This is a genomic window from Roseovarius sp. BRH_c41, assembly GCF_000961715.1.
Classification (GTDB): domain Bacteria; phylum Pseudomonadota; class Alphaproteobacteria; order Rhodobacterales; family Rhodobacteraceae; genus Roseovarius.
This window is the reverse complement of sequence record NZ_LADY01000023.1, coordinates 1-92730: the sequence shown is the minus strand read 5'-3', so window position 1 is coordinate 92730 and position 92730 is coordinate 1. Positions and strand designations below refer to the sequence as shown.

The window sequence follows — 92730 nt, the reverse complement described above, 5'->3', positions numbered from 1 at the left end:
GAATGGAGTATTATGCTGGCTTGGACGTATCGTTGCGGTCCTGCGCGGTTTGTGTTGTCGACGGCAAAGGCACGGTTCTGTACGAGCGAGACCTGCCTTGCGAGATCGAAGAGATCGCGGGGTACCTGACTGCGCTTCCCGTTACGATCGAGCGTATCGGGTTTGAGTCCGGCACCTTGAGCCAGCATCTGTTCTACGGATTGAAGGCAGAAGGGTTCGACGTCGTGTGCATGGAAGCGCGCCAGGTGAGCGCCGCTTTGTCCGCTATGCGCAACAAAACGGATCGCAACGATGCTCGCGGCATCGCCCAGATCTTGCGGACGGGTTGGTTCAGCCCCGTTCACATGAAGAGCCGGGAGGCGCATGGGGTTCGGGCTCTTTTGAGCACGCGGAAGGCCTTGCTCAGCAAGACCATCGATCTGGCCAACGAGGTGCGCGGATTGCTGAAGATATTTGGCATCCGCCTGCCAAAGACGGTGAAGCATGGCAGCTTCGATGGCGTCGTTCGACCGATGATCGAGATCGACGAGGTTCTGGCCCACGCCATGCTCCCGCTGCTGGATGCACGGCTGGTTCTGTATCAGCACTTCCTTGAACTGGATCGGCGGGTCAAACGCGCGGCCAGTCAGGATGAGGTCTGCATGCGCATGATGACGGTGCCCGGTGCCGGCCCCATCGCGGCTTTGACCTTCAAGGCGGCGGTCGATGACCCTGCGCGGTTCAAACGGTCTCGCACCGTGGCCGCCCACTTTGGCCTGACGCCCAGACGATACCAATCTGGCGAGCACGATAATCCGGGCCGGATATCGAAGGCCGGGGATCGAGATGTGAGGGCAACGCTCTATGCTGCCGCCAACGCCTTGCTGATGCGAACGATGGCAGGGTCGCAGATCAAGTCATGGGGCATGCGCCTGATGCGCACCAAAGGGCGCCGCCGCGCCGTTGTGGCTGTAGCCCGGAAACTGGCCGTCCTGCTTCACCGTATGTGGGCGGATGGCACAGAGTTCCGTTCAGAGAAAGTGGAGGGCACGGCATGATCTAACCGCCCAACACCAATCTGAACGGGATCGTCCTCACCGGACGAGGTCTGTGGATGAAGCCGAAAATGGCTGCTGCGCCCCTTGAAGCGCGTCTCAAAGCAAGGCTCTCCACAACCAATCCGACACATGCGTGCAGCGATGTCCCACGCGGCATCAGCCAGACTGCGAAGAGAAGCGTGACCCGGATGAGTGACAAAGATCCCAGACAACAAGGAAAACGAGCTTGACCCGAATGCCCAATTAGAGAAGCCGCCATCCGACACGGTCGCCAATCCCCCTCACACCTTCTCCCGCAGCACCCTCGGCACCTTGAACTCAACCGTTTCCTGTGCGGTTTCGATCTGTTCGACGGTGACGTCATAGCGGGCGTGGAAGGCGTCGATCACCTCGTTGACCAACACTTCCGGCGCAGAGGCCCCAGCGGTAATCCCGATGGAGGTGATACCGTCCAGCGCGCGCCAGTCGATGTCAGTGGCGCGTTGCACCAGCTGGGAGTAACTGCAGCCCGCCCGCGCGCCGACCTCGACCAGACGTTTGGAATTCGACGAATTGGGCGCGCCCACGACAAGCATCGCCTCTGCCCGCTCGGCCATGGCCTTGACCGCCTCTTGCCGGTTGGTGGTGGCGTAACAGATGTCTTCCTTATGCGGGCCGACAATCGCCGGGAACCGCGCCTGAAGCGCCGCTACCACCTCGGCAGTGTCATCGACCGAGAGGGTGGTTTGAGTGACAAAGGCAAGGCGGGCCGCGTCGCGCACCGCAAGCGTGGCGACATCGGCGGGGGTCTCGACCAAGAGCACCTCGCCTGTCGGCAATTGCCCCATGGTGCCCACGGTTTCTGGGTGGCCCGCATGGCCGATCATCACAATTTGCAGCCCGTTCTCATGGTGCCGCTCTGCCTCGATATGCACCTTGCTGACCAGCGGGCAGGTGGCATCGACATAGAGCATCTGGCGCGCTGCGGCCTCCGACGGGACCGATTTCGGCACGCCATGGGCGGAAAATATCACCGGCCGGTTGGTGGGGCACTCATCCAATTCCTCGACGAACACCGCCCCCTTCGCGCGCAGGTCATCGACCACGTATTTGTTATGCACGATCTCATGGCGCACATAGACCGGCGCCCCCCATTTCGCGAGGGCCATTTCGACGATCTTGATGGCGCGGTCCACACCGGCGCAAAAGCCGCGCGGCGCGGCGAGGTAGAGGGTGAGGGGGGGCTTGGTCATCGCGCGTCTCCTGCTTGGGTCTAGAGGTAAGGCAGGGGAGGCGGCAGGTAAAGGGTGAGGCGGGAAATTGCGGGGTGTCCGCCGCCGCCTCATTCGCCCCAGTTACCCCAGCAGCCGCCGCGCGATCACCTGCGCCTGGATCTCGGCCGCGCCCTCGAAAATATTGAGAATGCGCGCGTCACAGAGAATCCGGCTGATGGTGTACTCCAGCGCAAAACCGTTGCCGCCATGGATCTGCAATCCGTTATCCGCCGCAGCCCAGGCCACCCGCGCCCCCAAGAGCTTGGCCATCCCCGCCTCAAGGTCACAGCGCCGCCCGTGATCCTTTTCCCAAGCCGAGAAATAGGTCAATTGCCGCGCCACCATGATCTCGACCGCCATCATCGCCAGCTTGCCCGACACACGCGGAAACTCGATCAACGCGCGGCCAAACTGCTTGCGGTCCTGCGCATATTTCATCGCCACATCGAGAGCGGATTGCGCGACGCCCACGGCGCGGGCGGCGGTCTGAATGCGAGCAGACTCAAAGGTCTCCATCAACTGCTTGAAGCCCTTGCCTTCTTCACCGCCCAGCAGGTTCTCGCCCTTGATGTGAAAATTATCGAACCCCAGTTCATATTCCTTCATGCCACGATAGCCCAGAACCTCGATCTCGCCGCCGGTCATGCCGGGGGTCGGGAATGGTGCGTCATCGGTGCCGGGGGTTTTCTCGGCCAGAAACATCGACAGCCCCCGGTGATCGGTGGTGTCGGGCACGGTGCGCGCCAAGAGCGTCATCACATGGGTGCGCGCGGCATGGGTGATCCATGTCTTGTTGCCCGTGACTTTCCAGTCGCCAGCCTCGTCCTTGACAGCACGGGTGCGCAAACTGCCCAGATCCGATCCGGTGTTGGGCTCGGTAAAGACCGCCGTCGGCAGGATCTCGGCGCTGGCCAGCTTGGGCAACCACTGCGCCTTCTGATCCTCGGTGCCACCGCAGAGGATCAACTCGGCGGCAATCTCTGAGCGGGTGCCCAGAGAGCCAACCCCGATATAGCCCCGGCTCAACTCTTCCGAGACCACAACCATCGACGCCTTGCTCAACCCAAAACCACCGAATTCCTCGGGAATGGTCAGGCCAAAGACGCCCATTTCCGCCAATTCCTCGATGATCTCCATCGGAATGAGCTCATCCTTGAGATGCCAGTCATGCGCATAGGGCTCGACCTTCTCGACCGAAAAACGCCGGAACTGCTCGCGGATCATTTCCAGCTCATCATCCAGCCCTGTCCGCCCCACCGTGATCTCGGCGGACCGCTCCTGCATCAAATCCACCAACCGGCTGCGCGCGGCTTGGGTATTGCCCGCCTGCATCAGCATTGTGGCGGCGGGGTCCATCATCAGATGTGCATCGTCGGGGCTCAGGCCCAGATCCTGAAGCCGCACCATCTCGCCTTGGTTCATCTGGATGCCGCCCGCGATCTGGCTCAGATATTCTCCGAATGCGATTTGCAGGATCAGTTGCTCAACCTCGCCAAACTGATCCTTTTCCTTCAGCCGCGTGGCCCAGGCCTGCATTTGCCGCAGCGCCTCGACATAGGTGGCCAACCACGCCAGCCCATGAGCTGCGGTCTGATGCGCCTCGATGGCCGCCCCCGACACGCGCCCCTCGACAGTGACAAGCGCGCGCACGGCGTCAGTGGCCCGCTCCAGCAAGGCTTCGGTCGGGGCAAGTGCCACACTGGTCAAGGCCAGAAGGTCGCCCAGAATAATCGGCTGTGCCATCGCAAGATCCTGTCCGTCATGTGCCATGAATCGCATCCTTTTCCTGATCTGGTGCCTTTTATCTATTATGCAGGTGCAGCGCAACTATTATGCTTTTTGTCGCAGGGTTTTGTTCTAAAATTGCGTGTTGAAATACTGCACTGCGGCGCAATGCCCCACAGCGCCTGGTTTCAGACGGCACCTGTCCCTGCGTGTTGCCAAAAATGCCTTCAATCCCGCACGCCGCAACATTTCCCTGTTTCGCGCGATTCCGGAAATACCCTAAGACGGTCCCATGGAAGCGTTTTTCGACATAGACCCAATCTGGGGTTGGGCCATGGCCTTTACCGTGGCGGTCTGCGCCGGGATGGTCAAGGGGGTGGTGGGCTTTGCCATGCCCACAGTGATGATCGCGGGTCTCAGCACGATGATGCCCCCCGAACTGGCGCTGGCAGGGTTGATCCTGCCGACGCTGGCCACAAATCTCTGGCAGGCGCTGCGCCAAGGTGCTCTCGCCGCCCTCGCCTCGATCACACATTTCCGGGTGTTCCTGATTGCAGGTGGCGTGATTATGGTCTTTGCGGCACAGCTGGTGCCGGTGCTGCCGCCCTCTGCGATGTTGCTCTTCATCGGCCCACTGATCACGCTTTATGCGGTCTCCACGCTCATGGGACGCGGTTTGCGTCTGCCGCCGGAGCCGGGGATCAAGGGTGAGGCGGGCATGGGGGCGCTTGCCGGTCTTTTCGGCGGCCTCTCGGGGATCTGGGGGCCGCCCACCGTCGCCATGCTAATCGCGCGCGGCACCGAGAAAACCGACCAGATGCGGGTGCAGGGCGTGATCTATGGTTTGGGTGCGCTGGTGCTGCTTGGCTCGCATATCGGATCGGGCGTCTTGCGCGCCGAAACGGTGCCGCTCTCTCTGGCGATGGTCGCCCCGGCGCTCTTCGGAATCTGGATCGGCTTTCGCCTTCAAGACCGATTCGATCAGGCGACCTTTCGCAAGATCACCCTCTGGGTACTGCTGATTGCCGGGCTCAACCTGATCCGGCGTGGCGTCATGCTGCTCTGATCCAGAAGACCTTACAAAACTCGGCCGAAACCTTACAGAGCTTACAGGCGCCTCAGCCCCGATTGACCCGCGCCGCCATGCGCGCGACGAACCTCTCGCGCGCCTCGGGCAGCGGCTTGTTTCCCATCTGCGGTGCCAGATGGGTGCGCAAAAAATGGCCCGTGACCGTCAAGCCTTGCAGGATTTCGGCATCCGGTGCGGGCCCATGTCCCATCAGACAGGGCGGCAATGGCAAGAGCTTGTCCACCCATTCCCCCGCCCCAGCCCGCGACACCGCACGCCCGGTCCTTGGTGATATGTAGCTGAGATCATTTGCCTTTTCCCCCATCACCGCACAGGTGCTCAGGTCCAGACCAAATCCCAGATCCTCCAATAGCGCCAGTTCCCAATGCAGATAGGCTAGGGGCCAGACCTCGGATTCGGCCAGAAGATCGAGCAGAGTCTCTGTGCGCTCATAGAGTGCACCATGCGCTTCGCGCTCGGGCAGGGCAAAGAGCAACAGCGCACAAACGGCATTCAACCCCGCCAAGGTCAGCGGATTCCCCAAAACCCCCGCCCGGGATCGAACAGGTTCCACCCTAAAAGTGCCGATATGATCCTCCAACCGCGCCCGCCATTCCAGATCAAGCTGCGCGCCGGGTTGCAGGATCGGGGCCATTTTGCGCGATGCACCACCGCGCACAACGCCTGCGTGACGTCCGCGCTCTGGCGTGAAAACTTCAATGATTACAGAACTTTCCCCGTGGCGGCGGCTGCTCAGAAGGATACCCTGATCGCGCCAATCCATCGGTCTCTCACGCCTCCAGCCCGTCTTGATCAAGCAGGTGACGACCCTCCCGGTCCTCCACCTCGATCACCCAGAGGTCGGGATCATAGCCCCGCTGCCGGCGAATTGCGGCATCGACACCAGCCTCGTCCCCCTCGGCCAACACAACCCAAACCCGCGCGCCGCTCATCAGGTCAAACGACCGCTGCCAGACCCGCGCCTGACCGTTCAGCGTGTTGAGCTTGACCAGAACTGCGCCGCCGATGTCATCGCCATGCGCCACCACAAAGGCGGGAATCTCCGCCAACCTGAGCCGTGCCAGATAGGCATCAACCCAGAAACGTGCGGTCAACCGGGCCATGCGCCCTCGGTTTCCGCCCGTGCCGTGCGGTTGGAGTTAAGTATTTTGTCAAATAAAAACAATCGCATGCACCTAATTTCCGTCTTTGAAATCCAGCCCCATTTCGGAATAGCGCTCGGATTCTTCCTGCCAGTTCTCGCGAACCTTGACCTGTAGGAAGAGATGAATGCGGCGGCCAAGGAATTCCTCCAACTCCTCACGTGCCGCCTTGGAGACAGCCTTGATCGTCTCGCCCTTGTTGCCCAGAACGATGCCCTTGTGCCCGTCACGCATCACATAGACCACCTGATCAATCCGGGCGGATCCATCCTTGCGCTCTTCCCAGTGATCGGTCTCGACGGTCAGTTGATAGGGCAATTCCTGATGCAGCCGCAGCGTCAGCTTTTCGCGCGTCATCTCGGCGGCGATCATCCGCATCGGCAGATCGGCGATCTGATCCTCAGGATAGAGCCACGGCCCCTCGGGCACTTCACCCGCCAGCCACTGCCGCAGATCGTCCACCCCGTGCCCCTTCTCGGCGGAAATAAGGAACGTCTTTTCAAAGGCAAAGCGCTCGTTCATGTCCTTTGTCAGCGCCAGCAGCACCTGCGCTTGCACGCGGTCGATCTTGTTGATGGCGAGTGCCACCTTGCGGCCCTTGGCGATGCCGCTCAACCCTTCCAAGATGCGCTCCACACCTTCGGTCACGCCGCGATGCGCCTCAATCAGCAGGATTACCACATCGGCATCCGCCGCGCCCCCCCAGGCGGCGGCGACCATCGCCCGATCCAGCCTGCGGCGTGGCTGAAACAGGCCCGGTGTGTCGACGAACACCAGCTGGCTCTGCCCCTCCATCGCCACGCCACGAATGCGCGCGCGCGTGGTCTGTACCTTGTGGGTGACGATGCTGACCTTGGCCCCCACCATGCGATTGAGCAGGGTGGATTTGCCCGCATTGGGCTCTCCGATCAGGGCAATAAAGCCGGCGCGCGTGGTCATGGGATGGGTCTCGACTGTTGTGATTGACAGGCTCTAGCCGATTTGCCGCGCCGCGACCAGAGCCGAGCGTCAGTTCCCACAGCCAAAGGAAACAAAGGTGTGGCCACAGCCTCATTCATGACCATCAGGTGAGGCCACCGGCAAACGCGTCGTCTTGCAGGATTTGGGGTAGATACCGCGCTGTGCGACACGTCCCCAGCTGATCTCGGCGCGGTTTTTTGCGGATGCCGAGATCGCAGCCCCGCGCGGGGTCTCAATCGGTCTGCAGCCGGGCCAAGAGCGCCTTGGCTGCCGTTTGCTCTGCCTGCCGCTTGGAGCCAGCCGTCGCCTCGGCGCTTTCGCCGCTCCTCAACTGGGCAGAAATAGTGAAAACCGGCGCGTGATCCGGTCCCTTTCGGCGCAGCTCAATGTAGTCGGGTGGCGGAAGCCCCCGCGCTTGCGCCCACTCCTGAAGTGCTGTCTTTGCGTCGCGCGCGTCGTCCTTGACCTCGCCGATCCGCGCGCCCCAGAGCCGGAGAACAACCGCGCGCGCCGCGTCAAATCCGGCGTCAAGATAGATCGCGGCAATCACCGCCTCCATCGCATCACCCAACAGCGCCTCTTTGCGCCGCCCGCCAGAAAGCATTTCGGAGCGCCCGAGCTTGAGCACCGCACCAAGGTCGATCTCGCGCGCCACATCGGCGCAGGCCTCCTTGCGCACCAGCGCATTGAATCGCGGCGCAAGTTGCCCTTCGGTCGCGCCTTTGTCCTGCGACAGCAGCGCCTCGGACATCACCAGCCCAAGCACGCGGTCGCCCAAAAACTCCAGCCTCTGATTGTCATCACGGTTGGGCGTGACCATCGACGAATGGGTCAGCGCCCGAATGAGAAGTTCAGTCGCAGTGAACTCATGCCCAAGCCGCGTCTGAAACGCCTTTATCTCGGCCGAAAGCTTCAATCCAACCTCTTGAAGAAGCGGTCGCTGCGCCAAGTCCAAAACGCCAACATGGAACGGCCTGCCGATGAGAACACCACCCGATTGGCCCGCCCGATCAGGTTCTCGTAGGGGACAAAGCCCACGCCGCCAACCGCCTGCGGAAAGCGCGAATCCGTGGAATTGTCGCGGTTGTCGCCCATGAAGAAGTAATGCCCGGCCGGAACGGTAAAGACGCCCGTGTTATCCGCCCGCTGATCGCCGATATTGAGGATCGCATGCGATCGGCCATTTGGCAAAGTCTCGATCTGACGCGATTTGATGCAATCGGCCCCTTCCCCCACCACGCCATTCTCGCAGCGCGGACGGATCCCCATTGGCCCTTGGCGAGCGAATTCTTCAACGAAATCACCGGCCGGTTCCAGCCCGACGGCGGCCTCGTTGATATGCAGCACGCCATCCTTCATTTGAATGCGATCCCCTGGCAGGCCAATGACCCGCTTGATGAAATCGGTGCCATCAGTCGGTTGCCGGAAGACGATTATATCGCCGCGCTCCGGCTCTGAGCCAAAAATCCGGGTGTTGTCGCCGTCGATGAAGCCGCAGATCTTTTGAGCATCGATATCGAGCCCCGCGAAGCGGATCGAGGGGCAGGAGGCGTAGGAATAGCCATAGGCCATCTTGTTGACAAAGAGGAAGTCACCGATCAGCAGCGTGTCCTTCATCGACCCTGAGGGAATCCAGAACGGCTGAAAGAAAAGCGTGCGGAACAGCCCCGCGATCACAAGGGCCCAGAACACCGTCTTGACGGTTTCCCAGATAGAGCTCGATGTCTTGCCTGTGGCGGCCATTCGGCGTCCTCCGCTATCTCTCCGGCGCTACATGCGGGGCCGGGGCCAAGGTGTCAAGCAGACCGTTCAACGGGCCGCGCCTCGATCACCACAAAGGCTTGCGCCCAAGGGTGATCGTCGGTCAATGTCACATGGATGATGGCCTCATGTCCCGGCGGCGTCATCTCGGCCAGACGTGTCGCGGCCCAGCCCGAAACCTGCATCACCGGCTGACCCGTGGGCAGGTTGGTGACCGCCATATCCTTCCACGCGATGCCCATGCGTAGTCCGGTGCCAAGCGCCTTGGAACAGGCTTCCTTGGCTGCCCACCGCTTGGCATAGGTGCCTGCCACGTCGGCGCGGCGCTCGGCCTTGGCCTGTTCTACGGGCGTGAAGACCCGGTTGCGGAACCGGTCACCAAACCGCTCGAGCGTGCGTGCGATCCGCTCGATATTCGCCAGATCCGTGCCAATCCCCAAGATCATCCCGTCACCCCCGGTGCAAAGAGCGGAAAACTTACCCCAAGCGCCCATGCGAGGATGAGACCAAGAGCCACACCTGCGCTCGTCCCCCCCGCCCGCGCCGCCACCCAACGGCCCATCAGCCCGAATATCAGGAAAAAGAGGAGGATCACCGGCGCAATCATCGCAAGAAAGAACAACCGCTCGGTGTCGAGCAGGATGGCCAGACCCAGCGAGAGTATAAACATCAACCGCGCGCCCAACCTCTGCCAGAGCGGCGCGCCGCGCGTCAGCACCGCATCCGCCAGCATGAACGGCAGCGCACCAAGGCTAAGCGCCGCGATGATCGTCAACCGCTCAGGTGTGGGCCAGAAATTCGCGCTATAGCGATGCAGAAAAAAGCCAAAGACGCCAAGGCCCCAGACCAGCAGCGCGAGCACCGCCACGGGCCGCAGCCGGTCAGGACGCAGCCCAAATCCCCAAAGGAGCGCAAGTTGGCAAACCCCGTAGAGCACCAGGTGCAGGACTAGATAATCCGCCACCAACACCGGCAGCAGCCGTGTTTCCACCTGCACCGCCAAGAGCGGCGCAAGAAGGGCTGGCACGCCAACCACGAGAGCGAACTGCCGCATCGAGAGCGTGGTCGGAACAGGCGGCGCGTGCTGCGGCATGCGCCGCGATAACGGCCAAGCCAGAGCCACTATCGCCCCCATCAAGACCATGATCCATGGGCCCGTGGCCCGCACCGCAACATCACTCTCGCGCCCATAGGCTGTATCGAGCCAATCAATCGCCTCGGTGCGCCCCACACGGCTATGCAGCACCGCCACATGCTCCGCCAAGGGGGCCACAACCGCGCGTCGGGTCACGTCCCCCGACTGCACTGTCTCACCCTCGCCCGCGCCGGGCGTGACCATCGCCACCGTGTCGCGGGCAAAATCACGCAATCCCGCCTCCCACGCGCCGCTGATCAGCAAGAGGTTATCCGGCGCAATGGCCGTCACCGCCTGAGAAAACGCAGATATCGCCACCACCGGCCCAACCCGGTCCTCCTCAAGCGCGGTGCGGATGATGATATCGGTCGCCATGGAATGTCCCAAGAGCGCGACCTCGCCTGGGTAGCCGTCTTGCGCCACCGCCGCCTCGACCACGCGGCGCGTTTGCTCAACCAGAAGTTGCGTCGTGCCGTCGATGCGCGTCACATCGCCTGACATCGGCACGCGGTTGCGCCCATGCCCTTCGAAATCAAACGCCCAGACCCGGTATCCCGCCCGCGCCAGATCAAGGCTATAGGCCTGCATCATCTGCCGCGACCCGGCAAAGCCATGCGCCACGACAACCACCGGCCCGTCAGCACCGGGCTGCGCATAACGCGTCACCGGCGTGTCAGAGACCGTAAAGCTGGTGATTTCCACCCCGCGCCGCTGCCCTTCTAGCTGCCAGAGCGCGAGGGCGGCGACGCATAGCAGGGCTATGACGCGAAACATCAACCTTGCCTCATTGAGAGGCCGACGACCGAAGCAGCGACACACCCGCCGCACCAAGCAACAGGCCGACCGTCGCGTCAATCCAGCGGCGCGCGCGCAGATAGCCCCGCATCATCACCCCGGTTGAAAAGAGCGCGACCCAAACAACGTAATTGATCAACCCGATCAAACCACAGAGCAGCATGAGCGGCAGAAACTCCTGCCCGCTGCCGCCAATCCCCAGTGACAGCGTCGCCATCCAGGCAAAGACAGCCTTTGGGTTCGAGAGGTTCAGCATCAGACCAGACCAGAACAGGCGGCGCGGTGCGGCGCGGACAGCCATCGTGCTGTTTCCAAGCCGCGCGGCCCGCAAGGAGTGCAGGGCCAACCAGAAAAGATAGCCCGCGCCCAGAATTTTGAGGATACTCAACGCCCATCCGCTAGATTGCAGGACGGCCCCAAGCCCCATCGCGGCCAGCATCCCCCAGAAAAAGAGACCGAGTCCCAGACCAAGCGCAAACCGCATGCCCTTGGCCCGACCCGCAGCCATCGCCACACTTGCCGCCGCAAGATTGGCTGGCCCCGGAGAGGCCGCGATGACGGTAAAGGCAAGCGCGGCGGAGAGAAATCCCAGCGGCTCAGCCATCGCGCGCCTCGTCCATCAGTCGCCGCATTTCGGAAATCGCTGGTTGCAATCCGCGAAAAATCGCCTCCCCAATCAGGAAATGCCCGATGTTGAGCTCCATCACCTCGGGAAAGGCTGCGACCGGCTTCACGGTTTCATAGTTCAAACCATGCCCCGCATGCACCTCAAGCCCCAGCGAATGGGCATAGGCCGACATTTCGCGCAGCCCCTCCAACTCACGGTCTCGGGCCTCAAAATGCCCCTCGGCATGGGCGTCGCAATAGGCGCCGGTGTGCAATTCGATCACCTCGGCCCCGATCCGGTGCGCGGCGTCAATCTGGCGTTTGTCGGCAGCAATAAAGATCGACACCCGGCAACCTGCCGCACGCAATGGTGCTAAGTAATGCGCCAGCCGGTTTTCCTCGCGTGCCACTTCCAGCCCGCCTTCGGTCGTGCGCTCCTCGCGTTTTTCCGGCACGATGCACACCGCATGTGGCTTATGCCGCAGGGCGATACGCTGCATCTCCTCGGTCGCCGCCATCTCAAAGTTGAGCGGCACCGTCAGCACCTCCATCAACCCATCAATGTCTGTGTCCGAGATATGCCGCCGGTCCTCGCGCAGATGCGCGGTGATGCCATCCGCCCCGGCCTCTTCGGCCAATTTCGCGGCGCGCAAGGGATCAGGATAGGCCCCGCCACGTGCATTGCGCACTGTGGCCACATGGTCGATATTGACGCCAAGGCGTAGCTTCTTTCCTGCCGACATCGGCCTCTCCCGTGATTGATCCGCGACTCTAGACATAACCTAGTCTGGTTTTCGCGCCTCGTCAGCCTTGTGCGCCTGTTTTTCCTTGGCGATCTTTTTTTCCTTCATCGCTGTCCATTTTGCCTTTAGGACGCCCTTGCGTCGGTGCTGATAGGCGGTGATCACAGGCAGGCTGATGTAATAGGCCGCAAGCGCCGTCACGATTCCCGGCACGATGCCCCCCACCAAATACGGCAAGAACACCTCGTCATAGAATACTTTCAGGTTATGCCAATCTGCCGTGTGATCCATGAAGATGGCAAGAAAGTTGTTCTTGAGGTCATCGCCCGCATCGAGAAACTTGCCCCCGAGCGAGCGGCTGATTTCATCCTCTGCCAGCGTGGTGCGACCAAGGATCGCGTGCCCCGTCTGAAGCGAAATCACCCCAATCGGCACATAGGTCAGCGGATTGCCAAAGAACGTGCCCAACAAGGCCGCAGGGATATTGCCGCGCAGAATGAGAGCAATCGTGCCCGCGACAATGAAGTGCAGACCGTAGAACGGCGTGAACGTGGTGAAAACCCCGGCAAATATTCCGCGAGCGATACGCTCGGGTGGATCAGGCAGGCGGTGCAGCCGGTGTTTGACATAGGTAAATGCGCGCGCCCACCCGCCTTTGGGCCAGAAAAAATCGGCTATCACCTTCCACAAGGGGCGTCTGTCACGACGTTTGAAAACCACTTGTGCGGCTCCTAGGGTTAATGGCTCAGCCCGCCCCCACGCGGGACGGATCTCGATAGCGCTCTACTGCGGCGACATCGCTTTCCGCATCTAGCGCCGAGAGCACGCCGTGCAAATGCTCGGCATCGCGCAACTCGACATCAATCAATAGACGATAGAAATCCGGTTTCCGGTCAACGAATGTCAGATCCGAGATATTGGCCTTCTGCTCGCCGATCAAGGTGCAAATCCGCCCCAGCACCCCGGCATCGTTGCCAATGGTGAGGTCAAGTGTCACGTCATAGGCTGCCGGATGCGTACCGGTGTGCCAATGCAGGTCCATCCAACGATCCGGCTGTTGGTCATATTGCGACAGGGTCTCGCAGTCGATGGCATGAATCACCACACCGCGCCCGCGATAGGTGATGCCGACAATCCGCTCGCCCGGCAAAGGCTGGCAACAGCGCGCCCGCTCAAAGCTCTGATCCGCCCCAAGGCCGATCACCGCGCGGTCACGCGTCACCTCATTCCCCGCCTCAGGCACCAGATCCGGGTAAACGGCGTTCAGCACCTGATGCGCAGTCAATTCGGCGCTGCCCAATCGCGCGCGCACCTCATCGGCGTTTTTCAGGCGCAGCGTGCGCGCGGCGGCTTCGAGTGCCTTGTCGGTTGCCTTTTTGCCGACATGCTCAAAGGCCGAGCGCGCCAATTCCCGCCCGAGTTTGATATAGCGGTCGCGGTCCAGTTCGCGCAGGGCGCGGCGGATGGCAGCGCGCGCCTTGCCGGTGGTGGCAATATCAAGCCAAGTGGCTTGCGGCGTCTGCCCGTCAGCGGTGATCACCTCGACCGATTGGCCGTTCTTGATCCGCGTCCAGAGCGGCACGCGCATGCCGTCCACCTTGGCCCCAACGCAGGCATGGCCGATCCGTGTATGAATGGCATAGGCAAAATCAATCGGTGTCGCCCCGCGCGGCAACTTGATCACATCGCCTTTGGGCGTGAAACAAAACACCTGATCCGCATACATCTCGAGCTTGACCGCCTCGAGAAAATCCTCGTGATCCTCTTCGGCGTCGAACTGTTCGCTGACGGAGGAAATCCACTTGGCGGGATCTACGGCAAATGGGTTCTCGGAGCGCACCCCGTCGCGATACGACCAATGCGCGGCCACTCCCGTTTCGGCCACGTCATGCATTGCCTGCGTGCGAATCTGCACCTCGACCCGCTTGCCATCGCGGCCCGACACAGTAGTGTGAATGCTGCGATAGCCGTTGGATTTTGGCTGGCTGATGTAATCCTTGAACCGCCCCGGCACGGCACGCCACCGCTGATGGATTGCCCCCAGAGCGCGGTAACAGTCATTCTCGGAGCGGGTAATCACGCGAAAGCCATAGATATCCGACAGGCGTGAAAAGCCCATCTCCTTTTCCTGCATCTTGCGCCAGATCGAATACGGTTTCTTGGCACGGCCAAAGACATCGGCCATGATCCCGGCCTTGTCCAACTCGTGCCGCATATCGCTGGTGATCCGTTCGACCACATCGCCGGTTTCGCGTTGCAGGGTAATGAAGCGGCGGATGATGCTGGCCCGGGCCTCGGGGTTGAGCACCCGAAACGCCAGATCTTCCAGTTCTTCGCGCATCCACTGCATACCCATGCGGCCCGCCAGCGGCCCATAGATATCCATGGTCTCGCGCGCCTTTTGCGCCTGTTTGTCCGGGCGCATGGCCTTGATTGTGCGCATGTTGTGCAGGCGGTCGGCGAGTTTGACCAGAATGACCCGCAAATCCTTGGACATCGCCATGAACAGCTTGCGGAAATTCTCGGCCTGTTTGGTCTCGGAACTCGAGAGTTGCAGATTGGTCAGCTTGGTGACGCCATCCACGAGATCGGCCACTTCACGACCAAACTTGTCTGCGACAATCTGATAGGACGCTTTGGTGTCCTCGATTGTGTCATGCAAAAGAGCGGTGATGATCGTCGCATCATCCAGCCGTTGCTCAGTCAGGATCGCAGCCACGGCAACAGGATGGGTGAAATAGGGCTCGCCCGAGTGACGAAATTGCCCCTCATGCATCGCGCGGCCAAAATCATAGGCCGCGCGAATGAGAGCCTCGTCTGTGCGGGGATTGTAATGGCGCACCAGCGTGATCAGGTCGTCAACGGCGATCATCTGCTATACGCCTTGGCTGAGCGGGCAACGAGGGTCGAGGCTCAGCCCTGACCCTGTGCTTCCATCAGGGCGCGCAGCAGCTTTTCCTCCGACATGTCGTCGGTGTCGGGCTTGTCCACGTCGCCACCCATCAAGAGGGCCATGGAATCCTCTTCCGGTTCATCCACCTCAATCTGGGTCTGATTCGATTCGATCAGACGCTCACGCAGGTCGTCCGCCGACTGGGTTTCCTCGGCAATTTCGCGAAGCGCCACGACCGGGTTCTTGTCGTTGTCGCGATCCACCGTCAGCGGCGATCCGGACGCAATTTCGCGGGCACGGTGTGCAGCAAGCATCACCAGATCAAAACGGTTCGGAACCTTGTCAACGCAATCTTCTGTGGTAACGCGGGCCATACGACCTCCGGAAGGGTTAGGGGCAGATTTTAAGAAGCCTTGTATTTAGGCTGTCAAGCCGGGATTTACAAGCAGAGAATCAAAGCACTTTCACCTCATCCCGCTGGGCTTGCGGCAGGTCGTCCAACATCTGCCGTACCGTGCGCCCCAAGACCGGATGCACCCAATCCGGGGCCACATCCGCCAACGGCACCAGCACAAACGCGCGCTCGTGAACGCGCGGATGTGGCAGGATCAGATGGTCGGGTGCTCGCGCCTGCTGCGCCTTGAGCGAGAGACCGCGCCACGCCTCGAATCCGGCCCGGTCCGGCAGGATTTGCGGTCCGATGGCGATCAGATCAAGGTCGAGAGTACGCTGTCCCCACCGGGTGTCCCGTCTCCGCCCAAACGCCGCCTCGACCCGGTGCAAGAGGGCCAGCACGGCCTCTGCCGGGCCGGGGTAGCGCAGGACTGCCGCCGCATTGACGAAATCCGGCCCCGCCCCCGCAGGGAAGGCAGGGGTGCGAAAATAGCGGCTGACCGCGAGGATTTCAGCCCCGTTCTCGCGCAAGAGCGCAAGCGCGTCCGACAGGGTAACGTCGGGGCTCACCTCGCCGAACGGCAAGTTTCCACCCATGGCGATCAAGCAGTGTTGATCTAACGTCATCAGACTCATATCCTTTCAGGATGTAACATGCACTTGCATGCAGAATTCGAAACCCCTAATTCATCGAGTTACTTGTTCTGCCTTCATCACTCACACCACTCACCACTCCCAGGCATGACATGACCATTCGGAAGGACATTTAAGATGTTTTACAAGGACGAGCGTTTGGCCTTGTTCATTGATGGCTCAAACCTTTACGCGGCTGGCAAGGCGCTTGGGTTTGACATTGATTACAAGTTGCTGAGATCCGAGTTCATGCGTCGCGGCAAATTGCTGCGCGCCTTTTACTATACCGCCCTGCTTGAGAATGACGAGTATTCGCCAATCCGGCCTTTGGTCGATTGGTTGCATTACAACGGCTATTCCATGGTCACCAAACCGGCCAAGGAATATACCGACAGCCAAGGACGCCGCAAGGTCAAGGGCAATATGGATATCGAACTGACCGTGGATGCGATGGAACTCGCGCCGCGCGTCGATCATATCGTGCTCTTCTCGGGCGATGGCGATTTTCGCCCTCTGGTCGAGAGCCTTCAGCGTCAGGGCGTGCGCGTCTCGGTCGTGTCGACCATCCGCAGCCAACCGCCGATGATCTCGGATGAATTGCGCCGCCAGGCGGATAATTTCATCGAATTGGCGGATCTCAAGGATGTCATCGGCCGCCCGCCGCGTGACGTTCCGAGTGACCGACAAGAGGCCTATGCCGAACAGGAGTGATCTCCCGAGCTGGCCTTTCAGTACCGCCCGGACCTGTCACGCATGATCGTGATGGATTCGGGCGTTTTCGCGCAATTGGCCGGGTTGTTCATGGCAGCCTTTGGCGCGGCAACCATCCTGCCCTTTCAATCCGAAGTGGTGTTTGTCGGGCTGCAACTGGCTGGCACGGTATCACTCACGTGGCTTATCGTTGTGGCCAGCATTGGCAACACGCTGGGGGCCGTGGTCAATTATGTCATGGGCAGAGGAATCGAGCGATTTCGACATCGGCGCTGGTTTCCGGCAACTGACACGCAGATGGCGCGCGCTCAGGGCTGGTACGCGCGATGGGGCGTCTGGACGCTGCTGCTCAGTTGGGCCCCCTTGGGTGACGCTTTTACGGTGATCGCCGGGGTCATGCGCACACCGATCTGGCTCTTCGTGCTACTCGTTACTCTGGCCAAGACCGGGCGCTATGTCGTGCTCGCGTGGATCACGGCGCAGGCAACCGGGTGAGCTTTAACCCGAGGATATGACTGCAGAGGAACGGGTGGGCGCTTGGCCCAGCCGTTCAATCGGGTTGAAAGATCACGCCGGCGCGCAGGGCTTTGAGGGTGCGCCACAGAAGACCAGCGATGATCACGCAGAGGACCGTGAGAAGGGCAAGGCCGATCAGGAGGTGTCCCGGAGAGCCGACTTCCTTTGCATAGGTGAAGCTCGCGATGGTGACGCCTGCCATGGGAAAACTGAGCGCCCAGAAGGCCAAGGAAAACTGCAACTTCAAGAGCTTGGGGAGTTGCACCGCGACAATAAGCGTAAAGAGATAGGCGCAATTGAGCAGCACGCGGGCAAAGGGATCGACGCCGCCCACCAGTTCCACCCAAGCGAGAAATCCCACTGAGGGCGGGGCGATCAGGATGACCAGAGAGGGTTGCAACCGCTCTGGCAAGGGATCGTGAAAAATCAGCCGGTTCATCACAAGCGTGAGCAGGACAATCCAGAAGATGAGGCCGACGCTGGTGAAGAACCAGCTTATTTCCGGGTAGCCGAGTGGCACCCCGGCGATGGCCACGATCACATTGCCCACCGCCGGGATGAACCATGCCGGTGAGAGGTGGCCATGTTGGAACGCGCGGGCGCTGATCCAGCCGCTGACAACGGCGAGGGTGAGGACCAGTTGCATTGGCACGGCGATGAGCCACATCACATGGGCAATCCCCGGTGCCGGGGCGAGCATGACGATCGACATCAGCACCAAGGCGATGGAAATTGCCGGAAAGAAGGCGAGTTTGACTGGGTGACGCCATTCGGCGGCCACGGCAGCGGGGTGGCGCAGCGCCTTGGCGAGATATGCAAGCGCCACGGCGGCAAAGACCACCATAGAAAGCAAATGCGCCGCCCAAGAGGCGGAATGGCCAAGCCCCAAAGCCGCCTCGCCCGCACGGAGCGCGAGGGTAAAGCCGCAAAGGCCCATGACAATGGTAAAGAGCGTCACCGGCACATATTGCAGGCGGCCTTGGTCTGGTTCGGTCATGGGGTCTACTCTGCGGCGGTGATGGTCAGGTGCAGGGGGGCGAGACCGTCGATCTCGCCCAAGAGTGTGTTGCCGGGCAGCACGGGGCCGACGCCTGCGGGCGTACCGGTGTAAATCAGGTCGCCGGGGGCGAGGTGATAAAAGCGCGACAGGTGGGCGATGATCTCGGGGACCGACCAGATCATGTCGGCGAGTGTCGCCTCTTGCACGGTGCGCCCGTCCACCGAGAGGCGGATGGCCTGATCGGCGATGTCGCCAAATTCGGCTTTGGGGGTGAGCGCCGAGATGATTGAGGCGTTCTCGAAATCCTTGCCGATGTCCCAGGGGCGGCGTTTTTCCTTGGCGACACCTTGCAGGTCGCGGCGGGTGAGGTCGATGCCGCAGGCATAGCCATAGACCGCATCCATCGCATCAGCCGCGCTGACGCGAAAGGCGGGGGCGCTGAGCGCCACGACGAATTCCATCTCGTGATGGCAATCCGAGGTTTCCAGCGGATAGGGGATGCTGGCGCCGCTGAGGCACAGGGTTTGTGGCGCTTTGTTGAAATAGAACGGCGCTTCGCGGTCTACCTCATTGCCCATTTCAAGCGCATGGGCGGCATAGTTGCGCCCGACGCAGAAGATGCGCTGCACCGGGTAGCCCTGATCCGTGCCGGTGATCGGCACGAGCGGCGGTTGGGGCAGGGAAAACAGCGGTTGGGTCATCGGGGCCTCCGGGGCAAGCGATTGAATTCGCGCCCGTTATGCGCGCCGATTTCACCCTTGTCAAAGCGGGTTCAGGCGACGCGGCGGCCCTGTGACCAGACACCGCGCAGCGCTGGCGCGCCGCTGCGCAGGCGAAAGCGGATCAGGTCTGCGCGTGCGCCGGTCCTGAGCGTGCCGCGATCCGCCAGACCCACTGCGCGGGCCGGATTGGCGGTGACGGTGGCGAGGCCCCGCGCCATATCGCCCCAGCGTGCGCCCAGTTGCACCGCACCGAGCAAGAGCGCGGAGGGCACGTAATCCGACGACAGGATGTCAAGATAGCCGACGTCCGCCAGTTCCCCCGCCGCGACATTGCCGGAATGCGAGCCGCCCCGAATGAGGTTGGGCGCGCCCATGATGACCGCGATATCGTGGCTGTGACAGGCTCGCGCCGCCTCGACCGTGGTGGGAAATTCGGCCAGCCGGATGCCATAGCCGCCGGACACCGCCACCTGTTCGGCGGTGGTGTCATCATGGCTGGCCAGCACCGCGCCATAGCGGGCGGCGTGGGCCACCGCCGCCGCTTCGTGGCGCGCGCCATTGGCGGCGCGCAGAGCCCTGAGTTGCGCCACATGTTCGGCGAATTCCGCATCCGAGAGGGCGTGTTTGCCCTTCATGTATTCCTCGAGCTTGGTCAGGTCGCGGAATTGGCGCTGCCCCGGCGTGTGGTCCATCAGGCTGACGATGCCGACGCGGTCTTGCGCGCCGAATTGCTCCATTTCCTCTTCCAGCGTTTCCGAGCAGACCTCGGCGCGCAGGTGCAGAAAATGGCTGATCTTGAGCGCATCCTCGGCGCGCAGGCTGAGCAACTCATCGGCCAGACCACGGGCATATTTGCTATAGCGCCCGACGCCGGTGGGGATTGAGCCCACGCGCATCGCGTCAAAGACGGTGGTGATGCCCACGCTGGCCAGTTCCGCATCATGGGCGAGGATGGCGGCATTATGCGGCCAATCGACCTTGGGGCGGGGTTGGATGTGCCGCTCCAGATTGTCGGTGTGCAGCTCGATCAGGCCGGGGGCGAGGTAATCGCCGCCACAATCGACCGCACCGGGCGGCACGGCGGTGCCGCTGTCGATGGCGGTGATTGTACCGCCCCGAAGGTGGAGCGCGCCGGGCATCACCGCATCGGGCAGGATGAGGAGGGCATTGGCGAGAATGATGTCTTCTGTCATTGGGATGTCACGCTTTCTTGGCACGTCACGGCAACCCGACGAGAGACCTCATGGATTTTCACCGCTACGCTGTTTATTTCACGCCCCCCGAGGGGGAACTTGCCTCCCTGGGCGCGGCGTGGTTGGGGTGGGATTGCGCGCGGCGCTGTGCCGTCGCGCATCCCGAGGTGCCAGGCCTGCCCGCGCCGGTGGCCGAAATCACCGAGACCCCACGCAAATACGGTCTGCATGCGACGATCAAGCCGCCCTTTGCCTTGGCCGAGGGGCAGGGAGAGGCGGGATTGATTGGGGCGTTCGAGCGGTTTTGTGCAGGGGAGGCGGCGGTCACGCTGGCGGGGCTGGAGATCGCGGCTCTGGGGCGGTTTCTGGCATTGGTGCCGGTGGGAGATCAGGGTGGGCTGAACGGGTTGGCGGCACGGGCCGTTGCGGCGTTCGAGCCGTTTCGCGCGCCCTTGACCGAGGCACAATTGGCGCGGCGTCGGGCCGGGGGGCTGACGCCTGCGCAAGACGCGCACCTGTTGCGTTGGGGCTATCCCTATGTGATGGAAGAGTTCCGATTTCATATCACGTTGACCGGCAAGCGGCCAAAGGCGGAATTGCCCGTGATCAAGGCGGCGCTTGACGCGCGGCTTGGCCCGATTGTGCCGCGTCCGTTCCAGATCGACGCGCTGTCGCTGGTGGGCGAGGATCGGCAGGGGCGGTTTCATGTGCTGCACCGTCATACCTTGACCGCATAGATTGCTTTGAGCGCGGTTTTGGTGAGCCGGGGGAGGGCTGCGTCGGTGTCGAGCGTGATCACGGGACCCACGCCCTCGGGGAGGGCCAGATCGGCGCCGCTCAACCGCTCGGCAATATCGGTATGGGTTTCGCGACCGCGCCCGGCGAGGCGGGCAGCCAATACCTCGGAGGTAGCGGTCAAATGCAGGATGACAAAAGGCTGAAACCGCGCCTGTGCCTCGGGCAGCACGCTGCGCGACAGGTTCACCAGCAGATCGCGCCCCGCCGCCAGATCAAGGCAGATCCCCACCGGCACGCCGTAGCGTAGCCCGTGCGCACGCCAATGCAGGGCAAAACCGCCCTCCTTGAGCCGGGCGTCGAATTCGGTCTCGCTCACGGCCTCATGGCCCTCGCCTTCGGGGTCCGGGGCGCGGGTGATGACGCGGCGGGCGCGGCGCAGACCGGGGTGGCCTGCGATCATGGCGCGCATCAGCGTGTCCTTGCCCACGCCAGAGGGGCCGACCACGGCGATGAGGCGGCCCCGCGTCATGCCGCGCGCGCCGGGGTAAAGGTGGCGACGTCCACCTCTCGGTCGCAGACGCGTGCGCGTGCGGCCTCGTCGTGGAAAATGCCGATGATGGCCGCGCCGCGCGCCTTGGCCTCTTCGATCAGGGTCAGGACGACCTCGCGGTTGGTGGCATCAAGGCTGGCGGTAGGCTCATCCAGCAGGAGGGCGGGAAAGTCATGGGCAAAGCCGCGTGCGATGTTGACACGCTGTTGCTCGCCGCCGGAAAACGTCGTGGGGCTGAGCGACCAGAGCCGGCCGGGGATGTTGAGGCGCGCCAGCAGCGCCTCGGCGCGGTCGAGCGCCACATCGGGCGGGGTTCCGAGGATCAGGAGCGGTTCTGCCACCACGTCGCGTGTCGGCACGCGGGGCACGACGCGCAGGAACTGGCTGACATAACCCAGGGTGTGACGGCGGAGTTGGATGATCTCGCGCGGGGTGGCGCGGGCGACATCGGTGTCCCCCACCATGATCCGCCCGGTGTTGGCACGGTAATTGCCGTAGATCATCCGCATCAGGGTGGATTTGCCCGCGCCCGAGCTGCCGGTGAGCGCCACACATTCGCCGGGGGCGGCATTGAGATGCGCGCCCACCATCACCGGAATGATCGCGCCACCCTGATTGTGCAGGGTGAAGCTCTTGCTCAGGCTGTCAATCTCGATCATTGCCGGGTCTCCATGGGGTTAAAGCCAGCCGCGACGGCGGAAAAGCCAGAGCGGCACCAGCGCCGACAGCGCCATCAGCCCCAAGGCCAGCGGATAGCCGAAGGGCCAGGACAATTCTGGCATCACCTCGAAATTCATCCCGTAGATGGACGCCACGAGGGTGGGCGGCAGAAAGGCCACCGCCGCGACCGAGAAAATTTTGATGATGGCATTTTGCTCGATTGTGATGAGGCCAAGCGCTGCATCCAGCATGAAGCCGGTTTTCTGTTGCAGATAGCCCGCCTGTTCGGTGATCGTGCGCACATCGCGATATTGCGATTTCAGCGCGCCGCGCAGTGGCTTGGCGCCGCGCCGTGCCTCCATCACCGGCATGAGAAAGCCCAGCAGGCGCTCCAGTGTCATCAGGCTCTCGCGGATTTGCATGACGCGCCCGTCGGCCTGACCGATGTCGCGCAGGGCGGTGCGATAGGCCTCGGTATTGAGGGGTTTGTCGCCAAAGATGCGTTTGGAGAGCGCGTCGATGTCGCGCCCGGTCTGTTCGATGATATCGGCCAGTCGGTCGATGATTTCCTCGATCAAACCGATTAGCACTGCCTCTGTGCTGGCGCAGCCGTAAGAGGATTTCCCGGCCTTGTCGGGAAAGGTGGTAAAGGGGCGCGGGGTGTGGTGACGCAGTGTCACCAGCCGGTCGGCCATGAGCACGAAAGACACCGGGCCGACGATGGTTTCGCCCGCGTCATTGCGCGCAGGCAAGAGGGCTGTCATCACCGGCACGCCGTCCTCAAGATAGAGGCGGGAGGATTGCTCGATCTCGTCCTGATCCTCGCGGCTGGGCAGGGCGATGCCCAAACGCCCCGACATTTGCGCGAGTGCCTGTGCGTCGGGTGCGAGCATGTCGATCCACAGCACAGGCGCGCCGTTCAGGTCTGGCACCGGATGCAATCCGGTCTCGTGTTTGGCATAATAGGTGATCATGCTCTGCTCCTGCACATGGCGTCAGACCTGCAATACGCTGGAAACAAGCAGTTGCGTATAGCCGTGTTGCGGATCGTCGAGCACCTGATCGGTCAGGCCGTCTTCGACCACAAAGCCATCTTTCATCACCATCAGCCGGTCGGCGAGCAATCGCACCACCGCCAGATCATGAGTGACGATAATGGCCGAGAGGCCCATTTCGCGCACGAGGCCGCGCAAGAGATCGAGGAGCCGCGCCTGCACGCTGACATCAAGCCCGCCGGTGGGTTCATCCATGAACACCAGACGCGGGCCGGTGACGAGGTTGCGGGCGATTTGCAGGCGTTGCTGCATGCCGCCTGAAAACGCCTGCGGTTTGTCATCGACGCGGTCGGCGGCAATTTCGACCCGGCCCAGCCAGTCAATCGCCTGTGCGCGGATATCACCATAATGCCGCGCGCCCACGGCCATCATCCGTTCGCCCACATTGCCACCGGCGCTCACCCCCATGCGCAGCCCGTCGCGGGCGTGCTGATGGACAAAGGCCCAATCGGTGCGCATCAGCATCCGCCGTTCAGGTTCGGACATGGTGAGCGTGTCGCGGGGCCCGTGGCCGTGCGTGTCAAAGATGACCTCGCCCCGGTCGGGGGGCAGATGCCCGGCAAGGCAGCTCAGAAGCGTGGATTTGCCTGATCCGCTCTCGCCGACAATGCCCATCACCTCGCCGGGGTAGAGATCAAAGCTGACGCCCTCGCAGCCGCGCCGGGACCCGTAGAATTTGGCGAGATCGCGGACTTGCAGAAGGGGGGTCATGCGGTGGCCTCTTCATAGGGGGCGCCTTGGGCACCGATATGGCCCGCTGCGCGGCGGGCGCGGCAATAATCGGTGTCTGAGCAGACGAACATGCGCCCGCCCGCATCATCCATGATCACCTCGTCGAGATAGCTGTCAGCGGCCCCGCAAAGGTCGCAATCATGCGCGGCCTTTGTGGGCTCGAACGGGTGATCCTCGAAATCGAGACTGACAACCTTTGTATAGGGCGGCAGGGCATAGATGCGCTGTTCGCGCCCTGCACCAAAGAGCTGGATCGCGGCCATGCTGAGTTTGGGGTTGTCGAATTTGGGGATCGGTGAGGGGTCCATGACATAGCGCCCCTCGACCTTGACCGGATAGGCATAGGCGGTGGCAATCGCGCCATGCTGGCTGATATCCTCGTAGAGTTTCACATGCATGAGGCCATATTCCTCAAGCGCGTGCATCTTGCGGGTCTCCACCTCGGAGGGTTCGAGAAACCGCAGCGGTTCGGGGATCGGCACCTGATAGACTAGGATCTGATCCTCGCTCAGGGCCTCCTCGGGGATGCGGTGACGGGTCTGGATGATGCTGGCCCGTGCGGTTTCCTCGGTGGTGGCGACACGCGCGGTTTTCTCAAAGAATTTGCGGATCGAGACCGCGTTGGTGGTGTCATCGGCCCCTTGGTCGATCACCTTGAACGTATCGCCGGGCGTAAGACAGGCGGCAGAGACCTGCACGCCCCCCGTGCCCCAGCCATAGGGCATCGGCATCTCGCGGCTGGCAAAGGGCACCTGATAGCCGGGGATTGCCAATGCCTTTAGAATGGCGCGGCGGATCATCCGCTTGGTCTGCTCATCGAGATAGGCAAAGTTGTAATCGGTCATAAGAGCCCCCGGTCGCGCAGGTCTGCATGCAGGCCCTCGGGCCCGGTGAAGTGATGCGCCTGCCAGCCTGCGGCGCGGGCACCGGCCACGTTGCTGGCGCTGTCGTCAATGAAATAGCACTGCTCCGGCGCGGCATCGGCGCGGGTGCAGAGGAGGTCGAAAATCTCACGGTCGGGTTTGACCATACGCTCATGCCCCGACACGACGATCCCCTCAAAGAGCGTGGTCAGGTCGGGATGCAGGTGCCGCGCCTCGGGCCAGGTATCGGCTGAGAAATTGGTGAGCGCCCAGAGACGATAGGCGCGCACCTTGAGGTTTGCGGCAATGTCCCATGACCCTTGGATGCGGTCGCGGATGGTCAGGCCGAAGCGGTCGAAATAGCCGTTCATCAGGGCGGCATGTTCTGGCCAGCGGGCGGCAATCGCCGCCACCGCCTCGGCGCGTGGGCGGCCCCTGTCCTGCTCATAGTTCCAGTCATAGAAGCCGACCTCGTCCAGCAGCGCGTCAATCTCGGCGTCGCTGGCAAAGGCATGGCGAAAGGCCGCCTGCGGGTCCCAGCGCAAGAGGACATTGCCGATGTCAAAGACGATGAGGGTCATCGGCGCCCCTGCTTTTTCTTGGCAAAAATACTCATTCCGCCGCCTCCCGATGCGCCGCGCCCTCTGCCTCGCGGCGGAGTTTGCGCACCAGTTCCAATTCGCTTTGGAAATCGACATAATGCGGCAACTTGATATGCTCCAAAAAGCCGGTGGCCTGAATATTGTCGGCATGCATGAGGACGAATTCCTCATCCTGCGCGGGCGCGCCCTGGTCCTCTTCGCCGAGTTCGCGCCAGCGTAGGGCGCGGTCCACCAGCGCCATGGCGATGGCCTTGCGTTCGGTCTGGCCAAAGACCAGCCCATAGCCCCGGGTGAATTGTGGCGGTTCGGTTTTGGAGCCTTTGAACTGGTTCACCGTCTCGCATTCGGTGAGAGTGATTTCGCCCAGTTCGATGGCGAAACCCAGTTCTGGAATGTCCATTTCCACCGCCACCGCGCCGATGCGCAACTCCCCCACAAAGGCGTGGTTGCGGGCATAGCCGCGCTGGGTGGAATAGGCGAGCGACAGGATGAACCCCTCGTCGCCGCGCGTGAGCGCCTGAAGCCGCAGCGCACGGTCTGCGGGCAATTGCATCGGTTCGCGGGTGAGGTCGGGGGGTGTCCTGTCGCTCTCGGGTTCCTGTTGTATGAGCCCCTCACGGTCGAGATAGCCCATGATATGCGGCGTGGGGCTGGGGGTGGGCGTGGCTGTTGACGCCTCGGGCGTCTCGCCCTCTGCCGCCAGTTTGAAATCCAAGAGGCGATGGGTGTAGTCAAACGTCGGACCCAGAACCTGACCGCCCGGCGCATCCTTGAACGTGGCCGAGATGCGCCGGTCACAGCGCATAGCGGCGGTGTCCACCGGGTTAGAGGCCCCAAACCGGGGTAGGGTGGTGCGATAGGCGCGGATGAGGAAAATCGCCTCGATCAGATCACAGCGCGCCTGTTTGATGGCGAGCGCGGCAAGGTCGGGATCATAGAGCGACCCTTCGGCCATGACGCGGTTGACCGCGAGGCTGAGTTGTTCGCGGATCTGCGCCACGCTGAGTTCGGCCACGTCCGTATCGCCGCGCCGCTCCTCGGCGAGCCAGGCATGGGCGTTGTCGATGGCGCGTTCGCCGCCTTTGACTGCGACATACATCTAGAGGCCCTCCACGCGGGTTGAGCGCGGCAGCGCCGCGAGGTGGTTCTTGCAGGTAAAGAGGAAATCCAGCCCCAAAGGATAGAGCGCGGTGTTCTGCTGAAAGGCGGCGATGTCGGGCAGCGACAGGGCGGCGGTTGTTGCGATGCCGGGCCCGGTCAGGCGCGCGCCGGTTTGGCTGAGCTGTGGCATCTCGACGATCAGGGTGGTGGAGCGGTCGGGATATTCGGCGGTGCCGATGGGATAGGAATCGAGCGGCAAAAGCGCCTGCCACGTGCCAAGCGCAAAGCTGGCGCGGGCGCGCTCGACCAGCGGCGCGCCGGTGTGAAAGGTGATCCAGTCGCGAACGGCCGAAGTATCGGCCGCGCCCGCCAGATGCACCGGCGTTTCGGGATCACAAAGGGTGAGGATCACAGCCCCAGCGGCGTTTGAGAGCGGCGCGGGGGGCCGAGCGCCCGTGATCTGCTCAATGGTGCCGGGGCGGGCCATGGCACGCATCACCGCGCGAAATGCCTCTGCCGATTGGGTTGGTGTATCGGCAAAGCCGCCGGTCAGGGCCTCGGTCTGCATCAATCCTCTCCTCGCACAAGGGTGAAGAAATCGACCTTGGTCGCGGCGGCGTGGGCCGCGCGGGTCTGGCGGCGGGTGGTCTCTGCCTCGGCCAGAGGGTCGAGGATATGGGCGCGGATCATCGCTGCCTCGGCCCCATGCATCAGCGCGTCAATCAGAGCGGCCTCAGTCGCGTGGCGTTTGTCGCGACCCTGCACATAGCCGTGGCCGACGCGACCGTCGCCCAGTTGCAGGGCGCAGCGGGTGACGGTCATCTCTCCCAAGTTGAAGGCAGTCCCCGTGGCCCCGGCGCGGCCCCGCACCATGACGCCGCCCACTTCTGGGGCGCGCAGATAGGCGTGATCGGGGGTCAACCCCGTTTCAGACCAGAGCCTGTGCAGATCCTCGGCGGGCGCGCGCGCCAAGAGGCCCATCCAGCCCTTGCGTTCGGTTTCTTTGCTCATGCGGGTCCCTTGCTGGACATCTTGCGAAGTTGTCGATATAACTATACAACTAGACAAATCTATACGCGAAACCCCGGCCCCTAGCAAGCCAGTCAGCAATGAAACTTATGTGACATGCCTCGAGAAAAACCCGATGCCCTGTGGCGGGCGATCCATGACAGTCTGAGCGATGACATCGCGGCAGCGCGCTATGGCCCCGGGGACAAGCTCCCGACCGAGGCGGTGCTGGCGACGCGTTTTGGCGTCAACCGCCATACGGTGCGCCGGGCGTTGGCGGCCTTGGCCGAGGCGGGAGTGATTTTTAGTCGGCGCGGGGCGGGGGCTTTTGTCGCGCATCGTCCGACCGAGTATCCGATTGGCCGACGGGTGCGGTTTCATCAGAATTTGCAAGCCGCCGGGCGCCTGCCGACCAAGGAAATCCTCGCCCTTGAGACGCGCAGCGCCGATGCCGCCGAGGCAGAAGCGCTGAGGCTCGCGCCGGGGGCGATGGTGCATGTCTGTGACGGGCTGTCGCTGGCAGACGGCGTGCCGGTGGCGGTGTTTCGCAGCAGCTTTCCGGCGGCGCGGTTTCCCGGCCTGCCCGAGGCGCTGAGGCGGCTGACATCGGTGACGGCTGCGCTGGCCGCAGAGGGAGTCGCGGATTTCACCCGCGCCTCGACCCGGCTCAATGCGAAACTGGCCAGCCCGATGCAGGCGGTGCATCTGAGCCTCAGCCCCGGCGCACCGATCCTGCGCACGATTGCGGTCAATGTGGATCCAGAGGGTTGGCCCATTGAATATGGCCGCACTTGGTTTGCCGGGGACCGGATCACGCTGACGCTTGCGGATTTGTGAGAAAGTGCGGTTTGTCACGGGCCTGTCATCTGGTGAGCCTATCAGCGAGGCTATTGCACCTGCCTTTTTCATGCTATGATTTCAGCATCCCAAGGCGGCCCCACAAGGCCGCCTTTTTGCTCGCTCAACCGCCGTGCTTTTCGAGGAATGCCTCGGCACTCAGGCTGCGGAAATCGTCAAGGCTATGGCGCAGCCGAGTGTGATCCCACTCCCACCACGCCAAGGCCATCATGCGGTCGGCCAGAGCGGGTGCGAGGCGAGGGCGCAGGGGCTGGGCTGGCACGCCCGCGACGATCGTATAGGGGGCCACGTCATGCGTCACCACCGCCCCGGCGGCGATCACCGCGCCATGACCCACAGTGATTTCGGGCTTCACTTGCGCATTATGGCCGATCCAGGTGTCATGGCCGATCCGCGCCACCCGCGCGCGGCGTTTGTCGAACCAATCAATGTCGTCAGCTGCATCGTCCCAATAGCTGGCCGAGCGATAGATGAAGTGGTGCAGGCTGGCGCGGTCGAGCGGGTGATCGGTTGCCCCCACCCGGGCAAAGCTGGCGATATTGGCGAATTTGCCGATTTCGGCATTGGCGAGGTCACAGGACCGGTCGCAATAGGAATAATCCCCCATCGCCACATGCGCGAGGCGGCTGCCGCGCCCGATCTCTGTATAGATGCCGAATTCGCAATCTGTGATCTCGCACTCGGGGTGGATCAGGGCTTTGTCGGCCTGCAATCGGGGCATGGCGCGCTCCATAAGGGTTTTGGGCCTCCGGCGGGAGTAGTTGATCCAAGAAAAAGCAAGCAGGTTACCTTTTCTTGGATCAAATACTCAAATTCCGCCCTCTCAATGCCCGCCGTCATTCGAGGTGATGAGCTTGCGGCGCAGCCATCCTGACACCGTGTCCATCAGCATCACCATCAGCAGAATGAGAATGATGTAATAGCTGACCTCTTCCCAATCTTTTTGCGTGATCATGGCCTGTGTCAACAAAAGGCCGATCCCGCCGCCGGTGATCGCGCCGATGATGGTGGCGCTTCGGGTGTTGGATTCGAGGTAATAGAGTAACTGGCTGAGCAGGACGGGGGTGATCTGGGGGATCACGCCAAAGCGGTAGCGTTGCAGCGGCTTGGCCCCCGTCGATTGCACGCCTTCGATCTGTTTTTTGTCGACGTTCTCCAGCGCTTCGGAGAAGAGTTTACCAAAGGTGCCGGTGTCGGTCAGCAGGATGGCCAGCGCGCCGGTCATCGGGCCGGGGCCAAAGGCGCGGGCCAGAACCAGTGTCCAGATCAGCGCATCGACCCCGCGCAAGAGGTCAAATACCCGTCGGACGGCGGAGCGCACCGCCATGAAGGGCGAGAAGTTGCGCGCAGCGGCAAAAGCCAGCGGGAGCGCCACCAGCCCCGCCCCCATGGTGCCGAGAAAGGCCATGAGGATCGTCTCGAAGATGGCCCACATGACATCCTTGTGTTGCCACATGCGATTGTTCCAGACGTCATGCGCCATGGCGGCGAGGTTGCTCTTACCGTCGACAATCCGGTCGGAGGAGACTGCAAGCGCTGCCAATTCACCCAGGCTCTTGCCATAAAACGGGCTGTCGAGGGTGAACCAGAAGAGTTCCCAGCCGAAGTGATATCGCATGACCTCGGTGCGCGCCCGTGTCAGGGTCACGCGGCCTGCATCGGTGGTGATATCTACGCGGGCCTCGCTGGCGCTGATCCAGTCGGGGATTGTGTCGCTGGGCAGGTCGAGCATGACGCCGTCGCGGCGCGTGACCTCTGCTGTGATCAACCCATAGCCCGGCACATCGTAGCGCATTGTGTTGCCGTCGAGCAGCACCTCTTGGCCGTATTTTAGGGTAACAAGTGTGCGTTCGGGGCTCTGGATATCGACCCAATCGGGGCTGGTGCCGTCGGGCCATGTTCCCTTGTTCTCGCCTTCGACCGCGATGCTGAGCGCGCCGCTGCGGTTGTCACGGGTCACATGGGTCTTGTAGCTATAGCTGTCGGCGACGAGAATCTTGGCGTTGTCCAATCGCGCGCGCTCGGCGAGACCCATGATGTCGAAGGCAAAGAAGATATAGGCGAAATAGGCGAGGATCACCGCAGGGAATGCAAAGGCCAGCCGCCGCTTGCGTTCAAAGTGCGCTGTGGCATCAAAGTGGGTGGGAGTGATGTCGGTCATCATGCTCATGGTCTTAGCCCTCGCCGATCAGCTTGTTGCGGAAGTGGCTGGAAATCTGGTCGAAGAGCACGATGGTTCCAAACAGAAGCAGAAAGATCGCGGCCACCTCGTCATAGCGTCCCTGTCCCCAACTGAAGGCGTTTTTGAGGTCATAGCCGATGCCGCCGGAGCCCACGAAACCGAGGATGGCGGAGGCGCGGATGTTGATCTCGAACCGCAGGAGGGCGTAGCTGAGATAGTTCGGCGCGACCTGCGGGATGACGCCCAGCCACATACGCTGGCCCCATGTCGCGCCCACCGATTGCAGCCCCTCGACGGGTTTGAGGCTGGCGTTTTCATTGACTTCGGAAAAGAGTTTGCCGAGCGCGCCCGTTGCGTGAATAGCGATGGCGATCATTGCCGGCACCGGGCCGCCGCCCAAGATAAAGATCAGCACGAGGGCGATGACAATCTCGGGCACCGCGCGCAGGACGTCCATGATCCGGCGAAAGACCCCGATCAGGCGTGGCCATTTGGCAAGGCCGCGCGTGGCCAGAAGCGAGATCATCACCGCGAAGATCGCCCCGAGCAGGGTGGAGGCCGCCGCGATGTTCACGGTCTCGATAAGAGACGGCAGGAATTTCCAGATCAGCCCCGGCAAGTTGGCGATTTTCTCAGCCGCTTCAGACAGCACTTCGCCGGGGAACTGAAAGATATTGCCGATCCCGTCCCAGAAGCCGCCCGCGTTGCGCGCATCGGCCACCTGAAAGCCGGACACCATCAGAGCCACGAAGACGATCAGCATCACCGCGCCATAGGTGCGTTTGCGGCGGGTCATCTCCATGTAGGCGGCTTGCACGGATTGCACGCGCGCGGCGGCCTGTCCTGCGGTCAGATCGGTCATAGCTGTCCCCCGTCATGCGAAACCGGGCCTGCGGCGATGCAGGCCCGGTCTGGTGTCAGCCGCTTAGGCTTAGTTCGAGGCCTTGCGCGCCTCGATGATCGAGAGATAGGCGTCGTGGTTGATCGGCTGGAAGCCGAGCGCCTCACCGGCCATGAAGTTATAAGCGCAATCGGCGTCCATATAGGGCAGCGAGGCAGTCAAGGTGGTGATGTCAAGCTTGACGCGTTCGGGCAGGGATTTGCGCAGCACGATGGGGCCTTCGGGGATAGGCTTCGACTTCCAGATCTCGACGATCTGGTTCATGTCGACGAGGCCTGCATCGGCAGCCTTGCGCAGCGCGCCCGAGTTGTAGCCGTCTTCCCACGCGCCCATGCCATCGGCCCAAGTCACGCCGGCGTCAACATCGCCATTGGCGACGGCAACGATGGTCTGCTCATGGCCACCGACGAACTTAACCTCACCGAAGTAATCGCCCGAGTCCATGGTTGCGCCGATCTCGACGGGGATCTCGATCGAGGGGATCAGGTAGCCGGAGGTCGAGTTGGGATCGCCAAAGGCAAAGACCTTGCCCTTCATGTCTTCGAGCGAGCTGATGTTCCGATCCTTGCGGGCAAAGCCGACGGCATAATAGCCGTAGGATTTGTCGAGGTTGGTCTTGACCATGATCGGCTCGACCGCCTCGGGGTCCGTGAGATAGGCCTTGGCGTAAGCGGAGGCCCCGAGCCAGGCCATGTCGAGCGTGCCGCCCAAGAGGCCCTGAATGACGCCGTCATAATCGGCGGGGGTGAAGAGCTTGACCGGCACGCCGAGCAGTTCTTCGGCCTTGGCGCGGTAGCATTCGTTCGACGACATGCGGTCCTGTGCGTTTTCGCCGCCCAGAATGCCGATGCGGAATTCTTCGATCTTAGCTTGGCTGTGGGTGTCGGCAAAGGCCGCGCCGCTGAGCGCGGTGGTTGCGAGAATGGCAGCAACGAGGTTCTTCATGGATTTTTCTCCAGTTGGATTACGACCCGCCACCCCCGGCGGGCCTTGGGTGGTGGGGGGACGGTCAGACCGCCGCCTCGGCCGCGCGCAGGGCGCGGGCGGTGCTGCGGTCGAGCGTTTCGATGGAGGTCGAGGTGCTTTCTTCGGAAAAGCTGTTATCGGCTCCGTAAATGTCGCGGGCAACGCCAGTGGTCAGTTGCTCGGGCGTGCCGTCGAAGACCACGCGGCCATGCAGCATGCCGATCACCCGGTCGCAGTAGCGCCGCGCGGTGTCGAGCGTGTGCAGGTTGGCGATCACGGTGCGCCCGTCCTCTTCGTGGATGCGGCGCAAGTCGTCCATCACCAGTTGCGCATTCATTGGATCGAGGCTGGCGATGGGTTCATCCGCGAGGATGATCTTGGGGTCTTGCATTAAGGCGCGGGCGATGGCCACGCGCTGCTGCTGCCCGCCCGAGAGCGCCTCGGCGCGTTTGGGAGCATGGTCGGCGATGCCAAGCCGGTCGAGGATTTCAATGGCGCGGTGAATGTCGGCATGGGGGTAGAGGTTGAACATCGTGGACAGCGTCGAGCGGCGATTGAGCGTGCCATGCAGCACGTTCGAGACCACATCCATGCGCGGCACGAGGTTGAATTGCTGAAAGATCATGGCGCAGTCGGATTGCCAACTGCGTTTATCGGCCCCTCTGAGGGCGGTCACGTCGCGCCCCTCAAAGAGAATCTGACCCGACGAGCAATCGGTTAGGCGGTTGATCATCCGCAGCAGGGTGGATTTGCCCGCGCCCGAGCGCCCGATGATGCCGATCATCATAGGTTTGGTTACGGTGAAGGTCACCTTGTCCACCGCCGTATTGCGGCCGAATGTCTTGGTCAGCGTGTCGATACTCAGCACGAAGAATGCCCCCTTGGTTTGCGACCCACGTAACCGGCGTTCTCAAAGAGTTTGCGACAGGCGCGTAAAACTTTTGCGACAGAGGGTTGAGGTGTATGGGGAGTGCGCCGTGACAGCGCCACCCCTTGCAGCCCGAGGGCTGGCTGCGTATGGCTGAGCCATGAGTGCGATCCGCCGCCCCCGTTTGACGCAGACTGACTGGCTTTGGGCCGGATTCGCGGCGCTGTGCGAGGCGGGTCCGGCGGCGCTTGGGGCAGAGCCTCTGGCACGGCGGCTGGGGGCAACAAAAGGCTCGTTTTATTGGCATTTCGCTGATGTACCCGCCTATCACCAAGCACTTCTTGCGTTGTGGCAGGCTGAGGTTGCAGTGGCGCTTGAGGCGGCGTCAGAAGCTGGCACGGATACCGTGCGGCTGCGTGACACCGCGCAGAGCATAGCCGCGACGGTGCATGGTGATAGCCTGTCTTTGCGCGCCGAATCGGCAATCCGGGCTTGGGCTGGGGCTGATCCAGTCGCGGCAGAGGCGGTGGCACAAGTCGACGAGATGCGTCTGACGCGGTTGCATCGGCTATTGTCCGCCTGTGACATCGGCAATCTGGAAATGGCGCGGATCCTCTATGCGTCTGCGATTGGCATGCAAGCGATGCGAGACACGGCGCAGGATCAGGCGGCGCCCGCCATCGGATCGCTGGTCGATCTCATACTGGCGCTGAGGTAAGGCCGATGCGGCTGGTTTTGACAGTCATGGCGCTGTCTGTGCTGGGCTATTGCAAGGATGAGAGTGTGACGGGCCATGGTGGGGCCGATGCGGTGTGGCATCTTCAGAGCATTGACGGGGCGGCGTATGCGGCAGAGGCGACGTTGACGTTTCCGGCAGACGGGAAATTGGCGGGTGCGGCCCCCTGTAACGGCTATTCCGGGCGGCAGACCGCACCCTATCCGTGGTTTTCAGCCGAGAATGTGGCGGCAACCAAGCGCGCTTGTCCGGAGGTGACTGCAGAGGCGTTGTATTTCGCTGCGCTCGGCGAAATGACCTTGGTCGAGGTTCTGGGGGATGTGTTGATCCTGTCAAATGACGCAGGGCGCGAGATGGTGTTTCAGGGGAGCGATAGGGCGGAGTAGGACGGCAACGGGAGAGTGGCCGCGCGGCGGCGCGTTCCGCGCGGGCATGGTTGTGGGCTAAGCCAATCGCCTAGACCGCGTTCTTTGTCCCAACTTGTCGAGTCGCCCCGTCAGATCAGCGCGCGCTCGCGGCTGATCATCGCGGCATGGGCACGGTTGCGGGCGCCCAGCTTTTTGCAGATTGCGCGCATGTGCATTTTCACGGTCACCTCGTTGGTGCCCATGTCGCGGGCGATTTCCTTGTTGGTCAGACCGTCGGCGGCAAGACGCAGCACAAAGAGTTCCTTTTCGGTCAGGTCGTGATCGGGGCCGGATTTGTCATGGCCAGTGGTGCCTGCATCCATCGGGACGAAGGTTTGGCCTGACATGATCAGTTGCAACACGCTGTTGAGCGATTGCAGCGGCATCGTTTTGGGGATCAGCCCCTTGCAGCCGAGTTCCAGCGCGCTGTGCAGAAAATGCCGGTCCACCATGCCGGTGAACAGCACCACCTTGGCTGGGGCGGATTTTTCGATGACGCTCTTGACGCTGGCGAGACCGACCATGCCGGGCATCTTGAGGTCGAGAAGCACGATATCGACATCGGAATGCTCGGCCAGCAGGCTGAGGATGCCATCGTAGGAATCAGTGGTGATCGCCTCGTTGCCGGGCAGGGCGTTCAGCATATTACCGACCGCCTCGGCCAAGAGGTTGTGATCATCGGCAAGAAGGATTTTCATGGGCATTGCGTGGGTTGTCCTGCGCTGTTGTCGATCACGGCCTTGCTACGCACCCCAACCCCGCGCATCGTGAACCGCGTCCATCTGATAGCCATTCCGGTGTGAAGTTCAATACTTACGGTGGTGGCGGGTCAAGGTCTAGCAAAAGGTGTTGCGGATTTCCTATTGAATGGCTGAGCGACTGTCGAATACGTCTTTTAAAATTGGGTTTCTGCGCATGGAGCACTGAGAACTGGACGCCCTCACGTGCGTTCAAACGCGCGTGCGATGAGATGGCGTGCCGATCCTGCAAGGCTGGCGAAGGCGCAGAGAATGAGCAGAGCGGACTTGGGCTGTGGCGCATCTAGGGCTGTGCCGAGACACCAGAAACCCACACCGATGAAGCAAAGGGTCGAGATCATCTCACCTGTGGAGCGGTGGCGGTGTGTCATTGGGTTCTCCATTTGAGGGGGCGACCGAATTCGTCGAGGGTAAGGTCGGGAGGCAGGTCCACATCGGGCATGGGGGCGGGTTGCCCTTGTTCCAGACGCCAGACATGGGCGAGGATCACGGCCACGGCAGCAAAGAGCACATCGGGAATTTCCCGTCCGATTGCGCCGGTGAAGTAGAGGGCGCGCGCCAGCGGTGGTACCTGAAGTGTGGTGACGCCTGCGCGGCGACCCCGGCGAATCACTGCCTGTGCCATCGGTCCCTTGCCCATGGCGAGGATGCGCGGCGCGGCATCGGCGCCCGGTTCGTAGCGCAGCGCCACGGCGAAATGTGTGGGGTTTGTGATGATGGCGGTGGCCAGTGGCACATCGGCCAGAGCCTTGCGTTCCGAGGCGCGGCGCGAGGCCTGCATCTGGCGGCGGCGCATGGCACCTTTTTGCTCCGGTGAGCCTTCGGATTCCTTGGATTCGTCTTTGATGTCCTGCCGGGACATGCGCATGGATTTGGTATTGGAGTGAATCTGCCAGCCGAGATCGAGCGCGGCGATTACGACGAGACCGATCAGCAACCCGCCCAGCACTCGCAGCATGGCCGTGCCAAAGAGCACCATGGCATCACCGGGAGAGAGCGCGGCAGAGCCTTCCAGCGCAGGCAGAAGCGGGTAAAGCATGAGTATGCCGGCCGTGAGCAACAGAGTGACCTTCAGGACAGCTTTCCCCAGATCGACAAGCGATTTCATCGAGGCCATGCGCCCCAACCCGGTCAGTGGGTTGATTTTCTCCGGCTTGAAGCCGATCGCCTTGGGGGCGAAATTGAGACCGCCCATGACACTCTGCGCCACCAGAACTGTGGCGAGCAGAGGCAGACCAAGCCCCGGTCCGGCGGCGAGCATCCAGAGCATCATGGTGCGCATGCGCTCATACATCATTGCGTCGAGCGATTGCACCCCGTCGATGATGAGCCCGGTGGCCCAACGATCCGCCAGCCCCGGCAGCGCCCATTGCCCAGCCATCAGCATGAGCGCACCCATACCCATCGTGACCAGCACGAAGACCTCGGTGGAGGTTGTGATCCGACCTTCCTCGCGCGCCTCTTGGCGACGCTTCGCGGTTGGCTCTTCGGTTTTTTCCTGTCCGTCGTCTGCGTCAGCCATTGGGTAATCCGTTCAACATCTGCAGGAGGTGCTGCAAGGCCTGTGCCACCCGCTCGGAGAGGGAGGGACCAAGGCTTGTGACAGTGAGAAAGAGCAAAAGCAGTGTTGCGGTCATGGTCAGCGGAAAGCCAAAGGCAAAGATATTGAGCGAAGGGGCGGAGCGAGTGATCACGCCGATCACCATGTTCAAGATCAAGAGAACCGATACGACCGGCATCATCAGCTGCGCCGCGTCGAGAAACATCTTGGTCGTGGCCACCATGCCAGCGTCAATCAGGATCGTGCCATTGATCGGTGTGCCGATGGGGAGGGTTCGATAGCTGTCCAGAATTAGGCGGATGACGGCGAGATGGCCGTCTTCGGTTACGAAGATGGCGAGCAGAAAGAGCATGAAGAACTGGCCGATCACCGGTGATTGCGTGCCGGTCGAGGGGTCGACCTGTGCCGCAAGGCCAAGACCGGCGGTGTTGGCGATCCGGTCCCCGGCCATGACGGCGGCGGCAAAGAGGATTTGCAGCACCATTCCCGCCGAGAGCCCGATTGCCAGCTCGCGCAAGGCGATGACCACGCTGGAAAGCGAGGCAAGCGCATCTGGTGCCGGGATCGGCACTTGACCCATCAGCGGGACCGTCAGGCAGACCGAGATGATAATGCGCACCGGCAGCGAAATGAACCGCGCCGCAAAGAGGGGGGCAGAGAGGACAAAGGCACCGATACGCAGCATGGCAAACAGGAATTGAAGTGCCAGCCCTGTAAATTGGGTGAGTTCCAGCCCTGGCAGGCCAGTCGCAGATGGGGCGAAATCTGGCAGCATGTCAGTTGATCGTCGCGATGGCGTCAAACACCTGAAGAAAATAGTCGGTCATCGTGCTGAGCATGAATCCGGACATCAGCCCCATGGTCAGGATGACGATGGCCATTTTCGGCACGAAGCTGAGCGTGGCCTCGTTGATCGAGGTGGCCGCCTGGAGAATGCCGATCACAAGACCCACGGCGAGGGCGATGATCAGAACCGGACCCGCTGTGAGCAGGATATTCCAATAGGCCATGCGCAGATGCTCTATGTTGGCGTCGAAATCCATGTTCAGAGCGCTCCTTGAAAGCTGGAGGCAAGCGAGCCCATGGTCAGCGCCCAGCCATCGACCAGTACGAAGAGCAACAGCTTGAACGGCAGTGATACGATCATTGGTGACAGCATCATCATGCCAAGCGCCATCAGGATCGAGGCGATCACCATGTCGATCACCAGAAAGGGCAGGAAGAGCAGAAAGCCGATCTGGAACGCGGTCTTGAGTTCGGACGTGATATAAGCGGGCAAGAGGACCGAGACCGGCACTTCGGCATCGCTGGCATAAGGCGCGTCACCTGCCAGTTCGGCGAACATCAGAAGATCGTTCTGCCGGGTATTGGCGAGCATGAAAGTCGAGAGTTTGTCCCATGCGCCGCGAATGGCGATATCCGGGGTCATCTGCCCATCAAGGTAAGGGGTGAGCGACGTCTCATAGATGTCTGTCAGCACAGGTTGCATGACAAAGAAGGATAAAAAGAGGGCGATGGCGATCAGAACCTGATTGGGCGGGGTTTGCTGTGTTCCCATCGCCTGACGCAGGATCGACAGGACGATGATGATGCGGGTAAAGGCGGTCATGCCCAGAACCAACGAGGGCAGGACCGTGAGCGCAGTCATCAGCGCGAGAATTTGCAGTGAGAGTGAATAGGTCGTGCCGCCATCATCCGAGAGGGTGATTGCGGGCAACCCTTGTTGCGCTAACAGAGGGGAGGGCAGCAGGAGGACGAGTGCCAGAAGCGGAATGCGACGGATCATGCGACGTCCTCCGCGGCAGGGGCCGTGGGCAAGAGCGTCAGAGCGGTGCCGGATCTGCGGCCCATCACCACCAGAACGCTTTGACCCTGTGCCCGCAAGAGGATGGCGCGGGCGTCACCGCCCAAGCTGAGGGTCTCAGCCAGTTCAAGGGTGCGTCCCGCGCCAAGCCGCGCCGCAAGCGATGCGCGGTTGAGGCGGATGGCGGCCCAGATCAGGACGAGAACGCCCAGAAACCCCGCAAGGGTCAGAATGCGTTCAGGTGTCAGCAGTTCCACGGGGTCTCTCCTGCAAGGATTGGTTGATCAATCCCTGCAGGTTTCGTGCCACGCAGACGGGTCGGTCAGACGGTCTCGATTCGCTGTTTGGGATCGACGATATCGCCAAAGCGAATGCCAAATTTCTCGCCGACGACGACAACTTCACCTTTGGCGATGGGGGTGCCATTGACCAGAATGTCGAGCGGATCGCCGGCCATGCGGTCAAGTTCCACCACCGAGCCTTCGTTGAGGCGCAAGAGGTCTTGTAGCGTGATCTGAGTATTGCCCACCTCAACGGTCATGCTGACGCGGACATTGGCCAAAAGGCCCAGGTCGACATTATGCGGTCCCATGTCGGGCAGGTCTGTGATGTCAGGGGTTTCCGTGGTCGGGCTCATGGTGTGATCTCCTTGAGGATCAGGTTTGTCAGGGGTCTAGGCGGCGGGTGAGCGAGAGAGCGGCGTGGCCGTTCTGAGCGCCGGGTTCGGCGTCAAAGAGCGGTGTGCCTTCGACGAGCAATTGCGGGCGCGGCGCCAGATCGACTGGCACCACCCGTCCGGGTCGCAAACCTGTGAGCAAGCTGAGCGGCACATTGGGTTCGGCCAGACGCGCCGTGACGTTGAGCGGCACGGCCATCACCGCCTCGCGCAGGCGGGCGCGCCAACGCAGGTCATCGGCAACCTGATCGGACTGCATCCGCGAGCGCAGGCGCGCCGCGATAGGTTTGAGCGCCTGTAGCGGATAGATGAGGTCGAGCGTGGCCGGGTCGGCTTCGGGCAATTGGATGATGAAAGAGCAGCAGACGACTTTCTCCTCGCTTTCGACGAAGGTGGCGAATTGCAGGTTGTCTTCATGCACCGGGCTACCAAAGGTCAGCGGCACGAGATCGCGCCATGCCGCCTCCAAGGCGCGGTAGACGCCCTTGGTCACGATTTCGATTACCCGGCTTTCGCTGGCGGTGAACTCCGCGCGACCGCCCGGCAGATAGGCGATATTGCCGCCGTAGTAGGCGTTGGTCAAAAGCGAGACGAAATTGGGCGGCAACATAATCAATTGATTGCTGCGCAGCGCATCGACGCGGGCAGTGGTGAGGCTGACAAAATTCTCAAGCTCGTCGCAATATTGCGAGAAGCTTTTGACCTCTGGGGGGAAGGCCGAAATGCGCGGGTGCATGCGCAGGAAGGGCAGAAACACCGGCCGCGCGAGGCGGCAGAAGCGTTCGTTGACCATGCGCAACCCATGGTAATCCCCCATAATCGACAGGTTGTCAGAGCCGAATTTGTAGCGACGGATGCTCTCTGTGCCGTGGGTGGCCTCTTTCTCCATATCGAGCAGGCCGTCTACAAGGGCTGCAACCTCGTTGGAGCTGAGTTTATGGGTGGCGTTGGTGGTGGATCTGGCCATGCTCTGCCCCTATTGAAGAACGAAGGAGGGAAAGAACACGCCTTCGATCCCACCAAAGCCTTCGAGTGCCTCGAGCCGCGAGTTGATTGCGGTTTTGAGCGCCTCGGCCAATGCTTCGCGCCCGGCAGTGCCTTCGACATCCTCTTCGGCAAAGCTCGAGATCACCGCCAGCATGTCAGAGCGGAGTGCCATGGCGTGGGTTTCGATATGGGTGATGACGCTGGCATCATATTGGGTAGAGACGCCGACGCCGATCTGAAGAAAGCGGCGCGAGCCCTTGAGATTGGTGGTCAGAGGCTCTGGGAACTCGTGATAGAGAGTTTCAAACACCGGCGTTTCGGGTTTTTCGCGCGGGATTCGTTTGGGCTCGGCACCGGCGTCGGTCTCTGCGGCTGCGGTCTCCATTTCGATAAGGCGAAGCACTTCTTGCGAGGGTGACAGCCGTCCGCCAGAGACAAAATAGCCCGCGCCAAAGCCACCGCCGCCCAAGAGCAGAGCCATCAGTAGCCAGACCAGCATTTTCTTGAGGAAGCCACCCTTGGGGCGGGCGTCGAGATTGGGGAGTGCGGCATCGGCCATGGGGAACCTCAGGCAATCAGATCAATGGAGGAGAGTGAGGAACGGCGCGTGGCCGTGGTTTCGGTCGGAACCACATCCGGTTCGGAGTGGTGGGTGTTTGTACCAGAGTCCGCAGCATGCTGGTCGCCGTTGCGGGTGTTGGCATCGCCGCCAGAGGTGCCGGAGCCACCCATTGTGCCAGTCGATTGATTGCCCATCTCGAGCCCGGCGCGGGCCATGGCCTCGGCCAGTTTCGGTTGGGCCTCGGCAATGGCGCGCGCGGCCTCGGGCGTCTCGGTGACGATATGCACATGAGTCTGGCCGTCCTGTATCTCGAGCCGGATGTGCAGGGTGCCAAGACGTTCCGGGGTGAGCGTCAGGGTCAGGCTATCGGTGTTGGTGGCGGCGCTCTGGCGGATGTCCTGCACCATCTGTTCTGGCCAGGTGGGGGCAGAGAGATCGAGAGGCTGGGCGTGTGTGGATGCGTTGGACGCAGAGGGCGGCGCGGCGACGGATGTGGTCAGAGACAGGGTGATTGCGCTGGCCGCTTCGAACGAATTGTCTGGCACCCCGAGGTCGGGAGAGGCGACGAGGCTCGCAAGCGGCGGCATCTCAGGTTCCGTGGTGTCTGTGGCCTCGGTGAGAGCATTGGGTGCCACTGGCGCAGGCGAGTTGGCCACTGTCTGTGGTGCAAGAGGGAGGGCCATGGGCAGCGCCATCGGCGAGAGCATGGGCGTGGCGGTCTCCGGTGCCTCCGAGAAGTCGCGGGCTGCCGTGTCGTTGGCCTCACTTTCGAGCGATGTCTGCTTTGTCTCGGGGATTTTAGGGTCGGACGGAAGAGGCATCGGTTGGTCCGATTGGTCGGGGTGTGGCGGAGTCTCAGAGTCTGCTGCGATCTGTGGTGCGGCTTCCGCCACGATTTGTGGTCCGGGTTCGGTGGTGATCTGAGCTTGGCTCAGGTCCGTATTCACCGGCGCGCTTTCAAGGGTGTGCGGCGCCGTGGGTGTTGGCTCAATCGTACTTACGTCCCGCTGCACGACCTGAGTTGCGGATGCAAGCACGGGCGCAATGTTGGTCGGAATGGATGTCCGAGAGCTGGGGGGGATAGCTGGCGCAGCAGCGAGCGGATCAGTGCCCTGAATGGGGCTTTTCTGAGCGTCTGGTTGACCGTGCTGAAGGTTGATTTGGGCTGCGTCAAAGAGGGCTGTAAAGCCAGGGAGCGGCGCGGCCCCGCTATTGGCGGCGGGCGCGGCAAGTGTCATGCTGCCGCGGCCGGTGGTCGGGCTTGTTTGGGCAGGAATGCTTGTCAATGCCGAGGCGATCATACCGGGGGCTCCGTGAAGGGTGTCAGGTGTGTCGCTGCAAGGTCTGTGCCAAGCATGGGCTTCGGGCCTCTTGCTGGCTCTGGCCGCCGCGCATCCTCCTGCAAGGTGGTTTTGACCGGCCGGACGACCTCTTGCCTATTTTGATCTTGCTCTCCTTGGCCGCCTACCGGGTGCGGCGGGGCAGGGCGGCATTGTCCTGTGTGTCGGCGCGGGCCTGTAGCTGGGCAAGGCGGTTGAGATCGGCGCGTTCTTGCAAAATCTGCTGTCGGCGTTGGTGTTGTGAGAGATCCTGTTCCAGCGCCGCACGCTGTTCACGGGTGCGGGCCATTTGGCTGCGTGTCGCCTCAAGTTGCTGCACGAGGGTGCGGCCCATGAAATGCGCGGTGCAGAGCTGGCCGGGCGTCATTGGTTGGGCCGGGACTTGGGCGCTTTGGTCGAGCATCTGACCCAAGCGGTCGGCCATGTCGAATTCCTGCATCTCGCGGTTACGCAAATTGCCAAGCTGAATCGACAGATGCCCGAGTTCGCGGTTTTCCTGACGGGCCATCAAGGTGAGGATACGGTGCTGGCGCGCGCTCATGCGGCACCGCCTGTCAACGCGCAAAGGGCGGCGATACTGTCTTCAAGGCTGGCGGGTTCATCCATCTCTTGGCGAATAAACGCCTCAATCTTGGGCCAAAGGGCCACGGCTTCGTCCAGGGTTGCGTCCTGACCGGGGGAATAGGCGCCCATCAGCATCATGTCGCGGTTCTCCATATAAAGGGCAATGAGGCGGCGCAGGCGAAGTGCCGCCACGTGGTGGGGTTTCTCGGCGATGTCCTTCATCACCCGGCTGACTGATTGGGTCAGGTCAATGGCCGGATAGATGCCCATCTGCGCCTGATTGCGCGACAACACGAAATGCCCGTCGAGAATGGCGCGGGCGGTATCGACCACGGGATCGTTGGTGGTATCATCGCCATCGGCCAAAATAGTGTAAAACGCGGTGATGCTGCCCTGACCAGGCAGGCCGGGACCGGCGCGCTCGATCAGGCCGGGGATCATCGAGATGACCGACGGCGTATAGCCTTTGGCGGTTGGTTGTTCGCCCAGGGCCAGACCGATTTCGCGGCGGGCATGGGCCACGCGGGTGAGGCTGTCCATGATCAGCATGACCTGTTTGCCCTGATCGCGGAAATATTCGGCTATCGCAGTGGCGCGGTGGGCGGCGCGCAGACGCAGGAGGGGGGAGCGGTCGGCGGGCACGGCCACGACGCAGGTCTTGGCGCGGTTCTCGCCGGTCATGACCTTTGAGACGAAATCACCCACTTCGCGGGCGCGTTCGCCGATCAGCCCGACGACGATCACATCGGCGGATGTATAGCGTGTCATCATCTCGATCAGCACCGATTTACCGACGCCAGAGCCCGCGATGATGCCGACGCGTTGACCGCGCCCGACGGTGAGCGCGGCGTTGATCACGCGGACGCCCACATCGAGGGGGGCATCCACGGGTTGCCGCGCGAGCGGATTCTGTTCGCGCCCCGCGAGAGGGCGGGTAACGGGACAGTCGGGAGGGCTAAACCCGTCGAGCGGCGCGCCTTCGGCGTCGAGCACGCGGCCGAGAACGGCGTCGCCCATGGCGGCGCTATGTCCACCGGGAAGTTTATGCACGGTGCAGCCATGGGTGATGCGCGCACCGGGCTGGTCGAGAAAGAGCAGGTTGCGGCCATTGGCAAAACCTACGATTTCGCCGGTGGCACCCTTGCCATCTTCGGTGTCGATCCGACAGCGGGTGCCCGGGCTGGCGGGAAAGCCCGCACATTCGAGGATGAGGCCATCATAGCGCAGCACCTGCCCCGAGTAGCCCGGTGGCGGTGTTTGAGCCATGCTCTCGGTCGCCTGTGAAAGGCGGGATAGCAAATCGGTCATGCCAGCCCTCCATCGCGTTCGGCGATCACGTCTGAAAAGGTGATATCGTCCATGCGGATGCGCAGATCGCCGCGTCCGAGGGTGGTGTCGGGAGAAAGCCGCCCCTTGGCCAATGGGCTGAAATCCTTGAGATGCGGCTTGATCGCCATGAGATCAGCGGGATTCATCAGAACCACCGTGTTTTCCGCCCCGGCGGCGATGTGATGGGTGATCTTTTCGATCCGGCGCAGAAAGGGACGCGGGGCCTCGTCAATCTTTTGCCCTGCGCGTTGGGTGGCCAGCTGCCGCACGGCCAGCTCCAACTTGGCGGTCAAGTCTGACAGGCGTTCATGCTCGGCGCTGGTCAGGCGGATGAGTGTCGCAGCAAAGATGTCGCGCGCCTCGGCGACCTCATGCGCGGCGGTTGTGCGGGCCTCTTCGAAGGCCTCGGCACGGGCTGTAGCGCGGGCGGCTTCGATCTCTTGCAGGGCGGCCGCGTGCCCTTCTGCCCACGCGACGCGACGCTCTGCTTCGATGTCGAGGGTGGCGGGCGGCGGTGCGGGCGTAAAGGTGGTGGCGGGCGCTGCGCGTTCAGCCTTTGGTTCCGGTGTTTCTACGGTTTGCTCTGATACGGGCGCGCGGAAGGGGCGCACAATCGGATGCGCGGCAAAGCCGTTGTCGGTCTTTGCCGCAGGACCGGTGGTGTCACGGCGCTGGAACTGTTGCGAAGAGCGGCGCACCAACGCCAAGAGATCCTCGGGCGTCAGCGCGTCGGCGCTGGGGATGACGTCAGAGGCTTGATCAGAGGCGGACATGGCGCTCATCATCTCAAACCATCTTCTCGCCGCCGCGTCCGGCCAGCGTGATCTTGCCCTCATCCGACAGGCGGCGAGCGACGGTGATAACCTGTTTCTGTGCCTCTTGCACCTGGCTCAGGCGCACGGGGCCCATGGCCTCCATCTCGTCCATGATATTTGCGGCGGCGCGTTGCGAGACGCAGCTTAAGAGCTTGTCGCGCAGGGTTGGGTTGGCCCCTTTGAGGGCCAGCACCAGCATTTCACTCTCGATTTCGCGCAGCACGGTTTGCAGGGCGCGTTCGTCGGATTTGATCAAGTAATCAAACACAAAGAGATTATCCTGAATGTCCTCGGACAGGTGCTTGTCGTCCTTGCGGATGTCTTTCATGATCCGCTCTTCCATGTCCTGACGGGTAAAGTTCATGATCCGGGCGGCGGCCTTGACCCCGCCAATCTGCGAGGCGCGCAGGGTGGTGTTGGCCTTGAACTTGGCGCGCATGACCTCTTCGAGATCGCGCAGCGCCTCGGGTTGCACAGTGTTCAGCGTGGCGATGCGGCGGATGATCTCGGGCTGCGCCTCGGGCGGCAGGAGTTTGAGCACCTCTGCGCCTTGGGCGTAATCGAGCGAGGCGATGACCAGCGCCATGATCTGCGGGTGTTCGTCCTGGATCAGTTCGGCCACGGCGGAGGGGTCCATCCAATCGAGGATCTCGATCGGGCGCTCGCTGTTGGACGGCACGATGCGTGACAGCACCGATTGCGCCTTATGCGCGCCAAGCGCCTGATCGAGCACTTGACGGACATAGTTGCCCGCGCCAATGCCCAGCCCGGTCTGGTTGCTGACGAGACCTAAAAATTCGTTGAGTACGGCATCGACGGTGTCGTGGTCGACGCCTTGCACGGTGAACATGACCTCGCCCAGCACCTGCACTTCGGACGGCGAGAGGGCGCGCAGAATCTGCGCGGCGGTGTCCTCGCCAAAGACCATCATCAGAATGGCGGCCTTTTGCACCGGGGTCAGGTCTGCGCCGGGTCTGTTGGCGGAAGGGGCGGGCAGCGCGAGGGTCATGGCCTGTCCTCGCCGACGGGCGCGATCATGGATTTGAACACGCCTGCAATGCGGTTGGTCTCGGACCCGGCCATTTGGCGCAGCAGGTCTATCTTTTCCTCATAGGTGATCGCGCCGTTGAGGTCGTCGGCATTGGGCGCGGCCGTTTCTAGGCGCTGCCGCAGGGCGGACAGGCTCTCGCCACGTGGCACTTCTATAGCGTCGCCATAGGTCATGCCGGTTGCGGTCGTGGCTCCGACGGGTGGCAGCAGGCGGTTCAGAAGTGGGCGGACCACACCCAGAACGATGATCCCGAAGAGGGCGAGTTGTGCCAACGTGCGACCCAGAGTAGGCAACCAGCTTGCGTCATACCAGTGATCGGCGGGGATCGTTGACGGGGTCACCACAAAGGGCGCGCTGGCCACGGTGACGATATCGCCACGGGTTTCGTCAAAGCCGATGGCAGAGCGGGTCAGCGCCTCGATTTCTTCAAGCGGCACGGCGTCCGGGGTGGCTGCGGTGGAGGCGTCGGCCGGAGTCGGCAGGCGGTGCAGCAGCACGGCGGCATGCACGCGTTTGAGCTGGGCGGTCTGCGGCTGGCGGGTTTCAACGCGGCGGCTGACCTCGTAATTGCGGGTGGAGGACGTGTTGCTGTTGGTCACGCCTTCTTGGGTGGTCTTGGTCGCGGCCTCGGCCAATTGCGCTTCGTTGGGCGGCGTGTTGGCGACTGCACCGGGAATGCCACCGGACTTGGCCCCGTTGGTTTGCTGGCTGCTGCTTTGCTCGCTGCGCAGGGCTGTTTCGGGCAGGTATTCTTCGCTGGTGATCTCGGAGCGGGTAAAGTCCATGTCGACAGTCACTTCGACGGCGGCATTGCCAACGCCCACGATTGGGGTCAAAAGCGCTAGGACTCGGTCCCGGTAAACGGTTTCCAGGCGGCGCTGATGCTGCATCTGGCGGTCGGCCTCGGCCTGCACCGGGTCTTCTTCTGGGCTCGTTAGCAGCGTGCCTGTCTGATCCACGACCGAGACGTTGCCGCGCGGCATGTCAGGCACGGCGGCGGACACGAGGCTGACGATGGCACGCACCTGTGCCTGATCGAGCGACATGCTGGGGGCAAGTTCGAGAAATACCGAAGCACGAGGGGGCTGGCTGTCGCGGACAAAGGCGCTGCGTTCGGGCAGGGCCAGATGCACGCGGGCGGCGCGCACCGGGCGCAACTCCTGAATGGAACGTGCAAGGTCGAGTTCCTGCATCCGGCGCAGGCGGGCAGATTCGATCTGGCGCGAGGTGCCCATCGGCATTCCGTCAATCGCTGTCATGCCGTCGGTCGCCCCTTCTGGCAAACCTTCGGCCGCCAGCAGCATGCGCGCCCTGTGGAACTGGTCGGCGGCTACAGACAACGCGCCTGAGGAGGGATCAAGATGCGCGTCGATACCTGCGGTGGTCAGAGCATCAAGAGCGCGAGATTTCTCGGCCTCGGGTAGACCTGCGTGAAGCGTCACGCGATCAGCCGGGGCCAGCAACAGCCAAGCGGCCAATCCGAGGGTCACGACAAAGAGCACACCAATGGCAGGGAGCGCGCGGCGCAGGGCGGGTTGTGCGATAAATCCATCCATGCCAGACAGCGCGAGCCGCGCCCGTTGTACCAACGAGCTGGTGCCAGCCTGTGCCGGGAGGGTGGTCTGCGTTCCGTCCATTGTCAGTCTTTCTGCGGTTCTGGTCTGAGGATCAGACCGGCATATTCATAATGTCGCGATAGGCAGTCAGGGCCTTGTTGCGGACTTGCATCGTCATCTGAAACCCGAGTGAGGCGACCTGTTGTTCGACCATGACGGCGGCCAGATCCTCGGTGCGCCCGGTCTCGAAGTCACGTGCAGCCTGAGAGGCCTTGCCCTGTTGGGTGTTCACGCTCTCGACCGCCTGTCCCAACCGTTCGGCAAAGTTCGGCCCCTGCGCCTCGGCCGTGGGGCTGGGGCGCACGATGGGGTCAGGCCGCTGTGCCGCCTGTGAGGCGTGCATCATGCTGACGGAAGAGGAGATGCCGGTCAGGCTCATTTCAAATCAGGATCAGGCGGCAAGTGAGGTGGGAAGGGCGACGGGACGGGCAACAAGCATGATGTGCTCGGGTGCAATCACCATGCCATCGGCCAGCACCAGCGCGCGTTGCATGACGTTCTCCAGCTCGCGCACATTGCCGGGCCAGGAATGGTTGGCGAGAATATCGCAGGCCTGCGGGGCCAGAAGCGGCGTCGGTTGACCCACTGGGGTGTGACGGCGCAGCATCGCTTGGGCCAGAACCGGCACATCCTGAGCGCGCGCGGCGAGCGGCAGGGTTTCGAGCGGAAATACGTTGAGCCGGTAATAGAGGTCTTCGCGGAAATTGCCCTTGGCGATCTCGATGTCCATGTCGCGGTTGGAGGTGGCGAGGATGCGCACATCGACTGGCGTTTCGGTCTGGCTGCCGAGCGGGGTCACGACCTTTTCCTGCAGCACACGCAGCAATTTGGCCTGAAGCGCCATGGGCATTTCAGAGATTTCGTCAAGCAAGAGCGTGCCGCCGTCGGCTGCGCGCAGATAGCCCTTGTTGGCTGTGTTGGCACCGGTGAAGGCGCCCTTCTCATGGCCAAAGAGAATGGCTTCGAGCATGTTTTCGGGAATAGCCGCGCAGTTGATGGCGACAAAGGGTTTGTCGGCGCGCGGCGAGGCCTGATGGATCAGGCGAGACAGCACTTCCTTGCCGCTACCAGTGGGGCCATTGATAAAGACGCTGACATCAAAGCGGGCGACGCGGCGGGCCATGTCTATCAACGCGCCGGACTGCGGGTCGGCGGCAACCATCGCGCCAAACGGAGCGGCGAGCAGATCGGCCAACGCCATCAGGGCGGCATCGCGCAACGCCGGCAGGCCGCTATCTGGCAGGGATACAGTCAACAGGCGTCCGCCCATATCCTCGCGCAGAGCAAAGTCAGGAGCCTGACCTTCGATCACGACGATCCGTTTTGCCCCCAGTTTGCGGGCCAGCTCGACCAGCGCGCGCTGGTCGGTCACGGGCGCGCCTTGAACCAGCGTATGGCAGGTGGGTTGATAGCCGATGCGGACATTCAGGCGACGTCCGTCAAGCAGGGTTTTGAGGGCCTGTGCCTGAGGGAAATTCGGGGCGGTGATGCAGATGTCGGCCATGGGAAACCTCCTTGATTGCTATATGAAATCAGTAAGCAGAGATCGTGCCATCCGGGGTTTTAGCCCATTTGGGGCCTCAATTGGGCGTGCCGCGCTGTTTTGCGGAGAAAGGATACGCCTTGCGTCGTTGAATCGTCGCAATACCGACGAAACGCGGGCCATGCTGCTGTCGGGTGTCGGTGCATCGTCACCCCTATGGTGCGCGGATGCTGTCCTTTGGATGATCTGATACTTTCGAAACCGGTTCGCGTCAAAAGCGAGCGCGTCTGCTCCAAAGATACTCGTGAGATATATTGCGACCGCGCTCACATTTTGGGGCTTGGGTCCGTTTGCTTGTTCAGAAGAGCTTAACGGGTAGGCACAAATGTTATCGAAAACGTATCATCTCAAATTTCCCAGCCTCGATGCAGCGCAAATCGCGGCCCCTTTCATCACGGAGATTCTGGGGAATGCGATTCCGGAATGTCGCATCTCGGGCTTGACCGTCATGATCGGCAAGGAAGGGGACATCTCTGTCAACCTGTTCTTTCCGACCATCGCGGATCTCAAGAATTTCGAGAAGAAGCACGGGGGGTTCATTCAGACGATGAAAAAGACCTTTCTCTTCCGCTCCACCGGGTTCGAAGGGGTCTGCATCTTCAATTTCGACGGCAACGCCGAGGATGCGGCCTGACGTCGATAATGCGTCTGGCACGCTGGTTGCATTGCTCTGTGCAAATGTAACCGGCGAACATGCTGACAGGTTGAGAGAGACCCAAACCCCATGGCGAATGTGTCCCCATTACTGCTGCGCCCTTATTGGGGTGACCAGAGATGACTGCGCGGGCAGAGCAGGTGGCAGAGCCGTCGTCCGGCGGGGCATTGCTGCGCGTGTCCTCGGACAAGATTGGACGGCTCATGGATCTGGTCGGAGAACTGTCATTGTCGGTTTCCGAGACGATCAATGCGCCGGAACTGGCCAATCTCGATCTGGTAGGGTTCGAAGCTGCGGCGCATCGGTTGTCGATGATCGTGGGTGAGGTTCAGGATGCCGCCAGCGAATTGCGGCTGGTTCCGGTGGATGAGGTGTTTCGCCGGCTGAAGCGCATGGTGCGTGAACTACAGCGTGAAACCGGCAAGCAGATTGATCTGGAGATGCGTGGCGAGGATACCGCCATCGACAAGCTGGTGGCGGATCGTCTCTATGATCCTCTGCTCCATGTGGTGCGCAATTCTGCCGATCATGGGCTTGAATCGCCACAAGAGCGCGTGGCCGCAGGCAAGTCGCCTGCCGGGCGGATCGTCCTCTCGGCGGCGCAGGTCGGCAGTGAGGTGCGGATTCAGGTCATCGACGACGGGCGTGGTCTGAACCGTCGCAAGATCCTGAGCAAGGCGCGCGAGCGTGGTCTCTTCGGTGCCACTGAGGAACCAGAAGATTCCGTGGTTTGGAAGGCGATATTCGAGCCCGGCTTTTCAACGGCAGAGGCGGTGACGACACTGTCGGGCCGGGGTGTGGGCATGGACGTTCTCAACACCACGATGAAGGATTTGCGTGGTCGGATCGGCGTGCTGAGTGAAGAGGGCAAGGGCACAACGGTGTCGCTGCATATCCCGGTATCGCTGGCCTTTCTGGACAGTGTGATCTTGCGGCTTGGCACGCAGCTCTATTGCGTGCCGATTGACGATATTGCCGAGATTGCAAAGCCCAATGCGGGCGACCATTTGGCACTTGCCGCCGAAAATGGCCGCGAGATGTTGCGGCTGCGGGATCGGTTCATTCCAGTGTGCCGGTTGGAGAAATTCTTTGAGGGCATGCGGACCGATCTGCCGCCGCTCTCGGAGATGGTTTTCATCGTGTTCGAGGCCAGTACCGGGCCGATTGCCGTGCCCGTTGATGAAATTCTCGACCGTCAGCAAGTGGTGATGAAGCCGCTTGAGGGGGCCTTGACGCGGGTGCGCGCGAGCTGGGGCTTTGCGCTCCTGTCTTCGGGTGAGGTGGCAATGGTGCTCGATTGTGAACGTCTGGCCATCGGAGGAGAACGGTGATGGTGGCCTATGCGGATCAGGCTGGGTTCGATCAGCTGCGTGAATGGCTGAGCCAACGCTGTGGGATCACCTTTGCGCCATCCAAAACCGATCTATTGCGTCAGCGCATGGACCGGGTGCTGCGTCGTTTCAATCTGCCTGATCTCAACCGTCTGGCACAAGAATTGAACAAGACGGGCGCACAGGAGGTGCAGCTTGCGGTGCTGCACGCGGCGTCAATCAATCACACATATTTCTTTCGTGAGATCGAGGTTCTGGATCAGTTCATGGACCTGGCTCTGCCCGAGCTTCAAACCCGACCCGAATTCCGGTTCTGGTCGGCGGCAAGCTCGACCGGCGAGGAAGCCTATACGCTCGCGATCATGCTGGCGTCTCGGCTGGGCGTATCTGCGCTCAACCGGACGCATATTCTGGGCACTGACATCAGTGATCCGGTGGTCGAGCGGGCGGAATTGGGGATTTTCCCGCGACGCCAGTTTTCGCAAACGGATCCGCAGGTGGTGCAGCGCTGGTTCCAGCCCACCGGCATTGATCAATACCGGGTGGCACCGGAGCTGCGCAAGGTTTGTACGTTTCGCCGGATGAACCTCAAGGCCACGCCTTATCCGTTCACCCGCCCCTTTCAGGCGGTGTTCTGCCGCAACGTGCTCTACTATTTCGACCGAGCCGATCAGGCCGCCACTGTGAATGCGCTTTATGATGTTGTCGAGCCGGGCGGCTGGCTCGTGACGTCGGTGACGGAATCTGTCCGTCAGCTTGGCACTCTCTGGGAACCTGTCGCGACTGGTCTCTATCGGAGGAGGTCGTGATGACCATGGCTGCCGCACCCATTCGCGTCCTTGTTGTTGACGACTCACTCGTGTTTCGCCGGTTCCTGACGCGGACGCTAACTGCTGATCCGGCGATTGAGGTAATAGGTGAGGCCGGCAGCGCCGAAGAGGCGCGTGCCTTTGTGTTGGGGCGTCGTCCTGATGTCATCACCCTTGATCTCGAGATGCCGGGGCAGGGAGGGTTGGAGTTCTTGCGCCAGACCGTCGCGCGACTACGGATCCCAACGATTGTGGTTTCCTCGCAGACACAGCGCGGGGCCAAGCGGACCATCGAGGCGCTGGAGGCGGGGGCGGTCGATGTGATGCCCAAGCCGCGTGGGCTGGCTCCGGGGACTGCGGACCATCTGGCGCTGAGCGCCATTTCCGAGCGCGTGCGTGCGGTGGCGCGGCTCAATTTACCAAAGACGCACCGGGCGGCGCCAGAGTGCGGTGCGGTGTCCCTCGCCCCGGCGGCTTCGCGCGATTGGGTGATCGCACTCGGGGCCTCGACCGGCGGGGTGCAGGCGTTGGGCGCGGTGCTGCATGCGCTTCCGGCTGATTGCCCGCCCGTTGTCATCGTGCAGCACATGCCTGAGGGGTTCACCGAGGCCTTTGCCCGGCGGCTCAACACCACCTGTGCCATTGAGGTGCGCGAGGCGCGGATGGGGGATCGCCTAAGCCCCGGTCTGGCGCTCATCGCGCCGGGTGGCAAGCAGCACATGGTGCTTCGGCGACTGGCGCAGGGCGGTCTGGTGGTTGACCTAGAGGCGGGTGATCCGGTCTGCTTTTCGATTCCGTCGGTCGATGTGCTTTTGACGTCTGCTGCGCGCGTTGCCGCGCCGCGCCTGACGGCGGCGGTGCTGACCGGGATGGGCAGCGACGGAGCCAACGGATTGCTGGCCGCGCGGCTGGCAGGGGCGCAGACCTTTGTTCAGGACGAGGCCAGCTCTCTGGTCTACGGCATGCCTGCGCGCGCTTGGGAAAAGGGCGGCGCGATGGAACAGATTCCGCTCGACCTTATGGCGGCACAACTGCTGGCCTCAGTTGGCACGACATCTGCACAGGTTCGAACAACTGCCGCACCTGCGCCCCAATTCACTCAGAAAGGAGTCTGACCATGACAAAGACAGCGTTTGCCGATGCGCACGCCCCGCAGACCGAGGTTCATGCAGAGCCGTCGGATTCCATTGATACGATGTACCTGACCTTTCCGATCGGAACCGAGCTTTATGGCGTGTCGATTGGTGTCGTGACTGAGATTGTGGGATTGCAACGCATCATGAGCGTGCCGGACGTGCCGCGTTACATCAAGGGCGTCATCAACCTGCGTGGCAAGGTGATCCCGTTGATGGATGTGCGCCTGCGCTTTGGCATGCCGGAAAAGGCTTATGACGACCGCACTGTGGTGATCGTGTTGCAAGTAAGTGACGCACCCGTGGGCCTGATTGTCGATGGCGTCAATGAGGTGCTCGACATTCCCGCAAGCCAGATCGACCGCACCCACAGTTTTTCAGGGGCAGAGGGCCGCAGTCTGGTGATGGGGCTGGGGCGGTTGGAAGAGCGTGTGGCGATCCTGCTCGATGTCAATCTTCTGGTCGAGGATGACGCGCTCATGCCGCCTGCCACGGTCGAGGCCTGAGCCATGGCCCAACAGAAGCCCAAAAGCCCCGCCCCGACACAAAAGCCCGTTTCCGCGTCTCATGCGACGGCGATGCCGCCCTTGGACGAGCCTCCCACACAACCGACGCCGAGTTCCCCCATCGGCGATACTGAAAGGAATGATTTGATGACCACGCAATCCCCGCGCGACGCCAAAGTCAAAGGTACTGAAACAATGGACGCCGATCTCGCTAAACGTGTGGTCGCCACCACACTGCTTTACTCGTTGGGCAATCCGGTCATGGTTGCCGATGGAGATTACAATATCCTCTATTGCAACGAAGCTGCGTTCAAGATGTTCGAGCGGATCGAGGATGATGTCCGGCGTGATCTGCCGCATTTTCGGGCGCGCGACATTGTCGGTAAAAATGTGGACGTGTTCCATAAAAACCCATCCTATCAGCGCCGGATCATGGACAACATGCACAAGCCGCATGAGGGTGCGTTCAGCATCGGTGGCATTTCTCTCGAGTTCATGGCCACGCCGGTTCCCGGCATCGAACGCAGCTCGCAATTCGTACTTGTGGAATGGCGCGACGTGACAGAGGTCAAGCGGATCAAGGCGGAAAACGAAGCCACTTTCGGACAGTTCTCGCGGTTGCTCTCGGAGATGGAGGCCATGGCCTCGGGGCATGACAAGGGAGATATCGACGCCTTCATTGACACCAGTGTTTTCGAGAGCGAAGAGGTCACCAAGGCGGCCAGCATGATCAATAACATGGTGCGCGCGCATATCGACACCAAGAAGTTGGCGATGGGTGTCATCGAGCAGTTCGGGATGGGCAACTTCGATGCACCGTTTCCGCAGATGCCGGGAAAGAAAGCATTCCTCAACGAGTCTCTTGAGACTGCGCGCCGACGGTTCATCGACATGGACCGGGTTAATCAACTGGCGAAGCGGCAGTTTGAGCAATTGCTGGAGCAGATGAATCACATGGCCCGCAACCACGAGCAGGGCGATATCGACGTGTATATCGACGTCAGCTTGTTTGAGGACGCCGATATCCGTAATGCAGCAAACATGGCCAATGAGATGGTCAAGGCGCATATCGACACCAAGAAGGCAGCACTTGCGGTGGTCGAGGAATTTGGTGAAGGCAATTTCGACGCGCCGTTTGACACGCTGCCAGGCAAGAAGATCTTCATAAATCGTATCCTAGAGAAGGTCCGTGGTAATTTCCGTGAGGTTGTCTCTGAGATCCGGGGTCTCTCGGACTCCATCGTCGCGGGCAATCTCGACGTGCAGGCCGATCTGTCCAAATTCAAAGGTGAATACCGGAGCGTCATCGAGTCCTTCGAGCAGGCCTTTGGCAGTCTCAACAGTGCCTTTGCGGTGATTGCAGAGCAGGTGGATCAGGTGGCAACCACGGTCAATCAGGTCGCGCATTCGAGCCAGACTCTCTCGACCAATTCTCAGGTCGCCTCGGCCTCGGTCGAAGAGGTCTCGGCCTCGGTCAACCAGACCGATCAGCAGGTGCGCGCGAATGCCGATGCCACGCAGAAAGCGTCGCAATTCGTGACCAGCGCCGTGGGACTTGCCGATAATGGCGCAGCCAAGATCAAAGACATGGTCACGGCTATGCATGGCATCAAAACCTCGTCGCAGGACATTGCCAAGATCATCAAGGTGATCGACGAAATCGCATTCCAGACCAACCTTCTGGCGCTCAATGCGGCGGTCGAGGCGGCGCGGGCCGGTCAGCATGGGCGCGGCTTTGCCGTGGTGGCGCAAGAGGTGCGCAATCTGGCGGGACGCTCCGCCAAGGCGGCGCGCGAGACGTCCGATTTGATCGAAGATGCATCGAACCGTGTCAACGCCGGTGTGCGGATCGCCGATGAGACATCGGAAGCCTTCACCGGCATTTCGCAGCAGATCACGCAGGTCAAGGATATCGTCGAGGAAATCGACCGCTCGGGCGCAGAGCAGTCGCGTGGCGTGGCGCAGATTTCGCTGGCCATGTCCGAAATCGCAAAATCCGCGCTGGATACCAGCCAGCAGGCGGATGAACTGGCCGCCGGTGCCGCAGAGATGAGCGCGGCCACCGAGCAAATGAAGGACGAGATCGGTCGGTTCAAGTTGCGGCGGGCCGCGACGGCGATGCCGATTACGGGCCTGAGCGGTCTGACGCCCGAGATGATGGCGCAGATTCAAGCCATGCTCAACGGCAAGCCCAACGACAAAGCGATGCGCAATGGGAATGGGTCCGGGTCGCTCGATCTCGATGCACGCGGCTTCCACGGCTTTTGATCTGGCGGTGGGTGGCGTCTTGCTTCCCGCGACCTGACACCTAAATTCGGAGACAGAACAATGGTTTATAATGTGATGGTGGTGGACGATGCCGCGATGATGCGGCTCTACATCTCCAGCTTTCTCAAGTCTCGCAAGGATTTCCGGCTGGTGGCACAGGCCGCCAATGGACAAGAGGCGCTCGACAAGTTGCCGGACCTGCCGGACCTCGATCTGATCTTGCTCGACATCGAGATGCCGGTGATGGACGGGTTGGAGTTCCTGCGCCACGCCAAACTCAAGACGCGGGCCAAGATCTGCATGCTGTCCTCGGTGACCGTGCAGGGCTCGCCTTTGGCTGCCAAGGCGCGCGAGCTGGGCGCGGACGGGGTGGTTTCCAAGCCGTCCGGCACGGTGTCGCATGACCTTGAGGAAAAGACCGGAGACGAGTTGGCGCGCGTGATGCGGGCACTGGTCGGGGCCTGAGGGCCGAAATGCAACCCACGGGGCGGGTCATACCATGATGGATGAGATGGACGAAATCTGGATGCTGTATGCCGATGACGGCGCACAGTCCCTGGACGCGATGGAAGCAGCGCTGGATTCCCTTGAGGGCGGCGCAGGTGACATGGGCGCGCATATCGGCGCGCTGTTCCGGGCGGTCCATACCTTCAAAGGCAACTCACGCGTGCTGGGATTGGCACAGGTCGAAGGGTTGGCGCATCTGGCCGAAGATCTCATCGGATTGGTGCGCGACGAGGGCGTGGCACTGAGTGGTGCGATCACGGATATCCTGATGCGGACCGGTGATGCGCTGCGCGGAATGCTGGAGGAAACCGCCGATACCCGTGCGGATGTGGACCCGGCGCCAACGGCGAGATTGAAGCAGGATTTGCGATCGTTGATCGTGCAGTTGACCGGGGGCGCTGTTGAGGATGCAGCGCCCACACCGCAGGCGATTGCGCCGGCAGACGAGGCAGAGCTTGAGACATCTGAGCCTGAGACTGTCCGCACGCCAGAGCCTGAACCGGCACCGAAACCCAAGATGCCAGCACTGAATATGGGACTGGCCGGGTTGCTGGACCAACTTGACGGTGGCGACGGCGCAGATTTTGACGCGTTCGAGGATGATGATCTGGATGACGTCTTCGAGACTGAGACTGAGACTGAGCAAGAAGCCGAGCCAGAACCTGAGCCTGAGCCAGAATCTGAGCCTGAGCCTGAGCCGGAAGAGGCCGTAACGTCCGAGCCTGAGCCCTTGCCAGAGCTGGCCCCGGCACCGCAGGCGAAAACCGTGGCTGAGGTCACCGATGGAAAATTGTTGAGCCCCGATCCGGTGCATCACCAGATTTTCAAGGATATGGCAGTCAAGACGTTGGCCGCACTGGACGCCCTTGTCGCGGCGTGGTCGGAGGGCGCAAGCCCCGCCGCTGCGAAGAAGCAGGCGGACAATCTCTGCTACGCTGCAGGACAATTGCGCCTAGGCGATTGGTTGGCTGAGTTGGAGCCTTTCCTTGCCACCGGGGCGATTAGCCCGGCGCTCACGCGTGACCTGAGCAAGGCCTTGCACCGGTTGTTGAACGGCGAGGCGATCGCGCCAGACGCGGACGCGGTCCAAAAACCGGAACAGCCGATCGCCGAAATGAAAGCGGAAGCGATTAAGAATCCGGCGAAAGGGCATGCAGAACCAGAGCCAAAGGCGATGGCTTCTCCTGCGCCCACGCCGCAGACCCAAGCCGTGGCTGAGGTCACGGATGGTAAGGTTTTGCGCCCTGATCCGGCGTATCAACAGATTTTCGCCGAGATGGCGGCCAAGACGCTTGACACCCTGGCTTCGCTCTGCGCCAACTGGGTCGAGGATCGCAGCCCTGCTGCCGCACGCAAGCAGGCGGATGATCTTTGCTATGCCGCGCGACAGATGAATCTTGGAGCATGGCTCGATCAGCTGGCGTCCTTTGGTGCGTCCGGTTCGGTCACGCGCGCGGACACGACAGAGCTGATTGAGGCGCTGCGCACACGCTATCATCAGGATTTTGAGACAGGGGAAGCATCTGTCACACCCGGCACTGGTCCGAGTGATCCGGTCGCCGAGGGCAAGGCATTCTTTACGGCGATGGCCGCGCTCTACCCTCTGATCGCCGATCAGGGTATGCAGATGAATGGCGCGGCGCCCTGTAGCGCGACAGAGCGTCGGGATCTGGCGGAACGGATCGCTGATTTGGCTGCGCCGAGGGGGTTTGTTCGCTTGGTGGACAGCGCCCAACGTCTCTCAGAGCAGTCCACCGGCCTTGAATACCGGGTCGCCGAATTGTCGCTTTACGAGGAATTGGTGAGCGTCGAGCGCAGTTTGCCCGCGACGATTTTCGACGATGATCTCATGGCGCCGAGTCAGCTCTTGGGCGCTTGGTCGGCCGATCACATCTTTGAGACGCTTCAAAGTTTGCGCCTCGGGCTCGATGCGCGGGCGACCGCGCCAGGTGCCGGCTGGTTTCCTGGCTTTGAGACCTTGATGCGGCAGGTGCATTTTGCCTGTTTGAATTACCGGATCGATACAGCGTCACAACTGACGATGGCGTTGATAGACCTGTTCGCGCGCGTCCGCGTGGACGCCAAGACGCCGGATGTGATCCTGCTCCAGATGGGACGCGGCTTTGTCGATACGATGGAACTGGTGTTCGACGCCTTGGATCAGGGTGACACGCCGGATACCTCGCGGATTGCAAAGATGTTCGAGGAGGCCACCAACGCGTGTTTCGTGGCCAGCGGTGTGATGACCGCCAAAACCATCGAGACGCGGTTGGGTCTTCCGCCAGAATTCCACCGGGTGATGTCACCCGAGAGCGTCAAGACCGCACATGAGGCCATCAAGGAGGGCCTACATTTCTACGTGCTGCGCGCCGACCTGAATGATGATGACGCGCTGGCGCAGGGTTTTCTGGAATGGATCACCACAGGTCTTGTGCGGATGATCACCAATGTCACGGTCTTTCTGGACAAGGCGACGCTGTTTGATTTCCTCGTCGCCTCGTCATTGGAAGAAGACCGTATGATCGAGCGTTTGGCGATGTTGGACCCATCGGGGTCGCGCCTTGCCATGGCGCGGGCGCTGCGGGTCAGCGAAGCTCCTGCGGTGGAGGCGGCAGAACCTGACACGATGGATCTGATCCCGCTCAACGATACCAAGGATAGCCTCGCCCTGCTCGAAGCGGTGGGAGCGATCTCAGCGAGCCATGCGCAGTTGGAACATGAGTTGGCGGATCTGGCGTCAATCGATCTGGTTCAGGAGGTGATGGACGCGTTGCGCGCAGCGGGAATTGATGATCTGGAACAACGGGTGCGCTCGGTTCTGCGGGACAGGCTGGAACAGCACAATCTGCGGCTTCAGGAGATCAGCGAATCCGGCGCGCAGTTGTCGGCGGAATTGTCGCATTTGCAACAAGAGAGCGTGGCGCAACGGTCGCGCCCTGCCGAAGTGCTGTTGCGCCCGCTCAAGGCCTATTTGGCCACGCGGGCGCGCAAGATCGGCGTCGACGCCAGTGTCACCTATGTGGGTGGCGACACGATGCTTGATCAGATGTTGATCGAAGAGCTGCGCGGACCGCTCAAGACATTGGTCAATCTGCGGCTGGCCGGAGAGTATCCGGCGACGCGGTTCCACATCTCGGTCGAGGCCGAGAGCGATCACGTACGGGTCGAATTGACCGATAACAGCCCTGAGCCAGCTGTGGCTGCGGCCTATGCCGAACTTGGCGATGAGATGGCCCGAAAGAAGGGCGCGTTGCGCCGTGTCAGCCTGCCGGCCGGGGCCGGGGTGCGGTTCCATCTGCGCGTGCCGCAGCATATGATTGTACTGGATGGCATGGTCGTCAGGGTGGGGCAGGTGCGCTATGTGCTGCCGGTTGATGCCATCCATCGCATACTTCAGACTGACCGCCTGTTACCGGTTTCCGCCTCTGGCCATACCCGCATGCTCAACATCGACGAAGGTGCTTTGGTGCCGGTGCATCCGCTGGTCTCGGAGACTTCAGAGATGGCAGAGGGTGCGCGACTTTACGTCGTTGTGAGCAGCAACCAGACACGTATCGCCATCCCGGTGGATGAACTGCTGGGACAGCAGCTCGTCATGCTGCGCCCGTTGCAAGGCGTGCTGTCGGGCATGCGCGACATGAGCGGTATCGCCATTCTCTCGGGTGGAGAAGTTGGCATGGTCGTGGCCGTCAGCGCACTGGCCTCGGGGGCCTTTGCGAGCCCTTCTGTTGCGGCGTGAAACGAAACCTCCGGTGGGATGACCACCGGAGCTAACACCCGGACGCGATCTGCCGTTTTCATGTACAGACCCGGCAATCATGTCAAAGGAAGTTTCGATGAGTTTCGCCTTCGCCCGTTCCCGTTACCGTCAGGCCGAGACCCTCGTGCAAGAGGCCGTCACAGACCCCTACGACATTATTTTCGTGACCCTTCGGGAACTCAACCGTTCGCTCGTCGTTCTGGCGCGGACGCAGCAAGAGGACCGGGCCCTGCCGTCCGATCACGTCAACCGCGTGCTGACGGCCATTTACATCCTTCAATCCAGTCTGGATTTCGAGGCCGGTGGCGATCTGGCGGGCGATCTGTTCCAACTTTATGAATTCGCACGCTTCCATGTGCTCAAGGCCATGCGCGGCGAGACAGACGCCCGTTTGACCGAGGCTGCCGCCGCGATGGGTGACATTCTTGGCGCATGGGAGCAGATTGGCTCTCAGGTCAGGTCGCAGGCGCTATGACGAATGTGGTGCAGCATATGACCTACAGCGTTATGGGTGATCAAATCCGCCAGTTGACGATGGGATTGACCTCAGCGGTCGAGACATGCGATCTGGCGGCCGTTTCGCGAGCGGATCACGCCCTGCGTTGTGCCGTGATTGCGCTTGTAGGAGGCGCTGCACTGGCAGAGGACGGGGCACAGGAGCGGATCGCCCTTCTGGCCGAAGCGCTGGACGTTGTGCGCCGCGCGGTCGAGCTCATGTCCGCGCAAGCGGCACGCAAGGCGGGGCAAGGGCGCGCCAACCTGGTCTATTTGAATTGTGATCGAAAAGTGGGGCCGGGGCGATGAGCATTGGACAGGCTAGCCCCTGCGCCACCTGCTACCGGGTGCGCTGGTTCCTGACACTCGCTGGAGCGTTGATCGCGGGGCTTTACCTTCAACCAAGCTGGGCCATGGGTGTCGCACGGCTGATGCCATCGCCGCTGGTGATTGGCTGGGCAATTTGTGGCCTTGCCGCTGTGGTTTTTGTGGGACGCGTGCGCCATCATGTGCGGCTGGCGCACCAGCAGCGCGCCGCCGTCTGATCGAGCATCAGTTGCCTTGGCGTTCCGATTCAACCGCGGCGGCGCAGCAGGCGCAATAAGCCCCAGACGTGCTGACGACGCGGCCGACCGTTTTCGTCACAAAGGACAAGCTCGACCCCGACCTTGTGCGGATCGGTGCCGGGGGCGGGAATGAAAGTCTGACGCATGGCAATCATGGGGTGTCCTTTGCAGTGGCTTGTGTCTGAAGCAGGGTTGCAAGAAGTCTGCCAATCAGGGCGCATGCGCCCAGGCGAGGATGAGAACTTCGAGAATGGCGGGCTCTTCACCCATTGTGATCAGTCGGGCATTCATAGTCTCCAAGAGACTCTCCGGTAGGGCGACACGGAGGTCGTCCAATCCAGCGTCCGGTTCGAGCGTCTCGGCAGTGTGCAGCACAGCAGCAGCCAACCCGGCCTGAGCCTCTTGCTGGCGATCGCTGAGACGGGCCATGAGGGCGAGACTGCCCTTCTCGCGCAACGCGATCCCCAAACTCATGGTGAGTGTCCCGCCCCCGTTGGGAAGAGACAGCGTGACAGGGATGTCGAGGGGCAGGTACACGCGTTTGTCCGGTTTTGGCGTGACCTCCTCGGCCTTGGCGTTCTCATCTTGAAAGGCCGGCAGGCGTGGCGTCTGGTGCATGACCCAGACACTGGCCAGCCCTAGCACAATTGGCCCGAGACTTGCAGGCAAGACAAAGGCGAGAAGCCGAGTGCGAGGCGAAAGTTCGGTCATGTTCGTTGATAAGCAAGGATCGGGCCAAGCGCCTCTAAACTGATCGGGTTTTTCGCCGTTGTCGACAAAAGGGGCCGGTTCATCGGTTCGCGGACAAGCGCAGGATCGGCAAGATGGAATCTAAGGGAACGGGCAGGTTGGCGGGCGCTTTGTCGAGGTTCAGGACGCTCCGCAAGGCGGCAGGACAGGCGACGCCCGTCCGGACTTCGGACGAGTTTCCGCTTGTGCGCCGCAGCACCAACCTGTGCGACATCACACTCGTCGAGCGACATTTGCCCGAAATCCTTGGTCGCGCCTTGGCGCGCAGCTGGATTGACCGCGCGTTCAGCACGGCGCTGCTCGCCGACCCAAAGGGCCTTTTGGCCAATCATGATATCCATCTGCCTGACACTGTGAGTATCGAGGTCGAAATGACCCAGACGCAGCGGCATCGTCTGGTGGTTTATGAACAACGCCCGGGGGGCGACCGGAGGCGGGTGATGTATCTGCAGCTGGTAATGATGGCGGGCAAATAGATGCGTCGCTTGGTGTTTGCGTCTGCGTTCGCAGTAGCCGGGGTCATGGCCCAGGCCGAGTCTGGGTCTGGATTCGATCAGGCGGTCACGTTGGCCCGCTCGGGGCAGTTTGCGGCAGCGGCGGCAATTTTTGTGGACCTTGCCCAGAATGGAAATCGCGCAGCACAGGTCAATCTTGCTGTGCTCCAGGCCAAAGGCCAAGGCACACCGCAGGATGACCAAGCTGCGGCCTATTGGGCGTGGCGCGCACGGCTGGCAGGTGAAGCTCGTGCGATCGCACTGAGCGATCTTATGCTTGAGCGTCTGACGGACTCGGCCAGAACCAAGCTGGCGGATCGGTTGATCACGGATCTGAGCACGCAGGCCGAAGCTGGTGTTCCGGGTCAGTTTGCGGCGATTGGCCGGGTCGAGGCGCAGTTGCGAAATCCACCACGCATGGAAGCAGCCGCGTTATGGTTCACGCTTGCGGCGGCATTTGAGGAGCCGGGCGCACTCGCGCTGCGCGAGGTGTCCATGGATGGGTTGGAGGCCAAGGCCCGGCTCGCAGTGCAAGAGCGTGCGGGGGCGGAGTTTGCCATATGGTGCGCAAAGTTGTCGCGAGATGCCCGCCCGCAGACTTGCGGGCAGATCTAAAGGCGGAAATCTGGGATCGGATAATCGCGCCTTCGACCATAAAAAGTTGTGCCCGGACGCTCATGGCGACCGGGCGGCAACTGTTCGCAAACTCTGGAGGGAGCGTCAGTTCAAGACTGAGAGAAATCCGGAAATGATCCAGTACCACATCGCGATACCGAGAAATAGCATTGGGGCAAGCCACCATCCACTGGGGAGATGGAGGGGGGTACTGGTGTCCTGTCCAAACTGATGCGTCTTGTTCACGGTGATTTGCGGTGCCAACTGTTTCACTTCCGTATCTCCGGGCAGCCTTGAAAGTACAATCACAATCCCATGATCAAGCCGTGATGGAAAGCGCGCAAAGGTTTTTGCGGATCGGCAAAAGAGAGTCGTTCTATCCAAAGATAGCGTGCTGTAGCGCCGCTCAATCGTCGCCAAAAAAATCATCGGCCTCGTCATCGGCGCTCCCTAATTCGCTCATCATCATGCTCAGCGCCCCGCCAGCCAGGTCAAGACTGACAAGTTTGCTGGTCTTGGCTGGTTTGGCGGGCGGAGCGGGTTCGGGTTCTGGCTCCGGTTCTGGGAGCGGCAGGGGGGGGAGCTTGATCTTGATGGGCGGCGCGGGTTTGCGCGGAGCATCTAGCGCCTCTTGCAAGAGCCGCAGGCGCAGGCGCATCGCCAGAATTCGCTGCATCGGTTCCGTCGTCTGGGCATAGGCGGCAGAGGCCAGTGGCAGGCTCTCGTTGGCGGGCATGGTCAAAAGGCGCCCCAACACACGGCTAAAGCTACGCGGCAGGGTCAGCGGCTTGCGTGACGCGGGGCGGGAAGCGGTCTCTGACATCGGGTTTCCTTTTGTTCGGGTCGGTTGGCACCGGAATTGCAGGGATGCGGGCAAGGCCCCGGCATCCGAGATGCAAGAGCCCCTGCAAGGACCGGACCAACCGCGCACCATGTCTCAAGAGGAGCCCGCGCAATGACCGACGCGTTTCGCGATCACCTGAGTCTCTTTTCCTCGGCCCTGACGCTGCGCGAGCAGCGTGGCGCGATGCTGGCTTCGAATATCGCAAATGCTGCGACGCCAGGATTCAAAGCGCGCGACATGGACTTTCAATCGGTTTTGAATGCGGAGACTGGTGGTGGGGCGTTGGCCACGAGCGACACCCGACATTTTGCGACCAGCGGTTCCACTGCGGGGCAGGCAGGCTACCGGGTTCCGGTCAACCCGTCCCTGGATGGCAATACGGTCGAATTGGCCGTGGAGCAGATGGAATTCGCGGAAAACAGTCTGCGCTATCAGACCAGCCTGACTTTGCTTAACCGGCGCATCTCAGGACTGAGCCAAGCGATCAAAGGAGAATAAGCCATGATGATCCGAAATATCTTTGACGTTGCCAGCTCCGCCATGTCGGCGCAGATGGTGCGGCTCAACACCGTCGCTTCGAACATGGCGAATGCGCAGGCAGTGAGCACGACCAAGGACGAGGCCTATCGCCCGCTCCGCCCGGTATTCGAGACCGTTTACGCCGATCAAACCGGTCAGCAGGGCCTGTCTACCACCCGCGTGAGCGATGTGGTCCAGCTTGATCGCGAGCCAGTGCGCGCCTATCGACCCGATCACCCAATGGCCGATGCTGAGGGGTATGTGTACGAATCCGTGGTCAATATTGACGAGGAAATGGTCGAAATGGTTGAGGCCAGCCGCCAGTATCAGAACGTACTTGAGACTGTCTCGACCCTGCGCACGCTGATGGCGCGCACGGTCATGATGGGTCAGGGCTAAGGAGCACCGCGATGGCCGACATAAACTCAGCAACCGGGGCAGGCGCCACATTCACCGCCGCAGCGGCCGCCGCCGCCGCCCCCACACGAACCGGCAGCGGTGATTTGGGGCAGCAGGATTTTCTGACTCTGATGACGGCGCAATTGCAAAACCAAGACCCGTTTTCCCCAATGGAGAACGGCGAGTTTCTTGCGCAGATGGCGCAGTTCTCGACGGTGGCTGGTCTGGATACCGTGAATTCGACGCTGGGTGAAATCAGCAGCCAGATTGGCGGTAATCGGATTGCCACGGCGTCGTCGCTCTTGGGACAGCAGGTGTTGGTGCCGGGCACGCTGGCGCGCCCTGATGCATCCGGCGGCGTGCATGGGGTTGCCGACCTTCCAGAGGCCACGAGCGCGGTCACCGTGGTCTACTCTGACGCGCAAACGGGCGTCGAATTGCATCGTCAGGATATGGGCGCGCAGCCTGCTGGCCTGATGGGGTTTGATTGGGACGATCTGCCGTCCGATATCGCTCAGACGCGGAGCGCTGTGCGGGTGGCGATCGAAGTGGACGGTGCCACGGCCGCCGAACCCTTTGTCTATGCACGGGTGGTCGGGGTCCAGATGCCCGAGTCCGGGCAGGACATGACCCTTCGGGTTGAGGACTATGGGTTGCGCAGCAGTCTGGAAATCAACTCGATCCGCTAAGGCAAAAAATTGGAAACCGCGCCTGACATCAGGCCTGAACATCGAAACATTAACGACTAGACAGGAACAACCAATGAGCTTTCACACTGCACTTTCGGGGCTGAATGCCGCACAGGCAGATATTTCCGTGACCTCGAACAACATCGCCAACGTGGGCACCCTGGGGTTTCACGGCAGTCGGGCGGAGTTCGCCGATATCTATACGAACAGCCCCTATAGCCGCCCTGCCTCGCAGATCGGCTCGGGCACCGAGGTGAGCCGCGTCGCGGTGGACTTCAAGCAGGGCTCGCTCACGGCGACCGGGAATGTGCTGGATCTTTCCTTGCAAGGGCCGGGGTTCTTTCAGGTCCGCACGGGGCCGGATGCAGGGGCCGATGTCGGCTATACCCGCGCCGGGGCATTTGGAATGAACCGAGACGGGTTTGTGACCAACGCAGCGGGACATTTCCTGACCGTATTCCCGACGACCGAGAACGGCGATACGCTGTCCACAACGCAGACCGAACGGCTGCAGATTCCGCAGCAAATAGGCACGCCGCAGGCGACCACGGCGGTCAATTTGTCGTTCAACCTGTCCCTGTCCAACAATGGCGGTCTGGGAACGCAGGCGGCCATTCCTGCTGCGGCGTTTGATCCGGCTGATCCCAGCACTTATGCCGCGACCACGCAGATCCCAGTACTCAACGCCGAAGGTCAGGCCGTATCCGCCCAGGCGTTCTTTGTCATGTCGGATGCGCCGGATGCGCTGGATGGTGGATTGGCCTATACGGTGCAACTTGTGGTCGATGGGGCCACTGCTGCGCCTGCGGACCCATTGGCAGCGTTGTCCTTTGATGCGGGCGGCATTCAGACCGGCGGGCTTGGCGCAATGAATTTTGCGCTTGGCACGCAGGCGCTTAGCATTGATCTGAGCGGCTCGCGCGTGTCCGATGAGGCCTTTGGCGCGATTGCGGTCTCGCAGGATGGTAGCCGGCGGCTCAACCTCTCGTCGGTTGAAGTGCGCGATGACGGGACGGTCTGGGCGAGTTTCGGGGCAGAGCGCTCTTTGGCCGTGGGGCAAGTTGCCGTGGCGAATTTCTCTGATATTCAAGGGCTTGGAAGCATCGGGAGCGCGACCTATCTTGCCTCGCGCGACTCTGGTGAGCCGCGTTTGGGCGTGCCGGGAACGAGCGGTTTTGGCGCGGTCCGGTCCGGATCGGTGGAACGATCGAACGTGGACCTGACCGAGCAGTTGGTCAATCTGATCATGGCGCAGCGGAATTACCAGGCCTCGGCCAAGGCGCTTGAGACCAACGGGACATTGGCCGAAACGGTCTTGAATATCCGTAGCTAACGCAGGGCATCGTCATGGACCGGATGATCTATACAGCCCTCAACGCTCTGGGGGTGAACCGTGACAGTCAGGTGGCGCAGGCACAAAACCTCGCCAACCAGACTGTACCTGGCTATCGTCGTGATCTGCCCAACGAGGGCGGGGCGCGGTTTCTGCAGATGATGGAGGGGTTGACTACGCGTGCGTTTCAACTCGAATCCGGGCCAGCCGGGTTTTCACAGGAAACCGGTCGATTGGATCGCACCGATGAGGAGTTGGACGTCGCGATTGCCGATCTGGGCTATTTTTATGTCTCCCCTGAGAATGGCGATCCGGCGCTAAGTCGCCGTGGCGATCTTCGGCGAGAGATGGATGGCACGTTACGCAATGGTGCGGGCGATGCGATGCTAGGGCCAGATATGGCGCCCATTCAAGTGCCCGCCTATCGCACCATCCGCATCACCGATATTGGCGAGATCTATATTCAGCCGCTCGATGATCCCGAGGGTGAGGCAGTGCTGGCCGGGGTGCTGGCCACTGTGGTCCCACCCGATGATGTTGCGCTGACCAAGGGTGAGGATGGGCAGATTCGGACAGTGGAGGGCGTCTTGCCGCGACCTGATCAGCGGGCCGAGATATTGCAGGGCACTCTAGAGAGCAGCAACGTTAACCCGGTCGAGGAATTGCTGTCGACCATGCAGATGCAGCGCAATTTTGAGTTGGGCATGCGGATGGTGTTGACTGCGCGTGAGCTGGATGAGGGCGGCGCGCGGATGATGCAGGCGCCTGAGGGCTAGATTAGGCTACCGCTGGCCTGTTGCTGCCGTCTGCCCCAATGCCCAAAGCGCGGAATCAAGGCGCGGCACGCGCCGCCGCGCAGCGCCCGTCCGCCCCACCGGGCGGGCGCTTTTGCGACGTCACAACACACTGAAAACGCGGATGTATTTGGCAAGCATAAAGTGACAGCCGACTGCCGTGCAGTGCCCACCCGACGGGCGGGCACCGCGCGGCTCATCGCTCAGGGCCAATGTCCCCTAAAGCCAATGTTTACACCCTGCTCTAAAATTGTCTGTGCATTGACCGTAAGCCCAGGGCGGGCTGGCACGCGGCTTGCAGCCTGAGATCAACAGTGACCTCAGGAAAGGCAGAGCCGATGTCCTCGAACGTGATGCATGTGGCCAAGACCGGGCTCAATGCCCAGCAGGCCCGCATTCAGGTGATTTCCAACAACCTGGCCAACGTCAACACAACCGGGTTCAAGCGGGACCGCGCCAATTTCGAGACGCTGCTCTATCAGACGGTGCGTCCGGCTGGAGCACAGACCTCGGAAGCGACAGCGCAGACCGCACCCACCACCCTTGGCACTGGCGTGCGATTGGTCAGCACCGAGAAGATGTATACCCAAGGCAGCTTGACCACGACCGACAACGCGCTCGATCTGGCAATTGATGGCAAGGGGTTCTTTCAGGTTTTGATGCCCGATGGGCGCATCGGTTATACCCGGAACGGCACCTTCTCGCAGAACGCCGATGGCGTTCTGACCACGTCGAGCGGCTATGTCGTCCAGCCCGAAATCCAGATCCCCGCAGAGGCCACCAGCGTCAGTATTTCCCGCGATGGTATCATCAGCGTGACCCTGCCTGACGCCGTCGAGGCAGAGGAAGTGGGGCAGCTCTCGCTCGCCCAGTTTGCCAATCCGCGCGGGCTGGAGCCGGTGGGCGAGAACTTTGTGGTCGAAAGCACCGCGAGCGGCGCGCCGGATGTGGGCAAACCGCTGGAAAACGGCATGGGTGCGCTGGTGCAGGGCGCCTTGGAAACTTCAAACGTCAATGTGGTGCAGGAGCTGGTCGAAATGATCGAAGCGCAGCGTGCCTATGAAATCAACTCTCGCTCTATCTCGGCCTCGGACGAGATGATGAGCTATCTCGCCAACAACCTCTGAAAGGGTCTGTAATGCACCGTCTTTTCTGCACTTCTGCTGCGCTGATCGCGTTGGCTGGATGCTCCACCCAGATCGAAGAGGCCGAATCCGAGCTTTACGCGCCGGTCTACCCTGTCGAAGAAGTTCAGCAGTCCCGCTTGATGCCGACTGGCGCGATATATTCCGGCTATTCCAAGGGACTGTTCGTCGCTGATCGGCGGGCCAGTGCCGTGGGCGACATCCTGACAGTTGAATTCTCGGAACGCTTTGCGGCGACCAAGTCGCAGGCTGCGGGGTCCAGCAAGACCGACAATTTCGAGTTGGATGTGCCAGATGTTTTCTCTTTTGGCTTTGATGACACGCGCCTGACGGGCGGTACCACGCGCAGCTATGCCGGCCGGGGCAATGCCAGCCAATCCAATTCGCTGACCGGACGAGTATCGGTCTCCGTGGTGCGTGTGTTGCCGGGTGGTAACCTGGAAATCGTCGGTCAGAAGAAGCTGACGCTCAACAACGGCCAGGAATATGTCCGGTTGAGCGGCGTTGTCAGGCCGACGGATATTTCGGCTGATAATGTGGTGCGCTCTGATCGGATCGCCCATGCCGAAATCAAATATGTTGGCGCGGGCGATGTCGCGGACACCGCCAAACAAGGCTGGCTGCGCCGCGCCTTCGAAACCGTGTCGCCGCTGTGAGGGTCGAGGACATGCTGCGCGCCCTGCTCCTGTTCATCTTTCTGATCCCTGGCGCGGCGCATGCCGACCGCCTCAAGGATCTGGCAGATGTGGCAGGAGTGCGGTCCAATCCCTTGGTGGGTTACGGTCTGGTCGTGGGTCTGAACGGCTCTGGCGATGGCAACTCGGGGCTGACGCGGCAGTCCATGCAATCCATCATCTCGCGCCTCGGTCTTGAGGTGGAGGTCAATGACCTTGACGCCAAGAACGCAGCAGCGGTGATGGTCACGGCGGAGCTGCCGCCTTTTCTCAAACCCGGTCAGGTTTTGGACGTGACCGTGTCGACGGCGGGCAAGGCCAAGTCCCTGCAAGGTGGCACGTTGTTGATGACGCCTCTGATGGGGGCCGATGGCGAGGTTTACGCCATTGCCCAAGGCAATCTGGTGGTCGGCGGCCTGGGCGTCGCGGGTGGCGACGGGTCATCGGTGGTGGTCAATGTGCCCACGGTGGGCCGAGTACCGCGCGGCGCCTCAGTCGAGCGGATGGTCGAGACCTCGTTCCTGGAAACCGAATATTTCGTGCTGAACCTGAACCGTCCGGATTTCTCGACAGCGGGCGGCGTCGCCGATGCAATCAATGCACAGTTTGGCGCGGGTGTGGCCGTGGCCTTTGACGGCAGCTCGGTGCGGGTGCGTGCGCCTGCCGATCCGTCGGTGCGCGTTCCCTTCATGGGCCTCTTGCAGGATATCGAGGTCGATCCCGCCGCGCCTCCGGCACAGGTCATCGTCAATGCGCGCACGGGCACGGTCGTGATCGGTGGCATGGTGCGGGTGACGCCTGCGGCGGTGTCGCATGGGTCGCTGACGGTGCGGGTGAACGAGGATTTCAACGTCGATCAGGCGGCGACTGTCGTCAATGGGCGGGATGGTGGCGTGGTCGTTCCAGGCAATGCGGTGGTGACACCGGATACCGAGATCTCGGTGGAGCAAGAAAACAATCCCGCTTTCGTCTTTGATCCGGGCGTTTCGCTCGCCTCACTTGTCGATGCCATCAACGCCGTAGGGGCGAGTGCGGCCGATCTGGTGGCCATTCTCGAGGCATTGCACCGGGCCGGTGCCCTGCGCGCCGAACTCATCGTGATCTGAGGAGCATTCCAAGATGACCCTGCCACCGGTTTCAACGCCCTTTGACCTTGGTCAGACTTCCAGCCTGTCAGACGGCAAGATCGCCGCCAAGGCCGCGCGTCAAGAGGATCGTTTGCGCGGGGCCGCTGAGGGGTTCGAGGCACTTTTTCTGAACCAGATCCTACAATCCGGTCGCGCTGCGTCGTTTGGAGACTCGTTGACGGAAAGTTCGGCGACCCAAACCGCCCAATCCCTGCTGGACAGTACATTGACCGAGGTGGGGGCGGGGCGTGCGGGTCTTGGCCTGTCAGAGGCTATTTACCGCCAGTTTTCCGGCCACTTGGGTGGATCGCAGGAGTAAATCATGGTCGATCTGATGGATATCGGGCGCGGCGGTCTACTTGCATACCGCACGGCGCTTGGTGTGACAGGCGAGAATATCGCCAATATTGATACCGAAGGCTATCGCCGTCGCGATGCGGTGATGCAGGAGGTTGGATATGGTTCGGGCGTTGACGTCGCGGACATCCACCGCGCCTTCGACGGTTTGGTGGCCGCACGCAGCCGCGATGCCCAAAGCGCACTTGGTGCGGCCCAAACCCAACTGAGCCATGTGCAGGCGCTCGAAGATCGGCTGTTGCCGGGGGATGGCGGGCTGCCGGATCTGTTGGACGGATTTTTTGATGCGCTCGATGGCCTGTCGTTGACCCCGGACGATCAGGGCCTGCGACAAGCTGTTCTGAGTGCTGGCACTGCTCTGGCCGGGGGAGTTGCCGACCTGGCAGAAGGGATTGACGTGTTGGCGCGCAATGCGCAGGACGAAACACAGCAGGCCGTAGGCCGGGTCAATACCATCCTCAGTAGTCTATCCGACGTCCAAGAGCGGTTGGCACAGGTCACGGATGAGAGCGCACGTAATCCGCTGTTGGATCAGCGCGACCGGCTTCTCGTCAATCTGTCGGAACTGGTTGCAGTGGATGTCACGCTGGATGACGCAGGGCGCGCAACGGTGCGGCTTGGGGCGGACGGTAGCGGACCGCTGATCCTTGAACGGGGTCGCGCCGGTCGGCTGGAACTCGGCAGCGAGGGACGTTTGATCGTCACCTCTGCCGATACAAACCCTCGCGAGGTACAAACGATTGCGCGTGGGGGTGTTCTGGGTGGGTTGGCCGATGCGGCGGGGACCATTGCCCAAGCCGGGACTGATCTCGATCATTGGGCTGCTCGTTTGGCCGAGCAAATGAATGCGGTGCATTCCCAAGGGCTGACGCCGGTGGGCGAACCTGGGGCTGCGCTGTTTTCTCTTTCGGGATGGGAAACAGAGTCCGGCGCGCTGATGCTTGGCACTGGCTCTGCGCGGTTGGTCATCACTGATGCAACCCAGATGCCCCAAGGACCATTGACGTTGGTACATGATGCGCCCACGGGTCAGTGGCAGGCACGCGACGCGGCAGGACCAACATTGGCTCTAGGTGTTGAAACCCTCAGCCTGCCGGGGCTGCGCATCGAGATGAGTGGCGTTCCGTTCGATGGTGACCGGATAACGCTGACGCGGCAGGACGCTTCGGCGCGTCATATAATGATGGTGTTGACTGATCCCCAAGGACTTGCGGCCGCAGGCACACTGACCGTGAGTGCGGTTTCCGGCAATCAGGGCACTGCGACGCTGAACGCGACCGCCCTGACCACGAACGTCACGGGTCTAACCGATTTGGCGGGTGTCTTAGCGGGCGAGCCGGTCGAGTTTTTGAGCGCTGGTGTCGTTGGGGTAATCCCGGCCGGTACCGCGGACGTGGCTTTGTCAGTTCAGCCGCGTCTTGCAGCGATGGATTTGGTTTTACCGTCGGGGGCGGCTCCGCAGACCTTGAGCCTGACCCTTCCAGAAGGCGAGGTTGTGTTCGATCTGCCTGCCGGCCTTGATGCGACCACTCTGGCGAATGCTCTCAATTCAGGTGCGGTTGAGACTGCCGCAGGTCAAAGCCTGCGCGACCTCGGGTTTTTGGCGGAAGGCTCGGGTGGCACCCTCTCCTTGATGGCGCGCGCCGCGGCGCTGCCATCCTCTGCCAGTCTCGCGACCGATTTGGGCCCTATGGTGGGTGTCGTGGTCGCGGATGCAGCCCCGGCCGCGACTCTTTCGGTTTTTACCCGCGATGGCCGACAGCTCTCGGGTCCACCGCTCAGCGCGTCAGAAGCGGCAGCCTTGTTGACGTCCGAGAATGGGTTCTATCCTGATGCCTCCTACAATGCCGACTACCTTGAGGGGGCAGCACCCTACGGAGGTTTGACCTTTGAGCGTCAGTCGGTCAGTGGCGACTATACGGTCCTTATGGGGCAAGTCGGCGGGATCGCCGCTTGGACGGGTGCCTCGCCCGCAACGGAAACGCCCGGCGCCGTCATCAGCTATGATGGTGCGACACAATCGAGCACGCTGCGTCTACCGGATGGGGCCAATGCGGCCTGGGCTGCAGACCAATTGGCTGATAGTCTTCCGGTGCAGGCCGAGGCTGAAACGCGGCTCTCAGTCGACTTGCCGGCAAGCGGTGTGCTGTCCCTGCGCTTGACTGGACAGAATCTCACGCCAGTCACGATTGAGGCGGACCTTGGTGCCGTTGGCCCTGCGGGACTACAGGCAGCGATCAATGCGCAGTCCGGTGCCACAGGCATTCGGGCTGAGCTATCACCGAATGGCAGCCGTCTTGTGCTGGTGCAGGACGATGGGCTCGATATCACGATTTCACGGCTCGCCCATTCCGGGACGGAGCCTGTTACACTGACCCGGCTTGCGCCGGATGGTGCGACGCTGGGCTCAGTGAGCCTGGGTGCGGGCGGACCGGATGCGGCGCGGATTTCGGGCACGGTGCGCCTGAGTGGTTCTGCGCCCTTTGGCGTATCCGAGAATGGCGTCTTGCAGAGTGCTGTGATGGATGGGTTCGCCAATGGGCTCATCGCGCGGCAAACCAGTGCCGCGGGTGCGCAAGTGATCCTGACCCCGGCGGAACCAGGGCCGGGGGATTTTAGTCTGCGGCGCATAACCGTCATCGGAGCAGATGGGCGCAGTGTGACCGCCGAAGCCGATCCGGCGCTTGGCACTGGCGCCGCGATGGCCAGCGCACTGGCCGCTGATTTGCGTGCCACCGCACCCGCCAGCCAGATCACCGGTGGGGTTCTCAGCGCGCTGCCGCCCGAAGGGGCGCAGATGCGCGTGAGCCTTGGGTCGCAGGACTATGCCATTCGCATGAGTGGCGGTGCGCCCGTGGTCAGTGGTCCCGAAGCAGGGCGGGTTACCGCACGCTTTGACGCAAGCAACCGCCTTATCTTGGAGACGCAAGGCGGCACGCTGGATGGTTCGGCACTGCGCTTGCCTGCGGACGCGGGCGAAGCCGCACGGTTCGGTATGGGAGTTGGGGATGCACCGGTCACGACCGTGATCGGCCAGCCGTTTGACGCGGGCAATCTGCCGTCCAGCTTTACGGTCACGCTGAACGGGCAGGAGCATTCGATCAGTGTCTCGGCTGGGGGAGTTGTGCTGCCGCCAAGCTTTCCGGGAACAGGTCATATCAACACGACCTATGGCCGGGTGGAAATCTCTTTCAGCGCCCATGCGGGAGAGATGATGATAGATGCCCAATCGGGCGCAGCGGCGGCGGGGTTTGACACTCTTGGTCTTAACGCCGAGGTGGTGAACGGAACGCTGCGTTTGACAGCAACCGATGACCGTGTGTTGGACGTGCAGAGCGAGGCAGGCACAAGCGGCTCTGTGCTGCGATTGGCCAGCATCCCAGATGAAGATCTCTTGGTCGTGATGGGTGGTACAGGCGCGCTGCGCCTCGCCGGACAGATCGGCGATGAGCCTGCGACCGAGCGCACGCGTGAACTACGGGTATTGGATGCCGCAAAGGGTCTGGTCGGGCTCTTTGACCGCGATAGTGGCGCACATCTGGCCTCTCGCACGCTTGATGCGGCGGGAACTGCGCAGTTCGGCGATCTGGAGGTGACACTGGGTGGCGGGCGGGTCACGGGCGATAGATACGTCCTATCGCCGAACGCTGGTGGTGCCGGTGACGGGCGCAGCATCGAGGCGCTGGCCAATCTGCGCCAGCGTGACGGGCTGACAGGGCAAGGAGGCTATGCCAGCAGCTTTGCCAGTCTGCAACAGCGGGCGGGTGCGCAGGTGACAGCAAGCCAGAACCGTGCTGCCACCGCCGAAGCCGAGTTTGAAAGCGCTGCGCGCGCGGAATCCGAACTGAGCGGTGTCGATCTGGATACAGAGGCGGCACAACTGATGCAACAGCAACAGGCCTATCAGGCCAATGCGCAGGTTTTGTCGGTGGCGCGTGCGCTGTTCGACACCCTGCTCCAAGCAATATGAGGTATTGAATGAGCATCGGAACAGCCTTTTTTCACAACGTCACCACACGCAACCTGTCGCAGGTCAATGACCGGATTTCCGATCTGCAAGCGCAGGTTTCGTCGGGTGTCAACGATCCGCGACCTTCAGCCGATCCCGTGCGAGCTCTGCGCCTGTCGGCGGCACAAGAGCAACAACAGGCGTTGGAGCGCTATTCGACCAATCTCGAGCGGGCGGGGGCGCGGCTCGATCAGGCTGACACGGTCCTGAGCGAGACTGGCAATCTCATGCGCCGGGTCGGAGAGCTGGCGCTGCGCGCGGCATCGGATACGGCAACCGCAACAGAGCGGGACAGCATTGGCACTGAGGTGCGGGCGCTGCGCGCGAGTTTGCTTGGGCTGGCCAATGCCCGCGATGAGAGCGGTCGCGCGCTCTTTGGCGGCTACGGCACGCAAGCCGATCCGTTCCGAGACGGGGCAGGCGGCGTGATCTATCGGGGTGACGGCGGGCAATCCCGGCTGCAAGTATCTGAATCCATTGGCCTTCCCACCGGGTTGAGCGGTGATACGGTGTTTCGCATGGGGTCTGAGGACGGTGATGTTTTCGCCGTGATCGACGATTTCCTTAGCACTCTTGCCACGGCCAGTTCCGCGCCACGCGCCAGTGCCACTGGCGACGGCCAATTGAGCCTTGAACCGGCGTTGAGCCGCGCCCCGGCGGAATGGACAATGACCGTTGAAGGGCCGTTGGGCCGGGCCACGATCACCTATGAGGCAGCGCAAGGCGCTCTGTCTTGGGCGGTTGAGGCGATCAACGCCCAGACGGCAACGACCGGGATCAGTGCTGCGCTTGACCCGGATACGGGCGGGTTGAGCCTGTCTGCACAGGGGAATATCACGGTTTCAGGGGTTGCCAGCCAACCTGATCCTGGCGGTGTCTTGGTCTCGGCCCGCGATGCCCAAGGTGCGACGCAGGCGATTGTGCCGAGTGGGCGGACGCGGGATGCGGTGATTGACCGGCTCCAGAGTGCCACGGATCACCTGATTGACCAGCGCACGCAGTTGGGGGCGCTGTCGGCGGATGCGGCGCGGCAATCAGATGTGATCGACAATCGCAAGCTGGCGATGGACCGGGCGGTTGCCGGTCTCGAGGATCTGGATCTCGCGGATGCGCTCACGCGGTTGCAGCAATCAATGCTGACACGGGATGCCGCGCAACAGACATATGCACGGATCACGCAGCAAAGCCTGTTTGATTTTCTAAGGTAAATCAATGACCTGCGATGCTTTCTTTGGCCACGCCAAGTTCAGGAGCAGTCTAGGCTGACTTGGCCCACCGCTTGCAAAGTGGGGGCATGAGACATGCTATACCCTTGATCCTGGCCCTGCTTTGCGCGCCGGTTTTCGCCTTCGCGACCCCTGTGAATTGTGAGGCGCTTGCGGCGCAGGCGTCGGAACGGCATGGTTTGCCGGAGGGATTGCTGAGCGCTATCGCGCGCACGGAATCGGGGCGTGCGCAGGGCAAGTCGGGCGCGCGCGCCTGGGCCTGGACCTCGAACGTACGGGGAAAAGCCTTTTATTATCAAAGCAAAGAGGAGGCTCTGACGCATCTGCGACAGTTGGTGAATCGTGGGGTGCGGGAGTTTGATGTGGGGTGTATGCAGCTTAATTATCGCTGGCATGGGGATCATTTCGCCGATCTCGAAGAGATGATCGATCCAGCGCAGAACACGGAGTATGCGGCCCGCTATCTGAGTGAATTACGTTCAGAAACAGGGAGTTGGGACGCGGCGACGCGGTATTATCATTCGCGTGATCCGGACCGGGGGGCCGCCTATCTGGGGCGGGTGCGCAAGGTTCTGGCGCGGCTTGGGCCGGTCGAGCCGGTGCAGGCAGGGGTACAGCATGTACAATTTGTACGCGCTGACGGTACACAGCCCGGACCAAGCCTGCCGCCGCGCATGGCTCCGCGCCTCGAAGCGCCGTTGGTGCGCGAAGATCGACGATTTTTGGGCAACGCGCCGCTCGTGACGCTGGCGGGCGACGTGCAGTATTGGGACGACTCGGCGCTGCCGGAGGGGGCGCTACCACGGATGCCGGACCGTCCAATCGGCCAAAAGCGCCGTCAGTGATCCCGACTACGCGTATCCGCGACCCAATCCCTATCTTTAGAGTGTTGTCCGAGTCCTTTTGCACGCTCTGAGGGTGCGCAAGATGCTGCTAGGAAGGTTAGTAACCAAAGGGATAGTAGGTCGCATAGTATGACAAGTTATTGGACGGCGTCTTCGCTCACGGAGCAATTTCCGATTGATCTTCGGCTTGATGCGCTATTGGTCGGCGACTCGCCGATGATGCGGCGGGTCAAGCAGACGATCAACATCATTGCCCCAAGCGATGTCCCTGTCTTGATCACCGGCCCCACGGGCGCGGGCAAGGAAGTGGTGGCGACTGCGCTGCATCTTATGTCGGGTCGCACTGGCCCGATGATTCCGGTCAATTGCGGAGCCATTCCGGCTGATCTTTTGGAATCCGAACTTTTTGGACATGAAAAGGGATCGTTCACCGGGGCGCTCAATCGGCGGATCGGGTTGATCGAGCAGGCCGAGGGCGGAACCCTCTTTCTCGACGAAATCGGCGAGACCCCGTTGCATGTGCAGGTCAAGCTGCTGCGCGCGCTGGAGACCCAGACCATTCAGCGGGTGGGGGGCGGAGAGCCGATTGCCGTGAATTTCCGCCTGCTGAGCGCAACCCACCGCGACCTGCACCAAGATGTTGTCGAAAAGCGGTTCCGGGAGGACCTGTTGTTTCGGATCGAGGTGTTCAGCCTGTGCATGCCTGCGCTCTGCGACCATGCCGAGGACATTCCGCAGATCCTGCGCACCATGGAGCAGAGCAACCGGGGCGGTGCCACGCTTCAGTTGACGCCGGGCGCGCTGGCGCTTTTGATGGCCTATGACTGGCCGGGCAATGTGCGTGAACTGCGCAATTTCCATGACCGCGCGCAGATCCTGTTCCGCAACCGGACCATTACCGAGGATGAGGCGCGTGTTGCCATGGTGCCGCGCCTCAGCTTTCCGTCCAAAGACCCCATTGCGCCCGAACCGTCGGTCGAGGCCGTGCCGGTGGGCACACCCGATCTCAAGGACATGTTGGCGGAGAACGGCTCGCTCGATCTGCGGACCATGTTGCAGCGGGTTGAGGTCAAGGTGATTCAATCGGCGCTGGAACTGAGCCACGGGCGGGTCACGCGCGCCGCTGAAATGCTGCGGCTGAAGCGGACCACGCTGATCAGCCGGATGCAAAAGCTGGGTCTCGAGTCAGACAGTCTCTGACGTGGTGCTGTCGCGGTCCGTTGGGGCGCTCAGGTAAGGCGCGAAATCGGTGCGAAACTCTTGGAGAAGGGATTTGGCCGCAGCGACCAGATCGCTCTGGGCGGGATCGCGCCCGTCGCGGGCCAAGGTTTCCGCCTCTGAGAGTGTTTCCGTGAGCTCTTCCAAGCCGATGAAGCCGGTTGAACCAACCGCCTTGTGAATGATCTGGGCCTTGTCGTCGAGCGACAGGTCGGGATTGATCATCGCCGCGAAGGCCAGCTCTGCATCGCCGAGCGTGGCGCGGACCAATCGAACGGCTGTATCCGGTCCCACCAGCGCGCTCAGATCCTGCATGGCGGATGCGGATTCGCGGCTCTCCGTTAGGGGGGGCTCTGCCGGTTCTTTGGCGGACTCTGCGTGAGAGTGATCGCGCCGGGTGTCGCGGATGGCGCGGGCCAGATGCTGCTGACTGACGGGTTTGGTCAGCACATTGTCCATCGCTGACGCCTGCCCCTCGCCGGTATGGGCGCCGATGAGGGCGGTCACGCCGATGATCACCGTCCGGGCAGACGGACCACCAGATTTCCGGATCGTCGCAGCAGCGGTGGGCCCGTCCATCACCGGCATGGAAAAATCCATCAGGATCACGTCAAAAGCCTCGGCCTGCGCCTTGTCCACCGCCTCTTGGCCATTCACGGCGGTTTCGGGGTGGTGACCCATGCGGCGCACCATTTCGGTCATCAGGGTCAGATTGATGTCGTTGTCATCGACAACAAGGACGCGGCGCGGTGTGTCTTGGATCTCAATCCGGGCGTCGGAGGGCGGTGGGGTCAGCCCCTTTTCAGGGGCTTGCGACAGGCGCAGCGGGATTGTGAAGAAGAAGCGGCTCCCGACGTCGGGCGTGCTGACGAGGTCCAGGGCGCCACCCTGCCGCTCGATGGCCAGTCGGGCAATGGGCAGCCCAAGCCCTGTGCCCATGGTGGAGTTCACTTCGCTGCGGCCAACTGTCTCGAAGCTCTCGAAGATGCGTTTCTGGTTTTCGGGCGCAATGCCGACGCCGGTGTCCTCGACCTCGACCGTAAGATTGAGGTCTTCGGGGGCATGTCCAGCAAGGCTGAGGCGGATGGTGATGACGCCGCTCTTGGTGAATTTGACCGCATTGCCCGCAAGATTGTAGAGCGCGCGCGATAAGGCGCTTGGCAATCCCTCGAAGCGATGGGCGCCGAAGGCACCTTGGGTGATCAGTTCGATCCGGTTGTTGGATTTCAACGCCAGTGGCTGCAATTCGTCGACGATGTCGGCGGCAATGCGGGCCGGATCGAAGAGCACGGGTGTTTCCGTGCTCTCGCCCAGCCTGGTCAGTTCCAGCACGTCATCGACCTGATCGAGCGCGCGCGCGCTGCAATCGCGGGCGGTTTTCAGCAGGCCGCGGTTTTCGGGGGACATCTGCGCCTCTTCGATCAATCCGAGCGAGGCCATCAGCCCATGCAGCGGCGTGCGCATTTCATGGCTCATGGTGGCGAGGAACATGCTCTTGGCGCGGGCCGCCTGTTCGGCCTGTTGCAGAGCCTCGCGGAGGTTCGAGGCGGCCTCGAATTGGGCAGAGACGTCACGGATGAAGATGATGATGATGGGTTGGCCGGAAATGTCATGGTCCGTGACCAGCGACAGTTCGACCGGGATTTCGCGCCCGACCGCGTTGCGACACGCCCCGAGCATTGATCCCTTGCCAATCAGATCCTCGACGCTGTCATGGTCGGCGGTATCATGCGCCCCCGGCACCACGATGTCATCGGCACGCATGGTCCGGAGCTCTTCGGACGTGTAGCCCAGAATGCGGTGCGCGCGCGCGTTGCTGTAGAGGATGCGCGACTGGGGATCAGTCACGATCACCGCATTCAGGGTCGAATTGAAGGCGGTCGAGAGCATGGCTGCGATGCGGCCTGTTTCGGCGGTGCGCCGTTCCAGTTCGCGCCAGAGGCGCACGGCCAGAACCGCCCCGATCGCCATCAGGACGAACAGGACCAGAGATTGCACGAAGAACCGGACGAAGAGGCGCTTTTCTTCTTGGCGGACGCGGGTGGTTTCGGTGGTGATTTCTTGAAGCCCGGCCACGGTGATGTCGCGCACCATCGGATAGGAGCGATGCACCGCGTCGCGAAAGGCGTCGAGGGCCTGTGGGTCGCTGACGGTGATCGTGTCGATTCGGTTGGCCAGCCGCTCGCGGGTGATTCTGAGGCGATCCACCTGCGCGAGCAGCGCCTCGGAGGCCTTCATACGTTGCAGGGTCGAGGTGAAGATGTCGATCCGGCTGTAGAAGATGTCGAACTCGCGTTTGACCTGAGCCAGGTTTTCCGGAGTCAGCGGCGCGTTGATCTGGGGGCGAAGGTCAAGGACGGCATCGTCCAGTTTTTGCATCAGGCCGAGGTGATCCACCTCCAACTGCGCCACCACCCAACCGCCGTTGTCGGTATTGGCCGAACGGATCGCATCCAGACGCTGTTGAAACGCCATCGCGCTGACCAGCAGCGCGATGCTGGAGATGAGCATCAGAAACAGCAAGATCTGCGCCGTAAGACGCTTGGTTGTGTTGAAGACCCTGTCGGGGCCGGTGCCGTTGGAGGGGGCGTGTATCACGGATCACTCAGCGAGAATGTCGATCTGCTTGAGTTGCCACACGCTCAGGGTGAAATACTCTTCGCTCTGGAAGCGGGTGTCGATGTCGTAGGGGAACACCAGCCAGAGCGGACCTTTTTCACGCAGCGGGAAGGGGGCACCGTCGATCCGGTTGGCGAGGATCGGCACGGTATCTTCCAGCCGTTCCTCGGGGAAGGTGACGTTATAGTCGTTGATCGCGTGGATGCGCAGGGTGCCGGGCGCGCTGCCGGCGGCCTTTAGCACCGCCATGAGCGCGGGGCCGGAGAATGATTTGGGCGTCGTGTCGGTCCAAATCGTCGTGGTCTCGAAGCTCTGTTGCGGCAGGGCGAGTAGCTCTGCGTCGGTGAAGGTGGTGGTCTGTCCGCTGCGCAGGTCGTTGACGGTCAGGATGACCGCGTCGTCTGCGGCATAGGTCGCGACGGATTGGGCTAGTGTCAGGCCCAGGGCGGCCAGTGTCAGAAAGAATCTACGGTTCATGATGTGTCTCTTACGGTTACTAAAACAAGGTGCATTCGCTGCGTATCTTTTAGCAGAGTTTTTTGCAGGGGCCGCCATATCTAAAGGTAACGCACTATCTAAAGATAGCTCTGCTACTATGATTGGATGTGCTTTTGTCAGCACCCACAACCCATAGTAGGCATCACGCAAATATGATACAAAGTTTCACCTTTGAACGGGATCGTCTGATGGCGATCACATGATCGGAATGACCCGAACACCTTGAGCAATTCGGTGTGCCCAATGTGTGATATGCGGTTCGAATCGGAGGCGGGCATCGGGCGTGGCGGCCAGCAGGACCATGATCGCGCGGGCGCGCCCGTCAGACGGTGCCTTGAGGCCCAGACGGGCGTGATGCCAGAGGCCGTCCCCAAAGCTGACCTCGCCGTCGCGGTCCTGCAAGAGCCGTGCTGTCCATTTGATGCCGAGCGTGTCGAATTCCATATCATAAGGCGGTTCCTGGGTCGTGCTGACGCGCACCGCGTGGGTATGGAGAAAGTCGAACAAAACATCCGGGTCGAGCAAGAGGATGTCAGAGGCAATCGCGACCCAGCCATCGGCCACGCGCCGGTCGAGGGCGCACCATTCCTGTTGGCCATGGGTGCGAAAGGCGAGGTGGTCCCCTTCTCTCAGAGCCTCGGCGATTTCATAGCTGCGTGATCCGATCGAGACCTGTGCGAAAGGAGCCTCGGCACTACAGACATGCCCATGGCTGGCGCAACGGGATTGACTATCGGTGCGGGGGACAAAGGTGTCGGTCATAAGTGTCTGGCTATGCATGCTGGGTTCTCGATCGAGGGTTGGGGTCTGATTGAGTCAACGGCCTGTTGAGCCGAGATTTTAGGGCGTGACTTGGCATGAACTCTGCACGGTGAGGGGAAAGCCGGATCGTCCGGCGTCTGCAACACCCGAAGGAACGCGGCATGAGCACCACACCCGCCGAGCTGGAACACAGCATTCAATTGGCTCTTGAGGCGGCGACTGCCGCGAATGACAGCGCCGAGGACGTGGCGCGCCTGTCGTCCGATACCTTGGCCGCCGCCGCGCGGCTGGACAAGTTTGCCAAGGGGATGAAGCCACTGATGCTGGGCGTCGTGGCGGCTGCGGTGCTCTGCGTTGCCTTGGCGGGGCTGGTCTATCTGCGCACCCTGTCGGACATGCGCACCGCGACCGCCACCCAGATCGAAGCGCTGACGGTATTTTCCAAATCTGTCGGCGAATTGCAGGCGCACATGACCGCGCTGGAGGGATTGTCGGACAGCGTGACAGCGATTGAGGCGGCACAGACCGCCGGGATCGACCGGTTGGAGGCAGTGTTGACGCAAGAGGCCGCGCGTCTTGGCGAGGCAATGGCGAGCGACGGGGCAGAAGATCCCGCCGCGCCGCAAATGCTGCGCAGTCTCTCGGAGGCCCTGCAAGCCAGTCATGTGGAAACACGCGAGGCATTTGCCCAAGGGCTGTCGGATCTGCAACTGGCGATGACCCGGATGTTGGCGGAACGCCCGGAGGTGACGAGATCTGCGGCGCAAAGCAGTGTCGCGCCGGCCAGATCCGTCGCCAAGACCCCATCGCGCAAGAAGCCGCAAGCGCGCGTGGAGCCCAATCCCTTTGGCTTTCCATAGGATGGCCTGCGCATGAGTCCCATAGACATCCCGCGCCAAGATCAGGCGCCCGGCGTGCTGGCGCTCGCGTCGGCCAATCCGCAGGGCAAGGCGCTGGGGCTGCGGCCCGGTGACATTCTGCTGCGCGTCGATACCCATGCGGTTGACGGGCAGACCAAGGATCTGTTGGCCCGGTTCAAGGAACACCCCGAGCGCCCGCGCGTGCTCTGGATGCGACGCGATGCAAAGGTTTGGCCGGTTCTGGCGCGCACGGCAATCCTTGGACGGTGGCGGGCCATGCCTTGGCCCGATACGGCCGCGCGCTTGCCCGAGCCATTGCTGGCAGCGCGGTTGCGCAATTATGATGTGATGATCGGGCCGGACGATATTTATGATGCCCAACCGCAGAAGCCCGCGGTTCTGGGCCTCGTGCCGCCGCTCTATATGCTTCAGATGCGACTTTGGACGCCTCTGGCCATCTGGGCGGCGCTGTCGGTGCTCTGTGTGCCGTTGGGATGGGGGGCGGGGGGCGCGCTTCAGGCGTTGATCTGCATCTATTTCTGGCGCGCGGCACCGATGCTGGTGCGTGTGGATCGTATGGCGCGCGGTTTCCGTCTCTGGCGGGTGATTGCGGCCCGGTCAGAGCGAGACCTGCACCGTCAGATGGTCGCGCTGGCCCCGGAGCTGCGGTTCTTTCACGCCGCCGGGCGGCCTGATCTTGCCGAGGCGCGCTGACGCCCCGGCCGCGTTTTACATTGCGTTCAATTTGCCCTGCCGTTTGCGCTGAAACGACGAGGGAATGTGCATCATGTCGCGGTATTTCGCGACGGTGCGCCGCGCCAAGACGGGACCATCGGCGCTGACCATCTGGGCGATGGCATCATCGCTGAGGGGATTGGTGGGGTCTTCATTGGCGACCATCTTTTGGATGCGGTAGCGGACGGCGGCGGCAGAGGCCCCGCCTTCGCCATCGGCATCCCCGGCCAGTGCCGTGCTGAAGAACCGCTTGAGCCCCATGGTGCCCTGTGGCGTCACCATCAGGATGCCGGTGGTCACGCGGCTGACGGTGCTCTCGTGAACGCCGATGGCCTGTGCCACATCGGCCAGTGTCATCGGGGCGATGCGGGCCGGACCATGTTCCAGAAAGGCGGCCTGACGGCGGACGATTTCCGCACCCACCGCGAGGGCCGTCTGGTTGCGATGCTCGACTGCGCGGCGCAGCCAGCGGGCGACGCCAAGGCGTTCGCCGACATAGTCACGGGCGCGTTTGTCCTGAGTGGCGGCGGCGGCGCTGGCCTCGTTCACCAGAACGGCGGGCAGGGTGGAGCGATTGAGATCAACTCTCCAGCCGGTCGCGGCTCGGGTCACGATCAGGTCGGGCTCGCGCTCGATCAGATCACCGATGAGGAAATCGGCCCCCGGTTTCGGGTTGAGGCTGCGGAGGTGTTTGAGCGTGGTGCGCAGATCGTCCATCGAACAGGCGCAGACCCGTGCCAATCCGGTGAGATCAGCGGCGGCGAGGCGCGGCAGGTTGTTGAGAACGGCGCGAAAAATGGGTGTCATCAGCCCCAGATCCTCGGCCTGAAGCGCCAGACATTCCGCGAGAGTGCGGGCAAAGAGGCCGGTCGGTTCGACCGCTTGCACCGCGTGCAGCATATGTTCGGCCTCGTCCATGTCGAGGGCGCAGGCAAAGGCGATCTCTTCCAGCGGTTCGCCCAGCCAGCCGTTTTCGTCGAGCGCCTCGAGAAAGCGATCCGCGATGTGGCGGTCGTGAGCGGTGTTGAACATCAGGTCGAACTGCGCCGCGACATGGGCATAGAGCGAGAGCGGGTGATCTGCGATGCGGCCGCTGGCATCGTCGCCGTCATTGCCCTTGCCACCGGAATGCGGCAGGCTGGGGAGGGCGCGTTCGGAGCTGGCGACTTCGATGAAGGGGTTTTCCTCGGCTTCCTGCTCGATATAGCGTTGCAGGTCGGTGTTGGACAGTTGCAGCAGGGCAATCGCCTGTTGCATGTGGCCGGTCATCACAAGCCCCTGAGTCTGGGCGGTGCGCTGAGAAATTTGCATGTTCATCGTATTTTCTCCAATCTCTTGCTTAAATACCTATCTGGCTTGTCGTTAGACTGAAGACTCGGAATTCGACGCTGGCGGACGTGTCGATGCAATGGCGGAAAAATCGCGTAACCCTCTTTGATTAAATTGAAAAAACCCCAACGATAGCGTTGGGGTTCTTTCGATACTGTCGAGATTTCGACGTTTACCGGAGCAGCGAGAGCACACCTTCGGCCGACTGGTTGGCCTGTGCGAGCATCGCGGTGCTGGCCTGGGACAGAATTTGCGACCGCGCCATCTCGGACGATTCCTTGGCAAAGTCGGCATCCATGACGCCCGAACGCGCGGCTTGAACGTTGACCGTGATGTTGGTCAGGTTCGAGATCGTGCTGTCGAGGCGGTTGGACACGGCACCGAGGTCGGACCGGGCCTGGCTGACCTTTTGCAGAGCGACGTCAATCACCTTGAGGGCGTCGGCGGCACCGGTCTGGGTGGTCAGGTCGATTTCGGCAACCGAGCTGAGCTCGGAGGTGTTGGCTGCGCCTTCAAAGAACACTTCGCCTGCTGTCACCTCATCGGTGCCGACCGAGAACTGCTTGGTCGAGCTGAGTGCGACCTGACCGCTGACGGCCATGTCATTGTCGGTGTCGTCGAGCGTTGCCGTATGGACGCCAGCGGTTGCGCCGGCTGCGGTGCCGTCGGAGTTGAGCGCTGTTGCGGCCATTGTGGTCGCGCCGGTGCCGGTTGTGAAATCCTCGATCAGGATGTCGGCGCCGGTGGCGTCGGTCAGTTTGATCGTCGAATTGTCATCGCCCATCGTTGCGGTGACGCCAGTCCGGCCAGTCTGGTTGTTGATCGCATTGGCAATGCCGCGCAGGTCGCCGGTGTCGGAGATTGCGATCGTGCCGATGTTCACGCCGTTGACGTCAAAGGTGACCGTGTCCGCAGCGGAGAAGCCCGACAGTTCCATGTTGGTCTCGGCGGACGCCGTGACGCCGGTCGAGGCGCTGACGTCATTGATGGCAGCGGCCATTTCCTGAGCCGATTGACCGGCTGTTGTGGTCAGTTCGGCGCTACCGGCAAAGCCAGTGATGTTGATGGTCGATGCGGCTGTGATGCCGGTGTCTGTGGTGCCGGCCCCTGCGGCGAGCGACACGTCGGACATCATCGTATGCGCGCCGATATCGGTGGCGGCGGCGCTGTCCACGCTGATGTTGAGCACCTGGCCCGAGTCAGCACCGATCTGGAACTGCTTGCCCGAGAAGGAGCCGTCGAGCACGTTCATACCGTTGAAGGTGGTGTCTTTGGCGACACGGTTGATTTCGGTCACAAGCTGCTTGGCTTCTGCGCCGAGGTTGGAACGGTCGGAGGCAGTGTTGGTATCGTTCGCAGACTGAACGGCCAGTTCGCGCAGACGCTGGAGCATGTTCGAGACTTCCGAGTGTGCGCCCTCGGTCGTGTCCAGCAGGTTCTTGCCGTCGGTGGCGTTCCGAACCGCCTGATTGAGGCCGGTGATCTGCGAAGTCATCTTTTCCGCGATGGCCATGCCGGCGGCATCGTCCTTGGCGGCGTTGATGCGCAGGCCTGAGGACAGGCGGCTCATCGCGGCATTCATATCGTCGTTGACGCGGCTCATGTTCGCTTGTGCAGTGATCGCGCTGATGTTGGTATTAATTGTGGTCATGTTCAGTCTCCTGACTTGGCTTGTTACGTTTGCCAGCGCTAGATGGGTGTACGCTGCCCAGCGCTTGACAAGAGCAACGGCGGCCCCGGAGAATGTTTAGCAGGAATTCTAGTAAATTCTTATAAGCATATGATTTAAAATGATATAATACTTTTCTCGCAATCGTATTTGGCTTGGTATGGTTCTTGCCCCATCCCTGCCGAGGCCCGGTATGTTGCCGGTCGCCACGCTTGCTCAGGGAGTCCCGCCAATGGATATTGCTTCGCTCATCGGATTGATCGGTGCGGTGGGAATGGTGATTGGCTCGATGCTGGCGGCGGGTGGTCTGGGGCCGTTCATAGATATCGCCTCGGTTCTGATCGTGTTTGGCGGGACGTTCTTTGCGGTCATGTATAAATGCACCATGCCGGTTTTCCTGCGCAGCTTTGGTGCGATGGGCAAGGCGTTCATGCCCAAGGCGCCGAGCAAAGAGGAGCTGATCACCAAGATGGTCGAGCTGTCGGATGTCGCGCGCAAGAGCGGGTTGATGGCGCTTGAAAATCAGGAAGTGCCGGACAAGTTCTTTTCCAAGGGTCTGCAAATGCTGGTCGATGGCGCGGACGAGTCGAAGTTGGTCAAGCAATTGTCGGAAGAGATCAAGGCGATGAAGGTGCGTCATGGCGAGGTGCATGAGGCGCTGCGCGGCTGGATCGACATTGCCCCGGCGATGGGCATGATCGGCACGCTCATTGGTCTGGTGCAGATGTTGGGCAACATGGCCGACCCCAAAGCGATCGGCCCTGCCATGGCGGTGGCGCTTTTGACCACGCTTTACGGGGCGTTTATCGCCAATGTCATGGTTGGCCCGGTTCTGTCGAAACTCGAAGGATACACCGAGAGTGAAGCCGCCTATCGCGACATGGTTCTGGCGGGGTTGCGCAATATCGCGCGTGGCGAATCCGGGCGAAATGTGCAAGAGCAGATGGTTGCGGTGATGCCGCCCAAGATGCAGCTCAAGTTGTTGGCAGCCTGAGGCGGTGTGACCCATGGCGCGTAAACCCATCCCCCTGCCAGTTCCCATCGAAACTCCGCCCGATGACTGTCCGAAATGCCCGCCCAAGGGTGCGCCTGCGTGGATGGCGACCTTTGCCGATATCGCCACGCTTCTGATGGCGTTTTTCGTTCTGATCCTGTCCTTTGCCGAGTTCAACCAGCCCAAGTTCAAAATGGTGGCGGGATCGCTGAGCATGGCCTTTGGCGTGCAGCGGCAGGTGCCGGTGATGGAGCAGCCCAAGGGCACGGCGATCCTTGATCTGTCGTTCAGCCCGTCGCCGGAAATGTCGGTGACAGAGCAGATGACGCAGGACACGACCGAGACCGAGAACCCCGAAATCGACCGTCCGGTGACGGAGGAGCAGGGCAAGGGGTCTGCCGAAGGCGAGGGCGCTGACGATCCGGGTCAGGCCGAGGCGACAGAATTGGCGCAAGCGCTGCAAGAGGCATTGCACCAGGGGAAGGTCAAGGTCGAGACCCGTGATGGCACGGTGGTGATGAGCTTTGAGGCGGCCGATGACGAGAGCCTGCCGTCGCAGTTGACCGAGGCGGCCGAGGCATTGCAGCAGGCCGCAGAGGCCACGGGGCAATCCACCTCGGATGTGATGTTGCAGGGATTGGCCGAGGCATTGCCGCAGATGGCAGAGGCCGCGCAGAAAGAGGCCGACACTCAAGCGGAAGCAGGCAAGGCCGAACGCAGCGCCGCTCTTGCCGATGCGCAATTGCAGGTCGCCTTGCGGCAGGAAATCGGCGAGGGGCTGGTGACGGTCGAGCAGCGCGAAGACAAGGTGATCATCACAGTCGGGGCTGGCGGAGCCTTTCCATCCGGCGGGGCGGACTTGACCGAAGAGGCGCGCGATGTGATGGCGCGACTGGCCTTTGCGGCGATGGGTGAGGCGAGCAATATCGTCGTGACCGGGCATACCGATACGGTGCCGCTTGGCGGTGGATCGACCTATCAGGACAATTGGGGGCTGGCCGCAGCGCGGGCCTCTGCAGTGGTGCGCGAGCTTTCTGGGTCGGGGTTGATCGAGCCCGAGCGCCTGACGGCGACAAGCCGGGGTGAATCGATGCCGGTCAGCGACAACGACACACCTGAAGGCCGCGAGTTGAACCGCCGAATCGAGATCGAGATCACCTATTGAGGCGGCAGGGCTAACAGCCTGCTGCATTGTGCCGTTGTCAGGGGCGAAGAGGGTATATCATGGAAAACGATATTCTGACGTCGCTGAACCGAGGCGGCACCGGCATCAACATCGCGGAGTTGTCCGACTCGCTGACGCAGGCCGAGATTTCGCCGCGGCGTGAGTTGATCACCGACCGGATTGACCGGGCCGAGCTGCGCTTGTCGGGCTATGATCGGTTGCGCGGTCAGGCCGATCGGATGACCGAAGCCTTGGACCTCATGCGGACCCTGTCGCCGCGCACGGTCAGTAGCGATACCAGCGCGGTATCGGCCACGATCAGCGATCCGGCAGCGGTTGATTTGACGACTGCGAAAATTGGTGTGACGCAGTTGGCGCAGGCGCAGGTTCTGGAATTTGGCGGCTTTACCGACGCTGCGGCAGAGATCGGCGCGGGCGTTCTGACCGTTGATTTCGGAGCGTGGACAGACGATGTCCCGCCGGTGTTCACCGCCGGTGCGCGCGCAGGGCAGACCGTGACGTTTCAGGCCGGCAGCAGTCTGGCCGATATCGCCGAAGCGCTGAGCACGTTTGAGGGCGTATCGGCGCGGGTGATTGATGTGGGGGACGGCACATTCTCGCTCGGGATCATATCCGAGACTGGCGAACAGAATGCCTTGCGTTTGAGTGTCGCGGCGGGGGCGGATGCCGGGCTTGCCAGCTTTGATATCAGCGCCGGGCCGGGTGCAATTCAAGTGCAGAGCGCACAGGATGCTCAACTGAGTTTCAATGGGATCAACGTGACCCGTGCCAGCAATCAGATCGACGATCTCTTGCCCGGCCTCTCGGTGAATCTGAACGCGACCACGGCGGTGGATGCCAGTGTGTCGGCGCGTCCCAATGCCGAAGGCTCGCTGGAGGTGATGCAGAGTTTCGTCGATATCATCAATGCCACGCAGACCCTTGTCAAAACGCTGACCGCGCGCGGATTTGGCGAGGCGGGTGTTGCGGGTGATCTGGCGGGCGACAGTCTGGCCGATGGGGTGCTGCGCGGGATTGAGCGGGTCCTGTCACGGGGGTTCGGGGACCGGGGCACGCATTTGGCGGATATCGGTATTCAGACCGAGCGCGATGGGAGTCTCACGCTTGATGCGGACCGTTTCACCAAGGCTCTGACGGCCAATCCGTCGCTTCTCGATCCGTTGATCCGTGATGATCTGACGGGGCAGACGGTGCGGATCAGCGGCACGCCTGCGACGAGGTCGGAGGCCGGTCGCTTTGCCTTGTTGCGCGATCCGGCCACTGGGATTGCCACTCTGTCGGGGGTGACCTTGTTGGGCGCTGAGCAAGAGAATGGCGACTGGACTTATCGCGTGCCATCAGGCCCGATGCGGGGTCTCACGCTGACGGTGTCTGCCGAAACGGACCTGGCTGAGGTCAACTTTGCCCCCAGTATGGTCGGCAGTTTGCAATCCTATCTCGCGGGTTTTCTTGCCGATGGGAATGCGTTGGAGCAGCGCGAGCGCTCTCTGAGTTCTTCCATTGCCACCGAGACCACCGCACTCGAGGCGTTGGATTTGCGGGCGGAGGAGGTGCGCACGCGCTATCTTGGCCAGTTCACACAAATGGAATTGATCGTCACGCAGCTCAATTCGACCGGCGATTATCTGCAAAACCTGATTGACGGATGGAACTCTGACAACTGAGGTGACCGGCAGACGAGCGCCTCTGGTTGATCGGATTGGGCGTCGTGCAGAGCGTGAGCTGCGGTCGCGCTCTGACCACTCTGCGATCACCTCAACAACGGAAAGGCACCTGCCATGGCTGACTATGAAGTGGCCTATCAAACTTATCACGGTGTGCCATTGGGCGCGCAGCCATATCTAACCCAAGCGACGATCTCGACGGATGACATCGGCGGTGTGCACCGAGGGGTGCTGTGGGACCGTGGTCCGGTCATTGGGGTGGGAACGCATGTTGTGCTGGATGGCGCGCGTTACACCGTGCTGGGGTCCGGGCGCGCGCAGCCGGGGCTGTCGCTCTTCGGGGTTCTCGAAGGGACGGGTGAGGCCCGGGATCTGCTGATGCTTCGGAATGACATGAGCGGCGAGACCGTGTTTCTCTATCCCGACGTTGTGCCCGATGCGCCCGGGATGATGGCGCTTGTGGTTGACGTGACGCCCGTCGGTTACCGGCTGGATGCCGACGCCCCGCTGTCATTTGTCACGGGCACCTCAATCCTGACCCCGACGGGTGAGAGCAAGGTGCAGTCTTTGGGTGCGGGGGATCATGTTCTGGATGTTTCGGGGCAAGAGCGCGTGGTGATCTGGGTTGGAGCGCAGGAGGTGGATCTTGATTTGACCACCTCAAACAGTGTCGCGCCGGTCCGGTTCGAGGTGGGCGCGCTCGGCGCGGGCCATCCCATGCGACCGCTCAAGCTGTCGCCGCAGCACCGGCTTCCGCTGCCGGATCAGGGCGGGGAGGCGGCACCCACGACCGGCCCTGCCGCAGGATTTGTCGGCATGCCAGGCATACGCCGCGCTCATCTGATCGGGATGCTGGGCTATCATTGCATTTTGCTGGATCGTCAGGCGCTCATCCTTGCCAATGGGGCGGCGGTCGAGAGCCTCTATCCCTGCGCGCGGACGCTTGCGCGGCTTGACGCAGAGCAGCGCGCCGAGGTCCGTGTGGCATTGGCGGCGGCGGGTTATGCGCACAGGCCCTATCCGCGTCTCGGGCCAAGTCTGAGCCTTGGCGAAACGCGCGATGCGCTGGGCCTCTGGCCCGAGGAATTGTCAGACCCTGAGGCCCGGAAAACGGGTTGAGCCAGACCTGCTGTCTGGCGGTTTGACCCGGTGGGATCATTCCGCCGCGTGGCTGTGGAGCCGTGCCTGCATCAGATCGCGCAACTGGTTGATCGCGGCCTTTTTGATCTGCGAGACCCGCCCGGTGGTCACATCCAGGATTGCGGCAATTTCATAGACGTTGAGTTCTTCGACATAGTAGAGTTGCAGAACGAGCGCCGAGCGTTCGGGGAGATCTTCGAGCGCGTTCTTCAAGAGCGCCTTGAGTTGCAGATGCTCAACCTCGTCCTCGGGGGTCGCGGCATTGTCGCTGAAGAGGATCGAGTGATCGGTATAGACCTCGTCCAGCGACTGCAACTGATTGGTCTGAAACCGGTTTTCCCAGTCCTGAAAGGTCGCGGTGGACATCTCCAGCGATTTGGCCAGTTCAGGCACGTCGGGTTCGCGGCCCAATTGTTGCGAGAGTTTGCGGCGGGTGGCCTCGATCTTTTGGCGCATGGTGATCGAGTTGCGGCAGAGGTTCGAGTTGCGGCGCAGATGGTCGATGATCGAGCCACGAATACGGATCGCGGCATAGGCCGCAAAGCTGACCCCATCACAGACCGAATAGCGTTGGGAGGCGTCGATCAGCCCCAGATATCCCGCCTGAAGCAGATCGTCGATTTCGATGAAGCGGCCCACGCGGCCATGAAAGTGCCACGCCAACCGCTGCACCAGCGGCATGTGTTGCTCGACCAGTCGGTTGGGATTGGGTTGTTGTTCAGCATAGCTCTGCGGGGCGATCATGACCGGGCCTCCGGCTCTGAGCCGTGACGGCGAAAAAGGACGGACGGGCTCGGGGTTTCAATCGGGTCGGGGATGTTTGCAGGCTCGGGGGCGGCGGCATCCTCGAGCACGCGCAGCCCCTCGACCAGCTGGTCGGGCGCAGACGCCCAGAGCGGCACGAGCCCACCGGCGTTGAGGGCGGCGCGATCCTCGGCGTCCTGGGCCGCGTCTTGTATATCCGTGAGGATCGCGGCCTCGGTCAGGCCTGCCCATTGGCGGTGCAGGGCCGTGATCCGGTCCGCGCGCAGACCGCCCGGCATCACCAGCGCGGCGCGCGCCTCG

The 92730-nt window shown here is 61.9% G+C and carries 100 protein-coding genes; 40 read left to right on the top strand and 60 right to left on the bottom strand.

The window, feature by feature from the left end:
- The first annotated feature begins 2 nt into the window (after window positions 1–2).
- Window positions 3–1037, top strand: coding sequence for an IS110 family transposase (locus VR71_RS07440; protein WP_045682514.1), 1035 nt, complete (start codon window positions 3–5; stop codon window positions 1035–1037).
- A 281-nt stretch (window positions 1038–1318) separates the two neighbouring features.
- On the opposite strand, the gene ispH is transcribed toward VR71_RS07440, so the two are convergent.
- Window positions 1319–2269 (bottom strand): 4-hydroxy-3-methylbut-2-enyl diphosphate reductase, encoded by a 951-nt coding sequence (gene ispH, locus VR71_RS07435; protein ID WP_045682512.1) that lies wholly within the window; start codon window positions 2267–2269, stop codon window positions 1319–1321.
- A 102-nt stretch (window positions 2270–2371) separates the two neighbouring features.
- Window positions 2372–4060: an acyl-CoA dehydrogenase family protein gene (locus VR71_RS07430; RefSeq protein WP_045682510.1), complete on the bottom strand. Its 1689-nt coding sequence runs from the start codon at window positions 4058–4060 to the stop codon at window positions 2372–2374.
- A 247-nt stretch (window positions 4061–4307) separates the two neighbouring features.
- Here VR71_RS07430 and VR71_RS07425 point away from each other — a divergent pair, with 247 nt between their 5' ends.
- The gene (locus VR71_RS07425) at window positions 4308–5081 is read left to right on the top strand and encodes a sulfite exporter TauE/SafE family protein (RefSeq protein ID WP_045682507.1); all 774 of its coding nucleotides are present in this window, start codon (window positions 4308–4310) and stop codon (window positions 5079–5081) included.
- A 52-nt stretch (window positions 5082–5133) separates the two neighbouring features.
- Here VR71_RS07425 and recO read toward each other — a convergent pair whose 3' ends face one another.
- The 13 genes from recO to folK form a co-directional block, all read right to left on the bottom strand.
- Window positions 5134–5868 (bottom strand): DNA repair protein RecO, encoded by a 735-nt coding sequence (gene recO / locus VR71_RS07420; protein ID WP_045682505.1) that lies wholly within the window; start codon window positions 5866–5868, stop codon window positions 5134–5136.
- 7 nt (window positions 5869–5875) lie between these two features.
- Complete coding sequence (locus VR71_RS07415; RefSeq protein ID WP_045682503.1) at window positions 5876–6208, bottom strand: DUF1491 family protein; 333 nt, start codon at window positions 6206–6208, stop codon at window positions 5876–5878.
- Between the two features lie 72 nt (window positions 6209–6280).
- Window positions 6281–7186 (bottom strand): GTPase Era, encoded by a 906-nt coding sequence (gene era / locus VR71_RS07410; RefSeq protein ID WP_045682501.1) that lies wholly within the window; start codon window positions 7184–7186, stop codon window positions 6281–6283.
- A gap of 253 nt (window positions 7187–7439) precedes the next feature.
- A complete protein-coding gene (gene rnc, locus VR71_RS07405; protein ID WP_045682499.1) occupies window positions 7440–8123 on the bottom strand; it encodes a ribonuclease III in 684 nt (227 codons plus the stop codon).
- Entirely contained in the window at window positions 8120–8950 is an 831-nt protein-coding gene (lepB, locus tag VR71_RS07400) for a signal peptidase I (protein WP_045682497.1), read from the bottom strand. The genes rnc and lepB overlap by 4 nt, the downstream gene beginning before the upstream one ends.
- Window positions 8951–9003: 53 nt before the next feature.
- Window positions 9004–9414, bottom strand: a complete 411-nt coding sequence (gene acpS, locus VR71_RS07395; RefSeq protein WP_009815722.1) for a holo-ACP synthase — start codon at window positions 9412–9414, stop codon at window positions 9004–9006.
- On the bottom strand, window positions 9411–10877 hold the full coding sequence (locus tag VR71_RS07390) for an alpha/beta fold hydrolase (RefSeq protein ID WP_045682495.1): 1467 nt from the start codon (window positions 10875–10877) through the stop codon (window positions 9411–9413). Before VR71_RS07390 ends, acpS begins: the two co-directional genes overlap by 4 nt.
- 10 nt (window positions 10878–10887) lie before the next feature.
- Window positions 10888–11502, bottom strand: a complete 615-nt coding sequence (locus VR71_RS07385; protein WP_045682493.1) for a LysE family translocator — start codon at window positions 11500–11502, stop codon at window positions 10888–10890.
- Entirely contained in the window at window positions 11495–12247 is a 753-nt protein-coding gene (locus VR71_RS07380; protein WP_045682491.1) for a pyridoxine 5'-phosphate synthase, read from the bottom strand. The genes VR71_RS07385 and VR71_RS07380 overlap by 8 nt, the downstream gene beginning before the upstream one ends.
- Before the next feature lie 39 nt (window positions 12248–12286).
- Window positions 12287–12967 (bottom strand): DUF2062 domain-containing protein, encoded by a 681-nt coding sequence (locus tag VR71_RS07375; RefSeq protein WP_040650268.1) that lies wholly within the window; start codon window positions 12965–12967, stop codon window positions 12287–12289.
- Between the two features lie 25 nt (window positions 12968–12992).
- Window positions 12993–15119 carry a bifunctional (p)ppGpp synthetase/guanosine-3',5'-bis(diphosphate) 3'-pyrophosphohydrolase gene (locus tag VR71_RS07370; RefSeq protein ID WP_009815717.1) on the bottom strand — a complete coding sequence of 709 codons (2127 nt, stop codon included), beginning with the start codon at window positions 15117–15119 and terminating at the stop codon, window positions 12993–12995.
- Window positions 15120–15160: 41 nt separating this feature from the next.
- Window positions 15161–15514, bottom strand: coding sequence for a DNA-directed RNA polymerase subunit omega (gene rpoZ, locus VR71_RS07365; protein WP_009815716.1), 354 nt, complete (start codon window positions 15512–15514; stop codon window positions 15161–15163).
- 79 nt (window positions 15515–15593) lie between these two features.
- A complete protein-coding gene (gene folK, locus VR71_RS07360) occupies window positions 15594–16160 on the bottom strand; it encodes a 2-amino-4-hydroxy-6-hydroxymethyldihydropteridine diphosphokinase (protein WP_045682545.1) in 567 nt (188 codons plus the stop codon).
- Between the two features lie 144 nt (window positions 16161–16304).
- Here folK and VR71_RS07355 point away from each other — a divergent pair, with 144 nt between their 5' ends.
- Complete coding sequence (locus VR71_RS07355) at window positions 16305–16877, top strand: NYN domain-containing protein (RefSeq protein ID WP_009815714.1); 573 nt, start codon at window positions 16305–16307, stop codon at window positions 16875–16877.
- Between the two features lie 42 nt (window positions 16878–16919).
- On the top strand, window positions 16920–17372 hold the full coding sequence (locus tag VR71_RS07350) for a YqaA family protein (RefSeq protein ID WP_045682489.1): 453 nt from the start codon (window positions 16920–16922) through the stop codon (window positions 17370–17372).
- Between the two features lie 55 nt (window positions 17373–17427).
- On the opposite strand, the gene VR71_RS07345 is transcribed toward VR71_RS07350, so the two are convergent.
- From VR71_RS07345 to VR71_RS07335, 3 genes are all read right to left on the bottom strand, one after another.
- The gene (locus VR71_RS07345) at window positions 17428–18390 is read right to left on the bottom strand and encodes an SLAC1 anion channel family protein (protein ID WP_045682487.1); all 963 of its coding nucleotides are present in this window, start codon (window positions 18388–18390) and stop codon (window positions 17428–17430) included.
- 5 nt (window positions 18391–18395) lie between these two features.
- On the bottom strand, window positions 18396–19094 hold the full coding sequence (locus VR71_RS07340; RefSeq protein ID WP_045682485.1) for a fumarylacetoacetate hydrolase family protein: 699 nt from the start codon (window positions 19092–19094) through the stop codon (window positions 18396–18398).
- Window positions 19095–19165: 71 nt separating this feature from the next.
- Window positions 19166–20308 carry an alpha-D-ribose 1-methylphosphonate 5-triphosphate diphosphatase gene (locus VR71_RS07335; protein WP_045682483.1) on the bottom strand — a complete coding sequence of 381 codons (1143 nt, stop codon included), beginning with the start codon at window positions 20306–20308 and terminating at the stop codon, window positions 19166–19168.
- Window positions 20309–20358: 50 nt separating this feature from the next.
- Here VR71_RS07335 and VR71_RS07330 point away from each other — a divergent pair, with 50 nt between their 5' ends.
- Window positions 20359–21045 (top strand): DUF1045 domain-containing protein, encoded by a 687-nt coding sequence (locus VR71_RS07330; protein WP_045682481.1) that lies wholly within the window; start codon window positions 20359–20361, stop codon window positions 21043–21045.
- Here VR71_RS07330 and phnN read toward each other — a convergent pair.
- The 9 genes from phnN to phnG are packed head-to-tail and all read right to left on the bottom strand — an operon-like array spanning window position 21027 to window position 27620.
- On the bottom strand, window positions 21027–21575 hold the full coding sequence (gene phnN, locus VR71_RS07325; RefSeq protein ID WP_009815708.1) for a phosphonate metabolism protein/1,5-bisphosphokinase (PRPP-forming) PhnN: 549 nt from the start codon (window positions 21573–21575) through the stop codon (window positions 21027–21029). The genes VR71_RS07330 and phnN overlap by 19 nt on opposite strands.
- Window positions 21572–22255, bottom strand: coding sequence for a phosphonate C-P lyase system protein PhnL (gene phnL, locus VR71_RS07320; RefSeq protein ID WP_009815707.1), 684 nt, complete (start codon window positions 22253–22255; stop codon window positions 21572–21574). Before phnL ends, phnN begins: the two co-directional genes overlap by 4 nt.
- An 18-nt stretch (window positions 22256–22273) precedes the next feature.
- Window positions 22274–23230, bottom strand: coding sequence for a magnesium transporter CorA family protein (locus tag VR71_RS07315; protein WP_009815706.1), 957 nt, complete (start codon window positions 23228–23230; stop codon window positions 22274–22276).
- Between the two features lie 21 nt (window positions 23231–23251).
- Window positions 23252–24022, bottom strand: a complete 771-nt coding sequence (gene phnK / locus VR71_RS07310) for a phosphonate C-P lyase system protein PhnK (protein ID WP_045682479.1) — start codon at window positions 24020–24022, stop codon at window positions 23252–23254.
- Window positions 24019–24888 (bottom strand): alpha-D-ribose 1-methylphosphonate 5-phosphate C-P-lyase PhnJ, encoded by an 870-nt coding sequence (locus tag VR71_RS07305; RefSeq protein WP_009815704.1) that lies wholly within the window; start codon window positions 24886–24888, stop codon window positions 24019–24021. Before VR71_RS07305 ends, phnK begins: the two co-directional genes overlap by 4 nt.
- Window positions 24885–25487, bottom strand: coding sequence for an HAD family phosphatase (locus VR71_RS07300; RefSeq protein ID WP_045682477.1), 603 nt, complete (start codon window positions 25485–25487; stop codon window positions 24885–24887). The genes VR71_RS07305 and VR71_RS07300 overlap by 4 nt, the downstream gene beginning before the upstream one ends.
- Before the next feature lie 31 nt (window positions 25488–25518).
- Complete coding sequence (locus tag VR71_RS07295; protein WP_045682475.1) at window positions 25519–26607, bottom strand: carbon-phosphorus lyase complex subunit PhnI; 1089 nt, start codon at window positions 26605–26607, stop codon at window positions 25519–25521.
- Window positions 26608–27177 carry a phosphonate C-P lyase system protein PhnH gene (gene phnH, locus VR71_RS07290; protein WP_045682473.1) on the bottom strand — a complete coding sequence of 190 codons (570 nt, stop codon included), beginning with the start codon at window positions 27175–27177 and terminating at the stop codon, window positions 26608–26610. It abuts the gene before it with no gap.
- On the bottom strand, window positions 27177–27620 hold the full coding sequence (phnG, locus tag VR71_RS07285) for a phosphonate C-P lyase system protein PhnG (RefSeq protein WP_045682471.1): 444 nt from the start codon (window positions 27618–27620) through the stop codon (window positions 27177–27179). The genes phnH and phnG overlap by 1 nt, the downstream gene beginning before the upstream one ends.
- 114 nt (window positions 27621–27734) lie before the next feature.
- On the opposite strand from phnG, the gene phnF reads away from it, so the two are divergent.
- Window positions 27735–28454 (top strand): phosphonate metabolism transcriptional regulator PhnF, encoded by a 720-nt coding sequence (gene phnF, locus VR71_RS07280; RefSeq protein ID WP_045682469.1) that lies wholly within the window; start codon window positions 27735–27737, stop codon window positions 28452–28454.
- 124 nt (window positions 28455–28578) lie between these two features.
- Here phnF and VR71_RS07275 read toward each other — a convergent pair whose 3' ends face one another.
- The 5 genes from VR71_RS07275 to phnC all read right to left on the bottom strand — a co-directional run bounded on the left by VR71_RS07275 (window position 28579) and on the right by phnC (window position 33392).
- A complete protein-coding gene (locus tag VR71_RS07275; RefSeq protein WP_296430051.1) occupies window positions 28579–29196 on the bottom strand; it encodes a chloramphenicol acetyltransferase in 618 nt (205 codons plus the stop codon).
- 102 nt (window positions 29197–29298) lie between these two features.
- Window positions 29299–30645, bottom strand: coding sequence for a phosphonate ABC transporter, permease protein PhnE (gene phnE, locus VR71_RS07270; protein ID WP_045682464.1), 1347 nt, complete (start codon window positions 30643–30645; stop codon window positions 29299–29301).
- A gap of 4 nt (window positions 30646–30649) precedes the next feature.
- The gene (gene phnE, locus VR71_RS07265; RefSeq protein ID WP_045682462.1) at window positions 30650–31519 is read right to left on the bottom strand and encodes a phosphonate ABC transporter, permease protein PhnE; all 870 of its coding nucleotides are present in this window, start codon (window positions 31517–31519) and stop codon (window positions 30650–30652) included.
- Window positions 31520–31588: 69 nt separating this feature from the next.
- Entirely contained in the window at window positions 31589–32503 is a 915-nt protein-coding gene (gene phnD / locus VR71_RS07260) for a phosphonate ABC transporter substrate-binding protein (RefSeq protein ID WP_045682460.1), read from the bottom strand.
- A 64-nt stretch (window positions 32504–32567) separates the two neighbouring features.
- A complete protein-coding gene (phnC, locus tag VR71_RS07255; protein WP_045682458.1) occupies window positions 32568–33392 on the bottom strand; it encodes a phosphonate ABC transporter ATP-binding protein in 825 nt (274 codons plus the stop codon).
- A gap of 160 nt (window positions 33393–33552) precedes the next feature.
- Between phnC and VR71_RS07250 the strand changes: the two genes are divergently transcribed.
- Both VR71_RS07250 and VR71_RS07245 read left to right on the top strand, forming a co-directional pair.
- Window positions 33553–34110: a TetR/AcrR family transcriptional regulator gene (locus VR71_RS07250; RefSeq protein ID WP_296430049.1), complete on the top strand. Its 558-nt coding sequence runs from the start codon at window positions 33553–33555 to the stop codon at window positions 34108–34110.
- A gap of 5 nt (window positions 34111–34115) precedes the next feature.
- Window positions 34116–34514 carry an META domain-containing protein gene (locus VR71_RS07245; RefSeq protein ID WP_045682456.1) on the top strand — a complete coding sequence of 133 codons (399 nt, stop codon included), beginning with the start codon at window positions 34116–34118 and terminating at the stop codon, window positions 34512–34514.
- 110 nt (window positions 34515–34624) lie between these two features.
- On the opposite strand, the gene VR71_RS07240 is transcribed toward VR71_RS07245, so the two are convergent.
- From VR71_RS07240 to VR71_RS07155, 18 genes are all read right to left on the bottom strand, one after another.
- Window positions 34625–35239: a response regulator transcription factor gene (locus VR71_RS07240; RefSeq protein ID WP_296430046.1), complete on the bottom strand. Its 615-nt coding sequence runs from the start codon at window positions 35237–35239 to the stop codon at window positions 34625–34627.
- Between the two features lie 236 nt (window positions 35240–35475).
- Window positions 35476–35664 (bottom strand): hypothetical protein, encoded by a 189-nt coding sequence (locus tag VR71_RS07235; RefSeq protein ID WP_045682454.1) that lies wholly within the window; start codon window positions 35662–35664, stop codon window positions 35476–35478.
- The gene (locus tag VR71_RS07230) at window positions 35661–36815 is read right to left on the bottom strand and encodes an EscU/YscU/HrcU family type III secretion system export apparatus switch protein (protein ID WP_045682452.1); all 1155 of its coding nucleotides are present in this window, start codon (window positions 36813–36815) and stop codon (window positions 35661–35663) included. Before VR71_RS07230 ends, VR71_RS07235 begins: the two co-directional genes overlap by 4 nt.
- Window positions 36808–37629 carry a flagellar biosynthetic protein FliR gene (gene fliR, locus VR71_RS07225; protein WP_296430044.1) on the bottom strand — a complete coding sequence of 274 codons (822 nt, stop codon included), beginning with the start codon at window positions 37627–37629 and terminating at the stop codon, window positions 36808–36810. The genes VR71_RS07230 and fliR overlap by 8 nt, the downstream gene beginning before the upstream one ends.
- Before the next feature lies 1 nt (window position 37630).
- On the bottom strand, window positions 37631–37897 hold the full coding sequence (gene fliQ / locus VR71_RS07220) for a flagellar biosynthesis protein FliQ (RefSeq protein WP_045682450.1): 267 nt from the start codon (window positions 37895–37897) through the stop codon (window positions 37631–37633).
- A 2-nt stretch (window positions 37898–37899) separates the two neighbouring features.
- The gene (gene fliP, locus VR71_RS07215; RefSeq protein WP_045682448.1) at window positions 37900–38640 is read right to left on the bottom strand and encodes a flagellar type III secretion system pore protein FliP; all 741 of its coding nucleotides are present in this window, start codon (window positions 38638–38640) and stop codon (window positions 37900–37902) included.
- Complete coding sequence (locus tag VR71_RS07210) at window positions 38637–38915, bottom strand: hypothetical protein (RefSeq protein WP_045682445.1); 279 nt, start codon at window positions 38913–38915, stop codon at window positions 38637–38639. The genes fliP and VR71_RS07210 overlap by 4 nt, the downstream gene beginning before the upstream one ends.
- A 65-nt stretch (window positions 38916–38980) precedes the next feature.
- On the bottom strand, window positions 38981–39250 hold the full coding sequence (gene fliN, locus VR71_RS07205; RefSeq protein ID WP_045682536.1) for a flagellar motor switch protein FliN: 270 nt from the start codon (window positions 39248–39250) through the stop codon (window positions 38981–38983).
- Between the two features lie 73 nt (window positions 39251–39323).
- Window positions 39324–40301, bottom strand: a complete 978-nt coding sequence (gene fliM, locus VR71_RS07200; protein WP_045682444.1) for a flagellar motor switch protein FliM — start codon at window positions 40299–40301, stop codon at window positions 39324–39326.
- Between the two features lie 9 nt (window positions 40302–40310).
- Window positions 40311–40880 (bottom strand): flagellar basal body-associated protein FliL, encoded by a 570-nt coding sequence (gene fliL / locus VR71_RS07195; protein WP_045682443.1) that lies wholly within the window; start codon window positions 40878–40880, stop codon window positions 40311–40313.
- A gap of 8 nt (window positions 40881–40888) precedes the next feature.
- On the bottom strand, window positions 40889–42184 hold the full coding sequence (locus tag VR71_RS07190) for a flagellar hook-length control protein FliK (protein WP_045682442.1): 1296 nt from the start codon (window positions 42182–42184) through the stop codon (window positions 40889–40891).
- Between the two features lie 163 nt (window positions 42185–42347).
- On the bottom strand, window positions 42348–42764 hold the full coding sequence (locus tag VR71_RS07185; protein ID WP_045682441.1) for a hypothetical protein: 417 nt from the start codon (window positions 42762–42764) through the stop codon (window positions 42348–42350).
- Window positions 42761–44095, bottom strand: coding sequence for a FliI/YscN family ATPase (locus VR71_RS07180; RefSeq protein ID WP_296430042.1), 1335 nt, complete (start codon window positions 44093–44095; stop codon window positions 42761–42763). Before VR71_RS07180 ends, VR71_RS07185 begins: the two co-directional genes overlap by 4 nt.
- On the bottom strand, window positions 44092–44889 hold the full coding sequence (locus VR71_RS24755) for a FliH/SctL family protein (RefSeq protein WP_296430040.1): 798 nt from the start codon (window positions 44887–44889) through the stop codon (window positions 44092–44094). Before VR71_RS24755 ends, VR71_RS07180 begins: the two co-directional genes overlap by 4 nt.
- A 13-nt stretch (window positions 44890–44902) precedes the next feature.
- Window positions 44903–45940 (bottom strand): flagellar motor switch protein FliG, encoded by a 1038-nt coding sequence (fliG, locus tag VR71_RS07170; RefSeq protein WP_045682440.1) that lies wholly within the window; start codon window positions 45938–45940, stop codon window positions 44903–44905.
- Window positions 45937–47619 (bottom strand): flagellar basal-body MS-ring/collar protein FliF, encoded by a 1683-nt coding sequence (fliF, locus tag VR71_RS07165; protein ID WP_045682439.1) that lies wholly within the window; start codon window positions 47617–47619, stop codon window positions 45937–45939. The genes fliG and fliF overlap by 4 nt, the downstream gene beginning before the upstream one ends.
- Before the next feature lie 31 nt (window positions 47620–47650).
- Complete coding sequence (gene fliE, locus VR71_RS07160; RefSeq protein ID WP_045682438.1) at window positions 47651–47977, bottom strand: flagellar hook-basal body complex protein FliE; 327 nt, start codon at window positions 47975–47977, stop codon at window positions 47651–47653.
- Between the two features lie 12 nt (window positions 47978–47989).
- Window positions 47990–49102: a sigma 54-interacting transcriptional regulator gene (locus VR71_RS07155; RefSeq protein WP_045682436.1), complete on the bottom strand. Its 1113-nt coding sequence runs from the start codon at window positions 49100–49102 to the stop codon at window positions 47990–47992.
- 364 nt (window positions 49103–49466) lie between these two features.
- Between VR71_RS07155 and VR71_RS07150 the strand changes: the two genes are divergently transcribed.
- The 11 genes from VR71_RS07150 (at window position 49467) to VR71_RS07100 (ending at window position 61150) form a co-directional block, all read left to right on the top strand.
- Window positions 49467–49775, top strand: coding sequence for a hypothetical protein (locus VR71_RS07150; RefSeq protein WP_045682434.1), 309 nt, complete (start codon window positions 49467–49469; stop codon window positions 49773–49775).
- 140 nt (window positions 49776–49915) lie between these two features.
- On the top strand, window positions 49916–51127 hold the full coding sequence (locus VR71_RS07145; RefSeq protein ID WP_045682432.1) for a chemotaxis protein CheW: 1212 nt from the start codon (window positions 49916–49918) through the stop codon (window positions 51125–51127).
- Window positions 51127–51936 carry a protein-glutamate O-methyltransferase CheR gene (locus VR71_RS07140; protein ID WP_045682430.1) on the top strand — a complete coding sequence of 270 codons (810 nt, stop codon included), beginning with the start codon at window positions 51127–51129 and terminating at the stop codon, window positions 51934–51936. The genes VR71_RS07145 and VR71_RS07140 overlap by 1 nt, the downstream gene beginning before the upstream one ends.
- Complete coding sequence (cheB, locus tag VR71_RS07135; protein ID WP_296430037.1) at window positions 51936–53051, top strand: chemotaxis-specific protein-glutamate methyltransferase CheB; 1116 nt, start codon at window positions 51936–51938, stop codon at window positions 53049–53051. Before VR71_RS07140 ends, cheB begins: the two co-directional genes overlap by 1 nt.
- A 2-nt stretch (window positions 53052–53053) precedes the next feature.
- A complete protein-coding gene (locus tag VR71_RS07130; RefSeq protein WP_045682428.1) occupies window positions 53054–53575 on the top strand; it encodes a chemotaxis protein CheW in 522 nt (173 codons plus the stop codon).
- Between the two features lie 147 nt (window positions 53576–53722).
- Entirely contained in the window at window positions 53723–55843 is a 2121-nt protein-coding gene (locus VR71_RS24750; RefSeq protein WP_296430035.1) for a methyl-accepting chemotaxis protein, read from the top strand.
- Window positions 55844–55903: 60 nt separating this feature from the next.
- Window positions 55904–56308: a response regulator gene (locus VR71_RS07120; RefSeq protein ID WP_045682426.1), complete on the top strand. Its 405-nt coding sequence runs from the start codon at window positions 55904–55906 to the stop codon at window positions 56306–56308.
- 34 nt (window positions 56309–56342) lie between these two features.
- Window positions 56343–60089, top strand: coding sequence for a chemotaxis protein CheW (locus VR71_RS07115; protein WP_296430033.1), 3747 nt, complete (start codon window positions 56343–56345; stop codon window positions 60087–60089).
- Window positions 60090–60186: 97 nt separating this feature from the next.
- Complete coding sequence (gene fliS, locus VR71_RS07110) at window positions 60187–60585, top strand: flagellar protein FliS (RefSeq protein ID WP_045682424.1); 399 nt, start codon at window positions 60187–60189, stop codon at window positions 60583–60585.
- A 17-nt stretch (window positions 60586–60602) separates the two neighbouring features.
- Entirely contained in the window at window positions 60603–60914 is a 312-nt protein-coding gene (locus tag VR71_RS07105; protein ID WP_296430030.1) for a hypothetical protein, read from the top strand.
- Window positions 60911–61150, top strand: coding sequence for a hypothetical protein (locus VR71_RS07100; RefSeq protein ID WP_045682419.1), 240 nt, complete (start codon window positions 60911–60913; stop codon window positions 61148–61150). Before VR71_RS07105 ends, VR71_RS07100 begins: the two co-directional genes overlap by 4 nt.
- 29 nt (window positions 61151–61179) lie before the next feature.
- Here VR71_RS07100 and VR71_RS24745 read toward each other — a convergent pair whose 3' ends face one another.
- Both VR71_RS24745 and VR71_RS07095 read right to left on the bottom strand, forming a co-directional pair.
- A complete protein-coding gene (locus VR71_RS24745) occupies window positions 61180–61326 on the bottom strand; it encodes a hypothetical protein (RefSeq protein ID WP_296430029.1) in 147 nt (48 codons plus the stop codon).
- Window positions 61327–61381: 55 nt separating this feature from the next.
- Complete coding sequence (locus VR71_RS07095) at window positions 61382–61882, bottom strand: hypothetical protein (RefSeq protein WP_045682417.1); 501 nt, start codon at window positions 61880–61882, stop codon at window positions 61382–61384.
- Between the two features lie 113 nt (window positions 61883–61995).
- Between VR71_RS07095 and VR71_RS07090 the strand changes: the two genes are divergently transcribed.
- Window positions 61996–62397: a hypothetical protein gene (locus VR71_RS07090; protein ID WP_296430027.1), complete on the top strand. Its 402-nt coding sequence runs from the start codon at window positions 61996–61998 to the stop codon at window positions 62395–62397.
- A 45-nt stretch (window positions 62398–62442) separates the two neighbouring features.
- Window positions 62443–63030 (top strand): sel1 repeat family protein, encoded by a 588-nt coding sequence (locus VR71_RS07085; RefSeq protein WP_296430025.1) that lies wholly within the window; start codon window positions 62443–62445, stop codon window positions 63028–63030.
- A gap of 406 nt (window positions 63031–63436) precedes the next feature.
- On the opposite strand, the gene VR71_RS07080 is transcribed toward VR71_RS07085, so the two are convergent.
- Window positions 63437–63853: a hypothetical protein gene (locus tag VR71_RS07080; RefSeq protein ID WP_045682413.1), complete on the bottom strand. Its 417-nt coding sequence runs from the start codon at window positions 63851–63853 to the stop codon at window positions 63437–63439.
- Between the two features lie 132 nt (window positions 63854–63985).
- On the opposite strand from VR71_RS07080, the gene flgB reads away from it, so the two are divergent.
- The 13 genes from flgB to VR71_RS07015 all read left to right on the top strand — a co-directional run bounded on the left by flgB (window position 63986) and on the right by VR71_RS07015 (window position 78191).
- Window positions 63986–64372, top strand: coding sequence for a flagellar basal body rod protein FlgB (gene flgB / locus VR71_RS07075; RefSeq protein ID WP_045682411.1), 387 nt, complete (start codon window positions 63986–63988; stop codon window positions 64370–64372).
- A gap of 3 nt (window positions 64373–64375) precedes the next feature.
- Complete coding sequence (flgC, locus tag VR71_RS07070; protein WP_045682408.1) at window positions 64376–64792, top strand: flagellar basal body rod protein FlgC; 417 nt, start codon at window positions 64376–64378, stop codon at window positions 64790–64792.
- Window positions 64793–64803: 11 nt separating this feature from the next.
- Window positions 64804–65481, top strand: a complete 678-nt coding sequence (locus tag VR71_RS07065) for a flagellar hook capping FlgD N-terminal domain-containing protein (protein WP_296430022.1) — start codon at window positions 64804–64806, stop codon at window positions 65479–65481.
- A gap of 73 nt (window positions 65482–65554) precedes the next feature.
- Window positions 65555–66814, top strand: coding sequence for a flagellar hook protein FlgE (locus VR71_RS07060; RefSeq protein WP_045682406.1), 1260 nt, complete (start codon window positions 65555–65557; stop codon window positions 66812–66814).
- 14 nt (window positions 66815–66828) lie between these two features.
- Window positions 66829–67590 carry a flagellar basal body rod C-terminal domain-containing protein gene (locus tag VR71_RS07055; RefSeq protein WP_045682405.1) on the top strand — a complete coding sequence of 254 codons (762 nt, stop codon included), beginning with the start codon at window positions 66829–66831 and terminating at the stop codon, window positions 67588–67590.
- A 356-nt stretch (window positions 67591–67946) separates the two neighbouring features.
- Complete coding sequence (gene flgG / locus VR71_RS07050) at window positions 67947–68735, top strand: flagellar basal-body rod protein FlgG (RefSeq protein ID WP_045682403.1); 789 nt, start codon at window positions 67947–67949, stop codon at window positions 68733–68735.
- An 11-nt stretch (window positions 68736–68746) separates the two neighbouring features.
- Entirely contained in the window at window positions 68747–69409 is a 663-nt protein-coding gene (locus VR71_RS07045; protein WP_045682401.1) for a flagellar basal body L-ring protein FlgH, read from the top strand.
- Between the two features lie 11 nt (window positions 69410–69420).
- Entirely contained in the window at window positions 69421–70533 is a 1113-nt protein-coding gene (locus tag VR71_RS07040) for a flagellar basal body P-ring protein FlgI (RefSeq protein ID WP_045682399.1), read from the top strand.
- A 13-nt stretch (window positions 70534–70546) separates the two neighbouring features.
- The gene (locus VR71_RS07035; RefSeq protein ID WP_296430020.1) at window positions 70547–70873 is read left to right on the top strand and encodes a rod-binding protein; all 327 of its coding nucleotides are present in this window, start codon (window positions 70547–70549) and stop codon (window positions 70871–70873) included.
- 3 nt (window positions 70874–70876) lie between these two features.
- Complete coding sequence (gene flgK / locus VR71_RS07030; RefSeq protein ID WP_045682397.1) at window positions 70877–74881, top strand: flagellar hook-associated protein FlgK; 4005 nt, start codon at window positions 70877–70879, stop codon at window positions 74879–74881.
- 8 nt (window positions 74882–74889) lie between these two features.
- Window positions 74890–76128 (top strand): flagellar hook-associated protein FlgL, encoded by a 1239-nt coding sequence (gene flgL, locus VR71_RS07025; RefSeq protein ID WP_045682395.1) that lies wholly within the window; start codon window positions 74890–74892, stop codon window positions 76126–76128.
- Between the two features lie 86 nt (window positions 76129–76214).
- Window positions 76215–76991 carry a transglycosylase SLT domain-containing protein gene (locus VR71_RS24740; protein ID WP_296430018.1) on the top strand — a complete coding sequence of 259 codons (777 nt, stop codon included), beginning with the start codon at window positions 76215–76217 and terminating at the stop codon, window positions 76989–76991.
- 129 nt (window positions 76992–77120) lie between these two features.
- Window positions 77121–78191 carry a sigma-54-dependent Fis family transcriptional regulator gene (locus tag VR71_RS07015; protein ID WP_045682393.1) on the top strand — a complete coding sequence of 357 codons (1071 nt, stop codon included), beginning with the start codon at window positions 77121–77123 and terminating at the stop codon, window positions 78189–78191.
- Here VR71_RS07015 and VR71_RS07010 read toward each other — a convergent pair.
- The 3 genes from VR71_RS07010 to VR71_RS07000 form a co-directional block, all read right to left on the bottom strand.
- Window positions 78177–80807, bottom strand: coding sequence for an ATP-binding protein (locus tag VR71_RS07010; RefSeq protein WP_045682392.1), 2631 nt, complete (start codon window positions 80805–80807; stop codon window positions 78177–78179). The genes VR71_RS07015 and VR71_RS07010 overlap by 15 nt on opposite strands.
- A gap of 3 nt (window positions 80808–80810) precedes the next feature.
- On the bottom strand, window positions 80811–81305 hold the full coding sequence (locus VR71_RS07005) for a hypothetical protein (RefSeq protein WP_045682391.1): 495 nt from the start codon (window positions 81303–81305) through the stop codon (window positions 80811–80813).
- Window positions 81306–81521: 216 nt separating this feature from the next.
- The gene (locus VR71_RS07000; protein ID WP_296430016.1) at window positions 81522–82106 is read right to left on the bottom strand and encodes a hypothetical protein; all 585 of its coding nucleotides are present in this window, start codon (window positions 82104–82106) and stop codon (window positions 81522–81524) included.
- A gap of 143 nt (window positions 82107–82249) precedes the next feature.
- Between VR71_RS07000 and VR71_RS06995 the strand changes: the two genes are divergently transcribed.
- Together VR71_RS06995 and VR71_RS06990 are read left to right on the top strand one after the other, a co-directional pair.
- Window positions 82250–82948: a hypothetical protein gene (locus VR71_RS06995; RefSeq protein ID WP_045682388.1), complete on the top strand. Its 699-nt coding sequence runs from the start codon at window positions 82250–82252 to the stop codon at window positions 82946–82948.
- Between the two features lie 12 nt (window positions 82949–82960).
- Window positions 82961–83662: a hypothetical protein gene (locus VR71_RS06990; protein ID WP_296430014.1), complete on the top strand. Its 702-nt coding sequence runs from the start codon at window positions 82961–82963 to the stop codon at window positions 83660–83662.
- Window positions 83663–83677: 15 nt separating this feature from the next.
- On the opposite strand, the gene rpoN is transcribed toward VR71_RS06990, so the two are convergent.
- Both rpoN and VR71_RS06980 read right to left on the bottom strand, forming a co-directional pair.
- On the bottom strand, window positions 83678–85000 hold the full coding sequence (gene rpoN, locus VR71_RS06985) for an RNA polymerase factor sigma-54 (protein WP_045682386.1): 1323 nt from the start codon (window positions 84998–85000) through the stop codon (window positions 83678–83680).
- A gap of 184 nt (window positions 85001–85184) precedes the next feature.
- Entirely contained in the window at window positions 85185–86663 is a 1479-nt protein-coding gene (locus VR71_RS06980) for a flagellin (RefSeq protein WP_045682384.1), read from the bottom strand.
- 250 nt (window positions 86664–86913) lie between these two features.
- Here VR71_RS06980 and VR71_RS06975 point away from each other — a divergent pair, with 250 nt between their 5' ends.
- From VR71_RS06975 to VR71_RS06960, 4 genes are all read left to right on the top strand, one after another.
- Window positions 86914–87675, top strand: coding sequence for a MotA/TolQ/ExbB proton channel family protein (locus VR71_RS06975; protein ID WP_045682382.1), 762 nt, complete (start codon window positions 86914–86916; stop codon window positions 87673–87675).
- Window positions 87676–87688: 13 nt separating this feature from the next.
- A complete protein-coding gene (locus VR71_RS06970) occupies window positions 87689–88840 on the top strand; it encodes an OmpA family protein (protein ID WP_045682380.1) in 1152 nt (383 codons plus the stop codon).
- Window positions 88841–88899: 59 nt separating this feature from the next.
- Window positions 88900–90525 carry a flagellar filament capping protein FliD gene (gene fliD / locus VR71_RS06965; RefSeq protein ID WP_045682377.1) on the top strand — a complete coding sequence of 542 codons (1626 nt, stop codon included), beginning with the start codon at window positions 88900–88902 and terminating at the stop codon, window positions 90523–90525.
- 114 nt (window positions 90526–90639) lie between these two features.
- Complete coding sequence (locus tag VR71_RS06960; RefSeq protein WP_045682375.1) at window positions 90640–91644, top strand: Hint domain-containing protein; 1005 nt, start codon at window positions 90640–90642, stop codon at window positions 91642–91644.
- 36 nt (window positions 91645–91680) lie between these two features.
- Here the strand turns inward: VR71_RS06960 and VR71_RS06955 are convergent, their stop codons facing one another.
- Together VR71_RS06955 and VR71_RS06950 are read right to left on the bottom strand one after the other, a co-directional pair.
- Window positions 91681–92409 (bottom strand): sigma-70 family RNA polymerase sigma factor, encoded by a 729-nt coding sequence (locus VR71_RS06955; RefSeq protein ID WP_045682373.1) that lies wholly within the window; start codon window positions 92407–92409, stop codon window positions 91681–91683.
- A partial coding sequence (locus VR71_RS06950) for a hypothetical protein (protein WP_045682371.1) occupies window positions 92406–92730 on the bottom strand: 325 nt, incomplete at its 5' end. The genes VR71_RS06955 and VR71_RS06950, both read right to left, overlap by 4 nt.

Coding starts and splice junctions, on each gene's coding strand:
- VR71_RS07440 (WP_045682514.1), top strand. CDS start 3: ATGGAGTATTATGCTGGCTTGGACGTATCGTTGCGGTCCTGCGCGGTT.
- ispH (WP_045682512.1), bottom strand. CDS start 2,269: ATGACCAAGCCCCCCCTCACCCTCTACCTCGCCGCGCCGCGCGGCTTT.
- VR71_RS07430 (WP_045682510.1), bottom strand. CDS start 4,060: ATGGCACATGACGGACAGGATCTTGCGATGGCACAGCCGATTATTCTG.
- VR71_RS07425 (WP_045682507.1), top strand. CDS start 4,308: ATGGAAGCGTTTTTCGACATAGACCCAATCTGGGGTTGGGCCATGGCC.
- recO (WP_045682505.1), bottom strand. CDS start 5,868: ATGGATTGGCGCGATCAGGGTATCCTTCTGAGCAGCCGCCGCCACGGG.
- VR71_RS07415 (WP_045682503.1), bottom strand. CDS start 6,208: ATGGCCCGGTTGACCGCACGTTTCTGGGTTGATGCCTATCTGGCACGG.
- era (WP_045682501.1), bottom strand. CDS start 7,186: ATGACCACGCGCGCCGGCTTTATTGCCCTGATCGGAGAGCCCAATGCG.
- lepB (WP_045682497.1), bottom strand. CDS start 8,950: ATGGCCGCCACAGGCAAGACATCGAGCTCTATCTGGGAAACCGTCAAG.
- acpS (WP_009815722.1), bottom strand. CDS start 9,414: ATGATCTTGGGGATTGGCACGGATCTGGCGAATATCGAGCGGATCGCA.
- VR71_RS07390 (WP_045682495.1), bottom strand. CDS start 10,877: ATGTTTCGCGTCATAGCCCTGCTATGCGTCGCCGCCCTCGCGCTCTGG.
- VR71_RS07385 (WP_045682493.1), bottom strand. CDS start 11,502: ATGGCTGAGCCGCTGGGATTTCTCTCCGCCGCGCTTGCCTTTACCGTC.
- VR71_RS07380 (WP_045682491.1), bottom strand. CDS start 12,247: ATGTCGGCAGGAAAGAAGCTACGCCTTGGCGTCAATATCGACCATGTG.
- VR71_RS07370 (WP_009815717.1), bottom strand. CDS start 15,119: ATGATCGCCGTTGACGACCTGATCACGCTGGTGCGCCATTACAATCCC.
- rpoZ (WP_009815716.1), bottom strand. CDS start 15,514: ATGGCCCGCGTTACCACAGAAGATTGCGTTGACAAGGTTCCGAACCGT.
- folK (WP_045682545.1), bottom strand. CDS start 16,160: ATGACGTTAGATCAACACTGCTTGATCGCCATGGGTGGAAACTTGCCG.
- VR71_RS07355 (WP_009815714.1), top strand. CDS start 16,305: ATGTTTTACAAGGACGAGCGTTTGGCCTTGTTCATTGATGGCTCAAAC.
- VR71_RS07350 (WP_045682489.1), top strand. CDS start 16,920: ATGATCGTGATGGATTCGGGCGTTTTCGCGCAATTGGCCGGGTTGTTC.
- VR71_RS07345 (WP_045682487.1), bottom strand. CDS start 18,390: ATGACCGAACCAGACCAAGGCCGCCTGCAATATGTGCCGGTGACGCTC.
- VR71_RS07340 (WP_045682485.1), bottom strand. CDS start 19,094: ATGACCCAACCGCTGTTTTCCCTGCCCCAACCGCCGCTCGTGCCGATC.
- VR71_RS07335 (WP_045682483.1), bottom strand. CDS start 20,308: ATGACAGAAGACATCATTCTCGCCAATGCCCTCCTCATCCTGCCCGAT.
- VR71_RS07330 (WP_045682481.1), top strand. CDS start 20,359: ATGGATTTTCACCGCTACGCTGTTTATTTCACGCCCCCCGAGGGGGAA.
- phnN (WP_009815708.1), bottom strand. CDS start 21,575: ATGACGCGGGGCCGCCTCATCGCCGTGGTCGGCCCCTCTGGCGTGGGC.
- phnL (WP_009815707.1), bottom strand. CDS start 22,255: ATGATCGAGATTGACAGCCTGAGCAAGAGCTTCACCCTGCACAATCAG.
- VR71_RS07315 (WP_009815706.1), bottom strand. CDS start 23,230: ATGATCACCTATTATGCCAAACACGAGACCGGATTGCATCCGGTGCCA.
- phnK (WP_045682479.1), bottom strand. CDS start 24,022: ATGACCCCCCTTCTGCAAGTCCGCGATCTCGCCAAATTCTACGGGTCC.
- VR71_RS07305 (WP_009815704.1), bottom strand. CDS start 24,888: ATGACCGATTACAACTTTGCCTATCTCGATGAGCAGACCAAGCGGATG.
- VR71_RS07300 (WP_045682477.1), bottom strand. CDS start 25,487: ATGACCCTCATCGTCTTTGACATCGGCAATGTCCTCTTGCGCTGGGAC.
- VR71_RS07295 (WP_045682475.1), bottom strand. CDS start 26,607: ATGTATGTCGCAGTCAAAGGCGGCGAACGCGCCATCGACAACGCCCAT.
- phnH (WP_045682473.1), bottom strand. CDS start 27,177: ATGCAGACCGAGGCCCTGACCGGCGGCTTTGCCGATACACCAACCCAA.
- phnG (WP_045682471.1), bottom strand. CDS start 27,620: ATGAGCAAAGAAACCGAACGCAAGGGCTGGATGGGCCTCTTGGCGCGC.
- phnF (WP_045682469.1), top strand. CDS start 27,735: ATGCCTCGAGAAAAACCCGATGCCCTGTGGCGGGCGATCCATGACAGT.
- VR71_RS07275 (WP_296430051.1), bottom strand. CDS start 29,196: ATGCCCCGATTGCAGGCCGACAAAGCCCTGATCCACCCCGAGTGCGAG.
- phnE (WP_045682464.1), bottom strand. CDS start 30,645: ATGAGCATGATGACCGACATCACTCCCACCCACTTTGATGCCACAGCG.
- phnE (WP_045682462.1), bottom strand. CDS start 31,519: ATGACCGATCTGACCGCAGGACAGGCCGCCGCGCGCGTGCAATCCGTG.
- phnD (WP_045682460.1), bottom strand. CDS start 32,503: ATGAAGAACCTCGTTGCTGCCATTCTCGCAACCACCGCGCTCAGCGGC.
- VR71_RS07250 (WP_296430049.1), top strand. CDS start 33,553: ATGAGTGCGATCCGCCGCCCCCGTTTGACGCAGACTGACTGGCTTTGG.
- VR71_RS07245 (WP_045682456.1), top strand. CDS start 34,116: ATGCGGCTGGTTTTGACAGTCATGGCGCTGTCTGTGCTGGGCTATTGC.
- VR71_RS07240 (WP_296430046.1), bottom strand. CDS start 35,239: ATGCCCATGAAAATCCTTCTTGCCGATGATCACAACCTCTTGGCCGAG.
- VR71_RS07235 (WP_045682454.1), bottom strand. CDS start 35,664: ATGACACACCGCCACCGCTCCACAGGTGAGATGATCTCGACCCTTTGC.
- VR71_RS07230 (WP_045682452.1), bottom strand. CDS start 36,815: ATGGCTGACGCAGACGACGGACAGGAAAAAACCGAAGAGCCAACCGCG.
- fliR (WP_296430044.1), bottom strand. CDS start 37,629: ATGCTGCCAGATTTCGCCCCATCTGCGACTGGCCTGCCAGGGCTGGAA.
- fliQ (WP_045682450.1), bottom strand. CDS start 37,897: ATGGATTTCGACGCCAACATAGAGCATCTGCGCATGGCCTATTGGAAT.
- fliP (WP_045682448.1), bottom strand. CDS start 38,640: ATGATCCGTCGCATTCCGCTTCTGGCACTCGTCCTCCTGCTGCCCTCC.
- fliN (WP_045682536.1), bottom strand. CDS start 39,250: ATGGGACCGCATAATGTCGACCTGGGCCTTTTGGCCAATGTCCGCGTC.
- fliM (WP_045682444.1), bottom strand. CDS start 40,301: ATGGCCAGATCCACCACCAACGCCACCCATAAACTCAGCTCCAACGAG.
- fliL (WP_045682443.1), bottom strand. CDS start 40,880: ATGGCCGATGCCGCACTCCCCAATCTCGACGCCCGCCCCAAGGGTGGC.
- VR71_RS07190 (WP_045682442.1), bottom strand. CDS start 42,184: ATGATCGCCTCGGCATTGACAAGCATTCCTGCCCAAACAAGCCCGACC.
- VR71_RS07185 (WP_045682441.1), bottom strand. CDS start 42,764: ATGAGCGCGCGCCAGCACCGTATCCTCACCTTGATGGCCCGTCAGGAA.
- VR71_RS07180 (WP_296430042.1), bottom strand. CDS start 44,095: ATGACCGATTTGCTATCCCGCCTTTCACAGGCGACCGAGAGCATGGCT.
- VR71_RS24755 (WP_296430040.1), bottom strand. CDS start 44,889: ATGTCCGCCTCTGATCAAGCCTCTGACGTCATCCCCAGCGCCGACGCG.
- fliG (WP_045682440.1), bottom strand. CDS start 45,940: ATGACCCTCGCGCTGCCCGCCCCTTCCGCCAACAGACCCGGCGCAGAC.
- fliF (WP_045682439.1), bottom strand. CDS start 47,619: ATGGACGGAACGCAGACCACCCTCCCGGCACAGGCTGGCACCAGCTCG.
- fliE (WP_045682438.1), bottom strand. CDS start 47,977: ATGAGCCTGACCGGCATCTCCTCTTCCGTCAGCATGATGCACGCCTCA.
- VR71_RS07155 (WP_045682436.1), bottom strand. CDS start 49,102: ATGGCCGACATCTGCATCACCGCCCCGAATTTCCCTCAGGCACAGGCC.
- VR71_RS07150 (WP_045682434.1), top strand. CDS start 49,467: ATGTTATCGAAAACGTATCATCTCAAATTTCCCAGCCTCGATGCAGCG.
- VR71_RS07145 (WP_045682432.1), top strand. CDS start 49,916: ATGACTGCGCGGGCAGAGCAGGTGGCAGAGCCGTCGTCCGGCGGGGCA.
- VR71_RS07140 (WP_045682430.1), top strand. CDS start 51,127: ATGGTGGCCTATGCGGATCAGGCTGGGTTCGATCAGCTGCGTGAATGG.
- cheB (WP_296430037.1), top strand. CDS start 51,936: ATGACCATGGCTGCCGCACCCATTCGCGTCCTTGTTGTTGACGACTCA.
- VR71_RS07130 (WP_045682428.1), top strand. CDS start 53,054: ATGACAAAGACAGCGTTTGCCGATGCGCACGCCCCGCAGACCGAGGTT.
- VR71_RS24750 (WP_296430035.1), top strand. CDS start 53,723: ATGACCACGCAATCCCCGCGCGACGCCAAAGTCAAAGGTACTGAAACA.
- VR71_RS07120 (WP_045682426.1), top strand. CDS start 55,904: ATGGTTTATAATGTGATGGTGGTGGACGATGCCGCGATGATGCGGCTC.
- VR71_RS07115 (WP_296430033.1), top strand. CDS start 56,343: ATGATGGATGAGATGGACGAAATCTGGATGCTGTATGCCGATGACGGC.
- fliS (WP_045682424.1), top strand. CDS start 60,187: ATGAGTTTCGCCTTCGCCCGTTCCCGTTACCGTCAGGCCGAGACCCTC.
- VR71_RS07105 (WP_296430030.1), top strand. CDS start 60,603: ATGACCTACAGCGTTATGGGTGATCAAATCCGCCAGTTGACGATGGGA.
- VR71_RS07100 (WP_045682419.1), top strand. CDS start 60,911: ATGAGCATTGGACAGGCTAGCCCCTGCGCCACCTGCTACCGGGTGCGC.
- VR71_RS24745 (WP_296430029.1), bottom strand. CDS start 61,326: ATGATTGCCATGCGTCAGACTTTCATTCCCGCCCCCGGCACCGATCCG.
- VR71_RS07095 (WP_045682417.1), bottom strand. CDS start 61,882: ATGACCGAACTTTCGCCTCGCACTCGGCTTCTCGCCTTTGTCTTGCCT.
- VR71_RS07090 (WP_296430027.1), top strand. CDS start 61,996: ATGGAATCTAAGGGAACGGGCAGGTTGGCGGGCGCTTTGTCGAGGTTC.
- VR71_RS07085 (WP_296430025.1), top strand. CDS start 62,443: ATGGCCCAGGCCGAGTCTGGGTCTGGATTCGATCAGGCGGTCACGTTG.
- VR71_RS07080 (WP_045682413.1), bottom strand. CDS start 63,853: ATGTCAGAGACCGCTTCCCGCCCCGCGTCACGCAAGCCGCTGACCCTG.
- flgB (WP_045682411.1), top strand. CDS start 63,986: ATGACCGACGCGTTTCGCGATCACCTGAGTCTCTTTTCCTCGGCCCTG.
- flgC (WP_045682408.1), top strand. CDS start 64,376: ATGATGATCCGAAATATCTTTGACGTTGCCAGCTCCGCCATGTCGGCG.
- VR71_RS07065 (WP_296430022.1), top strand. CDS start 64,804: ATGGCCGACATAAACTCAGCAACCGGGGCAGGCGCCACATTCACCGCC.
- VR71_RS07060 (WP_045682406.1), top strand. CDS start 65,555: ATGAGCTTTCACACTGCACTTTCGGGGCTGAATGCCGCACAGGCAGAT.
- VR71_RS07055 (WP_045682405.1), top strand. CDS start 66,829: ATGGACCGGATGATCTATACAGCCCTCAACGCTCTGGGGGTGAACCGT.
- flgG (WP_045682403.1), top strand. CDS start 67,947: ATGTCCTCGAACGTGATGCATGTGGCCAAGACCGGGCTCAATGCCCAG.
- VR71_RS07045 (WP_045682401.1), top strand. CDS start 68,747: ATGCACCGTCTTTTCTGCACTTCTGCTGCGCTGATCGCGTTGGCTGGA.
- VR71_RS07040 (WP_045682399.1), top strand. CDS start 69,421: ATGCTGCGCGCCCTGCTCCTGTTCATCTTTCTGATCCCTGGCGCGGCG.
- VR71_RS07035 (WP_296430020.1), top strand. CDS start 70,547: ATGACCCTGCCACCGGTTTCAACGCCCTTTGACCTTGGTCAGACTTCC.
- flgK (WP_045682397.1), top strand. CDS start 70,877: ATGGTCGATCTGATGGATATCGGGCGCGGCGGTCTACTTGCATACCGC.
- flgL (WP_045682395.1), top strand. CDS start 74,890: ATGAGCATCGGAACAGCCTTTTTTCACAACGTCACCACACGCAACCTG.
- VR71_RS24740 (WP_296430018.1), top strand. CDS start 76,215: ATGAGACATGCTATACCCTTGATCCTGGCCCTGCTTTGCGCGCCGGTT.
- VR71_RS07015 (WP_045682393.1), top strand. CDS start 77,121: ATGACAAGTTATTGGACGGCGTCTTCGCTCACGGAGCAATTTCCGATT.
- VR71_RS07005 (WP_045682391.1), bottom strand. CDS start 81,305: ATGAACCGTAGATTCTTTCTGACACTGGCCGCCCTGGGCCTGACACTA.
- VR71_RS07000 (WP_296430016.1), bottom strand. CDS start 82,106: ATGCATAGCCAGACACTTATGACCGACACCTTTGTCCCCCGCACCGAT.
- VR71_RS06995 (WP_045682388.1), top strand. CDS start 82,250: ATGAGCACCACACCCGCCGAGCTGGAACACAGCATTCAATTGGCTCTT.
- VR71_RS06990 (WP_296430014.1), top strand. CDS start 82,961: ATGAGTCCCATAGACATCCCGCGCCAAGATCAGGCGCCCGGCGTGCTG.
- rpoN (WP_045682386.1), bottom strand. CDS start 85,000: ATGAACATGCAAATTTCTCAGCGCACCGCCCAGACTCAGGGGCTTGTG.
- VR71_RS06980 (WP_045682384.1), bottom strand. CDS start 86,663: ATGACCACAATTAATACCAACATCAGCGCGATCACTGCACAAGCGAAC.
- VR71_RS06975 (WP_045682382.1), top strand. CDS start 86,914: ATGGATATTGCTTCGCTCATCGGATTGATCGGTGCGGTGGGAATGGTG.
- VR71_RS06970 (WP_045682380.1), top strand. CDS start 87,689: ATGGCGCGTAAACCCATCCCCCTGCCAGTTCCCATCGAAACTCCGCCC.
- fliD (WP_045682377.1), top strand. CDS start 88,900: ATGGAAAACGATATTCTGACGTCGCTGAACCGAGGCGGCACCGGCATC.
- VR71_RS06960 (WP_045682375.1), top strand. CDS start 90,640: ATGGCTGACTATGAAGTGGCCTATCAAACTTATCACGGTGTGCCATTG.
- VR71_RS06955 (WP_045682373.1), bottom strand. CDS start 92,409: ATGATCGCCCCGCAGAGCTATGCTGAACAACAACCCAATCCCAACCGA.